Below are 111390 nucleotides of genomic sequence, written 5' to 3' on the forward strand. Positions count from 1 at the left end.
AGGAGGCGCCAGACGCCGGCGCGCGAGCCGTATTCGTAGATGCCCTCCATGCTCATGTGGCGGTCGGGATAGGCCGCGGCGCCGACGATCTCGGAGAGGAACTGCTCGGAGGCGGCGTCGCCGTGCAGCACGCAGTTCTCGCCGCCTTCTTCGTAGTTGAGCACGAACTGCAGCGCCACGCGCGCGCCGCCCGGCCAGCGGGCGTGCGGCGGACGGGCGCCGTAACCGATGAGATCGCGTGGATAGTTATCGTTTGTCATGTGTCGTTGCTTGCTTCAGGAAACCACCCGGCACCGCCGTCCCGCCGCAGGCGCCGATCGTCATGCAATGAGCATGCCAGTCGTGCCGGCGGCGCCGGTCTGCAACCCGGGGGGGCCGGACCCTTGCGGGGCCGGCCCTGCGTTGCCGGTACTTCGATTACTCGGTGCCGTGCGAGTTGGCCGCGGCGTTGCGCATGGCCTCTTCGCGCGACTGGATGCCGTTGTAGAACAGGTTCAGCGTCACGGCCACGATCGTGCCGAGCACGATGCCGCTGTGCGTGAACGGGTCGGTCCACTTGGGCAGGTACTGGAAGAACGTCGGCGCCAGCGTCGGGATCATGCCGAAGCCGATCGAGATGGCGACGATGAACAGGTTGTGGCGGTTGCGGTTGAAATCGCACGAGCCCAGGATGCGGATGCCGGTGGCAGCGACCATGCCGAACATCACGATGCCGGCGCCGCCCAGCACGAACTGCGGCACCGAGGCCACTACGTGGGCCATCTTGGGGAACAGGCCGAAGGCGATCAGGATGAGGCCGCCGGCCGCCGCCACGTAGCGCGAGCGCACGCCGGTCACCGTCACCAGGCCCACGTTCTGCGAGAACGAGGTGTAGGGGAAGGTGTTGAAGATGCCGCCGATCACCGTGCCCAGGCCGTCGGCGCGCAGGCCGCGGGTCAGGTCCTCGTTGCTCAGCTTCTTGCCGGTGATGTCCGACAGCGCCAGGAACATGCCGGTCGACTCCACCAGCGTGATCAGCATGACGATGCACATCGACAGGATCGCGGTCACTTCGAAGGTCGGCATGCCGAAGTGCAGCGGCGTGATGACGGCGACGAAGCTGGCTTCATCCAGGCCTTCGAACGACACCTTGCCCAGCGCCATCGCCACCAGCGTGCCGGCGATGATGCCCAGCAGCACCGCGCAGTTGGCCACCAGGCCGCGGCCGTACTTGGTCAGCAGCAGGATGATGACCAGCGTCAGGCCCGCGATGCCGAGGTTGGCCAGGTCGCCATAGGCGAGGTTGGGCACTTCCTTGGCGACGCCGTCGATGACAGCGCGCGTGGTGGGCTGGCCGCCGGCCGACCAGTTGATGGCCACGCGCATCAGCGACACGCCGATCAGCGTGATCACCGTGCCGGTCACCACCGGCGGGAACAGTCCGAGCATGCGTCCCATCATCGGCGAGATCAGGATGCCGAAGATCCCTGACGCAATCACCGCGCCGTAGATGCCGAGCAGGCCGACGTTGGGATCGGTGCCGATGGCGATCATCGGCGCCACCGAGGCAAAGGTCACGCCCATCATCACCGGCAGCCGGATGCCGAACTTCCAGAAGCCGATGGCCTGGATCAGCGTGGCCAGGCCGGCGGCGAACAGGTCGGCGTTGATCAGGAATGCCAGCTGGTCCTTGGGCAGCTTGAGCGCGCCACCCACGATCAGTGGCACGGCAACCGTGCCGGCGTACATCACCAGAACGTGCTGCAACCCGAGCGCGAGCAGGCGCCCGGAAGGCAAACGCTCGTTGGTGAGGTCCGTCGGGACCGTGGTGCTTGCGGAATTCATTGGTGCGTCTCCTCTCCTTTGGTTTGATGGGAACGCCACGTCCGTGCCGGCAGTTTGGTCGGTGTTGTTATGGGCCCGCCGTCGCCGCGCTCTCGTTTGCACTGCCTGGGCGCGGTACTGACGACGGGCCTGCTGCCTTCTTCTTGCGGGGGCGTGACGGGAACACCGTGCTAGGTGGAGCGGCCTAGTACGCTGCGAAGATCGAAGCTGCCCGGTTCGTCCGGCTGCACGCGGTCGGCGCAGGCGCCAAGGTGGTGCGCCATGCGCGACTGGGCCAGTGCGGCATTGCCCTGTTCCAGGGCGTCGAGGATTTCTTCGTGCTCGTCGAACGAGCAGGCGTTGTTGCCCGGCGCTTCCACGCTGGCGATCATCAGCGTGGTGCGCGACACCAGGCGGCGCATCATGTTGACCAGCAGCGCATTGCCCGACAGTTCCGCCAGCGCGGTGTGGAATTCGGCGGACAGGCGGATCCACTTGGGACGGTCGTGCGTCAGGAAGGCCTGGCGCTCATTGGCGACCATCTGGCGCAGCGGGGCGATCACGGCCTTGACGTCGGGCATGCCGGCCAGCTTTTCCAGCACCGCGCGCTCCAGCATCTGGCGCAGCTCGAACATGTCGTGCGCCTCGTCGGTCGACGGGCTGGCGATAAAGGCGCCGCGGTTGGGCTCGAGGTCGACCATACCGTCCGCCGCCAGGTGCGACAGCACCTTGCGCACGGTGTGGCGCGCGGTGGCATAGATCTCGCAAAGCGAATGCTCGGTGAGCTTGGTGCGCGGCGGCAGCCGGTGCTCCATGATCGCGTCGTAGATCTCGTGGTACATGCGCTCCTCGACCGAGCCCTTGCGCGCGGGCTTGGCGGGCTTGCCCGGGATCTCGGTCGGTTCGCCGAGCTCGGATCCGGCCTTGGATTCGGCGTTGGCGGCAATCAGCTTCAGGCTCTTGGACATCGTGGCACCAGCAGGTCAGGCGGGGCACCGTGAATCCTGTTTATCAGGGTACGGTGATCCAAAAATTGTTGACAATTATTTGGTTACGGCCTCAATATTGTCAACAAAACCAACTCAGGTTTTCGACAACTCAGGGAAATCCCTGAATTGCCAACGGGGAAGTGCAGGCGCATTGTCGCCACGCACCAACCCAGCGCCGGGATGCGTTACCAGACGTACCGAGCGGGCACCATTCCCACACATGGTGCTAGTGAAGGCAGCGGCGCCCCTCACAACCCAATCGCAAAAGGACAAATACGATGGGACGCTTGACCACCCATGTTCTCGACACCGCTGCGGGCACGCCCGGGCAGGGCATGTCGATTACTCTCCATAAAATTGTCGACAATCGTCGCGAAACCCTCAAGACCGTGGTCACCAACCACGACGGCCGCTGCGACCAGCCGCTGCTGGAGGGTGCCGACCTCGCCGCTGGCGTGTACGAGCTGGAATTCGCCGCCGGCGACTATTTCCGCGCCCAGGGCGTGAAGCTGCCCGAGCCGGCCTTCCTGGACGTGGTGCCGCTGCGCTTCGGCATTGCCGACGTCAACGCGCACTATCACGTGCCCCTCCTGGTTTCGCCCTGGTCGTACTCGACCTACCGCGGCAGCTGAAGCGGTGGCATAGGGAAACAGGAGACAAGACATGGAAGGCTATATCCTCGACTGGGCCAATATGCTGCTGCGGTGGGTGCACGTCATCACCGCGATCGCATGGATCGGCTCTTCGTTCTATTTCGTGTGGCTGGACAACAGCCTGACCAAGCCCACCGCGCCGGACCTGAAGGAGAAGGGTGTCGACGGCGAACTGTGGGCCGTGCACGGCGGCGGCTTCTACAACCCGCAGAAGTACCTGACCGCGCCCAAGTCGCTGCCGGAGAACCTGCACTGGTTCTACTGGGAGTCGTATTCGACCTGGATGAGCGGCTTTGCGCTGCTGGTGGTGCTGTACCTGTTCAACGCCAGCACGTTCCTGATCGACAAGAACGTGTTCGACATGTCGCCTGGCGCGGCGGTCGGCTTCGCGGTGTCGTACCTGCTGATCGGCTGGATCGTCTATGACAGCATCTGCCGCCTGTTCAACAAGAATGACCGCCTGGTCGGCATCCTGGTGGCGATCTACATCGCCGCGGCGGCCTACGTTGCGTGCCACATTTTCTCCGGCCGCGCGGCGTTCCTGCTGACCGGCGCGATGGTCGCGACGATCATGAGCGCGAACGTGCTGGCATGGATCATCCCGGGCCAGCGCAAGGTGGTCGCGGCACTGAAGGCCGGCCAGCCGGTGGACCCGATCCACGGCAAGCGCGGCAAGCAGCGCAGCGTGCACAACACCTACTTCACGCTGCCGGTGCTGTTCGCGATGCTGTCGAACCACTACAGCATGACCTACGCCCACAAGTACAACTGGGTGGTGCTGATCCTGATCATGCTGTCGGGCGTGCTGATCCGCCAGTTCTTCATCCTGAAGCACAAGGGCAAGATCAATGTGCTGTGGCCTGCCGCCGGCGTCGCCGCGCTGGGTGTTGTCGCCGTGATGATCGCGCCGCAGCCGCGCCCGGCCGTGGCCAAGGTCGATGGCGAGGCAGCCGCGACCGTCAGCTTCGCCAAGGTGCAGGAAGTGATGAACGCACGCTGCGTGCAGTGCCACGCCGAGCAGCCGAAGATGATGCCGACCGCGGCCAAGGGCATCAAGCTCGAGACGCCCGAGGACATCAAGGCCCACGCTCAGCTGATCTACCAGCAGGCGGTGCAGCAGAAGGCGATGCCGCTGGGCAACGTGACGCAGATCACCGACGACGAGCGCGCGCTGCTGGGGCAGTGGTTCGAAGGCGGTGCCAAGACTACGAATTAACGTGTGCTGAGCTGCAATGCATTGAGGCCGGCTCTAGCAGAGCCGGCCCGGGAAATCCGAGCATCGGTGATCGACGGTCCGGAGGGTTGAGCAGTTGGCAACCCGCAGTACCGGACCGGCGAGGGTTTGGACGGGGCCTACGGGTCCCGTTTTTTTTATTGGTGTTTCTTGTTTTTGTTTGGGTGGTCGCTGTTGGTGACATGCTGTGGGCTGTTGAACCGTGTGGTTCCGCCCTCCTGGGCGGGTCACTTTTTGGCCCAGCGCCAAAAAGTAACCAAAAAGCGCGTTTACTGCCCTGCGGGCGGCATGTCTTATCGTAGTGTGCGTTGGAGTTTTCGTACGGGGCTTTGCTTCCTCACATAGCGGGACTGCCTGCCGCGGTGGTGCACTACCGTGGCAGGGGCGTTGAAGTGTGGGTTGAACGAGCCCAGAGCGCGGCGTGGCCCCTGCTGCTGGCCTTGTCGTAGGAACGCCTACGGCTGCGCTGCGCGCCGGCAGTATCGCAGGCCAAGGGCTCTGGCACAGAACGCTTCGCTGCGCTCGCTTGGCGCTTTCGGTGCGTGCGCACGATTCGCGTCGCTTCCGCGCAGGGGCCCTCCGGAGGGGCGCGTACGCGCCGCAACAGCGCGTGCGAGCGCAGCGACGCACTCCGTGCCAGAGCAGTAGACCTGAGATCGGGAGCGCGCGCAGCGCAGCCGTAGGCGTCCCACCAATAACGCGGTTAGCAGGCTGCCACCGACCTAAAGTCGGGTTCGTCCATCCGACCTTGAACGCCAGGCACATCCAGGTAGCGCCAGCAGGGTCGAACCACCAACCGCCTGACCGCAAGCCACCACCGTTGGAACCACCAACGCCGCCTTAGCCAGCCGCTCAGGCGACGCGTTTTTTGGTTACTTTTTGGCGCTTGGCCAAAAAGTGACCCGCCCAGGAGGGCGGAACCAGGCGGTTCAACAGCCGACAGCATGTCACCAGCGGCGCCCAGCACCTTCAATGTCCCGACAGCATGTCACCAACAGACCCCAGCCCCTTCAATGCCCCGACAGCATGTCACCAACCAACCGCGCCCACCAACCAAATCACCCCCCAACCTTCACCAACACCAACACCCCCAACACCAAAAAAATCCCCGCCGCAATCTTATGCACCAGCCCGATCGGCATCTTGTTGGCAAACCTGTCGCCCAGCAAGACAGCTGGTGCATTGGCGATCATCATGCCGAAGGTCGTGCCCATGACCACCGCCAGCACGGCGTCGCTGAAGCGCGCCGCCAGCGCCACCGTGGCGATCTGGGTCTTGTCGCCCATCTCGGCAAAGAAGAAGGCGACGAGGGTGGTGCCGAGGATGCCGATGAAGCCCTTGACGGGCTTGGCCTGCTCGGCGTCGTCGAGCTTGTCGGGGATCAGCATCCACGCGGCCATCGCGATAAAGCCCAGGCCGAGGATCCAGCGCAACAGGCTTTCGCCGACGACGTGCGTGATCCAGCCGCCGAGCGCGCCGGCAAAGCCATGATTGAACAGCGTGGCGATCAGGATGCCGAGGATGATGGGCACCGGCTTGCGATAGCGCGCGGCCAGTACCAGCGACAGCAATTGCGTCTTGTCGCCCATTTCTGCTAGGGCGACGATGCCTGTGGAGACGAGGAAGGCTTCCATATTGATCTTGTGGGGTAACCGGGCCGCAATGCATCGCGAGATGCCAATGACGCAACCCTTTCCCGGCCCGGCCAGAAAGGGATGGTCATCGGTCTCGCCAGGCATGGACGCTGCCTGGGCCGATCTGGCCAGGCGGGTCCGGAGCTGCGCACGCCATAACCGCAAGCGGTCAAGTCTGTTGACGTACGCCCCTGTCTGCCGAAGTCCGCATTGCGCGGCGCGGTGAGAGCAGGGCGGCTACTCCCCAATGGAAGCGGCGATTATAACCGCGGCGGCGGGGGCTCGTCCACCCGTCGCCGCATGGCGGGCGGCGCTCAGGCCGGCACCGGTGCGTTGTCGCTGGTCTGGCGGCCGCGGAAATCGGTCCAGCACAGCGCCTTGAAGTCATAGAGCTTGCAGCGGCGCGCGGTGTCGAAATACCAGCGCCACGAAAAGTTTTCGATGATGATGCGGCCCGGCAGCGCGTGTTCCAGCAGCGCCTGCGCGCGCTTGAGGCGGTACAGCGGCACGCTCATGTCGACGTGGTGCGCGGTGTGTTCCATGATGTGGTGCAGCGCTGCGCCGATGCCGTGGCGGAAGCGCAGGTGCACGGTGGTCGAGACGAACGGCTGGGCCCTGGCCCACATCGTCTTGGTGTCGTACCAGGCGACGCTGGTGTGGGTATGGTGCACGTACAGCACGAAGCCGACGGTGATGTTCCACACCAGGAAGGGCAGCACGAAGCCGGCGCCGATCAGCATCCAGACGGACTGCTGCGTGGCCAGCGCCAGCGCCGCCAGCGCGCCGATCCAGGCCAGCCCGAACGCCGCCACCAGCACGCAGTCGCCGGTGAAGATCGGGCGGCGCGTGGCCATCTGGCGCTTGCTGGGGAAGAACAGCTTGCACCACCAGATCTCGACCAGGTAATACAGCCCCGGGCCGAAGCCGGTGCGGTAGATGCGTTCCATCACGCGGCGCCAGCGCGGCAGCGCGTTGAATTCCTCTAGCGAATAGGGCGCCCAGACGAAGTCGAAGCCCTTCAGGTTGGTGTAGCCGTGATGGACCACGTTATGGCCGACTTCCCACAGGCTGTACGGCGTCAGCGAAGGCAGGAAGGTCAGCCGGCCCAGCCACTTGTTCAGGCCGCGGCGCGGGGTCAGGCTCTGGTGGCAGGCATCGTGGCCGATGATAAACAGGCGCGCGATCACCAGCCCCGCCAGCACCCCCAGCGCCAGCTTGGCGGCCCAGTGCGGCGCCAGCACCACGCCGGCCAGCACGGCGCCGAACAGCAGGTAATCAAAGGCAAACAGCATCAGCGCGCGCGGCGTGCTGCGCTGGCCCAGCGGGATCAGCCAGCCGCGGATGATCTTGCGCGACGGCAGCGGCGCGTCCGGCGCGATCGGTTCAGGAAGCGGCGCCTGGTGCGGGGCATGGGCGCGCGCGCCGGCATGCGCCGGGGCGTGCCCGGGGGCGGGGTCAACGGATTGATATGCGGTCATGCAGAACCTTCTGATTGCGGTCGATGGATATCGGTGCGCGGCAAGGCAGAGTGGCCGCGGCGGAACCGCAAGGTTAGAAGGCTTTGTCGAAGGCAGTCTTGACGGTCGTCAAGCCGGTGGGACGGCGGAAGCGGTAAGGGCGCGCCCGCCGCGGGTGCGGCGGGCCACGGATGCGGAAGTGTGGCGGATCAGGCTGCCGGGACGCTGGCCGGCTCGCCCATCACATAGACGCTGTCGATCACGCGGTCGTCGCCCAGCATGGCAAAGGCGAACAGCTCTTCCTCGAGCGTTTCCGAGCGGTTGCTGCGGCGTGCGATCAGCGGCGTCGCCTTGGGGTCGAGCACGATGAAGTCGGCCTCGCAGCCCTCGCTGAAACTGCCGACGCGGCCGGTCCAGCCCAGCGCCTCCGCCGCGGCGCGGGTGGCCAGGTAGAACATGCGCAGCGCGGTCAGGTAGTAGCCGCCCATGCGCGCCACCTTGTGCGCGGCGTTCATGGTGCGGAACATCGAGAACGAGGTGCCGCCGCCCACGTCGGTGGCCAGCGTCACGTTCAGGCGGTTGGCATCGGACTGGTGGAAGTCATAGAAGCCGCTGCCGAGGAACAGGTTGGAAGTCGGGCAGTGCGCCACCGCGGCGCCGCTGTCGGCCAGCCGGCGGCGGTCGTCCTGGTCCAGGTAGATGGCGTGGCCGTACATCGCGCCGGGACGCAGCAGGCCATAGCGGTCGTAGACGTCGAGGTAGCTGCGCGCGTCCGGGAACAGCTCGGCCACCCATTTGACCTCGTCGCGGTTCTCCGCCACATGGGTCTGGATAAAGGCGTCGGGGTAGGCGCGCGCCAGTTCGCCGCAGGCGGCCAGCTGCGCCTCGGTCGAGGTCGGCGCGAAGCGCGGCGTGATCGCGTACGACAGCCGTCCCTTGTTATGCCAGCGCGACAGCAGGTCGGCGGAATCCCGGGCGCCGCTTTCGGCGGTGTCGCGCAGGAATTCGGGGCAGTTGCGGTCCATCATCACCTTGCCGGTGACCATGCGCAGGTTGCGCGCCTCGCTCTCGGCGAAGAGGGCGTCGGCCGAGGCCTTGTGCACCGTGCTCCAGACCACCGCGCTGGTGGTGCCGTTGCGCAGCAGTTCCTCGGTGAAGAAGCCGGCCACGCCACGCGCGTAGTCGGGATCGGCGAAGCGGCGCTCTTCGGGGAAGGTGTAGGTGTCGAGCCAGTGCAGCAGGCCCGGCGACGGCGACGCGATCATGTCGGTCTGCGGGAAGTGCACGTGGGTGTCGATAAAGCCGGGCACGATCAGCTTGCCGCGGTGGTCGATGACCTCGGCGCCGGCCGGGATGCGCTCGGCCAGCTGGGCATAGTCGCCGGCGGCGGCGATGCGCCCGTCGGTGACGATCAGCACCCCGTCGTCCCAATACTGATACGCGTCCTCATGGAATTGCGGGTCGCGCAGGAAATGCAGCACGCGGCCGCGGATGGAGCGGGTACGGGAGTCAGTGGTGGGGTGGGTCGTCATGGTTTGTCTCTCGTGGCCGGCCCGCGCGGCACCGCATGGTGCAAGCAGCAGGCCGGGTTATTGGCGTGCGCCGTGCTCAGGCCGCGGGAGCCGTTGCGGGCGGGGACTTGGGCGGGGCGGACCAGAAGTGGTCGACTTCCGCCAGGAACTCGGCCTTCTGCATGGCAGGCAGGAAGGCCGCTTCAAAACTGTTGCGGGCCAGCTTGTGCGCGTCGGCCGCGTCCAGCGGCAGCGCGTCGAAGGTGGCTTCCCAGTTCGCATTCATATAGCCGCCGAAGTAGGCCGGGTCGTCCGAATGCAGCGTGATCGCCACGCCCGCATCCAGCATGCGCTTGAGCGGGTGGTCGCGCAGGTCGGGGTAGACCTTGAGCTTGAGGTTCGACAGCGGGCACACCGTCAGCGCCACGCGCTCGCGCGCCAGGCGCTCGACCAGCGCGGCATCGTCGATGGCGCGCACGCCGTGGTCGATGCGTTCCGCCTTCAGGATGTCGAGCGCATCGGTCACGTACTGCGCCGGGCCTTCCTCGCCCGCGTGCGCCACCAGGTGCAGGCCGAGCTCGCGCGCCCGGGCGAACACGCGCGCGAATTTCTCGGGCGGGTTGCCTTTTTCCGACGAATCGAGCCCGACACCGACGAAGCGGTCGCGATAGGGCAGCGCCGCCTCCAGCGTGGCGAACGCGTCTTCCTCCGACAGATGGCGCAGGAAGCACAGGATCAGGCTGCTCGAGAAGTCGTACTCGGTGCGCGCCTGCGCCAGGGCATCGGCAATGCCGTCGATCACCACGCCGATCGGCACGCCGCGCGCGGTATGGGTCTGCGGATCGAAGAAGATCTCGGCGTGGCGGACGTTGTCGGCGACGGCGCGCTTGACGTAGTCCATGGTCATGTCGAAGAAATCTTCCTCGGTCAGCAGCACGCTGGCGCCGGCGTAGTAGATGTCCAGGAACGACTGCAGGTCGGTGAAGGCGTAAGCGGCGCGCAGCGCGTCGACGCTGGGGTAGGGCAGCGCCACCTGGTTGCGCTGCGCCAGCCGGAAGATCAGTTCCGGCTCAAGCGTGCCTTCGATATGCACATGCAGTTCGGCCTTGGGGGTGCGGCGGATCTGTTCCGCGAGCGCGGCATCGATGGTCATGGGGGCCTCGTTTCTGGGCTTTTCTGTGCCGGGCGGCAGCGCCGGCGGCACGGGTTCAGGGATGCACCGCCTCCGTGCGGCCCGCACGCAGCGCGGCAAGGCGCTGTTCGCGGACCTGGAGCAGCTGGGCGACGATGGCAACCGCAATCATAGCCGGAGCCTTGTCGGTGATCCCGGGAACCCCCATGGGGCATGTCATTTCCGCAAACCGGGCCGGATCGATGCCGTGCTCGGCCATGCGGTGTTCAAAGCGCGCGCGCTTGGTCTTGGAACCGATCAGGCCGAAGTAGGCGAAATCGGTGCGCTTGAGGATTTCCTCGCACAGGGTCTGGTCGAGCGCATGGCTGTGCGTCATCACCAGGAAGTAGCTGCCCGCCGGCGCCTGCGCGACCACGGCCTCGGGCGTGTCGCTGGCCTCGGCCTCGACGTTGTCGGGCAGGCCGCCGGGGAACAGCGTGTCGCGCTCGTCGACCCAGTGCACCCGGCACGGCAGCGTGGCCAGCACCTTGACCAGCGCATGGCCGACATGGCCGGCGCCGAACAGCACTACGTGCATGGTGTCGGGCACCAGCGTGTCGGTCCAGCTGCCGTCGGCCTGCAGGTCCACGCCGGGGAGCACGGCGCGGCTGTCGGCAAACGTGACCGCGCCGCGCGCGGGAACGTGCCGCTGCAGCGAGCAATGGGCGGCGAACTTCCGCTCCACGGCATCCAGCCACGCCAGGTCGGCTTCGCCAAGCACTTCGAACGCCAGCTGCACCACGCCGCCGCAGCACTGTCCCAGCGCCGGGCCGAGCGGAATGCGCTCGATCCGGCGCGGCTCGCCGCGCACCAGCATCTCGCGTGCGATATCCATGCCGCGCCATTCCAGGTGGCCGCCGCCGATGGTGCCGACCAGGTCGTCGGCGCTGACCAGCATGCGGATGCCGGCCTCGCGCGGCGCCGAGCCCTTGACCTCGACGATCGTCACCATCGCCACCGGCACGCCCGCGCGCACCATGCGGGCGGCGTCGGCGAAGCGGAAGGGTTTGAGCGGTGCGTCCTGCATGGTGGGGGCCTCGGGAGATGCGGGTGTTGACTGGTGTTGCTGTGGCGTTAATGGCGGTGCTGGTGGTGGCGCGCGCCTGCTTCTTCCGCCGGCCCCTCGCCTGTCAAGGCAGTCGAGGGGGGAAAGTCCGGGGCATCCGCAGGCGCGCGCTTCCTTGCCACCGTTCAGGCTGCCTGCGCAGCCCCTTGCGCCGCCGCCGCGCGCACGGCCTCGACGGCGTCGAGGATGGCCTCGCTGGTGGCCGGGGCCTTCAGCGGCGGGTTGATGCGGTAGTCGCCCAGCGCGGCCACGGCGTCGCGGATCGCGAAGAACACCGAGAACGGCAGCAGCAGCGGCGGCTCGCCCACTGCCTTGGAGCGGTGGATGCTGTCCTCGACGTTGCGGTTCTGGAACAGGCGCACGTTGAAGGCTTCCGGGCAGTCATTGACCGTCGGGATCTTGTAGGTGGACGGGGCGTGCGTCATCAGCTTGCCGTCCTTGTTCCACCACAGTTCCTCGGTGGTCAGCCAGCCCATGCCCTGGATAAAGGCGCCTTCGACCTGGCCGATGTCCAGCGCCGGGTTCAGCGAGCGGCCCGCGTCGTGCAGCGCGTCGGCGCGCAGCAGCTTCCATTCGCCGGTGAGCGTGTCCACCAGCACCTCGGAGCATGCGGCGCCGTAGGCGAAGTAGTAGAACGGGCGGCCCTGCAGCGCCTTCTGGTCCCAGTGCAGCTTGGGCGTGGTGTAGAAGCCGTCGGACCATAGCTGCACGCGCGCCACGTAGGCTTCGCGCGCCAGCTCGCCGAACGACAGGCGCAGCTCGCCGGCGCTGACCAGGTCATCGTTGAAGCGCACTTCCGATGGTTCCACGCCGGCCTTGCGCGCGGCAAACGCGGCCAGGCGCTCGCGGATCTGGCGCGCGGCGTCCTGCGCGGCCTTGCCGTTCAGGTCCGCGCCGGTCGAAGCCGCGGTGGCGGAGGTATTGGCTACCTTGCTGGTGTCGGTCGCGGTCACGCGCACGCGTTCCATGCGGATGCCGAGCTCGTGCGCCACCACCATCGCCACCTTGGTGTTCAGGCCCTGGCCCATTTCGGTGCCGCCGTGGTTCACCAGCACCGAGCCGTCGTTGTAGACGTGCACCAGCGCGCCGGCCTGGTTGAAGTGGGCCACGTTGAACGAGATGCCGAACTTCACCGGGGTGATGGCGATGCCCTTCTTCAGCACCGGGCTGGTGGCGTTGAAAGCGCGCGTGGCCTCGCGGCGGGCGCGGTATTCGCTGCTGGCCACCAGTTCGTCGATCAGCTCGTGGATGACGTTGTCTTCCACGGTCTGGCCGTAGGGCGTGACGTTGTTCTCGCTCTTGCCGTAGAAGTTGGCGCGGCGCACGTCGAGCGAATCCTTGCCGACCGTGCGGGCGATATTGTCGAGGATGTACTCGACCGCGAACGCGCCCTGCGGGCCGCCGAAGCCGCGGAAGGCGGTGTTGCTCTGCGTGTTGGTCTTGCCGCAGTAGCCGTCGATCTGCACGTTCGGCAGCCAGTAGGCATTGTCGAAGTGGCAGATGGCGCGGGTCATCACCGGGCCCGACAGGTCGGCCGAGAAGCCGGCGCGCGACACCATCTCGACCTTCACGCCTTCGATATGGCCCTCGTCGTCGTGGCCGACGCTATAGTCGAACACGAAGTCATGGCGCTTGCCGGTGATCATCATGTCGTCGTCGCGGTCCGGGCGCAGCTTGACCGGGCACATCAGCTTCCACGCCGCCAGCGCGGCGCAGCAGGCGAACAGCGCCGACTGCGATTCCTTGCCGCCGAAGCCGCCGCCCATGCGGCGGCATTCGACCAGCACCTGGTGCGCGTGCCAGCCCAGCATATGCGCGACCGCGTGCTGCATTTCGGTCGGGTGCTGGGTCGAGCACCACACGTGCATGCCGTCGTTCTCGCGCGGCGCGGCGTACGAGATCTGGCCTTCGAGGTAGAACTGCTCCTGGCCGCCCAGGTGGATCGTGCCGCTGTCCTGGTGGGTCGCGCCGGCAATGCGCGCGGCGGGCTCGCCGCGCGTCAGGTGCATCGGCGGCAGCACATAGCTGCCGGCCTCGTGCGCGGCCTGCGGCGACAGCACCGGCGGCAGGTCTTCATAGTCGATCACGCCGAGGCGGGCCGCGCGGCGGGCCGCGTCATGCGAAGTTGCCACCACGATAAAGACCGGCTGGCCGACGAACTGCACCACGCCGCGCGGCAGGATCGGGTCGTCATGGATGATCGGGCCGCAGTCGTTGGTGCCGGGGATATCGTCCACCGTCAGCACGTCGACCACGCCCGGCGCGGCGCGCACCTTGTCGAGCGAGACCGACTTGATGCGCGCGTGCGCGCGGGTGCTCATGCCGAGCGCGGCGTGCAGCGTGCCGGCCAGCTCGGGGATGTCGTCGGTGTAGGTCGCGGTGCCGGCCACGTGCAGGTGGGCGGATTCGTGCGGACGCGAGATGCCGACCTGCGGTACCTGTTCGGCGGCGGCGTCGAGCAGGAAGGGTTCGGTTTGCTTGTTCATGCCGATTTCGTTCCTTGTTCTCCGGCTCAGGCCGTGGCGGTTTCGTTGATGCCGGCGCCGGGGGCGCGGACATTGACGGCTGCGGCGGGCAGCGCGTCGGCGTTGGTTTCCAGCCAGAACCGGTACAGCAGGTTGGCGGCACCGCGGCTGCGGTACGACGCGGTCGCGCGCATGTCGGTGAGCGGCGTGTAGTCCTGCGCCAGCGCGGCCATGCCGGCGCGCGCGGTGGCTTCGTTCCACGGCTGGCCGGTCAGCGCCGCCTCGGTCGCGGCGGCGCGCTTGGGCGTCGCCGCCATGCCGCCGAAGGCGATGCGGGCCTGCGTCACGATGCCGTCCTGCACGGTGATGCCGAACGCGGCACACACGGCGGAAATATCCTCGTCAAAGCGTTTGGACAGCTTGTAGGTGCGGAAGTGCTGCGGGCCGGCCACCGGCACGCGCAGCGCAGCAACGAACTCGCCCGGCTGCATCGCGGTCTTCTGGTACGCCAGGTACAGGTCTTCCAGCGGCAGCGTGCGGCGCGTCTCGCCGTGCTGCAGCACCACTTCGGCGCCCAGCGCGATCAGCGCGGGCATCGAGTCGCCGATCGGCGAGCCGTTGGCGATATTGCCGCCCAGCGTGCCGGCATTGCGGATCGGCAGCGAGGCGAAGCGCTTCCACAGTTCTTCCAGCTCCGGGTGCGCGGCATTGAGTGCGGCGTAGGCCTTTTCCAGCGTCACCGCGGCGCCGATCTCGATCATGCCGTCGCGTTGCTCGACCTGGTTCAGGTCTTCGACCTGGCCCACGTAGAGCAGGTTGCCCAGCTCGCGGAACTGCTTGGTGACCCACAGGCCGACGTCGGTGCTGCCGGCCAGGATGCGGATATCGGGCTGCGCCGCCTTGATCGCGCCGAACTCGGCCGCGGTGCGCGGGGCGAAGAAGTCCTGGCCCTGCGCGCGGTAGCGGAAGGTTTCGCCGCGCTTGAGGTTGCGCAGCGTGTCGGCGATCTGGCGCGGGTTGAGCTTGTCCGCGGTGGGGGCGGGCAGGGCCATCATGCGTTCGCCGGCGTCGATGATCGGGCGGTAGCCGGTGCAGCGGCACAGGTTGCCGGTCAGCGCGTCGCAGATGGTCTGGCGCGAGGGCGCCTCGCCGCCCGGCGTGTGCTGCTGGTACAGCGCCCACAGTGACATCACGAACCCGGGGGTGCAGAAGCCGCACTGCGAGCCGTGGCACTCGACCATGGCTTCCTGCACCGGGTGCAGGTTGCCGTCGGCCTGGCGCAGGTCCTCGACCGTGATCAGGGCCTTGCCGTCGAGCGTGGGCAGGAACTGGATGCAGGCGTTGACTGCCTTGAATTCGACGTCGCCGCCGTCCTGCAGCTCGCCGACCACGACGGTGCAGGCGCCGCAGTCGCCTTCGGCGCAGCCTTCCTTGGTGCCGGTGCAGCGCGCGTCTTCACGCAGGTACTGCAGCACGGTGCGGGTAATGGGGGCGTCGGATACTTCCTTGACCTGGCCGCGATGGAAAAAGCGGATGGTTTGCGTCTCCATGGTCTTCTCTCTCTTGGTGATGGCGGAAACATAGCACCCGGGCCTTTCCAGCAATATTCGGCCCAGGTGATATGCCCCATCAGCGGGCACCGCGGACGTGCGCCGCCGCACCAGGCGGCGCCCCTCGGGAGAGGGTGATTTGACCGATCGTGGGGTGCCTGTCATACACTATGCGCCGTTCCCATCCCCCACGCCACCCATCCGGCCCCCGCCGGAGGGCCGCCATCGCCATGCACGGACGCGACCATCTCGATACCTATTTGCTGCGGGTGCTCCACACCCTGCTCACCGAGCAGAGCGTGACCCGCACCGCCGTGCGTCTAGGCCAGTCCCAGCCGGCCATCAGCAACACCCTGAAGCGCCTGCGCGAGATCACCGGCGACGCCATTTTGGTGCGGGGCAAAAACGGCATGGTGCCCACCGAGCGCGGCCGCGAACTGCTGGCGCTGGCCGAGCAGAGCCTGGCGGCGATGGACCGCATCGCGCGCCCGCCGCAGCAGTTCGACCCGGCCACCACCACGCGCACCTTCCACCTGGGCGCGCCCGACTACCTGGACGCCTTCTTCCTGCCCAATATCGTCGAGCGCGTGCGCCGGCTGGCGCCGGGCGCCAAGCTGTTCGTGCACCCGATGACGTCGTCGTCGGATTTCCTCGACGATCTCGAGCAGGGACAGCTGGATATCGTGGTCGGCAACTGGCTGTCGCCGCCCGAGCACCTGCATATCTCGCCGCTGTTCGACGACGAGGTGGTGTGCATGCTGGGCGCGCAGCACCCGCTGGCGCGCAAGGGACTGACGCTCAAGCACTACCTGGAAATGCCGCACCTGGCGCCCGCGCCCTACGCGTCGATGCAGCGCAGCATGATCGACCAGGCACTCGCCGAGCAGGGCTACAAGCGCAATATCCAGGTCACGCTGCCGTATTTCGGGCTGGTGCCGTATGTGCTGATGAAGACCGACATGGTCTTCACCACCGGCCGGCAGTTCGCCGCGCACTATGCGCAGTACTTGCCGATCCGCATGGTGCCGTCGCCGGTGGCGTTCCCGCGCATGCGCTTCTACCAGCTGTGGCACGAACGCTGCCATGCCGCGCCGGACGTGATGTGGATCCGGCGCATGATCGCGGAGGTGGCGGCGGATCTGCCGCAGTTGCCGCGGCTGGAGGCCGAGGCGGGTTGAGGCGCGACGGGCGCGGCCGGCGCTATTTTGAGTGAGACGTGGGAAAGAACAGCTGCTCCCCTCCCACCCTGAACCCCGCAATCGCCTCCTGTCCTTCCCTTGACGTGATCCACTCGACCAGCTTCATCGCATCCTTGTAGTTGATACCCGGATGCCTGGCCGGGTTGACCGCGATGATCCCGTACGGATTGAACATCTTCGGGTCGCCTTCGATGGCGATCATGAGCCCGGTTTTTGCCCGGTAAGCGCCGTAGGTGGCGCGGTCCGACAGCGTATAGGCCGGCATCTGCGCCGCCATGGTCAACACCTCGCCCATGCCCAGGCCGGCATTGACGTACCACCGCTGGCCCTTGGGTTCGATGCCGAGCTGCTTCCAGTAATCCTTCTCCATCACGTCGGTGCCGGAATTGTCGCCGCGCGAGATGAACTTGCTGCCGCTGGCGGCGAGCTTGCGCAAGCCGGCCAGCACATCCTTGCCGCCCTTGACGCCGGCCGGGTCGCTGGCGGGCCCGACCACGATGAAATCGTTGTACATCACGTCGCGCCGGTTGACGCCGTAGCCGGCGGCGACGAACGCGTCTTCCATCTTGCGCGCATGCACCAGCAGCACGTCGACGTCACCCATCTCGCCCATCTTCATGGCCTTGCCCGAGCCTACCGCGATCACCTTCACGGTGACGCCTGAGCCCTTCTCGAAACGCGGCAGCAGGTACTTCAGCAGGCCCGAGTTCTCGGTGCTGGTGGTGGTGGCCAGCTTGATTTCCCCGGCATGCGCCGCCGGCAGCAGGCCGATGCAAAGAAGCGACGCGGCGAGGCGGTGCAAGGCCTGGGCATGGTGGGCCATACGGTATCTCCTTGAATTATGTTTTTGTCGACATAATTGCTTTTGCCAACGGATCTCAGTGAGAATGCGGCAAAACAACATAAGAATGGGGTATTTATTGTGGTCCAGCCGAGATCGACAAGTAAATATGTAGCGGGGAACCTATGACTTTCCGGTTCGACCTGTTTCCGGTGATCGCCTCCGACGACAATCCGCGCGCCAATGCCAAGGTGTTCCAGCTGCTCAAGGCGGTGCGCGAAACCGGTTCGCTGCATCGCGCTGCGCGCGAGATCGGGCTGTCGTACCGCCACGCCTGGGGCGTGATGCGGTCGTGGGAAGAGATGCTTGGCCGCAGCATGCTGGATATGGAACGCGGGCGCGGCGCGTCGCTGACGCGCTTCGGCGAGCGCCTGCTGCGCGCCGAGCTGCGCCTGCGCGAGTCGATCGAGCCGGCGGTGCAGCGCGCCATGGCGGAGTTCATTGCCGACCTGGACGACGCCCAGCAGCCGCAGTCGTGCGTGCATTTCACCGGCAGCCATGATCCGGCGGTGGAAGTGCTGGCCGCCGCGCTGGGCACGGCCGGCAGTCCGCTGCAGCTCGACACGGTGTTCTGCGGCAGCGTGGAAGGGCTGATCTGCCTGCAGGAGCGCCAGTCGGAACTGGCCGGGTTCTATGTCTCGCCGGTGCAGACCGCGGGTTCGGTGGCGCATGTGACCCTGCGCAAGTGGCTGCGGCCCGGCGCCGTGCGGCTGCTGCGGCTGGCGTGGCGCGAGCAGGGGCTGATCCTGGCGCCGGAGCTGGCGCGCGAGGTGCACGACCTGCGCGGCCTGGCGCGCAGCCAGGCGCGTTTCGTCAACCGGCAGCGCAGCTCGGGCACGCGCATGCTGTTCGACCAGCTGCTGGCCGCCGAGGGCTTGTATCCGGACCAGATCGCCGGCTACGACGAAACCGAGTTCAGCAACGAAAAAGTGGTGGAAGCCGTGCATGGCGGCCGGGCCCAAGCCGGGTTCGGGCTGCGCATGAACGCCGAGGCCCACGGGCTGGCGTTCGTGCCGCTCACGCGCGAGGCCTACTACCTGGCGCTGCGCAAGAACGACCAGACCGCCGGGTGGATGGCCGCGCTGCTGGCACAGCTGGCCGATCCAGCCTTTGCCCGGCGCATCGAAGCGCTGCCCGGCTACACCATGGCCGAGCCGGCCGGCATCCTGACGCCGCAAGAGGCGTTGCCCTGGTTCGGGGCGGACGGCAAGGAAGACGGCTGAGGGCCTGGCCTCCCCCGACCGCGCACGGCCCGGCGCACCGCGCGCGGGTCCGTATTACACTCCCTGCCAGGGCGCGCCGATGTCTGCACCGGCCCGCGCCGGACCCTTGCAAGGAGCGCCATGCTGGAAACCGCCGCGCTGGCCGCGGGCATGTCCTGGGCCAGCGGCTTTCGCCTCTATCTGGCCGTGCTGGCCGCCGGAGTGCTGGCGCGGCTGGGCTGGCTGGAACTGCCGCCCGGGCTGCAGCCGCTGGAATCCTGGTGGGTGATCGGCGTGGCCGCGGTGCTGGCCGTGGCCGAGTTCGTCGCCGACAAGGTGCCGGCGTTCGACACCGTCTGGGACGGCATCCACACCTTCATCCGCATTCCGGCCGGGGCGATCCTGGCGGCCGCCGCGTTCGGCCAGCTGGATCCCCAGTGGGTGGTGGCCGCGGGCCTGGTCGGCGGCACGCTGGCCGGCACCGCGCATGCGGTCAAGGCCGGCACGCGCGCGTTGATCAACGTGTCGCCGGAACCGTTTTCCAACTGGACGGCCTCATTCACTGAGGACCTGACCGCCACCGGCAGCCTGCTGCTGGCGTTTTTCGTGCCGGTGCTGTTCCTGGTGCTGCTGGCGGTGTTCCTGGTGGGCTCGGTGTGGCTGCTGCCGAAGCTGTGGCGCGGGGTGCGCCGCGTCCATGCCAGCCTGCGCGGCGGGACCCGGCACGACGCACCACGCTAGCGTCGCGGCCGTTCCCGCGAGCTCTTTGCATTGCCTGACTGACCCGAGGCGCACCGGCGCCAGCAACCAAGAACCAACCAACCGATGCCCTCCGAGTCCGCCATCGACGTCCCTGCGACTGCCGCCCAACCCGCTGGACTGCACGCTGCCACCGGCGGCAGATTTTCCGCCTGGCGCCAGGCGCTGCGCATGGCCCGGCGCGACTGGCTGGCGGGCGAGCTCTACCTGCTGCTGTTTGCGCTGGTGCTGGCCGTGGCCGCGCTGACCAGCGTGGGCTTCATGGCCGACCGCATGCGGCTGGGCCTTGAGCGCGACGCGCGCCAGATGATTGCCTCGGATGTGCTGCTGGTGGCCGACCAGCCCTTCGACGCCGCGTTCGCGCAGCGTGCCCGGGCAGCCGGCCTGGCGGTGGCGCAGACCGTTACCTTCCCGAGCATGGCCACTGCCGAGGGCAAGGCCCAGGCCGGCGCCGAGCCACCCAGCCAGCTGGCCGCGCTCAAGGCCGTGACCGACGGCTATCCGCTGCGCGGCCGGCTCAAGGTGACCGGCGCGCCGGGCGGGCCGGACGCGCCCGCGGACGGCATCCCAGCGCCGGGCACGGTATGGGTCGACGAGGCGCTGCTGGGCGCGCTGGGCGTCGCGGTGGGCGACAGCCTGCGGCTGGGCAGCCGCAGCTTCCGCATTGACCGCATCATCACGCAGGAGCTCGATCGCGGCACCGGCTTCATGAACTTCGCGCCGCGCGTGCTGATGCCGCTGTCGGACCTGGACAGCACCGGGCTGATCGGCTGGGGCAGCCGCGTCACCTACCGGCTGCTGGTGGCAGGTCCGGATGCCGCCGGCGCGGCCTTCCAGAAATGGGCGCAGGACGAGATCGAACGCCGCCAGCTGCGCAATACGCGGGTCGAGTCGCTGGAATCCGGCCAGCCGCAGATGCGTGCCACGCTGGATCGCGCCGAACGCTTCCTGTCGCTGGTGGCGGTGCTGTCGTCGATGATCGCGGCAGTGGCGATCGCGATGTCGGCGCGCCGCTACATGCAGCGCCACACCGATGCCTGCGCGGTCTACAAGTGCCTGGGGCTGTCGCGCGGGCAGATCCTGCGGGCCTTCGGGCTGGAATTCCTGCTGGTCGGCGCGGGCGGCGCGCTGGCCGGGGTGCTGCTCGGCTACCTGGCGCACTATGGCCTGCTGCTGTCGCTGGGCGGGCTGCTCAAGGTGTCGCTGCCGCAGCCGTCGCTGCTGCCGGCGCTGGTGGGGGTGCTGGCCGGGCTGGTGCTGCTGGCCGGGTTTGCGCTGCCGCCGCTGCTGGCGCTGACGCGGGTCGCGCCGCTGCGGGTGCTGCGGCGCGATATCGGGCTGCCGCCGGTGTCGGCCTGGGTGGCCTACGCGCTGGGGCTGGGCGCCTTTGTCGCGCTGCTGCTGGTGGCCGCGCGCGACCTGCGGCTGGGCCTGACCACCGCCGGCGGCTTTGTCGCCGCGGGGGTGGTGTTCGGCGTGCTGGCGCTGGGCCTGCTGACGCTGCTGTCGCGGCTGCTGCGCGGACGCCTGCGCGGGCGCGCGGCGATGGGGTGGCGCTTTGCGCTGGCGGTGCTGGAGCGCCGCCGCGCGGTCACGGTGCTGCAGACCGTGGCGCTGGCGGTGGGGCTGATGGCGCTGCTGCTGCTCGGCATGACCCGCAACGACCTGGTCGATTCCTGGCGCAGCGCCACGCCGGCGGACGCGCCCAACCGCTTCATCATCAATATCCAGCCGGACCAGCGCGAGCCGCTGCGCCAGATGCTGGCCGGCGCCGGCATCACCGACCTGCTTTACCCGATGGTGCGCGGGCGCCTGACCCATATCGGCGCGCGCACCATCCGCGGCGACAGCTTCGAGGACGGGCGCGCGCGCAACCTGGTCGAGCGCGAGTTCAACCTGTCCTACACCGATGCGCTGCCGGAGGGCAACCGCGTGATCGCCGGGCGCTGGTCGAACGGCTCGGACGGCGACGAGGCGGGCGCGTCGGTGGAAGAGGGCATCGCCAAGACCCTGGGCATCCGTCTCGGCGACACGCTGCGCTTCGACGTGGCCGGCCAGGCGGTGCAGGCGCGCGTGACCTCGCTGCGCAAGCTCGACTGGGGCTCGATGCGGGTCAACTTCTTCGTGATCCTGCCGCCGCGGGCGATGCAGGGCATGCCCGAGACCTACATCACCTCGTTCCACCTGCCGCCCGCCAGCGCCGCGCTGGGCAACCGGCTGATCGCGGCCTTTCCCAACATCACCGTGGTCAATACCGACATGATCCTGCGCCAGATCCAGGACATCCTGGACCAGGTGATTGCGGCGGTGGAGTTCCTGTTCGTGTTCACGCTGGCCGCCGGGGTGACGGTGCTGTACGCGGCCTTGTCCGGCGCGCGCGACGAGCGCAAGCGCGACGCGGGCCTGCTCAAGGCGCTGGGCGCTTCGGCCGCGCTGGTGCGGCAGACGCAGTATGCCGAGTTCCTGGTGGTGGGCGGCCTCGCCGGCCTGCTGGCCAGCCTCGGCGCGATCGCGGTGGGCTGGGGGCTGTCGCAGTTCGTGTTCGATTTCCCGTACCGCTTCAATGCGTGGATCGTGCCGGTCGGCGTGGTTTCTGGCATGCTGTGCGCTTTTGCCGGCGGCTGGCTGGGCCTGCGCGAAGTGCTGCGCCAGCCAGCGCTGGCGACCTTGCGCGATGCCTGAGCCAGCGTGCCGGCGCCGCGCAGACCGAGTGTGTGATGAGTACTGAATCCGATGACAAGCCCGGCAATGCCGAGGTCACTGCCTTTGAACTGGTGGGCGGCGAGGCGCGCGTGCGCGAACTGGTCGACCGCTTCTACGACCTGATGGACCTGGAGCCGCAGTTCGCCGCGCTGCGCGCGCTGCATCCGCCGTCGCTCGAGGGCTCGCGCGACAAGCTGTTCTGGTTTTTGTGCGGCTGGCTGGGCGGCCCCAACCACTTTATCGAGCGCTTCGGCCATCCGCGCCTGCGCGCGCGGCATATGCCGTTCGAGATCGGCGTCAGCGAGCGCGACCAGTGGATGCGCTGCATGGCGCTGGCGATGCAGGACATCGGCCTGCCCGAAGACCTGCAGCTGCGCCTGATGCAGGCCTTCTTCCAGACCGCCGACTGGATGCGCAACGTGGCGCGCTGAGGCGCCAGCGCTGCCGTTTCTAACCCGAAAGGTTTTTCCTGCCGATGACAGCCCAACTGCCTGAAGACGCCCTGCGTGTGCTGGATTTCTGGTTCGACCAGCCCGGTTCGGCCGCCTGGAATACGGTGCGCCCGCAATGGTTCACCAAGTCGGATGCGTTCGATGCGCAGATTCGCGCGAACTTCCTTTCTGACTGGGAGGTCGCCTGCGACGGGGCGCCTGACGACTGGTCGGTCACGCCCGAGGGCGCGTGCGCGCGCGTGGTGCTGCTGGACCAGTTCCCGCGCAACATGTTCCGCAACGATCCGCGCAGCTTCGGCACCGATGCGCAGGCGCTGGCACTGGCCCGGCGCATCGTCGCCAGCGGCATGGACCGCGCGCTGCCTACCGACTACCACCGCATGTTCTGCTACATGCCGTTCGAGCATTCCGAGGCGCTGGAAGACCAGGACGAGGCGGTGCGCCTGATGACGCAGCTGCGCGAAGCCAGCGGCGGGGCGGTGGATGCCGTCGAGTGGGCCGAGAAGCACCGCGTGATCATCGCGCGCTTTGGCCGCTTCCCGCACCGCAATGCGGTACTGGGCCGGCGGAGTACGACCGAGGAACTGGCGTTCCTGCAGCAGCCGGGCTCTTCCTTCTGAACCCGATCCGGAAGCTGGCGCGCGCTCAGGTCTGGTCGCGCGCCTCCTGCCACTTGTCGACGCGCACGCGCGGCGCGGCTGCAAGTTGCGCCAGCAGGTTGGCGGGCGTGTCGCCCACGTGCAGCAGCTCGGCGTGCACCTGCTTCAGGAACCCTTCGCGCACCGCGTGCGACAGGAAGCCCAGCATGCCGTCGTAGAACCCGGCCAGGTTCAGCAGGCCCACCGGCTTGGCGTGGTAGCCCAGCTGGAGCCAGGTGAAGGTCTCGAACAGTTCCTCGAAGGTACCCACGCCGCCGGGCATGGCGACAAAGGCGTCGGCGCGGTCGGCCATCATCTGCTTGCGTTCGTGCATGTTGCGCACCACGTGCAGCTCGGTCAGGCCGCGGTGGCCGACTTCCTTCTGCATCAGCGCTTCGGGGATGATGCCGATGGCACGGCCGCCATGTTCCAGCACGGCGTCGGCGACGATGCCCATCAGGCCCACCTTGCCGCCGCCGTACACCAGCGTCAGGCCGCTTTCAGCCAGGGTGCGGCCGAGCAGGCGCGCGCCTTCGGCATATTCGGGACGGTTGCCGGGACTGGACCCGCAATACACGCAGACGGCTTTCACTTCGTTTCCTTTGCCGCACCGGCGGCGGCCTTGGCTGCCGCGTAGTCGCGCGCCAGCTGGTCGAATGCCTCCCGTGCCCGGCCGCGCAGATAGGGGGCCAGGATCGAGAAGATGTGGTAGCTCGAGCCGTGCAGGTAACCGCGGATCTGCTCGGGATCGTTGTACTGGCGCGGATGCTGCACGAACTGGAACGACAGCCAGTAGGTGGCGACCACCACCATGTTGGTGCAGATGGCCTCGACCTGCTCGGGCGTGGCTTCCATCTCGCCGTCCTCGATGAACTGGCGGCAGATCTCGTGCGCAAAGCGCTGCTTCTGCTCGACGATGCGCTTGAAGTTGGTCTCCAGCATCCGGTTGCGCGCCAGCAGGTCGTTGATGTCGCGGTACAGGAAGCGGTAGTTCCACAGGAACTCGGACATGTACTGCAGGTAGCCCCAGCTTTCGTCGAGCGTGGCCTTGTGGTCGTCCGGCATCTTCAGGCGGCGCTCCATCTCCTGCTCGAAGCGCACGAAGATCGAGTTGATGATGTCGTCCTTGTTGCGGAAGTGGTAGTAGAGATTGCCGGGGCTGATCTCCATCGCTTCCGCGATCGTGGTGGTGGTGACGTTGGGCTCGCCGACTTCGTTGAACAGGCGCAGCGAGACGTCGAGGATGCGGTCCCTGGTACGGCGGGGTCCGGTTTGCGGTTTCGGTTCCATGGGCGTCCGGGCGATCGGTGCGATCGGTAAGTCGGGGGCAGGGTTGCGATTATAAGCAATCGGCCTGCCTTGCCCATGCTGCGCCCCCGCCGCGCCGCGCCCGGCCACGTCTGTTCCGGGCCGGCTCAGCCCGCCAGCGCCTGCACCCACCGCACCACATGCGGCCCGGCGATGGTGATCCAGGTGCCGCCGCACAGCACCAGCGCCAGCATCACCGCGGCGCTGCCGAAGTCCTTGGCGCGCTTGGACAGGCTGTGCCGCTCCAGCGAGATGCGGTCGACCGCGGCCTCGACGCTGGAGTTGAGCAGTTCCACGATCAGCACCACCAGCAGCGTGCCCAGCAGCAGGATGCGCTCGACCGCCGTCACCGGCACCAGGAAGGCGCACGGCGTCAGGATCACCACCAGGGTCAGCTCCTGGCGGAATGCGCTCTCCTCCAGCACTGCATAGCGCAGCCCCGACAGCGAATTGATGGCCGCATGCCAGGCGCGCGCCAGGCCCCGGTTGCCCTTGTGCGGATTCTGGTCGACGGAGTAGTCAGCGCTCTGCATTGCCGGTGGCGGCCTCTGCATTGGCGGGTCGGACGGCAGTTCCGGATGCGGTTTCGGCATGGGCTTGCGGGGCGGAAGGCGTGGGTGTGGCGGGTGAGGCCGCTGCGCCGCCTCGCCCTGGCCTGGCAGCGGCGAACGGCCGCAGGTGGGCCAGGAACTGCTCGGACGCGGCGCGCCACGAGAAGCGCTCGGCGTGGGCCCGGGCCGTGGCGCGGTCGATGCGCAGCGCCTCCAGGCAGGCCTCGCGCAGGTCTTCGTGCATCACGCCGGCGGGGCTGTCGCCCAGCACGTCGATCGGGCCCGTGACCGGATACGCGGCCACCGGCAGGCCGCTGGCCAGCGCTTCCAGCAGCACCAGCCCGAAGGTGTCGGTGCGGCTCGGGAACACGAACACGTCAGCGGAAGCATACACCCGCGCCAGCTCGGGCTGGCTCAGCACACCCAGGTAGTTGGCGCCGGGGTAGCGGGCGCGCAGCGCCGGCAGCGCCGGGCCGTCGCCGACCACCCATTTGGAGCCGGGCAGGTCCAGCGCGAGGAACGCCTCGACGTTCTTCTCCACCGCCACGCGGCCGACGTACAGGAAGATCGGGTGGGCGGTGTTGAGCACATTGGCGCGCTGCGGCGTGAACACGTCCAGGTCCACGCCACGCGTCCACAGCACGGCATTGGTGATGCCGTAGCGCCGCAGGTCGTCCAGCACCACCGGGGTCGGCGCCATCACCGCCTGGGCGGGGCCATGGAACCAGCCCAGGAAGCGGTAGGTCCACGCCAGCGGAATGCCGAAGCGCGCCTGCACATATTCCGGGAAGCGCGTGTGGTAGGCGGTGGTGAAGGGCAGCTTGCGGCGCAGCGCATGGCTGCGCGCGGCCAGCCCGAGCGGGCCCTCGGTGGCGATGTGCAGCGCGTCGGGGCCGAAGGCCTCGATGCGCCGCCGTACGCGCGCGCCCGGCAGCAGCGACAGCCGGATCTCGGGGTAGGTCGGGCACGGCACCGTGCGGAATTCCAGCGGCGTGATCATGTCGACCGTGTGGCCCATCGCCTCCAGTTCGCGGCGCGTGGACTTGAGCGTGCGCACCACGCCATTGACCTGCGGTTCCCAGGCATCGGTGACGATCAGGATCTTCATGCAGCCTCCTTGGGCGCGGTGGAAGGGCAATGCGGATGGCGGGGGGCGGATGGAGCCATGCGAAACAAGCGCGACCCGCGCGGCTCAGCCGGCCACGGCAGCGCGGCGCCGGCGGCGCACGGCGGGCGCGGGAGCGTCGAGCAGCGTGGTCCAGTAGACGATCTTCAGTTCGCCTTCCAGGGTTTCGACCAGCGCCGACAGGCTTTCGACCCAGTCGCCGTCGTTGCAGTAGAGCTGGCCGTTGACCTCGCGGATCTCGGCCTTGTGGATATGGCCGCAGACCACGCCGTCGCAGCCGCGGCGACGCGCCTCGTCCACCATCGCGCTCTCGAATGCGCCGATGTAGTTGACCGCGTTCTTGACCTGGTGCTTCAGGTACTGCGACAGCGACCAGTACGGAAAACCCAGGCGCGCGCGCAGCCGGTTGAAGTGCCGGTTGAGCGCCAGGATCATGGTGTAGAGCGAATCGCCCAGGTAGGCCAGCCAGCGCGCGTGCTGCACCACGCCGTCGAACAGGTCGCCGTGCACCACCCACAGGCGGCGCCCGGTGGCGGTGACGTGGATCGCCTCTTCGCGCACGGTGATGTCGCCGAAGGCCATGCCGTCGAACTGGCGCGCGGCCTCGTCGTGGTTGCCGGGCACATAGATCACCTCGGTGCCCTTGCGCGCCTTGCGCAGCAGTTTCTGCACCACGTCGTTGTGGCTCTGCGGCCAGTACCAGCCGCGACGCAGCTGCCAGCCGTCGATGATGTCGCCGACCAGGTAGAGCTGGTCGGACTCGTTGTGCTTGAGGAAATCCAGCAGGTAGTCGGCCTGGCAGCCGGGGGTCCCCAGGTGGATGTCCGACAGCCAGATGGCGCGGTAGCGCTGGATCGGGTGCGGCTCGGGGGGATAGGTTTCCTGCGCTTCGCGCGGCGGCGCCAGCGCGGCGCCATCGAGCGCCGGCGCCATGAAGGCGGTCACCGGCGCGGCTGCGCCGCTGTCAGCGCTGCGGCGCAGCCATGGCGCCAGTTGCGAGGCCTTCGACAGATACCCGCGGGCAGATCGGATTGCTTGCACCATGCCAGTCCCGGTTGCGGCGATGGCTGCATTCAGCCAGCCCGCGGTGACGCCACGGTGACGAAAACATGACTGACAAATGAATCGTTGCGGTCGCGGGACAGCCGCCGCCGCGGCCGGCTCAGTGCCCGCGCGCGGACAGTTCGGCCAGGGCGTCGAGCACGGCACGCACCGCGGCGGGATGGCGCAGCAGCGACACATGGCCGATGCCGGACAGCGGGATATGGCCGGCGCCGTCGAGCCAGCCGGTGCAGGGCGGGCCCGCGATCGAATCGTGCCAGCTGAAGATCGAGATCATGCGCGCGCGCAGCCGCGGCGTTTCGGCGGCCGCGAGCGCGCGCAGCCACGGGCTGCCACAGCGCATCTGGCGCGCATTGTGGCCCCCGCCAAAGCGCGCCAGCGCGCTGCCGTGGTGCGGGCTGCCCAGCGTCACGATGCCCGCGCACAGGTCTTCATCGTCGGCCAGCCGCAGCGCGGCGCGCGCGACCAGGCCGCCCATGCTGTGGCAGAGCAGCAGCGGCGCGCGCCCGCTTTCGGCGCGGATGCGCCGCATCGCCGTCAGCAGCGCGTGCGCGTAGTCGTCGATATCGCCGAACACGGGTTCCAGGTCGATCCCGTGGCAACGGTAGCCGGCGGCGGCCAGCGCCGGCTGCATGTCGAGCCAGATGGCCTGGCCGCAGGCATAGCCATGGACCAGCAGCACCGGCGGGGCGTCGCGGCCGGGCCGGGCATGGTTGGCCGGCGCAAACGGTGCCCTCGCGCGGAAGGGTTGCAGCCAGTCGAACATGCGCAGTACCGCCAGGCATTCGGTTGCGTAGCAGCGCAACGCCTGCGCCAGCCGCAGCGGCCTGCGGGTGGCTGCTAGTTCGGCGGGGGGCGCGGGCGGGTGATCGCAGCGTGCGACCCACAGGCCGCGCCCGCTCAGCGCGAAGGCGATGGCAATGCCGCAGGCGAAGCCGCCCAGGATCAGCCCCGCGCCGGCGGCGAGCGCGCCGGGCCACGGCCAGGCCGCCGTGCGTACCAGCGCCGCGGCAATGCCCAGCGCTGCGGCCGCCTGCATGGTCACCGCGATGCGGCGGATGCCGGCGGCGCCAAGGCTCATGGCTTGGTGCGCAGGTCGGTCAGGCGCGTGCCGGCCAGGCGGTCGTGCAGGAACTGGCGGCGCGGGTCCAGCCAGGCCAGCAGGATCCAGATCAGCAGGCCGGCGCACAGCACGCCGACGAACGGGCCCTTGACCAGCCCGAGCAGATGGCCGACCGCGGCCGATGGCGGCAACCACAGCCACGCCAGCACGTAGCGCAGCGCCGCCTGCGGCCAGCGCGGTGGCACGCCCGCGGCGTTTTCGACGCGCATGCGCCAGGTCTGCATCGCCAGGGTCTGGCCGTTGCGCTGCCAGAACCACGTGAAATACAGCCCCATCACCAGGAAGCTCCACAGCTGGATCGCCAGCGGCCCGTCCATGCCCAGCTTCTGCAGCAGCGGACGCACCAGCAGGTAGGCGGCGGTCGAGGCACTCAACACGCCGAACAGCAGCACGCCTTCATAAAGCATGCAGGCGATGCGGCGGCGCAGCGGCGGGGCGGCCGGCGCGGACGCGGCAGGGGGTACGGGGTCGAGGGTGGCAGCGGGCATCGATGGCATTCTGGACAGGGCGCCGGCGCGCGGCATGCGGATGCCGGCGCGGGCCTGGCGAAGCTGGCCCATGTGCGCCGGCCGGCCTCAAACGGCCATTATGCCAAATGGCCTGCGAATTACTGGCGCACGGTGGCGTCGGAGGCCGCGGCCGTCGCTTCGGTGGCAGCCTGGGCCGCCGCGGCAGCCGGCACTGCGGCCGCGGGCAGCGCTGCGCTTGCGGGCGCCGCGGGAGTGGCAACGGCAGGGGCGGACGCCGCGGCAGCTGCCGCGACGGCGGGGGCTGCGGGCAGCGCCGCGGCCGCGCTGGCCGGCGTGCCGGCCGGGTGGGCAGCGTGGCCCGCGCCCGCCTTGTGTTCATGGCGCAGCTGGCGGCTGGTGTCGCTGGGCAGGCGCTTGCCGCTGGGCAGCGCGCTGACGGCGCCGGGGCGGCGCGGCACGTGGTCGGCGGCGGCCAGCTTCTTCTTCTGCTCTTCGGGCAACTGCTGGTACTTGTCCCAGGCCTCGGCCTTCTTTTCGGTCGGCAGCGAGCGCGTGATCTGGTAGTTTTCGCGCGCCAGCCGGCGTTGCTGCGGAGTCATCCTGACCCACTCCGCCATGCGTGCCTGCAGCCGGGCCTGTTCGGCCGGCGAATACTTCGGGTAGCGCGCGGCGATGCGCAGCCACTTGTGGCGGTTCAGCTCCGGCAGGGTGTCCCACAGCGGCTGCAGCGGCGCCAGGATGCGCTGGTTGACCGGGCTGAGGTCGGCCCAGGCGGGCTTGGCGCTGACCGGCTGGGCCGCGTGGGAGGCAGGGGCTCCGTCCGCCGCGGAAGCCCCCTGCGCCTGCGCCGGGGCGGGAAACAGCGCCCAGCAGGCGGCTGCGCCGGCCAGCAGGGCGGCCAGCCGGCGGCGCGGGGCGTCGGGGTGGGGAAGCGGGGGCGCCATGCTATTGCCCGTGCTTCAGGAACACGTGGAAGCCCTCGTCGGCATAGGCCGTGGGCGGCAGGTCGTCGAGCAGCATGGCGGCGTCGATATCGGCGAGTTCCTCGATGCGCTTCTGCTCCTGCCAGTGGTAGATGCCCACCAGGCCTGCGCCCAGCGCGACCAGCGTCCAGACCAGCCCCAGCCGGCGCAGCCAGGCGCCGGCGCGGTGCAGCGGCGAGGCGTCGTCGTCGAACAGCGGCGCCTGCGCGCCCGGCATGGCCAGCTGCGGCACCAGCACGTGGGCCTCGGCCTTCTTGCGGGCGACCGCCATCCGGCGCGCGGCGGCGAGCCGTTCGGAAATATCGGCCGGCAAGGCGTCGGCGCCGGCGTCAAGTGCCGCGCGAACCTCATGCGCAAACCGGCGCTCGCGGATTTCTTTGTCGTTTCTGCTCATAGTCGGACCCCCCGTGCGCGCAGGGCCTGCGCAAGCGTGTGCGTGGCACGGGAACAGTGCGTCTTGACGCTGCCTTCGGAGCAGCCCATCACGGCCGCGGTCTCGGCGACGTCCATATCTTCCCAGTAACGCATCAGGAATGCCTGGCGTTGACGCGTGGGCAGGCGCTGGATCTCCTGCTCGATGATGTGCATGACCTGGGCGCGCTCGACCTTGTCGGCGCTGCTTTCGGCCGACTCCGAGCCGACCTGGGCCTCGAGCGTCTCCAGCAGGTCGCTGTCGTCGCCGTCGTTACGGTCGTCGCGCAGGCTGGAAAACAGCGAGACCCAGGTATTGCGCACCTTCTGGCGCCGGAACCAGTCGTGGATGGTGTTCTGCAGGATGCGCTGGAACAGCGGCGCGAGTTCCGCGGCGCTCTTGTCGCCATATTTTTCGGCCAGCTTGATCATGGCGTCCTGGACGATGTCCAGCGCGGCCTCGTCGTCGCGGACGGCGAACACGGCCTGCTTGAAGGCGCGCCGCTCGACGCTGGCAAGAAATGCGGACAGTTCCTGGTCGGTGGCCATTCAGGCGGTTGGGGCTTGTTGCGCCGGGACCCGGGCCCGGTTCTGGTGAATGTGCTGCCAAGGGCGCGCGGCGCCCCAAGGTGCTGGGATGCTAGCAAAATTTGGCCGCGCTGTACCGTTTTGTCTGGCGGGAAATACATGGCGCTGCGCAAAAGTTTTTGCAAATCCGGGGAACTTGCCGATGCCGGCGGCGTAAACAACCGTAGACCGCGCTGGTGCATTGCAGTATCATCGACGGTTCACACGACATCAGTGGTTGTCTCATCCGGCCGCTTATGAGGCGGTCTTCCATGCAGACGCGCACCGCTTGAACCCGAGCCACAAGTTCGGCAGAGAGCATCCAAACAATTTTTTGCCGAAAATTGCAAAGGACTGAAATGAACATGCCCAGCGCGGAATTCTCCCACGCCGACAGCAATTCATCTGCCGCGCCCGAAATGATCGGGGCGGAAATTCTCGTTCACGCACTTGCCGAAGAAGGCGTCGAGTACGTCTGGGGCTACCCCGGCGGCGCAGTGCTGTACATCTACGACGAGCTCCACAAGCAAACCAAGTTCGAGCACATCCTGGTGCGCCACGAGCAGGCCGCGGTCCATGCCGCGGATGGCTACGCACGCGCAACGGGCAAGGTGGGCGTCGCCCTGGTGACCTCCGGTCCCGGCGTGACCAATGCCGTCACCGGCATCGCCACCGCGTACCTCGACTCGATCCCGATGGTGGTGATCACCGGCAACGTGCCGACCCACGCCATCGGCCAGGACGCCTTCCAGGAGTGCGACACCGTCGGCATCACCCGCCCGATCGTCAAGCACAACTTCCTGGTGAAGGACGTGCGCGACCTCGCCGCGACCATCAAGAAGGCGTTCTTCATTGCCTCGACCGGCCGTCCCGGCCCGGTGGTGGTGGACATCCCCAAGGATGTCTCGCGCAATGCCTGCAAGTACGAGTACCCCAAGTCGATCGACATGCGCTCGTACAACCCGGTCAACAAGGGCCACTCGGGCCAGATCCGCAAGGCCGTGGCGCTGCTGCAGAACGCCGAGCGCCCGTACATCTACAGCGGCGGCGGCGTGGTGCTGGCCAATGCCAGCGACGAGCTGCGCCAGCTGGCGGCGCTGACCGGCCACCCGGTGACCAACACGCTGATGGGCCTGGGCGCGTTCCCCGGCACCCACAAGCAGTTCGTCGGCATGCTCGGCATGCACGGCACGTATGAAGCCAACATGGCCATGCAGAACTGCGACGTGCTGATCGCCATCGGCGCCCGCTTCGACGACCGCGTGATCGGCAACCCGTCGCACTTCACCTCGCAGGCGCGCAAGATCATCCATATCGACATCGATCCGTCGTCGATTTCCAAGCGCGTCAAGGTCGATATCCCCATCGTCGGCAACGTCAAGGACGTGCTGCAGGAACTGATTGCCCAGATCAAGGCCAGCGACATCAAGCCCAAGCGCGAGGCGCTGGCCAGGTGGTGGGAGCAGATCGAGCAATGGCGCTCGGTCGACTGCCTGAAGTACGACCGCAGCTCCGAGATCATCAAGCCGCAGTACGTGGTGGAAAAGATCTGGGAACTGACCCACGGCGACGCCTTCATCTGCTCCGACGTCGGCCAGCACCAGATGTGGGCCGCGCAGTTCTACAAGTTCAACGAGCCGCGCCGCTGGATCAACTCCGGCGGCCTGGGCACGATGGGCGTGGGCCTGCCGTATGCGATGGGCATCAAGAAGGCATTCCCGGAGAAGGAAGTCGTCACCATCACCGGCGAGGGCTCGATCCAGATGTGCATCCAGGAGCTGTCGACCTGCCTGCAGTACGACACCCCGGTGAAGATCTGCTCGCTCAACAATGGCTACCTCGGCATGGTGCGCCAGTGGCAGGAGATCGAGTACGACAACCGCTACTCGCATTCCTACATGGATGCGCTGCCCGATTTCGTCAAGCTGGCCGAGGCCTACGGGCATATCGGCATGCGCGTCGAGAAGACGTCGGACGTCGAGCCGGCGCTGCGCGAGGCGTTCCGCCTGAAGGACCGTACCGTGTTCCTGGATTTCCAGACCGATCCCACCGAAAACGTCTGGCCGATGGTCCAGGCGGGCAAGGGCATTTCCGAAATGCTGCTCGGCGCGGAGGACCTGTAAATGCGACACATCATTTCGGTCCTGCTGGAAAACGAAGCCGGTGCGCTGTCGCGCGTGGTGGGCCTGTTCTCGGCCCGCGGCTACAACATCGAGACGCTGACCGTGGCGCCGACCGAGGACTCCTCGCTGTCGCGCATGACCATCGTCACCACCGGTTCGGACGACGTGATCGAGCAGATCACCAAGCACCTGAACCGGCTGGTGGAAGTGGTCAAGGTGGTCGACCTGACCGAAGGCGCGCACATCGAGCGCGAGCTGATGCTCGTCAAGGTGCGCGCGGTGGGCAAGGAGCGCGAGGAAATGAAGCGCACCGCCGATATCTTCCGCGGCCGCATCATCGATGTCACCGAGAAGACCTACACCATCGAGCTGACCGGCAACGGCGTCAAGCTCGATGCGTTCCTGGACGCGATCGACCGCACCGCCATCCTTGAGACCGTCCGTACCGGCGGCTCGGGCATCGGCCGCGGCGAGCGCATCCTGAAGGTCTGACCGGCTCCGGCTCAGCCAACGGCTTCACGCAGTATCCCCGGGGCGGCGCGATCCGGGCGCACACGATGCGCACGAGGATGCCGCTCCTCTCATACAAAAGACAGAGATTGAAGGAATCATCATGAAAGTGTTTTACGACAAGGACGCCGACCTCTCCCTGATCAAGGGCAAGAACGTCACCATCATCGGCTACGGCTCGCAGGGCCATGCCCACGCGCTGAACCTGAAGGATTCGGGCGTCAACGTGACCGTCGGCCTGCGCAAGAGCGGTGCGTCGTGGAACAAGGCCGTCAACGCCGGCCTGCAGGTCAAGGAAGTGGCCGAGGCCGTCAAGAACGCCGACGTGGTCATGATCCTGCTGCCGGACGAGCAGATCGCCGACGTCTACAAGAACGAAGTGCACGCCAACATCAAGGAAGGCGCCGCGCTGGCCTTCGCGCACGGCTTCAACGTGCACTACGGTGCGGTGATCCCGCGCGCCGACCTCGACGTGATCATGATCGCGCCGAAGGCCCCGGGCCACACCGTGCGCGCCACCTACACGCAAGGTGGCGGCGTGCCGCACCTGATCGCCGTGCACCAGAACAAGTCCGGCGCCGCCCGTGACATCGCCCTGTCGTACGCCACCGCCAACGGCGGCGGCCGTGCCGGCATCATCGAGACCAACTTCCGCGAAGAAACCGAAACCGACCTGTTCGGCGAGCAGGCCGTGCTGTGCGGCGGTACCGTCGAGCTGATCAAGGCCGGCTTCGAGACCCTGGTGGAAGCCGGCTATGCGCCGGAAATGGCCTACTTCGAGTGCCTGCACGAGCTGAAGCTGATCGTCGACCTGATCTACGAAGGCGGCATCGCCAACATGAACTACTCGATCTCCAATAACGCCGAATATGGTGAGTACGTCACCGGCCCGCGCGTGGTGACCGAAGAGACCAAGAAGGCGATGAAGCAGTGCCTGAAGGACATCCAGACCGGCGAATACGCCAAGAGCTTCCTGCTCGAGAACAAGGCCGGCGCCCCGACCCTGATCTCGCGCCGCCGCCTGAACGCCGAGCACGAAATCGAAGTGGTGGGCGAGAAGCTGCGCGCGATGATGCCGTGGATCGCCAAGAACAAGATGGTCGACCAGTCGAAGAACTGATTCACAGCGCTGCCTGATGGTCCGCGCCGCACGGCGGCGGGCCGAAGCCGTTCAGCGTTCCGTGCCTTGCCCTTCTATCATCGGAAGGGGATTGCCGGGACCTGAACGGCTTTTTGTTATCCTTGTCGAACTTTTCGGGCAAGGCGTGCCGGATGCTGCTCGCGCGGCGGCCGGCAGGGCGCGCGGCACCTGCGTGCCGCGGCCAGGCCGCCTTGCCTTGGCCTGACTCCACCGAAACACGTACTGCATGAACTATCCTCATCCGCTGATCGCCCGTGAAGGCTGGCCGTTCCTGGCCGGCGCCTTTGTCATCTCGCTGCTGGTGCACGCCAGCGCGGGCTTCTGGTGGGCGCTGCCGCTGTGGATCATCACGGTATTCGTGCTGCAGTTCTTCCGCGATCCGCCGCGTCCGATCCCGTCGCAGCCCAACGCCGTGCTGGCCCCGGCCGACGGCCGCATCGTCGTGGTCGAGAAGGCCATGGACCCGTACGCCAAGCGCGAGGCGCTGAAGATCAGCGTCTTCATGAACGTCTTCAACGTGCACTCGAACCGGGTCTCGGTCGACGGCGCGGTGGAGAAGGTCGAATACTTTCCCGGCAAGTTCGTCAATGCCGACTTGGACAAGGCCTCGACCGAAAACGAACGCAACGCGGTGCTGATCCGGCGCGCGGCCGACGGCCAGCTGGTCACGCTGGTGCAGGTGGCGGGCCTGGTGGCGCGCCGCATCCTGTGCTACACCAAGGCCGGCGACAACCTCTCGCGCGGCCAGCGCTACGGCTTTATCCGCTTCGGCTCGCGCGTCGACGTGTACCTGCCGCTCGACGCACGCCCGCGCGTGACCATCGGCGAGAAGGTGTCGGCCTCGTCGACCATCCTCGCCGAACTCGACGTGCAGTGAGCGGCGGCCTGACCGGAGGACAGTGATGGTTGCCTTCCATCGACGTAACAAGCGCAGCAGCAGCGGCAACGTGACCCACCTGCGGCCGTTCCGCCACAACCAGCTGCGCGGCGCCGACGACGACTTCGACGACGAAGCCGCCGACGACCACGACATCGCCTACCAGCGTCCGCGCCGGCGCGGCATCTACCTGCTGCCCAACGCCTTCACCACCGCGGCGCTGTTCGCCGGCTTCTTCGCCATCGTGCAGGCGATGAACATGCGCTTCGACGCCGCCGCCATCGCCATCTTCGCGGCCATGGTGCTCGATGGCATGGACGGGCGCGTGGCGCGCATCACCAATACGCAAAGCGCGTTCGGCGAGCAGTATGACTCGCTCTCGGACATGACCTCGTTCGGCGTCGCGCCGGCGCTGGTGATGTACGAATGGATCCTGCATGATCTGGGCAAGTGGGGCTGGATCGCGGCCTTTGTCTACTGCACCTGCGCGGCACTGCGTCTGGCGCGCTTCAACGCCAACATCGGCGTGATCGACAAGCGCTTCTTCCAGGGCCTGCCCAGCCCCGCCGCGGCGGCGCTGGTGGCCGGCTTCGTCTGGCTGGTGATCGACAACAAGCTGCCGGTCAAGGAGCTGTGGATGCCGTGGGTGGCGTTCGGCATCACGCTGTACGCGGGGCTGTCGATGGTGTCCAATGCGCCGTTCTACAGCGGCAAGGCGCTCGACGTGCGCTACCGCGTGCCGTTCGGCATGATGGTGCTGGTCCTGGTGCTGTTCGTGGTGGTCTCGACCGATCCGCCGGTGGCGCTGTTCGGGCTGTTCGTGGCCTACGCGATTTCGGGCTATGTGCTGTGGGCCTGGCGGGCCATGCATGGCAAGCCGGCGATCGAGAAGAAGCCGCGGGAATAAATCGCAGAAGGGCGCTCAGGCGCCCTTCATGCATTGCGGGATTCACAATTGTTTTCGTGCCGCGGCCATCCGGGCGTGGCACTCTGCAGTGTTTTCCACCCACCGTCAGGAGGATGTCATGGGCATGTTCGACTTCATCAAGGAAGCGGGAGAAAAGCTGTTCGGCACCGGCGAGGCCAAGGCCGCGCAGGCAGCGGCCGCGGCGGATGCATCGGCGGAGAAGGTCGATGCCGCCAATCGCGCCGCGGGCGACGCGATCGAGGCGTATATCAGGAAGATGGGGCTGGACGCTACCGGGCTGATGGTGCAGGTCGACGGCTCGCAGGGTCTCGTCACCGTGTTCGGCGTGGCACCCGACCAGGCCACGCGCGAGAAGATCATCCTGTGCGCAGGCAATGTCGAGGGCGTGGACAAGGTCGAGGACAAGATGTCGGTCAACGTCGAGTCCGCGGAATCTGGCTGGCACACCGTGGTCAAGGGCGACACACTGTGGGCGATCGCGCAGGCCGCCTATGGCAACGGCGCCGAGTACAACAAGATCTTCGAGGCCAACAAGCCGATGCTGAGCCACCCGGACAAGATCTATCCGGGCCAGAAGCTGCGCATCCCGCCCAAGGGCTGAGGCCTCTGCGGGCGGCGCGTGCGGCAAAACCCTGTGTTGCGCGTGCGCGCCAAGTCGGCTATAGTCGCAGCCATGATTTCGCGCCAAGTCCTAATCGCCCGCACCACCCTAGGTGGCCTACTAGGCCATCAGGTCGGGACGCGCACGCGCTAAGGACGGACTTACCCCTTAGCGCGAAATCCGCAAGGAATTTTCCAACGCCCCGGCCTGCTCCATGCACGCCGGGGCGTTTTGCATTCCACAGCCGTGGAGCGCGGAACAGGCGGTAAAGCCCCGGACGCAGCATGCCGGGGACAGCACACGATAAGCAATCAGGAGCTCCACACCATGTCTGACAAACTCATCATTTTCGACACCACCTTGCGTGACGGCGAGCAGTCGCCCGGCGCCTCGATGACGCGCGAGGAAAAGATCCGCATCGCGCGCCAGCTGGAACGCCTGAAGGTCGATGTGATCGAGGCCGGTTTCGCCGCGAGCTCCAACGGCGACTTCGAAGCGATCCGCTCGATCGCGCAGGTGGTCAAGGACTCCACCATCTGCTCGCTGGCCCGCGCCAACGACAAGGACATTGCCCGGGCGGCCGAGGCGCTCAAGCCGGCCAACTCGTTCCGCATCCACACCTTCATCGCCACCTCCGCGCTGCACATGGAGAAGAAGCTGCGCATGACGCCGGACGAGGTCTACCAGCAGGCGCGCCTGGCGGTGCGCTTCGCGCGCCAGTTCACCGACGATATCGAGTTCTCGCCGGAAGACGGCAGCCGCTCCGACATGGACTTCCTGTGCCGCGTGCTCGAAGGCGTGATCGCCGAGGGCGCGACCACCATCAACCTGCCCGATACCGTCGGCTACGCCGTGCCGGAAGGCTATGCCGAGCTGATCCGCTCGGTGCGCGAACGCATTCCCAACTCGGACAAGGCGGTCTGGTCGGTGCACTGCCATAACGACCTCGGCATGGCTGTGGCCAACTCGCTGGCGGCGGTCAAGATGGCCGGCGCGCGCCAGATCGAATGCACCATCAACGGCCTCGGCGAACGTGCCGGCAACACCAGCCTCGAAGAAGTGGTGATGGCGGTGAAGACGCGCCGCGACTACTTCAACCTGGACCTCGGCATCGACACCACGCAGATCGTGCCGGCGTCCAAGCTGGTGTCGCAGATCACCGGCTTCGCGGTGCAGCCGAACAAGGCCGTGGTCGGCGCCAACGCCTTCGCGCATGCCTCGGGCATCCACCAGGATGGCGTGCTCAAGGCGCGCGACACCTACGAGATCATGCGCGCCGAAGACGTGGGCTGGACCGCCAACAAGATCGTGCTGGGCAAGCTGTCGGGCCGCAACGCCTTCAAGCAGCGCCTGCAGGAGCTGGGCATCGAGCTCGACAGCGAGAGCGAGGTCAACGCCGCCTTCACGCGCTTCAAGGAGCTGGCCGACCAGAAGGCCGAGATCTTCGACGAGGACATCGTCGCCATCGTCTCGAACGAGGCGCAGCACGACGCCAACGAACACTTCCGCTTCATCTCGCTGTCGCAGCGCTCCGAGACCGGCGAACGTCCGCATGCGCGCGTGGTGTTCAGCATGGACGGCCAGGAGCAGAGCGGCGAGGGCGAGGGCAACGGCCCGGTCGATGCCACCCTGCATGCGATCGAGTCGCGCGTGGCCAGCGGCGCCGAGATGGTGCTGTATTCGGTGAACGCCATCACCGGCGGCACCGAGGCGCAGGGCGAAGTGACCGTGCGCCTGTCCAAGGCCGGCCGCATCGTCAACGGCGTGGGCACCGACCCGGATATCGTCGCGGCCTCGGCCAAGGCTTACCTGGCCGCGCTGAACAAGCTGCACGACAAGGCCGTGCAGAAGATCAACCCGCAGATCTGATCCGGATTCCTGCGCAGGCGGCGGAAGGCCTACCCGGCCCGAACGTACGGACCAGGCCCGCCATTCCCGACCCGGGGATGGCGGGCTTTTTCATGGGTGGACGGGCGGCGCGTCAGAACGGGCGGCGCTCGTCCGGGTCGTAGAGCGGGTCGGGCGTGATCTGGGTCCGGCGCAGCACGCCGGCATCGTCGAAATAGAAGTGGAACAGCGACGGCCATACGTCTTCGTGGCGGAAGCGGTAGGACCAGACCTCGTTGCGCATGCGCGGGTAGTAGCTGACCGGCAGCCGGGTCATGCCGAAGTGCTCGGCCACGTCGCGCTTGGTCCAGGTGTTGACCTGCGCCTTGTACAGCTCCGGCGTCGACAGCATGTTGCGGAACGCGGTCAGGTTGCCGTTGCGGTCGAAGTCGGCGCCATAGGCATACTGGCCCATCGGCTGCTTCGAGTAGATCCAGCGCGTGGTGCCGTCGCGCAGCGGGAACACATCGGTGGGCGGCCCGAACATGGCCTGCACCGCGGCTTGCGGCTGGCCCACCAGACGGCTCCCTTCCTGCTCCGGCATCAGCGTGGCGCAGGCGGACAGCATGGCGACGCCCAGCGCGAGCACGAGACGGCGCGCGCCCTTGGCGATGACGGATTTCATGGCTGGACCTCGATCGATGTATGGAATGTGGATACCGCCAGTGTAGTCCGGCGACGGGCGGTGTGTGCATCCGACGCTGCTTTTGTGCGGATCTGCCGATAACCCGGCCGGTTCTTCCCTGAACTGGCGGTGCGGATGCGGTCCGCGCCGGTATTTGCCCGCAACCGGACGCTGCCGTACTATCCAGCGCTTTCCAGGAGAGAGACGAATGACGGTTGCGGCGCGGTGGCGGGGATGGCTGGGCGGGTTGTTGCTGGCGGCAGCGGCGGGCGCATCGGCGCAGGAGCCGATCCGGCTGGGCATGATCGACGGCCTGTCCGGCCCGTTCGCCAATGCCGGCGAAGCGGTGGCGCGCAACCTGCGCCTGGCGATCGAGCGCATCAACGCGCGCGGTGGCGTGAAGACCGCCGACGGTGCGCGCCCGCTGGAGCTGGTTACCTTCGACAGCAAGGGCAATGTCGACGAAAGCCTGATCCAGCTGCGCGCGCTGACCGACAAGCGCATCCCGTTTGTCCTGCAGGGCAACAGCTCGGCGGTGGCGGGGGCGCTGGTATCGGCGATCAACCGCCATAACGCGCGCCAGCCCGACGCGCGCGTGCTGTTCCTGAACTATTCGGCGGTCGACCCCAGCCTGACCAACGAAAACTGCAGCTTCTGGCATTTCCGCTTCGATGCCAGCGCCGACATGCGCATGCAGGCACTGACCGAGGTCATCCGCCAGGACCAGGCGGTGCGCCGCGTGTACCTGATCGACCAGGACTACAGCTTCGGCCACCAGGTGGCACGCTCGGCGCGCGAGATGCTGGCGGCGCGCCGGCCCGATATCCAGATCGTCGGCGACGAATTCCACCCGATCGGCAAGATCAAGGACTTCGCGCCCTATATCGCCAAGATCAAGGCCAGCGGCGCGGACGCGGTCATCACCGGCAACTGGGGCAACGACCTGACGCTGATGGTCAAGGCCGCGCGCGAGGGCGGGTTGCGGGCCAAGTTCTATACCTTCTACGGCAATGGCCTGGGCGCGCCGGCGGCGATGGGCGATGCCGGAGTGGGGCGCGTGCTGGCGGTGGCCGAGTGGCATCCCAATGTGGGCGGGGCGGCGTCCGATGCGTTCTACCAGGAATTCCGCGCGCGCTATCCGGAGCCCAAGGACGACTACGTCCACCTGCGCATGCAGATGATGGTCGAGATGCTGGCGCGCGCGATCACGCAGGCCGGCTCCACCGACGCGGTCAAGGTGGCGCGCGCGCTGGAGCACATGCGCTACGTCAACGACTTCCACGAAGCCACGGTGCGGACCGATGACCACCAGGTGCTGCAGCCGCTGTACGTGTCGGTGATGGAGCGCCAGGGCGGCGCGGTGCGCTTCGACAACGAGGGCTCGGGCTATGGCTTCCGCACCGTGCGCAAGCTCAAGGCGGCGCAGACCACGCTGCCGACCACCTGCAGGATGGAGCGTCCCTGAGCGGTGGGGCTGAGCGGCGGGGCGCCGGGTACTCCTGCGCCGGCTTTTCGGCTATAATCCGCGGCTGTCGTCGCCTGGCCCTGGCCCGGTGGCGGCAAGCAGCCAGTCATTACATGGCACGACGCATGCGGCGCATCCCGCGCTGTGGCGTTCGCAAGTGAAAGGAAATCATCATGGCAGTCGCCGATATCAACAAGTCCGAAGTCATCAAACAGTTCGCACGTGGCGCCAACGACACTGGCAGCCCCGAAGTGCAAGTGGCCCTGCTGACCACCCGCATCAACGAGCTGACCCCGCACTTCAAGGCCAACATGAAGGACCACCACAGCCGCCGCGGCCTGCTGCGCATGGTGAGCCGCCGTCGCCGCCTGCTGGACTACCTCAAGTCCAACGATGCCGACCGTTACCGCGCCCTGATCGAAAAGCTGGGTCTGCGCAAGTAAGGTTGCGTCCGATGGCAGCGCGATTCCAGGGTTTGCACGGTTTCGCGTGAGGCCTCGATGCCTGCTTCAGCATTGCTGGGCAGGCATTTTGCATTTCTGGCGCAGCGAAACCGTCGCGCCGGCGGTGCAGGGTGTGAGTGAAGTGATTTTCGCCTCACCTTACCCGGCCATGTCCATGGCGCGGGCGCCGTTGCGGCAAGCTGCGCAACGGAGTAAGTTGTTCTTTTTCCTCAACACCCCGGATCGGGCAAGGAAACAGGGCTTTGTGTCATTCCAGCACGGCATCGGCAACGCTGGTGCCGCGCTGGAATGGCATAGCACTTCCCTGCGACCGCGACCGGCAACCCGGCAGTTTGCCTGCGGCTGAGAACGCAGGCGTCGCCGGCCGCGCGCGTGTCATTGCGTAGATCGCGCGGCCAGCACGCAAGTCAAGGAATGCACATGTCCATGTTCAACAAGGTCGTCAAGGAATTCCAGTGGGGCCAGCACACGGTCCGCATGGAAACCGGAGAAATCGCCCGCCAGGCCGGCGGTGCCGTGCTGGTCGATGTGGAAGACACCGTGGTGCTGGCGACCGTGGTCGCCGCCAAGAACCCGAAGCCGGGCCAGGACTTCTTCCCGCTGACCGTCGACTACATCGAGAAGACCTACGCCGCCGGCAAGATCCCCGGCGGTTTCTTCAAGCGTGAAGGCCGTCCGTCGGAGAACGAGACCCTGACCTCGCGCCTGATCGACCGTCCGCTGCGTCCGCTGTTCCCGGAAGGCTTCTACAACGAAGTGCAGGTGGTGGTGCACGTGGTGTCGCTGAACCCGGAAGTGCCTGCCGACATCCCCGCGCTGATCGGCGCGTCGGCCGCGTTGGCCGTGTCGGGCATCCCGTTCAGTGGCCCGGTGGGCGCCGCACGCGTGGGCTACAAGGACGGCCAGTACCTGCTCAACCCGACCCGCCCGCAGATCGCCACGTCGGACCTGGACCTGATCGTTGCCGGTACCGAGCGCGCCGTGCTGATGGTGGAATCGGAAGCCAACCAGCTGTCGGAAGACGTGATGCTGGGCGCCGTGGTCTACGGCCACGAGCAGATGCAGATCGCCATCAACGCCATCCATGAACTGGTGCGCGAAGGCGGCAAGCCGGAGTGGGACTGGGCCCCGGCGGCCAAGAACGAGCCGCTGATCGCCAAGGTCACCGAAGTCGCGCTGCCGCTGCTGCAGGAGGCCTACCAGCTGCGCCAGAAGTCGGCGCGCAGCCAGAAGCTGAAGGAAGTGTCGGCCAACGTGGCTGCCGCGCTGGCCGAAGCCGGCGTCGAAGCCGACAAGGTCGAGGTTGGCAACATCATGTTCGACCTGGAAGCCAAGATCGTGCGCGGCCAGATCCTGAACGGCGAGCCGCGCATCGACGGCCGCGACACCCGCACCGTGCGCCCGATCGAGATCCGTTCGTCGGTGCTGCCGCGCGCGCACGGCTCGGCGCTGTTCACCCGCGGCGAGACCCAGGCGCTGGTGGTGGCCACGCTGGGCACCAAGAGCGACGAGCAGATCATCGACGCGCTGGCCGGCGAGTACCGCGACCGCTTCATGCTCCACTACAACATGCCCCCGTTCGCCACCGGTGAAACCGGCCGCGTGGGCAGCCCCAAGCGCCGCGAAATCGGCCACGGCCGCCTGGCCAAGCGCGCACTGATCCCGGTGCTGCCGAAGGACGATGAATTCGCCTACACCATCCGCCTGGTCTCGGAGATCACCGAATCCAACGGTTCGTCGTCGATGGCTTCGGTCTGCGGCGGCTGCCTGGCGCTGATGGATGCCGGCGTTCCGGTCAAGGCGCACGTGGCCGGGGTGGCCATGGGCCTGATCCTGGAAGGCAACAAGTTCGCCGTGCTGACCGACATCCTGGGCGATGAAGACCACCTGGGCGACATGGACTTCAAGGTGGCGGGTACCGACAACGGCATCACCGCGCTGCAGATGGACATCAAGGTCCAGGGCATCACCAAGGAGATCATGCAGGTTGCGCTGGCGCAGGCCAAGGAAGGCCGCCTGCATATCCTGGCGAACATGCAGGAAGCGATGGGCCACGCCCGCACCGAGCTGTCGGCGCACGCACCGCGCATGATCACCATGAAGATCCATCCGGACAAGATCCGCGAAGTGATCGGCAAGGGCGGTTCGACCATCCAGGCGCTGACCAAGGAAACCGGCACCACCATCGACATCCAGGAAGACGGCACCATCACCATCGCCTCGACCTCGACCGACGGCATGGCCGAAGCCAAGCGCCGCATCGAGGGCATCACCGCGGAAGCCGAAGTGGGCAAGATCTACAACGGCACCGTGCTGAAGCTGCTGGACTTCGGTGCCATCGTCAACATCCTGCCGGGCAAGGATGGCCTGCTGCACATCTCGGAAATCGTCAACGAGCGTGTCAAGGACATCAAGGACTGGCTGAAGGAAGGCCAGCAGGTCCGCGTCAAGCTGATCCAGGCCGACGAGAAGGGCCGCCTGCGCCTGTCGCTGAAGGCCGCGCTGGCCGAAGAGGGCGGCAGCATCAGCCCGATCAACGCTGGCGAGAGCGCCGCGCCGGCAGCCCCGGCCGGTGGTTCGGAACAGCAGTAATACCACGGGCAGTCGCGCCCGCCGGCGCCTCCGGGACGGGGGCGCCGCCAGAAAACGGCTGGACCATGTCCAGCCGTTTTTTTGTTTACACTGCCGGCAACCCTATCGAGCGCAAGCTCACACCGACCCGACAGAAGACAAGGAGCAGCAAGCATGCAAGCCATCGAGATCCGCGAATACGGCGCCCCCGAAGTCCTCCAGCTGACCGAGCGTCCCGACCCGGTGCCGGCCGCGGGCGAAGTCCTGATCCGCGTGGCTGCCGCCGGCGTCAACCGTCCCGACGTCTTCCAGCGCACCGGCAACTACCCGGTGCCGCCGGGCGCATCGGACCTGCCCGGCCTGGAAGTGGCCGGCGTGGTGGTGGGTGGCGACCTCGGCCATGCCGACAACCGCTTCGGCCTGAAGGCAGGCGACCGCGTCTGCGCGCTGGTGCAGGGCGGCGGCTACGCGCAGCTGTGCACCGCGCCGCTGGCGCAGGTCCTGCCCGCGCCGCAGGGCCTGAGCGATATCGAGGCCGCGGCGCTGCCGGAGACCTTCTTCACGGTGTGGAGCAATGTGTTCGATCGCGGCTACCTGGGCCAGGGCCCGCGCGGCAAGGAGGAAACCCTGCTGATCCAGGGCGGCTCCAGCGGCATCGGCACCACCGCGATCCAGATAGCCAAGGCGCTGGGTTTCAAGGTTTTCGTCACCGCCGGCACCGACGAAAAGTGCAAGGCCTGCGAAGACCTCGGCGCCGACCGCGCCATCAACTACAAGACCCAGGACTTCGTCGCCGAAGTCGCTGCGCTGACCGGCGGCAAGGGTGTCGACGTGATCCTCGACATGGTCGCCGGCCCGTACCTGGCGCGCGAGCTCAAGTGCATCGCCGACGATGGCCGCATCGTCATCATCGCGCTGCTGGGCGGCGCCAAGGCCGAGATTCCGCTGGGCGACATCCTGCGCCGGCGCATCACCGTGACCGGCTCGACGCTGCGTCCGCGCCCGGCATCGTTCAAGGGCAAGATCGCCGCGGCGCTGCACGAACAGGTGTGGCCGCTGCTGGCTGCCGGCAAGATCAAGCCGGTGATCCACCAGGTGTTCCCGGCCGCGCAGGCGGCCGAAGCGCACCGGCTGATGGAGTCCAGCGAGCATATCGGCAAGATCGTGCTGACCTGGTAAATCGGCGGGCGTAGCGCCTTGCCCCTGCCACACGCTACAATAGCGGGTTTGATTTGGGAGGGGCACCTCGTGAGACAAAAGCTCGTCATCGGCAATTGGAAGATGCACGGCAGCCTGGCTGCCAACGCGGCACTGCTGGAAGCCATCCAGGCTGGCGCTGGTGTGACCGGCGCGACGCTGGCGGTCTGCGCGCCGTTCCCCTATCTTGCACAATGCCAGGCGCTGCTGAATGGCTCCAAAGTGGCCTGGGGTGCACAAGACGTGTCGGCGGAGGCGCGCGGCGCCTTTACCGGCGAAGTGGCAGCGTCGATGCTGGGCGAGTTCGGCTGCACCTACGTGCTGGTCGGCCACTCCGAGCGCCGCACCTACCACGGCGAGAGCGACCAGGCCGTCGCGGCCAAGGCGTTGCGGGCGCTCGAGTTCGGCATCGTCCCGGTGGTTTGCGTGGGCGAGACCCTGGCCCAGCGCGAGGCGGGCGAGACCGAGGCCGTGGTCGGCCGGCAGCTGCAGGCGGTGCTGGAAGCGCTGACGGTGGAGCAGCTGGGCCGCGTGGTGCTGGCCTATGAGCCGGTGTGGGCCATCGGCACCGGCAAGACCGCCACCAGCGCGCAGGCGCAGGCGGTGCATGCCTGCCTGCGCGGCCAGGTTGCCGCGCGCGATGCAGGCGTGGCCGAGCGCATGGCGATCCTGTACGGCGGCAGCGTCAAGCCCGACAATGCGGCCGAACTGTTTTCGATGACCGATATCGACGGGGGCCTGATTGGCGGCGCCTCGCTCAAGTCGGAAGATTTTCTCGCGATCGGCAACGCCTGAATGCCGGCCGTTCCGATCGACCGATCAGGCAAGTAAGCTTATTTAAATCAAATGGCAATCTTCAAGACTTTGTTGGTGGTGCTGCAGGTGTTGTCGGCGCTGGGCGTAATCGGCCTGGTGCTGATCCAGCATGGCAAGGGCGCCGATGTGGGTGCGGCCTTCGGCTCGGGCGCCTCCGGCAGCCTGTTCGGCGCCACCGGCTCGGCAAACTTTCTGTCGCGCACCACTGCCGTGCTGGCCACGCTGTTCTTCGTCTGCACGCTGGCGCTGACGCTGCTGGGCAATTACAAGCCCGCCGCCTCGCTGGGCGTGATGGGCGCGGCGCCGGCATCGGCGCCCGCCGTGGCTGGTGCCTCGGCACCCGCCGCAGCACCGGCCGCCGCCGCGGACGCCTCGGCGCCGGCAGCTCCTGCGGTACCGAAATAATCCGATTGCCTTGCGGCGGATTCCTGAGTTTTTTTGCAGTTGTGCGTTGAACAAAGCAAGAAATTTGGGTTAGAATGCAAGGCTTGAAACGATTCCCCAGCGATGGGTTCCGCGCAAAGACGAAAGCCTTTGTAACGGACCTGAAGGGCCTGAAAACCCGGCGCCAGGCAATATTGTTTCTCCCCCAGCCGACGTGGTGAAATTGGTAGACACGCTATCTTGAGGGGGTAGTGGCGAAAGCTGTGCGAGTTCGAGTCTCGCCGTCGGCACCAAACAACTTGATCGGAGTCCCTGGCCGGGCAATGCACCCGCGCATGGGGCTCCGGCAGTCCGCAAGGCGGCGCGCCATGGTTCTCGTGGCTTAGCGCCTGGGGTGGGCAACAGGACGCCGCTTCAGCTGGTGCTGTTGACAACATTCCAGATAAGGCTGGCCGTACCTTGAATCTCGAAGCCTACTTCCCCGTTCTCATCTTCATCATCTTCGGTGTCGTGCTTGGCGTGGCACTGATGTCGATCGGTCGGATCCTCGGTCCGAACAAGCCCGATCCCGCGAAGCTGTCGCCGTACGAGTGCGGCTTCGAAGCGTTCGAGGACGCGCGCATGAAGTTCGACGTGCGCTACTACCTCATCGCCATCCTGTTTATCCTGTTCGATCTCGAAACCGCCTTCCTGTTTCCGTGGGGCGTTGCCCTGAAGGATATCGGCTGGCCGGGTTTCATCGCCATGGGCGTGTTTCTGCTGGAATTCATCGTGGGCTTCGTCTACATCTGGAAAAAGGGCGCGCTCGATTGGGAGTGATGTGAAATGGCAATCGAAGGCGTTCTCAACGAAGGCTTTGTCACGACTACCGCTGACAAGCTGATCAACTGGACCCGCACCGGGTCGCTGTGGCCGATGACCTTCGGCCTGGCCTGCTGTGCCGTGGAAATGATGCATGCCGGCGCCGCGCGCTACGACATGGACCGCTTCGGCGTGATCTTCCGCCCGTCGCCGCGCCAGTCCGACGTGATGATCGTGGCCGGCACGCTGTGCAACAAGATGGCCCCCGCGCTGCGCAAGGTCTACGACCAGATGGCGGAACCGCGCTGGGTGATCTCGATGGGCTCGTGCGCCAATGGTGGCGGCTACTACCACTATTCGTATTCGGTGGTGCGCGGCTGCGACCGCATCGTGCCGGTGGATATCTACGTGCCGGGCTGCCCGCCGACGGCCGAGGCGCTGATCTACGGCGTGATCCAGCTGCAGAACAAGATCAAGCGTACCAACACCATCGCGCGCAAGGGCTGAAATGGCGAAGCTCGATACCCTGAAGGCCGCGCTCGAGAAAGCTCTCGGCAAGCGCGTGCAGAAACTGATCGAGGCGACCGGCGAACTGACGCTGGTGGTCAAGGCCGATGACTACCTGGAAGTGGCGCAGATCCTGCGCGACGATCCGTCGCTGCGCTTCGAGCAGCTGATCGACCTGTGCGGCGTCGATTATTCCGAATATGCCGACGGCGCGTGGGACGGCCTGCGCTTTGCCGCGGTCTCGCAGCTGCTGTCGGTCACGCATAACTGGCGCCTGCGCCTGCGCGCGTTCGCCAGCGATGACGACTTCCCGGTGCTGCCGTCGCTGATCAACGTGTGGAACTCGGTCAACTGGTTCGAGCGCGAGGCTTTCGATTTCTACGGCATCGTGTTCGACGGCCATCCGGACCTGCGCCGCATCCTGACCGACTACGGTTTCGTCGGCCATCCGTTCCGCAAGGACTTCCCGGTTTCCGGCTTTGTCGAGATGCGCTACGACCCCGACCAGAAGCGGGTCATCTACCAGCCGGTCACGATCGAGCCGCGCGAAATCACGCCGCGCGTGATCCGCGAGGACAAGTACGGCGGCGTGGAGTACTGAGAACGCGTCATGGCAGATATCAAGAATTACACCCTGAACTTCGGCCCGCAGCACCCGGCCGCGCACGGCGTGCTGCGCCTGGTGCTGGAACTGGACGGCGAAGTCATCCAGCGCGCCGACCCGCATATCGGCCTGCTGCACCGCGCCACCGAGAAGCTGGCCGAGCAGAAGACCTGGATCCAGAGCGTGCCGTACATGGACCGCCTCGACTATGTGTCGATGATGGTCAACGAGCACGCCTACGTGATGGCGATCGAGCGGCTGCTGGGCCTCGAGGTGCCGGTGCGCGCGCAGTACATCCGCGTGATGTTCGACGAGATCACCCGCCTGCTGAACCACCTGATGTGGATCGGCTCGCACGCGCTCGACGTGGGCGCGATGGCGGTGTTCCTGTACGCCTTCCGCGAACGCGAGGACATGTTCGACATGTACGAGGCGGTGTCGGGCGCGCGCATGCACGCGGCCTACTATCGTCCGGGCGGCGTGTACCGCGACCTGCCTGACACGATGCCGCAATATCGCGCGTCCAAGGTACACAACGAGCGCGCGATCAAGGCCATGAACGAAGCCCGTTCGGGCTCGCTGCTGGATTTCATCGAGGACTTCACCAACCGCTTCCCGAAGTACGTCGACGAATACGAGACGCTGCTGACCGACAACCGGATCTGGAAGCAGCGCCTGGTGGACATCGGCGTGGTCAGCCCGGAACGCGCGCTGCAGATGGGCTTTACCGGCCCGATGCTGCGCGGCTCGGGCATTGCCTGGGACCTGCGCAAGAAGCAGCCGTACGAGGTGTACGACAAGCTGGACTTCGACGTGCCGGTGGGCGTGGGCGGCGACTGCTACGCGCGCTACCTGGTGCGCGTGGAAGAGATGCGCCAGTCCAACCGCATCATCAGGCAGTGCGTGGAATGGCTGCGCCGCAACCCGGGCCCGGTGATCACCGATAACCACAAGGTGGCGCCGCCCTCGCGCGTGGACATGAAGTCCAACATGGAAGAACTGATCCACCACTTCAAGCTCTTCACCGAAGGCATGCACGTGCCCGAAGGCGAAGCGTACGCGGCGGTGGAACACCCCAAGGGCGAGTTCGGCATCTACGCGATCTCGGACGGCGCGAACAAGCCGTACCGCCTGAAGATCCGTGCGCCTGGCTTCCCGCACCTGGCCGCGCTGGACGAAATGGCCAAGGGACACATGATTGCTGACGCGGTAACGATCATCGGCACGCAAGACATCGTCTTCGGCGAGATCGACCGCTAATCACGGACCGCCGGCCCGGACGACGATCCGGGCGCTTTCCGAGGAGCTCTGCTGAGCGGAGCGGCCCGGAAGACCCGCGGCGGACCGGCACGGCCTCAGGCCCGCCGGCGGAACGGCAGCGACGGCTGCAAACCTGCGGAGAGACGCCCGGTGGCGCTGTCTCCGGCGTTTTACTGCAATGACCATGCTATCAGCAGAAGCTCTCAAGGAAATCGATCGCGCGATCGCGAAGTATCCGGCCGACCAGAAGCAGTCGGCCGTGATGGCGGCGCTTGCCGTGGCGCAGGGCGAGGTGGGCTGGGTTTCCCCCGAAGTCATGCAGTTCGTCGCCAACTACCTCGAGATGCCGCCCGTGTGGGTGGAAGAGGTGGCGACCTTCTACAACATGTACGACACCAAGCCGGTGGGCAAATTCAAGCTCGCCGTCTGCACCAACCTGCCGTGTGCCCTGTCGGGTGGCGAGCGGGCTGGCGAGTACCTGAAGCGCAAGCTCGGGATCGACTACAACGAGACCACCGCTGACGGCTGCTTCACCCTGAAAGAGGGCGAGTGCATGGGCGCTTGCGGCGACGCGCCGGTGATGATCGTTAACAACACCCGCATGTGCAGCTTCATGAGCGACGACAAGCTCGACGCGCTTGTCGACGAGCTCAAGAGCGAAGCCGCCAAGGGGGGCAAGTAACATGACCAGTCTGCACGACCGCCATATCCAGCCGCTGATCCTGGCCGGCCTGGACGGCAAGAATTGGCACCTGGAAGACTACGTCAAGCGTGGCGGCTACCAGCAACTGAAGCGCATCCTGACCGAGAAGATCCCGCCCGAGCAGGTGATCGCCGACGTCAAGGCCTCGGGCCTGCGTGGCCGTGGCGGCGCGGGTTTCCCGACCGGGCTGAAGTGGAGCTTCATGCCGCGCACGTTCCCGGGTCAGAAATACCTGGTCTGCAACACCGATGAGGGCGAGCCTGGCACGTTCAAGGACCGCGACATCATCCGCTACAACCCGCATTCGCTGATCGAGGGCATGGCCATCGGCGCGTATGCGATGGGCATCACCGTGGGCTACAACTACATCCACGGCGAAATCTGGAACGAGTACAAGATCTTCGAGGAAGCCCTCGAAGAAGCGCGTGCCGCCGGCTTCCTGGGCGACAACATCCTGGGCTCGGGCTTCAGCTTCCAGCTGCACGCCCACCACGGCTACGGCGCCTACATCTGCGGCGAGGAAACCGCGCTGCTGGAATCGCTGGAAGGCAAGAAGGGCCAGCCGCGCTTCAAGCCGCCGTTCCCGGCCAGCTTCGGCCTGTACGGCAAGCCGACCACCATCAACAACACCGAGACCTTCGCCGCGGTGCCGTTCCTGCTGGCTGTCGGTCCCGAGAACTACCTGAAGCTGGGCAAGCCGAACAACGGCGGCACCAAGATCTTCTCGGTCTCGGGCGACGTCGAGCGTCCCGGCAACTACGAGATCCCTCTGGGCACGCCGTTCGCCAAGCTGCTGGAGCTCGCCGGCGGCATGCGCGGCGGCAAGCGCATCAAGGCGGTGATCCCGGGTGGTTCGTCCGCGCCGGTGGTGCCGGGCGACCTGATGATGGCGTCCGACATGGACTACGACTCGATCGCCAAGGCCGGCTCGATGCTGGGCTCGGGCGCGGTGATCGTAATGGACGAGACGCGCTGCATGGTCCGCTCGCTGCTGCGCCTGTCGTACTTCTACTTTGAGGAATCGTGCGGCCAGTGCACGCCGTGCCGCGAAGGCACCGGCTGGCTGTATCGCATGGTCAATCGCATCGAACACGGAGAAGGGCGCCAGGAAGACCTGGACCTGCTCAACAACGTCGCGGAAAACATCATGGGCCGCACCATCTGCGCGCTCGGCGATGCCGCGGCGATGCCGGTCCGCGGCATGCTCAAGCACTACTGGAAAGAGTTCGAATATCACGTCGAACACAAGCAGTGCATGGTTCCGGCCTACATCTAAGCGTGGCAGAACATGGTTGAACTAGAGATCGACGGCAAGAAGGTTGAGGTTGCTGAGGGCAGCCTGGTGATGGAAGCGGCCCGCAAGCTGGGCACCTACATCCCGCACTTCTGCTACCACCGCAAACTGTCCATCGCGGCCAACTGCCGCATGTGCCTGGTCGAGGTCGAGAAGGCCCCGAAGGCGCTGCCTGCCTGCGCCACGCCGGTGACCCCCGGCATGAAGGTCTTCACCAATTCGGAGAAGGCGGTCAAGGCGCAGAAGTCCGTGATGGAATTCCTGCTGATCAACCACCCGCTGGATTGCCCGATCTGCGATCAGGGCGGCGAGTGCCAGCTGCAGGATCTGGCCGTGGGCTACGGTGCCTCGGAGTCGCGCTACAAGGAAGAGAAGCGCGTGGTGTTCCACAAGAACGTGGGCCCGCTGATCTCCATGGAGGAGATGACCCGCTGCATCCATTGCACCCGCTGCGTGCGCTTCGGCCAGGAAGTGGCCGGCGTGATGGAGCTGGGCATGCTCAACCGCGGCGAGCATTCCGAAATCACCACCTTCGTCGGCAAGACCGTCGACTCGGAACTGTCGGGCAACATGATCGACCTGTGCCCGGTCGGCGCGCTGACCAGCAAGCCGTTCCGCTACTCGGCCCGTACCTGGGAGCTGGCCCGCCGCAAGTCGGTGTCGCCGCACGACGGCCTGGGCGCGAACCTGGTGGTGCAGACCAAGAACCAGCGCGTGATGCGCGTGCTGCCGCTGGAAAACGAAGACATCAACGAGTGCTGGATCTCCGACAAGGACCGCTTCTCGTATGAAGGCCTAAACAGTGCCGACCGCCTGACCCGCCCGCTGCTGAAGCAGGGCGGCGAATGGATGGAAACCGACTGGCAGACCGCGCTGGAATACGTGGCCAATGGCCTGGCCGGCATCAAGCGCGAACACGGCGCCGACCAGATCGCCGCGCTGGCCAGCCCGCACAGCACGCTGGAAGAACTGTTCCTGCTGGGCAAGCTGATGCGCGGCCTGGGCAGCGACAACGTCGACTTCCGCCTGCGCCAGACCGATTTCTCGGCCGCGCTGAAGGGCGCGCCCTGGCTGGGCATGCCGGTGGCCGACGTGACCACGCTGCAACGCGCGCTGGTGATCGGCTCGTCGCTGCGCAAGGACCATCCGCTGCTGGCCTCGCGCCTGCGCCAGGCGACCAAGAAGGGCGCCCGCGTGACCGTGCTGGGTGCCGGCGGTGAAGACCTGCTGATGCCCGCCACCCGTATCGACGTGGCCCCGTCGGGCTGGGCCGCCGCGCTCGCCGGCGTGGCCCGTGCCGTGGCCGCCGCCAAGGGCGTGTCCGCCCCGGCCGGCACCGAAGGCTTCGACGGCGGCGACGCCGCCGCCAAGGCCGCCGAGTCGCTGCTGTCGGGCGAGCGCCGTGCCGTGTTCCTCGGCAACGAGGCCGTGCGTCATCCGCAGTTCTCGGCGCTGCACGCGCTGGCGCAGTGGATCGCCACCGAAACCGGCGCCACGCTGGGCTTCCTGACCGAAGCGGCCAACACCGTCGGCGGCCATATCGCCGGTGCGCTGCCGAAGCAGGGCGGCGCCAATGCGCAGGCCATGCTGGAGACGCCGCGCAAGGCCTACATCCTGCTGAACACCGAACCCGAGTTCGACGCCGCCGACCCGCGCCAGGCGCTGGCCGCGCTGGCCCAGGCCGGCACCGTGGTGGTGCTGTCGCCGTTCCGCTCGGAAGCGGCGATGCAATACGCCGACGTGATCCTGCCGGTGACGCCGTTCACGGAAACCGCCGGCACCTTCGTCAACTGCGAAGGCAAGCCGCAGAGCTTCAACGGCGTGGTGCGCGCCCTGGGCGAAGCGCGTCCGGGCTGGAAGGTGCTGCGCGTGCTGGGCAACCTGCTGGACGTGGCCGGCTTCGACTACGACACCGCCGAGGCGGTGCGCGCCGAAGTGCTGTCGGCCCCGGTCGAGGCCCAGCTGGACAACACCACCGACGCGCCGATCCGCGTGGCCGCCGCTGCCGCCAACGGCATCGAGCGCATCGCCGACGTGCCCATCTACCATGCCGACCCGATCGTGCGCCGCGCCGAGTCGCTGCAGCTGAGCGCCGCCGCGCGTCGCGCCATGCAGATCGCGCTGCCGGCCGACCTGTTCGCCAGCCTGGGCATCCAGTCGGGCGATCCGGTGCGGGTCACGCAGGGGCAGGGCAGCGTGGTGCTGCCGGCCGTGCTCGAGGCGACGCTGCCGGCCAACACCGTGCGCGTGCCGGCGGCAACGCCGGCGGCCATGAGCCTGGGCGCGATGTTCGGCACCGTCACCGTAGAGAAGGCCATTGACCTGGCGCCGGCCACCGGCACCGTGGCCACGGCGTAAGAACAAGAGCGAGAACAAGACATGATTGACTGGATTACCTCGCAAGGGCAGGGCGCACTGGGCGCGTACTGGACGCCGCTGTGGATCCTGATCCGCGCCGTGATCATCGTGGTGCCGCTGCTGCTGTGCGTGGCGTACCTGATCCTGTGGGAGCGCAAGCTGATCGGCTGGATGCACGTGCGCATCGGCCCGAACCGCGTCGGTCCGCTGGGCCTGCTGCAGCCGATCGCCGACGTGCTGAAGCTGCTGCTCAAGGAAGTCATGATGCCCACGCAGGTCAGCCGGGGCATGTACCTGATCGCCCCGCTGATGGTGCTGATGCCGGCCGTGGCGGTCTGGGCCGTGATTCCGTTCCAGGCCGAGGTGGTGATGGCCGACGTGAGCGCCGGCCTGCTGTACGTGATGGCGATCAGCTCGGTCGGCGTCTACGGCGTGATCCTGGCCGGCTGGGCCTCGAACTCCAAGTACGCCTTCATCGGCGCGATGCGCGCCGCGGCGCAGATGGTGTCGTATGAAATCGCCATGGGCTTTGCCCTGGTGACGGTGCTGATGGTTGCCGGCAGCCTGAACCTGTCGGCCATCGTCAACGGCCAGAACACCGGCTACTTCGCCGACATGGGCATCAACATCCTGTCGTGGAACTGGCTGCCGCTGCTGCCGATGTTCGGGGTGTACTTCATCTCGGGCGTGGCCGAAACCAACCGCCACCCGTTCGACGTGGTCGAAGGCGAATCGGAAATCGTGGCCGGCCACATGATCGAATACTCGGGCATGGGCTTCGCGCTGTTCTTCCTGGCCGAGTACATCAACATGATCATCATCTCGACGATGACCGCGCTGATGTTCCTGGGCGGCTGGGCGCCTCCGTTCGAGAGCGTGGTGACCAACGCGGTCCCGGGCTTCTTCTGGCTGCTGATCAAGGTTTTCCTGCTGCTGTCCGTGTTCATCTGGATTCGTGCCTCGTTCCCGCGCTACCGCTATGACCAGATCATGCGCCTGGGCTGGAAGGTGTTCATTCCCCTGACCGTGGCCTGGCTGATCATCGTGGCGATCTGGATCAAGTCGCCGTGGAACATCTGGCACTGAACGGCCAAACGACGGTGCGCCTGCCCGGCAGGGCGCGCATCGTGTGGAAATACTAGGAAGCATCATGCTGCTCGCCATCAAGGACTTCTTCAACAGCCTGCTCCTGAAGGAACTCTTCAAGGGCATGGCCCTGACCGGCCGCTATCTCTTCGCGCGCAAGATCACGGTCCAGTTCCCGGAAGAGAAGACGCCGATCTCGCCGCGTTTCCGCGGGCTGCACGCGTTGCGCCGCTACCCCAACGGGGAAGAGCGCTGCATCGCCTGCAAGCTGTGCGAGGCGGTGTGCCCGGCGCTGGCCATCACGATCGAGTCCGACGCGCGCGCCGACGGCACGCGCCGCACCACGCGCTATGACATCGACCTGACCAAGTGCATCTTCTGCGGCTTCTGCGAAGAGGCCTGCCCGGTCGACGCCATCGTCGAGACGCAGATCCTGGAATACCACGGCGAAAAGCGCGGCGACCTGTACTTCACCAAGGACATGCTGCTGGCCGTGGGCGACCGCTACGAGCCGCAGATCGCCGCGGCCAAGGCGGCCGACGCGAAGTACCGCTAAGCCGGATGCCGGCCGGAAGTTTCGGCCACAGACGTAACGCCGGTTGGCGGCTGCCGCAAGCAGCAGACCTGGCAGCCGCCGCCACCGAATTGAAATGCGGTCCCTGCAATGCAAGGGGCCAATGCAAGGATGCCGCAGGAGCGGGCCACCCGAGGGGTTGGCTTGTGCCGGACGGCCCAGAGAGGATCCGATAGGGACCATGGAACTCACGACCACCATCTTCTACGTCTTTGCGCTGGTGCTGGTGCTCTCCGCACTGAAAGTCATCACCGCGAAGAACCCGGTGCACTCCGCACTGTTCCTCGTGCTGTCGTTCTTCACGGCCGCGGCGATCTGGATGCTGCTGCAGGCGGAATTCCTCGCCATCCTGCTGGTGCTGGTCTATGTCGGCGCGGTGATGGTGCTGTTCCTGTTCGTGGTGATGATGATCGATATCGATATCGAGCACCTGCGCCGCGACTTCTGGACCTACGTGCCGATGGCCTCGATCGTGGGCGCGCTGATCATCGCCGAGATGGCGATCGTGCTGGTGCGCAACTTCATCGGCACCACCACGCCGGTGGTGGCCAGCGGCTCGCAGGAGCCGGGCTACTCGAACACCGCCGCGCTGGGCAAGCTGATCTACACCGACTACATCTACGCCTTCGAAGTGGCCGGCATCATCCTGCTGGTGGCGATCATCGCCGCCGTGGCGCTGACCCTGCGCCGCCGCAAGGACGTCAAGGCCCAGGACGTGTCGGCGCAGCTGCGCACCCGCCGCGACGAGCGCGTGCGCCTGGTGCCGATGGCCGCCGAAGACCAGACCCAGCAGACGGAAGCCGCGGCTGCCGCCAATAAGAACTAAAGCCCGGAGAAATCGCTGTGCTCTCTCTCGCTCATTTCCTCGTGCTCGGTGCGATCCTGTTTGCGATCAGCATCGTCGGCATCTTCCTGAACCGCAAGAACGTGATCGTGCTGCTGATGGCGATCGAACTGATGCTGCTTGCGGTGAACATCAACTTCGTTGCCTTCTCGCATTACCTGGGCGACCTGGCTGGTCAGGTTTTCGTTTTCTTCATCCTCACGGTGGCCGCCGCCGAGTCGGCAATCGGTCTGGCAATCCTGGTGGTGCTGTTCCGCAACCTGGATACGATCAACGTGGACGACATGGACACCCTGAAGTACTGATCCGTGGCGCACTACGTAGATACCCAAGACTCACCGACCGCACACCACTAAGCGTCCTATGGCAACCACGCTCAACCCCAACCTGCTGCTTGCGATCCCGCTGGCGCCGCTAGTCGGCTCCGCGATCGCCGGCCTGTTCGGTACCAAGTTCTTTGGCCTGTTTTCCTCGGAGTCGCGCGGCGGCCGGATCGTGGCCCACACCTCGACGATCCTCGGCGTGGCCATTGCCTGCGTGCTGTCGGTGATGGTGCTGCTCGACGTGATCAACGGCGCGGGCTACAACGGCACGGTCTACGAGTGGATGGCGATCGGCAGCCTGAAGATGGAGGTCGGCTTCCTGGTCGACTCGCTGACCGCGATGATGATGGTGGTGGTGACCTTCGTCTCGCTGATGGTGCATATCTACACCGTCGGCTACATGGACGGGGACCCCGGCTACAACCGCTTCTTCGCCTACATCTCGCTGTTCACCTTCTCGATGCTGATGCTGGTGATGAGCAACAACTTCCTGCAGCTGTTCTTCGGCTGGGAAGCGGTGGGCCTGGTGTCGTACCTGCTGATCGGTTTCTGGTACACCCGTCCGACGGCGATCTTCGCCAACATGAAGGCGTTCCTGGTCAACCGCGTCGGCGACTTCGGCTTCATCCTGGGCATCGGCCTGCTGCTGGCCTACGCCGGCAGCATGAACTACACCGAAGTGTTCGCCGCGCGCGACCAGCTCGCCACCGTGATCTTCCCGGGCACCGACTGGATGATGATCACCGTGGCCTGCATCTGCCTGTTCATCGGCGCGATGGGCAAGTCGGCGCAGTTCCCGCTGCACGTCTGGCTGCCCGACTCGATGGAAGGCCCGACCCCGATCTCCGCGCTGATCCACGCGGCCACCATGGTGACCGCCGGCATCTTCATGGTTGCGCGCATGTCGCCGCTGTTCGAGCTGTCGGACACCGCGCTGTCGTTCGTGCTGGTGATCGGTGCCATCACGGCGCTGTTCATGGGCTTCCTGGGCATCATCCAGAACGACATCAAGCGCGTGGTCGCGTACTCGACGCTGTCGCAGCTGGGCTACATGACCGTGGCGCTGGGCGCTTCGGCCTATTCGGTGGCGGTGTTCCACCTGATGACGCACGCATTCTTCAAGGCGCTGCTGTTCCTCGGCGCGGGCTCGGTCATCATCGGCATGCACCACGACCAGGACATCCGCAACATGGGCGGCCTGCGCAAGTACATGCCCATCACCTGGATCACCTCGCTGGTGGGTTCGCTGGCGCTGATCGGCACGCCGTTCTTCGCGGGCTTCTACTCCAAGGACTCGATCATCGAGGCCGTGGCCGAGTCGCATATCGCCGGTTCGGGCTTTGCCTACTACGCCGTGCTGGCGGGCGTGTTCGTCACCGCGTTCTACTCGTTCCGCATGTACTTCCTGGTGTTCCATGGCAAGTCGCGCTGGGGCCAGAACCACGCGCACCAGCATCATGAGGGCGACCACGAGGACGAGGAAGTCTCGCACGACCACCATCACGGCCTGGCCGCCGGCGAGAAGCCGCACGAGTCGCCGTGGGTGGTGACGCTGCCGCTGGTGCTGCTGGCGATCCCGTCGGTGATCATCGGTGCGATCGCGATCGAGCCGATGCTGTTCGGCAACTTCTTCAAGAACGGCATCGCCTTCAAGGAAGTGATCTTCGTCGGCGAGAACCACCACGCCATGGCCGAACTGAAGGCAGCGTTCCACGGCTGGGTGGCGATGGCGCAGCACTCGCTGACCACGCCCGTGCTGTGGCTGGCCGTCGCCGGGGTGGTGCTGTCGTGGTTCTTCTACATGAAGCGCCCGGATATCCCCGAGGCCATCGCCAATCGCTTCTCGGGCCTGTACAAGCTGCTCGACAACAAGTACTACATGGACGCCATCAACCAGGCCGTGTTCGCCCGCGGCGCACGCCTGCTCGGTACCGGCCTGTGGAAGGGCGGCGACCAGAGCCTGATCGACGGCCTGTTCGTCAACGGCGCGGCGCGCGTGGTGGCATCGTTTGCTTCGGCCAGCCGCTACCTGCAGTCGGGCTATATCTACCACTACGCATTTGCGATGATCGTCGGCATGCTGGTGCTGCTGACGCTGACGGTCACCGGTGTGATCGGCACCAAGTGATAGGCACCAAGTAAGGAAAACATAGAAATGGTTCTGTCTTTCTCAATCTGGCTGCCTGTCTTTTTCGGCCTGCTGATCCTGGCCTTCGGCTCGGACCGCAGCCCTGGCTTCGTGCGGTGGATGTCGCTGTTCGGCTCGATCGCCAGCTTCGTCGTCACGCTGCCGCTGGTGTTCAACTTCGACCGCGCCACCGCGGCGATGCAGTTCGTCGAGAAGGCGAACTGGATCGAGCGCTTCAACATCCACTACCTGCTGGGCGTTGACGGCCTGTCGATGTGGTTCGTGGTGCTGACCGCCTTCATCACGGTGATCGTGGTGATCTCGGCGTGGGAAGTGATCACCGAGCGCGTGGCCGAGTACATGGCCTCGTTCCTGATCCTGTCCGGCCTGATGGTGGGTGTGTTCTGCGCGCTCGACGGCATGCTGTTCTACGTGTTCTTCGAAGCCACCCTGATCCCGATGTACATCATCATCGGCGTCTGGGGCGGCCCGAACCGCGTCTACGCGGCCTTCAAGTTCTTCCTGTACACGCTGCTGGGCTCGCTGCTGACGCTGGTCGCGCTGCTGTACCTGTACAACAAGACCGGCACCTTCGACATCCTGCAATGGCACCAGGCCAAGCTGTCGATGAACGAGCAGATCGCGCTGTTCCTGGCCTTCTTCGTTGCCTTCGCGGTCAAGGTGCCGATGTGGCCGGTGCACACCTGGCTGCCCGACGCCCACGTCGAGGCGCCGACCGGCGGCTCGGTGGTGCTGGCCGCGATCATGCTGAAGCTGGGCGCCTACGGCTTCCTGCGCTTCTCGCTGCCGATCGCGCCTGACGCCAGCCACTATCTGGCCCCGTTCATCATCACCATCTCGCTGATCGCGGTGATCTACATCGGCCTGGTGGCACTGGTGCAGGCCGACATGAAGAAGCTGGTGGCGTACTCGTCGATCGCCCACATGGGCTTCGTCACGCTGGGCTTCTTTATCTTCAGCGACATCGGCGTCGAAGGCGGCATCGTGCAGATGATCTCGCACGGCTTTATCTCGGGCGCGATGTTCCTGTGCATCGGCGTGCTGTACGACCGCGTGCACTCGCGCCAGATCGCCGACTACGGCGGCGTGGTCAACACCATGCCCAAGTTCGCCGCGCTGTCGGTGTTCTTCGCCATGGCCAACTGCGGCCTGCCGGCCACCTCCGGTTTCGTCGGCGAATTCATGGTGATCCTGGGCGCGGTCAAGTTCAACTTCTGGATCGGCCTGCTGGCCGCCACCGCGCTGATCCTGGGCGCCGCCTACTCGCTGTGGATGGTCAAGCGCGTGATCTTCGGCGACGTCGTGCACCAGCACGTGCGCGAGCTGGCCGACCTGAACAAGCGTGAGTTCGTCATGCTCGGCCTGCTGGCCATCATGACGCTGTACATGGGCCTGCACCCGAAGCCCTTTACCGACGTGATGCACCCGTCCGTGGTCAACCTGCTGCAGCACGCGGCGCAGTCGAAGCTGTAATCGGGGAGAGATATCAACATGCAACCGTCCTCGACACTCGCCCCCGTGGCGCCGATCATTTTCCTGGCGATCGCCATCGCCGCGATCAACTGGATCGACCTGGCCCGGGGCAAGGGCAAGCAGAGCGTGGCGTATCCGCTGTCGCTGCTGACCACGCTGGTCTTGACCGCCTGGTTCGGCATGAACGCCGCCACCGGCGAGACCCATTACGCGTTCGCCAACCTGGTCGTGATCGACCCGATGGCCAACGTGCTGTCGGCATTCTGCGCCGCCGGCCTGTTCGTCACGCTGGTCTATACGCGCCGCTACCTGGCCGAGCGCGACATGTTCGCCGGCGAGTTCTACATGCTGGCGCTGTTCACGCTGGGCGGCCAGATCGTGATGATCACCGGCAACAACTTCCTGACCCTGTACCTGGGCCTGGAACTGCTGTCGCTGTCGTCGTACGCGCTGGTGGCGCTGCGCCGCGAGTCGCGCGTGACCTCCGAATCGGCGATGAAGTACTTCGTGCTGGGCGCGCTCGCCTCGGGCTTCCTGCTGTACGGCATCTCGATGATGTACGGCGCCACCGGCTCGCTGAACCTGGGCGAGGTGTTCCGCGCGGTGGAATCCGGCCGCATCAACACCACCATGCTGGCCTTCGGCGTGGTCTTCATCGTCGCCGGCCTGTCGTTCAAGCTGGGCGCCGCGCCGTTCCACATGTGGATTCCGGACATCTACCAGGGCTCGCCGACCGCGGTGACCCTGCTGATCGCCGGCGGGCCGAAGGTGGCGGCGTTCGCGCTGTTCATCCGCGTGCTGGTGGAAGGCCTGCTGCCGCTGGCCAGCGACTGGCAGATGATGCTGGTGGTGCTGTCGATCATCTCGCTGGCGATCGGCAACCTGACCGCCATCGTGCAGAGCAACCTGAAGCGGATGCTGGCGTACTCGACCATCTCGCACATGGGCTTCGTGCTGCTGGGGCTGCTCTCGGGCGTGGTCGCCAACAAGGCTGACGGCGCTGCCGATGCCTACAGCTCGGCGATGTTCTACTCGGTCACCTACCTGCTGACCACGCTGGGCACCTTCGGCATCATCCTGCTGCGCACCAGCAAGGGCTTCGAGGCCGAGACCCTGGAAGACCTGAAGGGCATGTCGCGCCGCAACCCGTGGTTTGCCTTCCTGATGCTGGTGATGATGTTCTCGCTGGCGGGCATCCCGCCGACCGTGGGCTTCTATGCCAAGCTGGCCGTGCTCGACGCGGTGGTCAAGGCCGGCATGACCTGGCTGGCGGTGGTGGCGGTGCTCTTCTCGCTGATCGGCGCGTTCTACTACCTGCGCATCGTCAAGCTGATGTACTTCGACGCCCCCGCCGGCGAAGAGGAACTGGAAGCCACCTTTGGCCTGCGTTCGATGCTGAGCGTGAACGGCGCCGCGGTGATCCTGCTGGGCCTGTTCCCGGCCGCGCTGATGAACCTGTGCTACCAGGCCATCCGCTCGACCCTGGGTTCCTGATCCGCCACGCGACATGAGCGCCTCCGCAAGCGGCTGGTTTGTCATCCTGCTGGCACTGGTCTGTGCGAACCTGCCGTTCGTCAACCAGCGCCTGTTCGTGGTGATCCCGCTGCGGCAGGCGCGCAAGCCGCTGTGGCTGCGCCTGCTCGAACTGGTGGTCTGGTTCGGGGTGGCCGGTGCAGCCGGCTTGGCGGTGGAAGCCAACCTGGGCGGCACCTTTGCGCAGGGCTGGCAGTTCTACGCCATCACCGCCTGCATGATGCTGGTGTTTGCCTTCCCCGGCTTCACCTGGCAATACCTCGTCAAACACCGCACGGCCTGAAGCCGGTCTTGTCGGCGCCGGGCCCTGCCTGATCCGGAGCGTCCATGACCGACAAGTTCCCACGCGGTACCCAATTTCCCGCCGCATCCGACGGCCTGTCCGAGAACGACGACGCACTGAAGGAAGTGTGCGTGGCGTCGGCCACGGTCCATCGCGGCAAGTTCCTCACCCTCAAGCAGGATATCGTCAGACTCCCCGACGGCAAGCAGACCGGGCGCGAGTACGTGGTCCATCCCGGCGCGGTGATGATGATCCCGCTGTTCGACGACGGCACCGTGCTGCTGGAGCGCCAGTTCCGCTACCCGGTAGGCGAGGTGATGCTGGAATTCCCCGCGGGCAAGCTCGATCCCGAAGAGGGCGCGCAGCGCTGCGGCGAACGCGAACTGCTCGAGGAAACCGGTTACCGCGCCGCGCGCTGGGACTACCTGACGCGGATCCATCCCGTCATTTCCTATTCGACCGAGTTCATCGATATCCTGCTGGCGCGCGACCTGACGCACGGCGAGGCGCAACTCGATGACGGCGAATTCCTGGAAACCTTCATTGCGCCGGCGGGACAGGTGATCGACTGGGTCCGCAGCGGCCGCATCACCGACGTGAAGACGATCATTGGCGCGTTCTGGCTGGAAAAAGTGATCTCGGGTGCCTGGCAGCCGGGCGAGCAGCCCATGCCGGCGTATGGGGCGGCACAAGGCTGAGCCGCGCCGCGGAGACGCCGCAGCGTGGTTACGAACGGTCGTTCTAAAAAATTTAGCACGACCGTTCACAAAATTTGGATTCGCGGATAATATAGCTTTTGACGGGCTGGAAAGATCATGAAGGTGCTCGACCTGCGCTGCGCGCATGACCATCGTTTCGAGGGCTGGTTTGCCTCGGAGGAAGAGGCGCAGTCGCAAATCTCGCGTGACCTGGTCCAATGCCCGGTCTGTGGCGACCACGCCGTGACCCGGCTGCCCAGCGCACCGCGCCTGAACCTGTCGGGCGCGACCGCGCGCGAGGGCAAGGCCAGGCCGGCGCCGCCGGCAGCCACACCGGTGACACTGCAAGCGCTCTATATGAAGGCAGTGAAGCAGGTGCTGGCGCAGACCGAGGACGTTGGCGACCGCTTTGCCGAGGAGGCAAGGCGCATGCACTATGACGAGGCGCCGGAACGCGGCATCCGCGGTTCGGCCTCGCCGGAGGAGGTGCAGGCGCTGGCCGAGGAGGGCATCGAGACCTTTCCGCTCGTGGTGCCGGATGCGCTGAAGCAGACGGCTCACTGAATTGCGTCCTGTGCCCGTTGCTGTCGGCGCATGACGCGCAGGCAGAACAAACCGCCGGCGGCCCGCGCCATGCCGGCACCACTGGAGACGGGCATGGATCTCAACTACTCGGCGTCCGACGATGCCTTCCGCGAGGAAGTGCGTAGCTGGCTCGAAGCCAACTTGCCGGCGGACATCCGCAGCAAGATTCTCAACCACCGCCGTCCGAACCGCGACGACCTGGTGCGCTGGCACAAGCTGCTCGCCGGCAAGGGCTGGTCGGCGCCGCACTGGCCGGTGCAGTACGGCGGCACCGGCTGGAACGCCACCCAGCGCCATATCTGGGACGAAGAGAATGCCCGCGTCGGCGCGCCCGGCGTGCTGCCGTTCGGCGTGGCGATGGTCGCGCCGGTGATCATGAAGTACGGCAACGAGCAGCAGAAGTCGTACTACCTGCCGCGCATCCTCGACTGCACCGACTGGTGGTGCCAGGGCTATTCGGAGCCGGGTTCCGGTTCGGACCTGGCCTCGCTGAAGACCCGCGCCGAACTGACCTCCGACGGCAAGCACTACATCGTCAACGGCCAGAAGACCTGGACCACGCTCGGCCAGCACGCCGACATGATCTTCTGCCTGGTGCGCACCGACCCCGAAGCCAAGAAGCAGGAGGGCATCTCGTTCCTGCTGATCGACATGAAGACTCCGGGCATCACCGTGCGCCCGATCATCATGCTCGACGAAGAGCATGAAGTGAACGAAGTCTTCTTCGACAACGTCAAGGTGCCGGTCGAGAACCGCGTCGGCGAAGAGAACAAGGGCTGGACCTACGCCAAGTACCTGCTCGGCCATGAGCGCACCGGCATTGCCCGCGTCGGCAATTCCAAGCGCGAGCTGGGCTTCCTCAAGCGCGTGGCGCGCCAGCAGCAGAAGAACGGCAAGCCGCTGCTGGAGGATCCGGTGTTCGGCGCCAAGGTGGCCGCGCTGGAAATCGAGCTGATGGCGCTGGAGATCACCGTGCTGCGCGTGGTGTCGAGCGAAGCCGCGGGCAAGGGCCCCGGCCCCGAGGCCTCGATGCTGAAGATCAAGGGCACCGAGATCCAGCAACTGCTGACCGAGTTGATGGTCGAGGCGGTCGGCCCGTACGCGCAGCCGTTCGACACCGCCTACCTGGAGTGCGAGACCGAGCACGCCGTCACCGGCTACGACGACGCCGCGCCGCTGGCCGCGTACTACTTCAACTATCGCAAGACCTCCATCTACGGCGGGTCCAACGAAATTCAGAAGAACATCATCAGCCAGATGATTCTGGGGCTGTGAGGAGACACGCATCATGAACTTCAATCTCAGCGACGAACAGAAGCAGCTGGCCGACGCCGTCCGCCGTTTCATCGACAAGGACTACGGTTTCGAGGAGCGCAAGAAGCGCTATGAAAGCGCCGCCGGCCATGGCGAGACCGCATGGGGCGCGCTGGCCGAGCTCGGCCTGACCGCGCTGCCGGTGCCGGAAGCGCAAGGCGGCTTTGCCGGCAAGGCCCTGGACATGATGGTGGTGCAGCAGGAACTGGGCCGCGGCCTGATCGTGGAGCCGTACCTGGCCACCGTGGTGGGCGCCTATGCCCTGGGTCTGGCCGGCGGCCAGGACGCGCTGCTGGAGCAGGTGGCCGGCGGCGAGCTGAAGCTGGCCGCGGCATTCAACGAGCCGCAGGCGCGCTATGAGCTGAACAACGTGCGCGTTACCGCGCGCGACGGCAAGCTCAACGGCCGCAAGACCGTGGTCGTGCACGGGGGCCAGGCCGACAAGCTGATCGTGTCGGCGCGCAGCAGCGGCGGCGATGCCGACCAGGACGGCATCTCGCTGTTCCTGGTGGATGCGAAGGGCGCCGGTGTCAGCATCAAGGACTACCGCACCATCGACAACCTGCGCGCCGCCGACATCACCTTCCAGGACGCGCCGGCGCAACTGCTGGGCGAGGCCGGCACGGCCTTCGCGCTGGTCGAGCAGGTGGCCGACTACGCCGCGGTGCTGCTGTGCGCCGAGGCCGTGGGCGTGATGGACATGCTCAATGCCGCGACGCTGGAATACGCCAAGACGCGCCAGCAGTTCGGCGTGCCGATCGCGCGCTTCCAGGCGCTGCAGCATCGCATGGTCGAGATGTTCATCCATGCGGAGCAGTCGCGCTCGATCACGCTGCTGGCCGCGGCGCGCTTCGAGGAGGCCACGCCGGAAGAGCGCCGCCGCTACGTCTCCGCCGCCAAGGCACGCGTGGGCCAGGCCGCGCGCACGGTCGGCCAGGAGGCGGTGCAGATCCACGGCGGCATGGGCGTGACCAACGAACTGCCGGCCGCGCACATGTTCAAGCGGCTGACCATGATCAACACCACCTTCGGCGACGTGGACCATCACCTGGGCCGGTTCGCCGCCCAGCCGGGGTTCCAGGAAGCTGCCTGATCCGGCCAGTCCAGTCAAAACCGCGCTGCAGTCCAGGCGCGGTTTTTTTCTTTGCGCGCTGTTAGGGGCGGGTTCGGCAAATACGGACGCGCGCGCCGGCCCGCCATGCGATCATCGTGCGGACAAGTCAACCGCCATCCACAACGGAGACACCCCCATGCTGTATTTCGAGGATTTTGAAGTCGGCAGCCGCCGCGAGCTGGGCTCCTACCTCGTCACCGAGGAAGAGATCCTGAGCTTCGCGCGCCAGTACGATCCGCAGCCGTTCCATATCGACAAGGAAGCCGCCGCCAGCAGCATCTACGGCGGCCTGATCTCGAGCGGCTGGATGACGTGCTCGATCATGATGCGCCTGCTGGTGCTGAGCACCACCGGCAAGTCGGCCAGCATGGGCTCGCCCGGCGTCGACGAGATCCGCTGGCTCAAGCCGGTCTATGCCGGCGACACGCTGACGGTGGTGCTGAACGTGCTGGACACCCGTGCGTCGCAGTCCAGGCCCGACCGCGGCATCGTGCATACCCAGTGGGAAGCCACCAACCAGCGCGGCGAGCTGGTGTGCACCGTCAAGGGCATGGGCATGTACGGCCGCCGGCCGGCGTAACCACACTTAACCGTCACGAGGAGACGATCGACATGCGTACCATCGCAACGCTGGAAGAACTGGAAGGGCTGCAGGGCCAGGAGGTCGCGGTCAGCGACTGGATCGAGGTGACCCAGCAGCAGGTCAACCAGTTTGCCGAGGCCACCGGCGACCACCAGTGGATCCACATCGACGTGGAGCGCGCGAAAAAGGAATCGCCCTATGGCGGCCCGATCGCGCACGGCTTCCTGACGCTGTCGCTGCTGCCCAAGTTCATGCACAACGCGCTCAGCATGCCGTCCAAGATCGGCGTCAACTACGGGCTCAACCGGGTGCGCTTTACCGCACCGGTGCCCGTCGGCAGCAAGCTGCGCGCGCGCATCAAGCTGCTCAAGGTCGAGCGCCTGGAGCCGTTGCCGAAGTCGCCCGAACTGGTCGGCGCGCAGTCCACCTGGGAGGTCACGGTGGAGCGCGAGGGCAGCGAGCGCCCGGTGTGCATCGCCGAGTCGATCACCCGCCGTTACGGCTGAGTCGCAGCGCCGCATGCGGCACTGCGACAATATGCCACAGCGCGGTGTCGCACCCCGGAGAGCCGCGCAAAGCGCGGCTTTCTGCATATTTAAGCGTGTTTTTGTGATGTTGACGTGGATCAAAGACAGCGCAGTGCACCAATGCGTTGATTGTCCGTTTAAATGAACAGTGTGTTCCGCATCGTTGGGTTTACCCCTAATGTTGCGTTGCGGTACAGTCGCGCCCACGATGTTTTACGTGTTGCGCCCCCCGGCCGAAAACCGCGCCTGCCCTGACGGCAGGTCCGTCGGGAGGCGCAAAAGCCTCGTATTCCAACGCTACCCGGCCGCTGTACTGAGCCGGGACCGTTCGCGGTTTCGGCCAGGTGCCGCAGCGCCGGCAAGGTCCCACAGGGCCTGCAGCGCGCGCAGTCAGTCCTTCCGTGTTCATGGCGTTGCAAGGCCGCATGGTCCCCGGGCGCAGGATCCGCCCCCAGACCGCAACGCCAGCTAAGGACACGTCCTTCCGGTTTTCCCTCAGCCCCACGCCTCTTGCGCAAGCATCAGGCGGTTTAGCCGCGCTTTTGCCCGAAGCGCGGTGTAACCAAACCAGTCGTGACATGAAGAAACCCATACTGCCGCGGTGGACGCGGTTCCTGCCTTGCCTTGGCCTGCTCCTGCTCGCCGGCTGCAACATGACGCTGCTCGACCCGAAAGGGCAGGTCGGCGTCGACATCAAAGGCATCATCCTGATCGCCACCTGGCTGATGCTGCTGGTGGTGGTGCCGGTGATCGTGCTGACGCTGGTGTTTGCCTGGAAGTACCGCGCCAGCAATACCTCGGCACGCTATGAACCCGACTGGTCGCACTCGACCGCGATCGAAGTGGTGGTGTGGCTGATCCCCTGCCTGATCATCATCGCGCTGGGCATCATCACCTGGAAGTCCTCGCACGACCTCGACCCGTACAAGCCGCTGGAATCGAGCAAGAAGCCGGTTACGGTCGAAGTGGTGGCGCTGAACTGGAAGTGGCTGTTCATCTATCCGGAACTGAACATCGCCACCGTCAACCAGATCGCCTTCCCGGTCGACACCCCGGTGAACTTCAAGATCACCTCGGATTCGATCATGAATTCGTTCTTCATCCCGCAACTGGGCAGCCAGGTGTACGCCATGGCCGGGATGGAAACCAAGCTCCACCTGATCGCCAACGAAGCCGGCAGCTATGACGGCGTGTCCGCCAACTACAGCGGCGGCGGCTTCTCGGGCATGAAGTTCAAGGCCATCGCCATGTCGAACTACGAGTTCGACCAGTGGGTGGCCAAGGTTCGCGCCTCGTCGACCGAACTGGGCGTCGATGGCTACAAGACGCTGGCGCAACCCAGCGAGAAGGAGCCGGTCGCGTACTACGGCAAGGTGGAAGACCAGCTGTTCCGCCACATCCTGCACAAGTACATGGGCCACGGCGGCGCCGCACTGGCCGCCGACGGGTTCAAGGGCGGCCCGATCTGCACGTCGCGCAACACCCTCGGTGAAGAGCAGCTGTCCTTGACCACGCCGGCCGCGCTGCCGGCAGGCGCGTAATCCTGGGAGCAATGATGTTTGGCAAGTTGAGTTTGTCGGCGATTCCGTTTCATGAGCCGATCATCATGGTCGTGCTGGCCGGCGTCGCCCTGGGCGGTGCCGCGCTGCTGGGCGCGATCACCTATTTCAAGAAGTGGGGCTATCTCTGGAACGAGTGGTTCACCTCCGTCGATCACAAGAAGATCGGCGTGATGTACTGCCTGGTGGCGCTGATCATGCTGCTGCGCGGCTTCGCCGACGCGGTCATGATGCGCACCCAGCTGGCGCTGGCCACCAACGGCGCCACCGGCGTGCTGCCGCCCGAGCACTACGACCAGATCTTCACCGCCCACGGCGTGATCATGATCTTCTTCGTGGCCATGCCGCTGATGACCGGCCTGATGAACCTGGTCGTGCCGCTGCAGATCGGCGCGCGCGACGTGGCCTTCCCGTTCCTGAACACGCTGTCGTTCTGGCTGTTCGTGGCGGGCGCCATGCTGGTCAACATCTCGCTGGGCGTCGGTGAGTTCGCCAAGACCGGCTGGCTGGCCTACCCGCCGCTGTCGGGCCTGGACTACAGCCCGGGCGTAGGGGTGGACTATTACCTCTGGAGCTTGCAGATCTCGGGGCTCGGCACCTTGCTGACCGGCGTGAACTTCCTGGTGACGATCCTGCGCATGCGCGCGCCTGGCATGACGCTGATGCGCATGCCGGTGTTCACCTGGACCGCGCTGTGCACCAACGTGCTGATCGTCGCCGCCTTCCCGGTGCTGACCGTGACCCTGGCGCTGCTGGGCCTGGACCGCTACCTCGGCATGCACTTCTTCACGAACGACGGTGGCGGCAACGCCATGATGTACGTGAACCTGATCTGGATCTGGGGCCACCCCGAGGTGTACATCCTGATCCTGCCGGCGTTCGGCATCTTCTCTGAAGTCATCGCCACGTTCTCGGGCAAGAAGCTGTTCGGCTACAAGGGCATGGTGTACGCGACCGCCGCGATCATGGTGCTGTCGTTCATCGTGTGGCTGCACCACTTCTTCACGATGGGCTCGGGCGCCAACGTCAACGCGTTCTTCGGCATCACCACCATGATCATCTCCATCCCGACCGGGGTGAAGATCTTCAACTGGCTGTTCACCATGTACCGCGGCCGCGTGCAGATGACCTCGCCGGTGCTGTGGACCCTGGGCTTCATGATCACCTTCGTGATCGGCGGCATGACCGGCGTGCTGATGGCGGTGCCGGCGGCCGACTTCGTGCTGCACAACAGCCTGTTCCTGATCGCCCACTTCCACAACGTGATCATCGGCGGCGTGCTGTTCGGCTACCTGGCCGGCATCACCTACTGGTGGCCGAAGGCGTTCGGCTTCAAGCTGAACGAGCGCCTGGGCAAGGCTTCGTTCTGGTGCTGGCTGGTGGGCTTCTACTTCGCCTTCATGCCGCTGTACGTGCTGGGCCTGATGGGCATGACCCGCCGCCTGAACCACACCGACAACCCGGCCTGGACGCCGTGGCTGTACCTGGCCGTGGTGGGCGTGGTGTTCGTCGCGCTGGGCATCTTCTTCCAGGTGCTGCAGATCGTGGTGTCGATCCGCGACCGCAAGCAGCTGGCCGACGTGACCGGCGACCCGTGGGGCGGCCGCACGCTGGAGTGGGCCACCTCGTCGCCGCCGCCGTTCTACAACTTCGCGCACACCCCGGTGGTGCGTGACCTGGACGCGTTCGCCGACATGAAGGCCCGCGGCGAGACCCTGCCGACCGAAGGCTACGAGAAGATCCACATGCCCAAGAACACGGGCGCGGGCTTCATCATCGGCGCCTTCAGCCTGGTGTTCGGCTTTGCCCTGACCTGGCATATCTGGTGGCTGGCCATCGTTGGCCTGGTGGGCATGATCTGGGCGTTCATCCACCGCAGCAACGACGACCACATCGACTACTACGTGCCGGCCACCGAGGTCGAGCAGATCGAAACGCGCCATCTGCAGCGCATTGCTTCGCAAGCCTGAGAACCATGTCGACTCAAGTCCTAGACCGCATCCCCGCGCAGGCAGGCGCCCCGGCTCACGCCGGCGCGCACGGCCATGACCATGCGCACCACGATACCAGTGCCAATACGGTGTATGGCTTCTGGATCTACCTGATGAGCGACTGCATCATCTTCGCCGGACTGTTCGCGGCCTTCGCCGTGCTGCGCGGCGAAGTGGCAGGCGGCCCGTCGGCGAAGGAGCTGTTCGAGCTCAACTACGTGCTGGTGGAGACCTTCATCCTGCTGTTCTCGTCGATCACGTACGGGATGGCGATGATCTCGCTGCAGAACCGCAGCCTCAAGCACGTGCAGACCTGGCTCGGCATCACCTTCCTGCTCGGCCTGGCGTTCATGGCGATGGAAATCAACGAATTCCACCACCTGATCGCCGAAGGCGCCGGCCCCGGCCGCAGCGCGTTCCTGTCGTCGTTCTTCACGCTGGTCGGCACCCACGGCCTGCACGTCGCCAGCGGCATGCTGTGGATGATCGTGCTGATGTGGCAGCTGGGCAAGAAGGGCATTACCCCGACGCTCAGCAAGCGCCTGATGTGCCTGTCGCTGTTCTGGCACTTCCTGGACGTGGTCTGGATCGGCGTGTTTACCGTGGTCTACCTGATGGGACATCTGTGATGGCACAACACAACGCACCGGCGGCGCACGGCGCCCACGACTCGCACGCGCACGACAGCCACGCTGGCGGCCACGCCAGCTTCAAGGGCTACGCGATCGGCTTCATCCTGGCCGTGATCCTGACCGTGATCCCGTTCAAGATCGTGATGGACGGCACCATGGACAAGGGCACCATCCTGTGGACCATCCTGGGCATGGCCGTGGTCCAGATGATCGTGCACCTGAAGTACTTCCTGCACCTGGACTCGTCGTCCGAACAGCGCAGCAATGTGATCGCGCTGCTGTTCACGGCGCTGATCCTGGTGATCGTGGTGGCGGGTTCGCTGTGGATCATGCACAACCTGAACGCCAACATGATGGTGATGTAAGGACCGGCGTCCTGGCATCGAAAAAAAGGGGCCCCGCGGGGCCCCTTTTTCTTTGGTCGCGGCTTCGTCAGGGCTTGAACGTATCCCCCAGCACCACCCCTTCACGGCGCGGGTCGGCGCCGCCCACCAGCACGGCGGAGCCGCCGATGGTGGTGCGGATGATGGCGCTCAGCCCGCTCGACTGCGCCGCGGTGTTGACGGTGTGGCCGAGGTTGCGCAGGCCCCTGACCAGCGGGTCGTTGTCGCCCGGCAGGCCGCCGGCCGGCGTGCTGGTGTCGACGTTGGGATGCTCGCCGCCGACAATCATGGCCGAGCCGGCGCCGTTGGAGCCGCCGAAGTCGATCATCGACACCGCCTGCTGCGCATCCAGGCCCCAGTCCAGCGAAGCCACCACGGTCTTGGCGACGAACTGGATGATGGTGGCGCCGCCCGGCGAGCCGGTGGTCATGTAGAAGTCGCCGCGCGAGCCGTCGCCGTTGCGCTTGAAGACCACCGTCGGCGCCATCGAGCTGCGCGGACGCTTGCCCGGCTGCAGGCGGTTGGCCACCAGCACGCCGCCCGGAGCGGGATCGGCATTGAAGTCGGTCAGCTCGTTGTTGAGCAGGAAGCCGTTGGTCATGTGGTACGAGCCCAGGCCGGCCTCGATGGTGGTGGTCATCGCCACCACGTTGCCGTACTTGTCATGCAGCGACAGGTGCGTGGTGCCGCGCTCCTCCACCATCGACGGCGCCAGCGGCACGTCGCCGAGGTTGCCCGCCGCCACCGGCGTGACCATCGACCCGGTAGTGCTGATCAGGCTGGCGCGCTGGCTCAGGTAGGGCTTGTTCAGCATGGTGTCCCAGGTGCCGCCGGGCAACGGGATGAAGTCGGTGTCGGCCACGTACTTGTTGCGGTCGGCATAGGCCAGGTGCCCGGCCTCGCCCATCAGGTGGGCGCCCAGCACGCTCGGCCGGCCGCCGTTCTGGTCGACCAGCGTGGGCTTGTGCGCGGCCATGTCGAAGTTCTCGACGATGCCCAGGATCTGCGCCACCGCAATCCCGCCCGACGACGGCGGCGGCATGCCGCACACCTCGTACTGCCGGTAGGTGGTGCACACCGGCGTGCGCTTTTTGGCCTGGTAGTTGGCCAGGTCGTCCAGCGTGGTCACGCCCGGCGTGGTATTGCCGTCGTAGGTGGTCTGGATCTTGGCGACGATGGCCTGGGCGATCGGGCCGTTCTTGTAGAAGGCGTCGGCGCCGTCAGCGGCGACGGCGCTGAAGACCGTCGCCAGCGCGGGATTGCGCAGCACGGTGTTGACCGCGCGCGGCGTGCCGTCCGGGTTCAGGAAGTAGGCGGCCATCTCCGGATCGCGCTTGATGTTGGCGACGGTGGTGCTGTCGGAGATCGCGGCCGCCATGCGCGGCGGGATCGCGAAGCCGTCGGTGGCCAGCTTGATTGCCGGCGCGAACAGTTCCTTCCACGCAGTCTTGCCGTAGTCGCGATGGGCCAGCTCGAGCACGCGCAGCGTGCCCGGGGTGCCGATGGAGCGGCCGCTGCGCTGGGCGTTGGGCAGCGGCGCGGTCGGGTCGGCCGCGGACTTCCAGCGCAGGTAGTTCTCGTCGGCGGCGGCCGGCGCGGTCTCGCGGCCGTCGTAGGCGGTGAGCTGCCGCGTCGCCGCGTCGTAATGCAGGATGAAGGCACCGCCGCCGATGCCGGACGATTGCGGCTCGACCAGGTTCAGCACCATCTGCGCCGCCACGGCGGCGTCGATGGCGGTGCCGCCGGCCTTCAGCACGTCGCACGCCGCCTTGGTCGAGACCGGGTTGTTGGTCACCGCCATATAGGTCTTGCTGTAGACCGTGACCTTGGGCGCATAGCCGGTCGCCTGCTCCGGCGCGTTGGGGTCGCCCGGCAGCACCACGGCCTGGCCGCCGGTGCTGCCGTCGAGCTCGCAGCCGGCGCTCGGCGTGACCGGCGGTGGCGGGGGAGGAGGCGGGGGATCGTCGCCGCCGCCGCAGGCGCCCAGGGTCAGCGCCAGTGCCGCCAGGGCCAGCTTGCCGCGGCGCTGGCGCCAGGCCGGGGTGGTGCGCGGCAACGGCTGTGGCTCGGCGGGGGATGCGTGGGGATCGGCAGCGTACGGCATGGTTTCTCCTTCCTGTCATGGGGGTCCGGGAAATGCCATGGCCGGGTTCGCGCAGGCGGGACCGCGGCCAGCTTTCACCGTAGTGCCGCGGCGCTCCAGCCTTAATCATTGAATGTACGGATTTACATGCATTCGAATCCGGGTTTAAGCGGGTGCTTAATCAGGCTCGGCTGCCGGGCTGGCGTGCCGGCGCTCGCCGATTGCGCCACGATGGCCCATGTCACGGCCCGGCGATGGGCGCCATGCACCGTCATCGCACGCGGTGGCCGAGACGCACTGTCACAGTGCGCTTGTCCGTTGCACGGCGATGGTGCGGGCGCGAGCCGGCAGGCAGCGCCCGCCCGCTGGCGCCGCCCGTGGCCGCACCGCGCACGGCTCTTCGCCGTGGCACGCTAGTTGCAGATGCATCACCCCGGGGAGCGTAGTCCCTGACCAACACCATAAACGGGAGCTGCAAATGCAACGACGTGACATGCTGAAGCTGTCGGCGATAGCCGCCGCGGCGATGATCGGTACCAGCCCGCTGGCGCTGGCGCAGTCCAAGGAGCCGATCAAGGTCGGCATCCTGCATTCGCTGTCCGGCACCATGGCGATCTCGGAAACGTCGCTGAAGGACGTGGCCCTGATGACCATCGACGAGATCAACAAGAGCGGCGGCGTGCTCGGGCGCAAGCTGGAGCCGGTGGTGGTGGACCCGGCATCGAACTGGCCGCTGTTCGCCGAGAAGGCGCGCCAGCTGGTCAGCAAGGACAAGGTGGCGGTGACCTTCGGCTGCTGGACCTCGGTGTCGCGCAAGTCGGTGCTGCCGGTCTACGAAGAGCTCAACTCGCTGCTGTTCTACCCGGTGCAGTATGAAGGCGAGGAGATGTCGAAGAACGTCTTCTACACCGGCGCGGCGCCCAACCAGCAGGCCATCCCCGCGGTCGAATACCTGATCAGCAAGGAGGGCGGTGGCGCCAAGCGCTTCTTCCTGCTCGGCACCGACTACGTCTACCCGCGCACCACCAACAAGATCCTGCGCGCCTTCCTGAAGAGCAAGGGCGTGGCCGACAAGGACATCGAAGAGGTCTACACCCCGTTCGGCCACAGCGACTACCAGACCATCGTCGCCAATATCAAGAAGTTCTCGCAGGGCGGCAAGACCGCGGTGATCTCCACCATCAACGGCGATTCCAACGTGCCGTTCTACAAGGAACTGGGCAACGCCGGGCTCAAGGCCAAGGACGTTCCGGTGGTGGCGTTCTCGGTCGGCGAAGAAGAGCTGCGCGGCATCGACACCAAGCCGCTGGTGGGACACCTGGCCGCGTGGAACTACTTCATGTCGGTCAAGAACCCCGAGAACGACGCCTTCCGCAAGCAATGGGCGGCCTGGGTCAAGGCCAACAACCTGCCCGGCGGCGACAAGCGCGTGACCAACGACCCGATGGAAGCCACCTACGTGGGCATCCACATGTGGGCGCAGGCGGTGAAGAAGGCCGGCAGCACCGACACCGCCAAGGTGCGCGCGGCCATGTACGGCCAGACCTTCAAGGCGCCGGACGGCTTCACCCTGACCATGGGCGAGAACCACCACCTGTACAAGCCGGTGATGATCGGCGAGGTCAAGGCCGACGGCCAGTTCGCGGTGGTGTGGAAGACGCCGAAGGCGGTGCGCGCGCAGCCGTGGAGCCCGTTCATCGCGGGCAATGAAGGGAAGCCGGACAAGGCGATGTAAGCCTCGTTTGCCTGCCACCACGCGGCGCCCCTCTCCCGCTTGCGGGAGAGGGGAGCACCGCCTCAGCTTGGTTTTCCATTTCCACTTTCGTCACGGCCAGCCCCTATGCGCTACCCGATATCCCGAACCGCCATGCCCTGGCTGCGCGCCTTGCTGGCAGCGCTGCTGCTGGCCTCGGCGCCCTGGGCCGCGGCACTGACGCAGGCCGACCTCAAGCCGCTGGCCGGGGACGACTTCGACGCCAAGACCGCCGCGCTGTCCGCCCTGGCCAGGGCCGCGCCCGCCGAAGCCGGCCCGATCCTGCAGGCGCTGCAGGACGACGCCCTGCAATACGCGCCGTCGGTCGGCATGGTGCGCCAGGACGGCGACAAGCTGGTCGATGCCATCACCGGCAAGCCGGTCACGGTCAAGGCCGACGAACGCGAATCCCTGACCCTGAACAACAGCCTGCGCGCGCTGGTCGACAGCGCCGCCAGCAGCCTGCTGCTGCAGTCGCCGGACATCGCCATGCGCGCGCAGGCGGTGGCCACGCTGCGCGACCAGCCGGAAAGCGCGTCGCTGGCGGCGGTGGAAGCCGCGCGCAAGACCGAGGCCGATGCCGGCCTGCGCGCCAGCCTGGACGTGATCTGGGCCAACCTGGTGCTGGCCGGCATCCCCGAGGCCGCCGAGCGCGAGGCGCGGCTCGAAGCCATCCGTATCCTGGGCCGCGACAGTAACCCGCAAAACCGCCAGAAACTGGAGCCGCTGGTCGAGCGCGACAGCGCCGGCCGCTACCGCGAGCCCGATGGCAGCGTGCGGCTGGCCGCGCAGCAGGCGCTGGACATGCTGCAGGGCGACCAGCGCCGCGCCGAAGTGATCGGCAACCTGTTCGCCGGGCTGAGCCTGGGCAGCGTGCTGCTGCTGGCCGCGCTCGGCCTGGCCATCACCTATGGCCTGATCGGCGTGATCAACATGGCGCACGGCGAATTCCTGATGATCGGCGCCTATGCCACCTACGTGGTGCAGTCGCTGTTCCGCGCCTATGCGCCGGGCGCGCTCGACTGGTATCTGCCCGCGGCGCTGCCGGTTTCGTTCCTGGCAGCCGCGGTGGTTGGCTTCGTGCTGGAGCGGCTGGTGCTGCGCCACCTGTACGGGCGTCCGCTGGAAACGCTGCTGGCCACCTTCGGCGTGAGCCTGCTGCTGATGCAGGCGGTGCGCACGCTGTTCGGCGCGCAGAACGTGGAAGTGTCCAATCCCGGATGGATGAGCGGCGGCTTCGAATGGCTGCCGGGGCTGGTGATCCCGTACAACCGCGTGGTCATCATCCTGTTCGCGCTGGCGGTGGTGGCGGTGGCGTGGGGCGTGCTCAACCGCACGCGGCTGGGGCTGTTCGTGCGCGCGACCACGCAGAACCGCACCATGGCCGCATGCGTGGGCGTGCGCACCTGGCAGGTCGACAGCTACGCCTTTGCCTTCGGTGCCGGCATCGCCGGGCTCGGCGGCTGCGCGCTGTCGCAGATCGGCAATGTCGGCCCCGACCTGGGCCAGGCCTACATCATCGATTCGTTCATGGTGGTGGTGCTGGGCGGGGTGGGGCAACTGGCCGGCACCATCGTCGGTGCGTTCGGGCTGGGCATCCTCAACAAGTTCATCGAACCCTTCTATGGCGCGGTGCTGGCCAAGATCCTGGTCCTGGTGCTGATCGTGCTGTTTATCCAGAAGCGGCCGCAGGGACTGTTCGCGCTCAAGGGGCGCAGCGCGGAGGCATGATGCAGCGATTCCAATCGAACTCTTCCGCGGCACCGTTCCGGCTGGCCGTGCCCGAACGCCAGTCGCTGTTCTCGCCGCGCGGCTGGATGGTGCTGCTGGCGCTGACGGTGATCGTCGGCATCGGCGTGCCGGTGTGCGCGCTGCTGGTGCCGGAGGGCCATCCGCTGCACCTGTCGGCGTATGCCCTGACGCTGGTGGGCAAGATCATGTGCTTCGCGCTGGCGGCGATCGCGCTCGACCTGGTGTGGGGCTACTGCGGCATCCTCAGCCTCGGCCATGGCCTGTTCTTCGCGCTGGGCGGCTATGCCATGGGCATGTACCTGATGCGTTCGATCGGGCGCGAAGGCGTGTACCAGAGCGACCTGCCGGACTTCATGGTGTTCCTCGACTGGAAGGAGCTGCCGTGGTTCTGGCACGGCACCGACCACCTCGGCTACGCGCTGCTGCTGGTGGTGCTGGTGCCGGGCGTGCTGGCGTGGCTGTTCGGCTTCTTTGCCTTCCGCTCGCGCATCAAGGGCGTGTACCTGTCGATCATCACGCAGGCGATGACCTATGCGGCAATGCTGCTGTTCTTCCGCAACGAGACCGGCTTCGGCGGCAACAACGGCTTTACCGACTTCAAGCGCATCGCCGGCTTTGCCATCGCCGCGCCGCAGACGCGCACGGCGTTGTTCGTGCTGACTTTCCTGGCGCTGCTGACCGGCTTTATCGCCTGCCGCTATATCGTTACCTCGAAGCTCGGCCGCGTGGTCACGGCGGTGCGCGATGCCGAGATGCGCGTGATGTTCTCGGGCTATAACCCGCTCGGCTACAAGCTCTTCGTGTGGACTTTCTCGGCGGTGCTGTGCGGCATCGCCGGCGCGCTGTACGTGCCGCAGGTCGGCATCATCAACCCGGGCGAGATGTCGCCCGGCAATTCGATCGAGATGGCGGTGTGGGTGGCCGTGGGCGGACGCGGCACGCTGGTCGGGCCGGTGATCGGGGCGTTCCTGGTCAATGGCGCCAAGACGCTGTTCACCGCGCACTTCGCCGAATACTGGCTGTTCCTGCTGGGCGCGATGTTCGTGCTGGTGACGCTGTACCTGCCCGACGGCGTGACCGGCCTGTGGCAGCGCTGGCGCGAGCGCCGCGCGCACACTGCCGCGCCGGCCGCGGCCGAACCGGTTTCCACGCCAGCGGTCGCGGGCCGCAGCGGAGGTGAAGCATGAACGCCGCAGTCGAACACAGCCAGGCCGAGAGCGGCGATGCCACCGGACTGGGCCGCATCGTCGAGCCCGGCACCATCGACGTGTCGCACGGCCCGATCCTTTACCTCGAAGACGTGACCGTACAGTTCGACGGCTTCCGCGCCCTCAACCAGCTGAACCTGGCGATCGACCACGGCGAACTGCGCTGCGTGATCGGCCCCAACGGCGCCGGCAAGACCACCATGATGGATGTCATCACCGGCAAGACCGGACCGCGCAACGCCAGTGTCAGCGGGCGCGTGTTCCTGGGCCAGACCATCGACCTGATGCGGATGACCGAGCCGCGCATCGCGCAGGCGGGCATCGGCCGCAAGTTCCAGAAGCCCACCGTGTTCGAGCAGCACGCGGTGTGGGAAAACCTGGAGCTGGCGATGCAGGCCGACAAGCGCTGGTGGTCGTCGCTGCACGCGCGGCTGACCGCCGCCGGGCATCGCCGCATCGAGGAGACGCTGGCGCTGACCGGCCTCGAGGCCGAGGCCTACCGGCCCGCCGGGCTGCTGTCGCACGGGCAGAAGCAGCGGCTGGAAATCGGCATGCTGCTGATGCAGCAGCCACAGTTGCTGCTGCTCGACGAGCCCGTCGCCGGCATGACCGACGAGGAGACCATGCAGCTCGCCAGCCTGCTCAACGGCTTGCGCGGCAGCTGCTCGATGATGGTGGTGGAACACGACATGGAGTTCGTCGCCGCGCTGGCGGGTGCCGCCGGCAAGGTCACGGTGCTGGCCGAGGGCAGCGTGCTGGCCGAAGGCACGCTCGACAGCGTCAAGCGCGACGAACGCGTGATCGAATCCTACCTGGGGAGATAGGCATGCTGCAGGTCAATGCACTGAACCAGTACTACGGCGGCAGCCATATCCTGCGCAACGTCAGCTTCGAGGTGCCGGCGGGCAAGCTGACCACGCTGCTCGGCCGCAACGGCGTCGGCAAGAGCACGCTGCTGAAATGCCTGATGGGCGTGGTGCCGACGCGCAGCGGCAGCATCCATTGGGATGGCAGGCCGCTGGAGAAGAAGGCGCCGTACGAACGCGTCGCGGCCGGGCTGGCCTATGTGCCGCAGGGGCGCGAGATCTTTCCGCGGCTGACGGTCGAGGAGAACCTGCTGATCGGCGCCGCCAGCCGCGCGCGGCCGGCGGGCGTGCCGGAGCGCATCTACCAGCTGTTCCCGGTGCTGCGCACCATGCGCCTGCGCCGCGGCGGCGACCTGTCCGGCGGCCAGCAGCAGCAACTGGCGATCGGCCGCGCGCTGATGAGCGAGCCGCAACTGCTGATCCTCGACGAGCCGACCGAAGGCATCCAGCCCTCGATCATCCAGGACATCGGCCGCGCGTTGCGGCTGCTGGTCGACGAATTCGGCATGACGGTGCTGCTGGTCGAGCAGTACTACGAATTCGCGCGGCACATCGCCGACCACTATGTGGTGATGAGCCGCGGCGAAGTGGTGGCGCGCGGCGCCGGCGCCAGCATGGAGCAGGACGGCGTGCGCGAGCTGATCGCCGTGTAGGGCGCGCGCAAGTTCCGTTCGCCACCGATGCGCCATCCCGATTTCCCTTCGCTCCTCGCCATGCCGGCGGCCTGGCAGGCCACGCTGCACCTGCGCTTTGCGCCGCGCGGCGGGCGCACCGTGCTGACCGGGCGGCGCCATCGGGGCCCGCTGCTGGTACAGAAGGCGCTGTACCCGGAAGGTGGCATCTGCCACGCGGTGATCCTGCACCCGCCGGCTGGCGTGGCCGGTGGCGACAGCCTGGAGATCGACGTGGCGGTGGAGTCCGGCGCGCATGCGGTGCTGGCCACGCCGGGCGCCACCAAGTGGTACAAGTCGCTCGGCCGCGACGCGGCCCAGCGGGTGCGGCTGGCGGTGGGCGAGGGCGCGCGGCTGGACTGGCTGCCGCAGGAGAACATCGTTTTCGACGAGGCGCGTGCGCGGATTTCCACCGTGCTGGATATCGCGCCGGGCGGCAGCGCGATCGGCTGGGATGCCGTGGTGCTCGGCCGCCAGGCATCGGGCGAGCAGTGGGCGCGCGGCGCGCTGTGGCTGGATACGCGCATCGGCGCCGGCGAGCGCGCGTTGTGGATCGAGCAATCGCATATCGACGCGGCATCGCCGCTGCGCAATGCCGTGCCCGGGCTGGACGGGCTGAACGTGCTGGGCACGCTGTGGGCGGTCGGCGCAGGCGCCACGCAAGACCTTGCCGAAACGCTGGCCGAGCGGCTGCCTTATACGCCGGCGTTGCGCGCCGGCGTGACCTGCCTCGCGGCCAACGGCCAGTCGATGCTGCTGCTGCGCGTGCTGGGCCGGCACATGGAAGCGGTGCGCCACGTCATGACCGACACCTGGCAGGCGCTGCGCATGCCGCTGCATGGCGTCGCGGCGCAACCGCTGCGGCTGTGGGCGACGTAGCCCGTCAATACGCAATCGAACACCCAACAGGAACGAGAGATGGAACTGACGCCGCGCGAGAAAGACAAGCTGCTGATCTTCACCGCCGCGCTGCTGGCCGAGCGGCGCAAGGCCCGCGGGCTGAAGCTGAACTACCCGGAAGCGGTGGCGCTGATCACCGCCGCCATCATGGAAGGCGCGCGCGACGGCCGCACCGTGGCCGAGCTGATGCACGCCGGCACCACCGTGCTGCAGCGCGACGACGTGATGGCGGGCGTGGCCGAGATGATCCCGGAGATCCAGGTCGAGGCCACCTTCCCGGACGGCACCAAGCTGGTCACCGTCCACCATCCCATTGTCTGAAACGCATTGATAACCGAAGCCGGCACCCCGGCCAATCCGATGACCGCGATGACCCGTACCGCTTGCCTGCGCCTTGCCCTGGGCGCTTCCCTGACCGTTGCCGCCGGCGCCGCGCTGGCGCATCCCGGCCACGATGCCGCCACCGTCGGCGCCAGCCTGTGGGCCGGCCTGGCGCACCCGTTCACCGGCGCCGACCACCTGCTGGCGATGGCCGCGGTGGGGGTATGGAGTGCGTTGGTGGCGCGCTCCGCCGCCGATACGCTGCGCCTGCCGCTGGCCTTCGTGGGCTTGATGCTGGTGGGCGCCGCGCTCGGCCTCTGCGGCATGGCGCTGCCTGCGGTGGAGCCCATGATCGCCGCTTCGCTGCTGGTGATCGGCTTGCTGCTGGCGCTGCGCGCCAAGCTGCCGGCGTGGGCCGGCACGCTGCTGGTGGGCGGCTTTGCCGTGTTCCACGGCTATGCGCATGGGGCGGAACTGCCCGCCAGTGCCGGCGCGCTGCCGGCGGTGCTGGCCTATGTGGGCGGGTTTGCCGCGGCCACCATGGCGCTGCACCTGCTGGGCATCGGCGCCGGAGCGCTGCTGCGCCGCCGCGCCGGCTGGCTCGCGCGCGCGGCCGGCGCGGGCGTGGCGCTGTACGGCGCCGGCCTGCTGGTCGCCTGAGGAGGACCGCCATGATCCCCGGTGAACTGATGCCCGCCGACGGCGAGATCGCGCTCAATGTCGGCCGCGCCACCGTCAGCGTGACGGTGGCCAATACCGGCGACCGGCCGATCCAGGTCGGCTCGCACTTCCACTTCTACGAAACCAACGCGGCCCTGGCGTTCGAGCGCGAGGCCACGCGCGGCTTTCGCCTGAACATCGCCGCGGGCACCGCGGTGCGCTTCGAGCCCGGGCAGACCCGCACCGTGGAACTGGTGGCGCTGGCGGGCGACCGCATCGTCTACGGCTTCAACGGCAAGATCATGGGAGCGCTGTGATGGCATCGATCTCCAGGCAGGCCTATGCCGAGATGTTCGGCCCCACCACCGGCGACCGCCTGCGGCTGGCCGATACCGGGCTGATCATCGAAGTCGAGAAGGACTTCACCGTCTACGGCGAGGAAGTCAAGTTCGGCGGCGGCAAGGTGATCCGCGACGGCATGGGGCAGAGCCAGCGCATGGCGCAGGACTGCGTCGACACCGTGATCACCAATGCGCTGATCGTCGACCACTGGGGCATCGTCAAGGCCGATATCGGCCTCAAGCATGGGCGCATCGCGGCGATCGGCAAGGCCGGCAATCCCGACATCCAGCCCGGCGTCACCATCGTGGTCGGTCCCGGCACCGAGGTGATCGCGGCCGAGGGCATGATCGTCACCGCCGGCGGCATCGACAGCCATATCCACTTTATCTGCCCGCAGCAGATCGACGAGGCGCTGATGAGCGGCGTCACCACCATGATCGGCGGCGGGACCGGGCCCGCCACCGGCACCTTCGCCACCACCGTGACGCCGGGGCCGTGGTACATGGAGCGCATGCTGCAGGCCGCCGACGCCTACCCGATGAATATCGGCCTGCTGGGCAAGGGCAACGCCAGCCAGCCGGGGCCGATCCTGGAGCAGGTCCAAGCCGGCGCCATCGGCCTGAAGCTGCATGAAGACTGGGGCACCACGCCGGCGGCGATCGATACCTGCCTGTCGGTGGCCGACGCAACCGACACCCAGGTGGCGATCCATACCGATACGCTCAACGAGGCCGGTTTCGTCGAGGCGACCATCGCCGCGTTCAAGGGCCGCACCATCCATACCTACCACACCGAAGGCGCCGGCGGCGGCCATGCGCCGGACATCATCAAGGTGTGCGGCGAGGCCAACGTGCTGCCGTCGTCGACCAACCCGACGCGCCCGTACACCGTCAACACGCTGGACGAGCATCTCGACATGCTGATGGTGTGCCACCACCTGGACCCGTCGATCGCCGAGGACATCGCCTTCGCCGAAAGCCGCATCCGCCGCGAGACCATCGCCGCCGAGGACATCCTGCACGACCTCGGCGCGTTCTCGATGATCTCGAGCGATTCGCAGGCGATGGGGCGCGTCGGCGAAGTCATCATCCGAACCTGGCAGACCGCGCACAAGATGGCGGCGCAACGCGGCAAGCTGCCGGGCGATCCGCACGATGCGCGCGGCGGGCACGACAACTTCCGCGTTCGGCGCTACGTCGCCAAGTACACCATCAACCCGGCGCTGACCCACGGCATCGCCCATGAAGTGGGTTCGGTCGAGGTCGGCAAGTGGGCCGACCTGGTGCTGTGGCGGCCCGCGTTCTTCGGCGTCAAGCCCAGCCTGATCCTGAAGGGCGGCATGATCGCCGCGGCCGCGATGGGAGATCCCAATGCATCGATTCCGACGCCGCAGCCGGTGCACTACCGGCCCATGTTCGCCGCGGCCGGCGGCGCGCTGCATCGTTCGTCGCTGACCTTCGTCTCGCAGGCGGCGCTGGCGGCCGGCATCGGCGAACGCTACGGGCTGGCCAAGACGCTGTCAGCCGTGCGCGGCACCCGCACCGTCAGCAAGCGCGACATGGTCCACAACGACTGGCAACCGCATGTCACGGTCGATCCCGAGACCTACCAGGTGGTTGCCGACGGCCAGTTGCTGACCTGCGAGCCCGCCACCGAGCTGCCCATGGCGCAGCGCTATTTCTTGTTTTGATGGGGGCGGAATTGCCATGCTGAAGATCGATAAGCATTTGACCGCGCCACACGGCATCGCCGGCGTGCTGGTGCGCCGCGCACCCAAGCTGGTGCTGCCGTTTGGCGACCGCAGCAAGAGCCGCCTGCGCGCGGTGCTCGACAACGGCGCCGACGCCGCGCTGTTCCTGCCGCGCGGCACGGTCCTGCGCGGCGGCGACCTGCTGGTGGCCGAGGACGGCAGTTTCATCGAAGTCCAGGCCGCCGCCGAGTCCGTGCTGGAAGTGCGCGCACAGGACCCGCACGCGCTGATGCGCGCGGCCTACCACCTCGGCAACCGCCACACGCCGGTGGAGATCGGGCGCGACTACCTGCGGCTCGAATATGACGCGGTGCTGGCCGACATGCTGCGGCGCCTGGGCGTGCAGGCGGAACGCGCCGAACTGCCGTTCGAGCCGGAGGCGGGCGCTTATGGCGGCGGGCACAAGCATGGGCACGATGCGACGTTCGCGGAGGACTATGCGGCGGCGCAGGCGGTGTTCCATGAGCATCATGGACACTCGCACTCGCACTCGCATGGTCATGCTGGCGAGCATGTCCATGGAGAGCATTGTGGGCATCGGCAGTGATGTGTATGGTCGGTGTGGAGGGAGGGCGCGAATGATGGCCGATGCTAACGACACCGAATCTGTAAGAGTTCGCACTTCCGCTCAAGTAAGCCGGGGCAAGACTCAGGGCGGACCGGAGCATGTGGTTGGCGCGGACTTCGTAGGGGCTCTTGGCCCTCTCCCCAACCCTCTCCCGCAAGCGGGAGAGGGAGTCCACACGAGTCAAGCATCAGGCGCCGCATGGCGGTGCGAGGCTGCGGGTTTGCTCCCCTCTCCCGCTTGCGGGAGAGGGGCTGGGGGAGAGGGCAGGCGAGTGCCAGGGCCAACGTTCGTCCGCATGCTTCGGTCCAACCAGACCAAGGCAGAGCAATGTCTTTGGTACCACTTCCGCGCCCACCGATTTCTCGGCTTGAAGTTCAAGCGTCAACAGCAGTGCGGTCCTTATGTTGCGGATTTCGTCTGCATGGCATTCAAGCTGGTCATCGAAGTGGATGGCGGTCAGCATGGCTCTGAGGTCGATGCGAGGCGCGATGTCTGGTTCCGACGTGAGGGATATCGTGTGTTGCGGTTTTGGAACCGTGATGTATTGGGGAATACGGGGGCAGTACTAGAGACAGTACGTGAGGTTTTGTTGGAGTTGGGGCTCGTGGATGCTCCGGCCCTCTCCCCCGACCCCTCTCCCGCAAGCGGGAGAGGGGAGCGAACCGTCGCAAAGCGAGGGATCGTGCGATGACCCGACTCCCCCAACTCATCTCGCTCCTCCACCTCGCCTCGCCCGCATTGCCCATCGGCGGCTTCAGCTATTCGCAAGGTCTCGAGGCCGCAATCGAATGCGGCAGCGTGCATGACGCCCCGACTGCCGAGCGCTGGATCCGCGACAACCTGCTGCATGTCCAGGCGCAATGCGAGGCACCGCTGTGGCTGCTACTGCATCGCCACTGGCAGGCGGGCGATGCCGAGCAGGTACGTTCGTGGAACGCCTGGTTCCACGCTACCCGCGAAACCTCGGAGCTTCGCCTCGAGACCGAGCAGATGGGCTGGTCGCTGGCGAAGCTGATTGCCCAGATGGAATGGGGCACGCCGGCATTGCGCGAGGCGCTGGCAATGCTCGCGCCGGTCTGCCTGCCAACCGCCTTCACGGCAGCCTGCGTTGCGCTGAACGTCGACGCCCGCGACGGCCTGGCCGCGTATTGCTTCAACTGGGCCGAGAACCAGGTCGCCGCCGCGATCAAGGCGGTGCCGCTGGGCCAGGTCGCCGGCCAACACATGCTGCGCCGCCTTCACGCGGCGGTACTGGAAACCGTGGACGAAGCCACGCGCCGCGCCGATGCCACGCCGCCGCAACTGTCGACCTTTTCCCCGATGCTGGGCCTGCTGTGCGCACGCCACGAAACGCAGTACTCCCGGCTGTTCCGATCCTGAACCGATACCCCACCATGACCCACGCCCGTACCAAGAAGAACCCTCCGCTGCGCGTCGGCGTCGGCGGCCCGGTCGGCTCCGGCAAGACCACGTTGCTGGAAATGCTGTGCAAGGCGATGCGCGACCGTTATGACCTGGTCGCGATCACCAACGACATCTACACCAAGGAGGACCAGCGCCTGCTTACGATCTCCGGCGCGCTGCCGGCGGAGCGCATTTTGGGCGTGGAAACCGGCGGCTGCCCGCACACCGCGATCCGCGAGGACGCATCGATCAATCTGGAGGCGGTCGATCGCATGCTGGCGCGCTTCCCGGATGCCGACGTGGTCTTCATCGAGTCCGGCGGCGACAACCTGGCCGCGACCTTCAGCCCAGAACTTTCTGATCTTACGATCTACGTGATCGACGTCGCCGGGGGCGAGAAGATTCCTAGGAAAGGCGGGCCGGGCATCACCAAGTCCGACCTGCTGGTGATCAACAAGACCGACCTGGCGCCGTATGTGGGCGCATCGCTGCCGGTGATGGAAAGCGATGCGCGCAAGATGCGCGGCACCCGGCCGTTCGTGATGGGCAGCGTCAAGTCGGGGCAGGGCCTGGACGAGGTGATCCGCTTCATCGAACGGCAGGGCATGCTGGGGCTCTAGCCTTGCGGGGTAGCGTCGGCATCGGGTGCGGGCCTGGTGCCGGAACTGCCGTGCGCGAGCGCGGGGCGGAAGCTGCCCTTGCCCGCCAGCGCCCGCGCCACCGCGGCGACCAGGTTCAGCTCGGGCTCGCTCAGCTCGGCCATGTGGTGCATCGTGGCCTCGATCGCCGCGCGCTGGCGGTTGCCGAATGGCGCGCGCGATTGCTCGACCTGCAGCTGGCTGGCGTCGTGGCGGCTGAAGTCGAGCATCTCGGCGGTGGGCACGGCGAGGGTCTCGGCCAGCCTGCAGATGTTGGCCAGCGCCAGGTTGCGCTTGCCGCTTTCAATGCCGCTCAGGTACGAGCGCGAGAGTCCGCTTTCGAGCGAAAGCGTCTCCTGGGACCAGCCTCGTTGCTTGCGTAGCCAGGCGAGATGCAATCCGAAAAGTCTGAGATTTCGAGAGGTCATGGGATCAACAAAAGTTCGGAGTGGTCTGAGGCTAAGGGTTTGACCTTGAGGCCACGACAACTTATCCTCATCCTCACTATCGGTGTCCGATCCGCAAATTGAGGGGCGCGCCAGGCATTGGCGCGGCACGATGGCATCAACCGGGCGGCCTGCACCGCGGCGCCGCGCCAGACGGGTTATTGCGCAAGACCGCGCGTCACGCCGCCACGCGTGCGCCGGCTGCGCGGACAGGCGCCGCGCGCCTGTCGCCCTGCAGGGGGATTGCCATGCAGATCTTCACGCTGTTCGAGGCGCGCATGCGCGCCATCGATGCCGACCGCCACGCGCCGTCGGATTTCCTTCCCGGATTCCAGCCACGCCTGCTTGCCGCCGCTGCCGGGCTGGGCTGCACCTGCGACTACATCTTCCTCTGCGCCGGCGAGCGCCAGCCCGAATTTTCAGCGGATTGCCATGAATGGTGGGGTTGCCTGCGCGGTGGCCTGCGGCTGTCTTCGCCCGGCCGCGGCAGCTTGCTGGTGGGCGGCGGCGAACTGTTCGCGCCCGCGCCCGGCGTGCCGATGCAGGTGCAGGCGGTGGCCGACACCATCCTGGTGCGCGCGGTGCCGCAAGGCCCGGCCGGGGCCTCGGGTCCCGTGGCCATGCCCGCGGGCGCGTGGCAGTGCGCGCTGGGCGCCATTGCCCCCGTCGGGGCCGCGGCCGATGCCGATGGCGCGGCCGCGCCGCATGCGCTGGCGGACGTGTTGGACGCGGATGTCTGGCAGGCGCGGCAGGGCATGCGCCCGGAGTTTGTCCAGCTGGATGGCTCGGTGGATGACTGGGGCCGGCACCTGCAGGCGCGCGGGCTGCGCTGGGCGCTGTGTTACCGGGGCGCGCTGGCCCTGCACTGGCATGGCGCGCTGGTGCGCAGCGGCGATGACATGGCCTTCCTGCAGCCCGGCGTGCTCTACGCGCCCGACGCGCACGAGTCATGCCGGCTCGACGTGCTGGCGCCGGGCACCGGCCTGCTGTGCTGCTTCGGCGCGGGCGATGCCCCGCATGATGGCGAGTCCGCCCGTGGCGGCCGGCGTGCGGATGGCCACGCCGTGGCGCGCGCTGCGCTGGCGCTGGCCTGATGGCCGGCGTGGCCGCCGACCGGCGCCATGCGCAAGCCGCGCAGCCGCCGGCCGCCGCGCGGCTTTCAGTGGCGCTTGTACTGCGTGGCGCCGAACAGCACTTCGCGCGCCTTGTCGTCCTGCAGCGCCTTGCGCGCGCTGGCCAGCACCTCCACGCCGCGCTTGACCGCGGGACGCTCGGCGATCTGGTTGAACCAGCGCTTCAGGTGCGGGTAGTCGTCCAGCTCCACGCCCTGGTTCTGCCAGCTGCGCAGCCACGGGAAGGTGGCGATGTCGGCGATGGTGTACTGGTCGCCGGCCAGCCATTCGTGCTTCGACAGCTGCGTGTCGATCACGCCGTACAGGCGCTTGGCTTCATTGGTGTAGCGGTTGACCGCGTACTCGATCTGCTCGGGCGCGTAGATGCGGAAGTGGTGCGCCTGGCCGAGCATCGGACCCACGCCGCCCATCTGGAACATCAGCCACTGCAGCGTCTCGTACTTGCCGCGCACGTCCTCGGGCAGGAACTTGCCGGTCTTGCCCGCCAGGTAAAGCAGGATCGCGCCCGATTCGAACAGCGAGATCGGCTTGCCGTCGGGCCCGTCCGGGTCGACGATGGCGGGAATCTTGTTGTTGGGGCTGATCTTCAGGAAGTCGTCGCCGAACTGGTCGCCGGCGCCGATGTTGATCGGGTGGACCTGGTACTCCAGTCCGCACTCTTCCAGCATGATGTGGACCTTGTGGCCATTGGGCGTGGCCCAGGTGTAGACGTCGATCATTGCAGGGATCTCCTGGCTGCATTCATGGGAACGGCCACATCGACCACCGACGTGGCGAACCGCGCGATTTAAGCACAGAAGAAAAAAACGCGCAGGCCGGCTGCGCGTTTTCCACAATGCCGGCAGGGGCGGGCCCGGCCGGCGCTCCCGGGCGCTCAGAAACCGCGCGCCACCGGCATCTTGATGGTGTCCGGGTTGACGTTCATGTGCTTGGCCAATTCCAGCTTGGCGATGGCGTTGCGGTGCACCTCGTCCGGACCGTCGGCCAGGCGCAGCGTGCGCTGGTGCGCCCACCAGTTGGCCAGCGGGAAGTCGCTGGAAACGCCGGCGGCGCCGTGGACCTGGATGGCCCAGTCGATCACCTTCAGCGCCACGTTCGGGGCCACCACCTTGATCATGGCGATCTCGGCCTTGGCCACCTTGTTGCCGACCGTGTCCATCATGTACGCGGCCTTGAGCGTCAGCAGGCGCGCCATCTCGATCTCGCAGCGGGCTTCGGCGATACGCTCCTGCGTCACGCCCTGGGCCGACACCGGCTTGCCGAAGGCCACCCGCGACAGCGCGCGCTTGCACAGCAGTTCCAGCGCGCGCTCGGCCACGCCGATGCTGCGCATGCAGTGGTGGATGCGGCCCGGGCCGAGGCGGCCCTGCGCGATCTCGAAGCCGCGGCCTTCGCCCAGCAGGATGTTCGAGACCGGCACGCGCACGTTCTTCAGCTCGATTTCCATATGGCCGTGCGGCGCGTCGTCGTAGCCGAACACCGGCAGGAAGCGCTTGATGGTGATGCCCGGGGTATCGGCCGGCACCACGACCATCGACTGCTGCTCATGGCGGCCGGCGTCGGGATCGGTCTTGCCCATCACGATGTAGACCTTGCAGCGCGGGTCGCCGGCGCCCGACGACCACCACTTGGTGCCGTTGATGACATAGTGGTCGCCATCGCGCTCGATGCGGCATTCGATATTGGTCGCGTCCGACGAGGCCACCGCGGGCTCGGTCATCAGGAAGGCCGAGCGGATCTCGCCGGCGAGCAGCGGCTCCAGCCACTGGTCCTTCAGTTCTTCCGACGCGTAGCGCTCCAGCGTTTCCATGTTGCCGGTGTCCGGGGCCGCGCAGTTGAACACCTCGGCCGACCAGGGCACCCGCCCCATGATCTCGCACAGCGTGGCGTATTCCAGGTTCGACAGGCCTTGCGGGGCGCGCGGCGAACGCGGCAGGAACAGGTTCCACAGGCCGGCTTCGCGCGCCAGCGGCTTCAGCTCCTCGATCACCTTGGTCGGGATCCAGGCGTTGCCGGCGCGGCGGTTGGCGTCGATCTCCTCGGCGAAGCGCTTTTCGTTCGGATAGATGTGCTGGTCGAAGAAGGCCAGCAGCTTGGCCTGCATCTCCTTGACCTTCGGGCTGTACTCGAAATCCATGTGGTCTCCTCGCTACGGAATCGGTGGGCACGGGCTGCCGCCGGCGCCGGTTGGCTGGGTCTTCGGGCAATACCTTGCCGATGCAATGCACTCTATCTGAAAGCGGGTAATTAGAAAAATGAATTTTCTGGATTTGCCAGTATCAATTCCCTGCATTCCGTGCCAGAATCACCAGCATGCAGCTCTCCCGCATCGACCTCAACCTCTTCGTCGTGTTCGACGCCATCTACAGCGAAGGCAGCATCACCGCGGCCGCGCGCCAGCTCAACCTGACGCAGCCGGCGGTCAGCCACGCGCTGGGGCGGCTGCGCACGCTGTTCGACGATCCGCTGTTCGAGCGGCGCGGGCAGGGCATGGCGCCCACGCCGCTGGCCCGTTCGCTGGCGGCCGAGGTACGCAGCGCGCTGCAATCGTTCGCGCGCACGCTGCAGGACACGCCGCACTTCGATCCTACCAACACCGTGCGCCGCTTCACCATCGGCATGCGCGACGCGCTCGAGTCGACGCTGCTGCCGCCGCTGATGAGCCGCGTCACGGCGATGGCGCCGCAGGTGGAGATTGCCGCGATCCGCTTCGACCGGCGCGAGATGGAATCGGAGTTGCTGGCCGGCACGCTCGACGCCGCGCTCGACATCCTGCTGCCGGTGTCGCCGGCGATCCACCATGCGCCGTTCATGGCCGACCCGATGGTGGTGCTGGCACGGCGCGACCATCCGCTGGTGAAGAAGGAACTGACGCTGGAGCGCTACCTCGCGGCCGAGCACGTCCATGTGTCGTCGCGCCGCCGCGGCGCCGGTCTGGAGGACCAGGCCTTGCATCGCATGGGCCTGACGCGGCGCGTGCGGCTGCGCTGCCAGCACTACGCCGCGGCGTGCCGCGTGGTCAGCTGCACCGACCTGCTCGCGACGCTGCCGTTGCGCTATGCGCGCATCGCCAACGAGCCCTATGCCAACCGGCTGCTGTCGCTGCCGTTCAAGGTGCCGTCGCTGGAACTGCACCTGTACTGGCACGCGGGCGGCGAGAACGACGGTGCCAACCGCTGGCTGCGCGAGCAGCTGATGGCGGTGATGGCCTCGCTCGGCAGCGGCATGGCCGACGTAGCCGCCGCGAGCTGACGGCGCTCGCCTGGCCCCGCCGCGGCCCGGATTAGGTTCAGGTGCGGCGCGCGCGGGTCACACGTAAGCAATTGTTCGCGGGCTAGACCCTCGCAGTCACGGCCCATACCATCGTCCGGTCTTTCTGCCCCCGGCAGAGCCACAGCGAGCCCATGCTGCACGGTGCCCGCGATGGTTGTCGCGCCGGCTGTCCGCGCTCGCGGATCCCCCGGGCAGACCAATTCGCCGAACTCCACCACGACGACTCAGACCGATGATTGGGAAACGCTTGCCTGCCGATTGCCCTTCCATGCCGCCGCGCCGCGCGCGGCACACCACGCTGGCCCTGACCACGCTCTGTACCGCCGCGGCGCTGGCGCTGGCCGCCTGCGGCGGCGGCGATGGTGGCGACGGTGGCACGACGGCCAGTGCCGCGCCTGGCGGGTCGGCCCCGTCCGGCGCGCAGGCCAGCCCGTCCGCTGGTAGCCAGAGCGCAGCCACGTCCCCGTCCCCGACCTCCCCGACCTCGCCGACCGGCTCCACCACCACTACCACGGCTGGTGCCTGCTACACCGTCAGCGGTCCCGCGCCCGCCGCCGCGCCGGGCAGCGGCATCTCGCTGCTGCCGGCGCGCGGCAGCGCGGTCAGCAACTACCGCGTGCTGGAGGAGCCGCGCACCGCCGGCCTGTGCTACGCCAACTATCGCCGCGAGCAGGTGGGCCTGCCGCCGCTGGCGGCGCGCGACCCGCTCAATGCCGCCGCGCAGGCGCATACCGACTACATGCTGGCCAATGCCACGCTGACGCACGACGAAAGCAGCGGCAATCCGGGTTACACCGGCGCCACCGCCCACGAGCGCATCCAGGCCGCCTATCCGACCGACGCCACTGCCGAAGTGGTGGCCGGCGCCAACCGCTGGACCTCGGTGGCCAATGCGCAGCTGTCGATGTCGCCCAAGGACGCGCTGGTGTCGGACCTGGTCAACGCGCCGTTCCACCGCGCCGCGCTGCTGGGCAGCTATGGCTCGGCCGGCAGCGGCTTTGCCGAGCGCGTGGGCGCCAACGGCAGCGGCACCTCGGCCAGCTACTACCAGACCGTCGACCTCGCCGACCGCGTCCGCGGCGGCAGCGACAACCAGATGGTGGCCTATCCGTTCGAAGGCCAGAACGACGTGCCGGTCAACTGGGTCAACACTGAAAGCCCCAACCCGGCGCCGGGCTATGAAAACCGCACCATGGGTTACCCGGTGTCGCTGCAGGCGATCAATACCTCGCTGCAGTTCGATGCCGACAACTTCGTCATCACCGATGCGCACGGCAGCAACGTCGACTGCATCAAGGTCGACAGCCGTTCCTCGGGCCTGAGCAGCGCCGCGCGCGGCCTGGCGGTGTGCACGCCGGTGGCGCCGCTGGCGAGCCAGCAGCGCTATACCGTGCGGGTCACGGGCCGGCTCGGCGCGCAGCCGGTGGACCTGAGCTGGTCGTTCACCACGCGCTGACCCTCACGCTCCGGCGCGCTCATTGCGGCGCGCCCGGCGGCAACTCTCCACGCAACTCGATCCGCACCTGGCCAGGCGCCAGCGTGGGATCGGCCTGCGCCGCAACCGGCACGGGCGGGCGCTGTCCCGCCGGCATCGCCTGCCACAGCCGTTGCGCCCATTCCCGGATCTCCACATGGTCGGGCTCGGCTGCCCACAGCCTGAGCGGCGCTGCCGTGCCCAGGCGCGCCGCGATGGCCGCGGGATCGTCCCGGGTCGAGACGGTGATGGCGGACGCCGCCGCCGGTGCACGCGCAGCCATTGCGGGGGCAGCCTTGAGTGCATGGGCGGGCGGTGCGGCAGGCGCTGGCGCTGATGGTGCGGCTTGCGCGATGGCTGCGTCAGCGGGTGCCTGCGGCGCGGCCGGGCTCGCTTGTGCCAGGGCCTCGCGGTCCGGCGCGGGTTCGCGCGGAATGCTTCGGGTCGCCTCTGTGCCGGGCGCTGCGCGAGGTGCGGGGCGGGGTGCAGGCGGAGCGGCCTTGGTGGCTGGCGCTGCGGGTTTGGGGGGCGGTGCTGCGGCGGTTTCCGGCAAGGGCGGCGATGGTGCCGTCGACGCTGCCGGCGCTGGCGCGGGCGCGGCCATCTCGGCCGACGCCATCTCGGCCGTTCCGGTCGGCAACAGCGCACCATCGTCGATCTGCCGCAGCACGATGCTGGTGGTCAGTCCGGCCACCGCCGCGACGCTGGCGACCAGTCCGAGCGAGCGCCACCACCGGCGCGCGCGCGCGGCATGGGTGAGCCGCGCCGTCGCGGATGACTGTGCGGGGTTCCGGGTTGAAGCCGCAGCCTGTGCTCGCAGCCACGCCGCCGCATCCGGACCGAGCCGCGCGCCGAGCACGTCCTCCGCGGCGGCGCCGGCGGCGACCCGTGCCAGCACCGCATCGCGCCGCGCCGACTGGGCCGCCTGCAGGCGCGCGGCTTCTTCCAGCACGGCCGCGGCCAGCGCCGGCGGCGAAGCAAAGGGCAGGTCCGGGGCACCGGCCTGGTGGCGTCCGGCGTCCTGCTGCGCGGCGCGCGCGGCGGCCAGCACGGCGGCTTCCAGTGCCGGCGGCGGCGGGTAGGCCGGCAGGGCTTTCAGTAGCGCCGAGAGCCGGTCCTCGCCGGCGATGAAACGGTCAGCGGCGCTCATGGCCCCGACTCCGGCACGCTGCCGGCCAGGTCCGCGCGCAGTCGCGCAAACGCATAGCGCAGCCGGCTCTTCACGGTCTCGAACTTCTCGCCCAGCATCGCCGCAATCTCTTCGACGCTCATATTGCTGAAGAAGCGCAGCACCACCACTTCACGCTGCGCGACCGGCAGCTGCAGCAGCGCACGATGGACGTGCTGCGCATGCTGTCGCAGCTGCAGTTCCGCTTCCGGCGAGAGGTCGTCGGCCGGCAGCTCGGGCAGGTGTTCGTCCAGCGCGTCGCGCTGGCGCGCATCGGCGCTGCGCACCTGGTCGAGCCAGGCATTGCGCGCGATCTGGAACAGGAAGGTGCGGAACGCCGCGCTCGGCTGGTAGTCGCCGCAGCGGGTCATCAGCTTGACCCAGGTTTTTTGCGCGAGGTCCTCGGCTTCGCCGGTATTGCCCTGGCACAGCCAGGCCAGGTAGTTGTAGAGGCCGGCGTTATGCCGGCGGAACAGCTCGGTGACCGGCTGCTCGATGATGCCCCCCGCGACCAGCAGCATCAGGTCGTGGTCCGGCAGCGTGCGCAGCGCGTCGGCGGGAGCAGCGGATGGGGCGGGGGCGGCAGCCTGCATGCGCCCGAGTATAGGAGAGCGCAGCGCGGCGCGACAGTCCGCGCCACCCTGCGCCGGCTGCGCGCCGCGCTGCGGCTCAGCGTGCCGCATGCCCGGCCGGTGTGCCGCCGTGAGAGGTGGCCGGCGTTGCGGTGGCCAGGCTCTGCGCCAGGTCCACCAGCTTGACGAACTCGCCGCGGTAGCCGAAGCGGTCGGCGCCGCGCGCGCCTTGCGCCAGCGCGCGCGCATCGGCGTAGCGCCAGTCGCCGGTGAACTTGCCGCCGCGCAGCACCTGGCCGAAGCCGGCCACCGCCGCGGCAAAGCGGAAGTCGTCGTCGCCCTGTGCCAGCGGGCGCAGCGCCTGCCGCGCCACGGTGACATCGAGCAACTGGCTGGTGCTGGCCGCCGGCAGCTTGTAGCGCAGCCGCACATGCGCCAGTTCGCCGTCGCGCCCCGGCGCCGGTGCAGTGCGCTGGTAGCGCAGCGGGTCGACCAGCCCGGGCTGTCCCGCCAGCGTCAGCTCGTACAGCGCGGTCACGGTATGGCCCGCGCCGATATCGCCGGCATCGACCTTGTCGTTATTGAAATCTTCGCGCGCCAGCATGCGGTTCTCATAGCCGATCAGCCGGTACTCGCTCACCGTGGCCGGGTTGAACTCGACCTGTATCTTCACGTCGCGCGCAATCGTGGCCAGCGTCGAGCTGATCTCGCTGACCAGCACCTTGTTGCCCTCCATCAGGTTGTCGATGTAGGAGTACGCGCCGTCGCCGGCATCGGCCAGCTGCTCCATCAGCTGCTCGTTGTAGTTGCCGGTGCCGAAGCCCAGCGTCGACAGCGACACCCCCGACTTGCGCTTTTCCTCGACCATGCTCTTGAGCTGGCGGAAGTCGGTCACGCCCACATTGAAGTCGCCGTCGGTGGCCAGCAGCACGCGGTTGATGCCGCCGGCGATATGGCTCTGCTGCGCGGCCTGGTAGGCCAGCGCAATGCCGCTGGCGCCGGCCGTGCTGCCACCGGCCACCAACTGGTCGATGGCGGCGCTAATGGCGGCCTTGTCGCTGCCCGGCGTGGGCGGCAGCGCCACGCGCGTGCTGCCGGCGTAGGTGACCAGCGTAATGCGGTCCTGCGCGCGCAACTGGTTCACCAGCAGCTTGAGCGAGGACTTCAGCAGCGGCAGCTTGTCCGGCGAGTTCATCGAGCCGGACACGTCGACCAGGAACACCAGGTTGGCCGCGGGCAGCGCGCCGCTGGCCACGTCCTTGCCCTTGATGCCGATGCGCAGCAGCACGTTGGACGGATGCCAGGGCGCCGGCGCCAGCGCGGTGTGCACGGCGAACGGGCGGCCGTCGGCGGGCTGGGCGTAGTCGTAGGGGAAGTAGTTCAGCAGTTCTTCCACGCGCACCGCATCGGCCGGCGGCACGCGGCCGGCATTGAGCAGGCGCCGCACGTTGCTGTAGCTGCCGGTATCGACATCGATGCTGAAGGTGGACACGGGTGCCTGTGCCACCAGCCGGACCCCGTTCTCGTCGATGGCGCCGTAGCGTTCGCGCTCCTCCGGCGCGGGTGCCGGCAACGGGTAAGGGTGCGGCATTGCCAGCGTGGCGTGCGGTTCGATGCTGTGCATTTCCGCGGCGGGTTTGGACTGCGCTGCCCTGGCGGCATGGTCCGGGGGCGGAGCCGGGGCCATTGCCGGGGACACCGGCTGGGAGGCCTGCTCGGGCAGCGGCCGCGAAGGGCCGCCGCATGCGGCCAGCGCCAGCGCCAGGGCTGCGGCAAGGCTGGAAAGGAAGACCGGTGCGCGTGGTTGCATGTTGTTCTCCTGGAAGGCCGCGGGCAGGGCGCCGGCGTGACCGCCTGTCGATGTAACGGGCCATGCGGGCGGGCGGGGTTGAGGCGGGCGAAATATTTTTTGCCGCCGGCTGTCCCGATACGGATGTGGCGTACGCCAGGCTTCCGTCCTCGCGGGATGCCCCGATCGCCACTACAATCGTTGGATCCTTCTGCCGGAGATCTCGCATGGCTCACCCTGACCTCACTTCGATGGCATGGCGCGGCGCGCTGGCGCTGGCCCTGTCGGCGCTGCTCGGTGCCTGTGGTACCCCGGGCGGAAGCACGGCCACCCCGGCCGCTCCCGCTACGCCGGCGGCAGCGACTCCGCCCGCGGCGATGCCGCCGGCGCCGGAGGTGGCGTCGGGTTACCGCCCCGGCATGGCTACGGTCTACGCGCAGCGCCATATGGCAGCCGCGGCCAATCCGCTCGCCACCGAGGCCGGCCGCGCCATGCTGCGCCAGGGCGGCTCGGCCATCGATGCCGCCATCGCCATGCAGGCGGTGCTGACGCTGGTCGAGCCGCAGGCCACCGGCATCGGCGGCGGCGCCTTCATCATGTACTGGGACGGCAAGAACGTGCAGGCCTTCGACGGCCGCGAGACCGCGCCCGCCGGCGTCACCGAAAACCTGTTCATGCGCCCGGACGGCAAGCCGATGTCGTTCAGCGAGGCCCAGATCGGCGGACGCTCGGTCGGCACCCCGGGCGTGATGCGCGCGCTGGAGATGGTCCACCGCAAGCACGGCCGCCTGCCCTGGGCCAGACTGTTCCAGCCCGCCATCGACCTGGCGGAGAAGGGCTTCCCGATCTCGCAGCGGCTCTACACGCAGGTCGCGGCCGACAAGTTCCTGGCCGGTTCGCCGGAGATGGCCGCCTACTTCCTCGATGCCCAGGGCAAGCCCAAGACTGCCGGCACGGTGCTGAAGAACCCGAAGCTGGCGCAGACGCTGCGCGACATTGCCCGGCGCGGCGCGGGCGTGCTCTACGGCGGCCCGATCGCGCGCGATATCGTGGCCAAGGTCAACAGCGGCAGCAACGCCGGCTCGCTGTCGCTGGCCGACCTGGGCAGCTATCGCGCCAGGCAGCGGGTGCCGGTGTGCACCGACTACAAGCGCTTTAAGGTCTGCGGCATGCCGCCGCCGTCGTCGGGCGGCATCGCCATCGCGCAGATCCTCGGCACGCTGCAGGCGCTGGAAACCAAGAATCCCAAATACGCGCTCGCGGCGCTCAAGCCGCAGGCGGTGAACACGCCGGCACAACTGGAAGCCCATCCCGACGCCGTCCATGCGATTGCCGAGGCCGACCGCCTGGCGTATGCCGACCGGGGCCTGTACGTCGCCGATGCGGACTTCGTGCCGGTCGACGTCAGCGGCATGGTCAACCCGTCCTACCTGGCTGCGCGCGCCGAACTGATCGGCGAGCAGAGCATGGGCAAGGCCCAGCCCGGCACGCCGCCGGGCGCCACGCTGGCCTACGCGCCGGACCGCTCGCCACCGCGCATTTCGACCTCGCAGATCGTCGCGGTCGACGACCGCGGCGGCGCCATCTCGATGACCACCACGATCGAGTCGTACTTCGGCTCGCATCTGATGGTGCGCGGCTTCATGCTCAACAACCAGCTCACCGACTTCTCCTTCGTGCCCAGCGAAAACGGCAAGCCGGTGGCCAACCGCGTGCAGCCGGGCAAGCGCCCGCGCTCATCGATGGCGCCGACGCTGGTGTTCGACCGCCAGAGCGGCCAGCTGGTGGCAACGCTCGGTTCGCCAGGCGGCTCGCAGATCATCGAGTACGTATCCAAGGCGCTGGTCGGCATGCTTGACTGGAACCTGGATCCGCAGGCGGCGATCGGCATGGGCAACTTCGGCAGCCGCAACGGCCCGACCGAAGTCGAGCAGGGCCTGGTGTCGCCGGGCCTGGTTCAGACCCTGCAGGCGCGCGGCCACCAGGTGACGGCGATCGAGATGACCAGCGGCACGCAGGCCATCGTGCGCCGCCAGGGACCGGACGGGAAGACGGTGTGGGCCGGTGGCGCGGATCCGCGGCGGGAAGGGGTGGCGCTGGGGGATTGAGCGCGATCGTGGGCGCGCGCGACCTCACGACGACTGGAATTTGGAGGATGTCGCAGTTCCCGTCGTCGCCGGCTGGCTCCCGACCTTCGCTGCTAGACGTTCATATAGCTCTGGTATTCATACTTCGCGCCGAGAACCCCGGCAATCTCGACCAGCGCGGCGGCGATGGCATCGGAGCGTGACGCTGAATAATCGGGCAAAAGCTCGAATTCGCTCGATCGCCAGGATTCGGCGCTCGTGCCGGGCGGCCGATTCCTGGCAGAAACCTTGAACTCCAGCGACACCGCGTAGTAGCCGCCGCCCTTGGCCGGAAGGACCTCGGTGAAGCGTACCGTGGAGATCAACCAGTAGCGGAAACGGAAGCTCTCGCTGCCGAACCGGAAGCCCGACCATGCCAGGTCACGCGAGCGGAACACTACCAGGGCATCGTCCGGGGGCGTCGCCACATTGTCTGCGGCGGCGGGTTCCATGCTGGACACCATCGCAGCATCGGAACCCTCGCCCCCTGACTCGACGTGAAGGTATTCGCCGATCGTTGCCTTCAGGTCTTCGTAGAGGCGCCGGGTGGCATCACACCGGCCTTCGGTCTCAGCCGTCAGCAGGACCCGCTTGAAGCACGCTTTCGCTCCGGCCTGGAGCGGTACTTCAGGCTGTTGGCGCGGTGTCTCCCCGGCGGGGGCCGTGGCACCCTTGCCGTTCATGCGGTCCGAAAGCCAGAACAACAATGCCGTCTGCGCGACAAGCACGGCGATCAGGGTAGCCAGCCCGGCGAGGAAGCCGTGGTCAGATCCGACTTTCCACGCTGCGAGCGTTCCCGGGAGGAGAAAGAGCAGCCAGAACATCCTGCGATTTCGGTGTTTCTGTGGATTCTGGCGATTATGCCGTGCTTTGCCGCGCCGAAAAGAAAACGCCCCTGCAAGCCTTCAGGCTTGCAGGGGCGTGGCGATGGGGTGGCTCAGGCCTCAGCCCTTCGCCTTCTTCGCATACTCCCACCCCATCTCGGCCATCGGCCGCGCGCGCTTGCCCGCGTCGGTGGCCTGGGCCGACGAGGCGGTGCCGTCGACCACGCGCTTCATGATGCCCTGCAGGATGCCGGCGATGCGGAACATGCTGAAGGCCAGGTAGAAGTTCCAGTCGCCGGTGATGGCGCGGCCGGTGCGCTGCTCGTACAGGCGGCGGTAGCTGGCTTCATCGGGGATGCCGAGCGCGGCGAAGTCGAGGCCGGCGATGCCGCGGAACTGGCCCGGGGCGATATGCCAGCTCATGCAGTGGTAGCTGAAGTCGGCCATCGGGTGGCCCAGCGTCGACAGCTCCCAGTCCAGCACCGCCAGCACGCGCGGCTCGGTCGGGTGGAACATCAGGTTGTCGAGCCGGTAGTCGCCATGCACGATCGAGGTCAGGTCGGCATCCTGCTGCGGGATATGCTGCGGCAGCCAGTCCATCAGCGCATCCATGGCCGGGATCGATTCGGTCTCGGACAGCTTGTACTGCTTGGTCCAGCGCTCGATCTGGCGCTGGAAGTAGTTGCCGGGCTTGCCGTAGTCGCCCAGGCCGATGGCGTTGTAGTCGACCGAGTGCAGCGCGGCGATGACGCGGTTCATCTCATCGTAGATGGCGCTGCGCTCGGCCGCGCCCATGCCGGGCAGCGACTGGTCCCACAGCACGCGGCCGGCGACGAATTCCATGATGTAGAAGGCGCGCCCGATTACCGATTCGTCCTCGCACAGCGCATACATGCGGGCCACCGGCACATCGGTGCCGGCCAGCGCAGCCATCACGCGGTACTCGCGCTCGATCGCGTGCGCCGACGGCAGCAGCTTGCTCTTGGGGCCGGGCTTGGCGCGCATCACGTAGGTCTGTCCCGGCGTGGCCAGCTTGAAGGTCGGGTTGGACTGGCCGCCCTTGAACTGCTCCACGGTCAGCGGGCCGGCAAAGCCCTCCACGTGCTGGCGCATCCAGGCTTCCAGCGCGGCGGTGTCGAAACGCTGCTGGTCGGCCACCGGGCGCGTGCCTTCGAAGTGCGATACGTTGCTGGTCATGCTGTCTCCGTTGGTTTTCTGTTCGGGTTCGATGAGGAAATCGGGGGCGGGGAACCTTAGGCGGGCGGCTGGCGTCCGCGCAAATACTGGTGCAGCAGCACTTCCATGGTGGTGTGGCGCGAGCCGCTGTGCACCGGCGTGGGCGGCGAGTAGTTGGTCATGCGCACCACCCAGTCGAGCGGGCCGTCGCCCATGTCGAGCACGTTGATGCAGCCGGCGGTCTGCAGCAGCGAGCCGAAGAATACGCGCCGCCCGCAGCTGATGGCCTGCGACAGGATGGCGCGGTTGGTGCCGCCATGCAGCACCATCAGCACGGTATCCCAGTCGGGGTCGTCGCGCAGGCGCGCCAGCGCGGGCAGCACCCGGTCGAGGAAGGCGCCGACGGTCTCGCCGTTGAGAAAACGCTTGTGTTCCGGCACCTCGCCTTCGAAGGCGCCGATAAAGGCGTCGCGCAGGTCCTCGCTGGCAATCGCGGACAGGTCGCCGCCGCGGATTTCCTGCAGATCCGGCCAGACTTCGGGGGCGATGCCATCCATCTCCGGCAGCTCGGCCAGCACGCGTTGCGCGGTCTCGACCGTGCGCGGCAGTCCGCTGACGATAACGCGGTCGAAGCGGACCTGCTCCGCGGCAAAGGCGCGGCCGGCGGCGCTGGCCTGCATGCGGCCGGTCTCGTTCAGCGGCACCAGCTCGGGCAGGGCGGTGCGGCGCCCGGCGTCGTCGAAGTAGGAAACCGCACCATGCCGCATCAGGTAGATGCGGCGACGCGAGGACGGCGGCAATTCCATGCGTGGTCTCCTTGCATTGTGCCGGCATGCCCGTCTGCGCAGGCTGGCCGTGGGGGGATCCGCCCGCGCGGATCAGCGGTATTGCGGCTTGCGCTTCTCCAGGAAGGCGCTGATGCCTTCGCCGCCGTCGGGGTGGTGCAGCGCGGCCACGAAGCTGTCGCGCTCGGCCAGCAGGTGCTCGGCGCGCGAGGCGGTGGCGGCATGGTTGATCAGCGCCTTGATGCGGCCCACCGCGTGCGGCGATTGCCGCGCCAGGCCCGATGCCAGGCGCAGCGCTTCGTCCAGGGCCTGGCCCGGCTCGGTGACGCGGTTGACCAGCCCGAACTGCGCCAGCCGGCCGGCGTCGACCGGCTTGCCTTCCATCATCAGCTCGCTGGCCAGCGGCCGCGGCAGCGCGCGCGCGATCTCGTACGAGCCGCCGCCGTCGGGCGTCAGGCCCACCGAGACGTAGGCCATCACGAACTTGGCATCGCTCGCTGCCACCACAAAGTCGCAAGCCAGCACCACCGAGAAGCCCGCGCCCGCGGCCGCGCCTTCCACTGCCGCGATGATCGGCTTGGGAAAGGCGTGCAGCGACTCGATCCAGCCGTTCAGCAGCGCAATGCTGGCGGCCTGCACCTCGGGCGGCTGGCTGCGGTTGCCGAGCAGCCGGTTCAGGTTGCCGCCGGCGCAGAAGATGCCGTCGGCGCCGGTGATGATGACGGCGCGCAGCGAGTCATCGGCCGCGGCCTGTTCCAGCGCCTGCTGCGAGGCCGCGTAGATGTCCGGGTGCAGCGCGTTGCGCGCCTCGGGGTTCGAGATGGTCAGCACCAGCGTCGAATCGACGCGGCGGGAAAGCAGCTGTGCGGGCATGGCGTGGCTCGGTGGGGGAGGCCGGGAGGCCGGGATGGCGGACCGGTTACTGCTCTTCGGCCAGCAGCGACAGGCCCAGGCCGGCACGGCGCCACAGCCACGGGCTCGGGCGGTAGCGCATGTCGCCGGTCAGCGCTTCCATGTTGCGCAGCGTCTCCAGCACCAGTTGCGGGCCGACCGCGTCGCCGAGCGCCAGCGGGCCCTTCGGGTAGCCAAGGCCGAGGTTCACGGCAAGGTCGATGTCGGCCGGCGTGGCGATGCGCTGCTGTGCGATATCGCTGGCGATATTGATGATGCAGCAGAGCACGCGCTGGGCGACAAAGCCAGCCGAGTCGCGGATCACCGTGACCGGCACGCCGTCGCTGGCGAACAGGCCGTGCGCCGCGTCGCGCGCGGCGGCGCTGGTGGCCGGCGTGGTCATCAGCGTGCGGCGCCTGGTGGCCTCGAACGGCAGCAGCGTGTCGATGGCGACGGTGCGGGCCGGGTCCAGGCCCTGTTGCAGCGCGCTGGTGGTGGCGTCCAGGCCCAGCGGCGTGACGATGATCAGCGCATCGGCCGACGGCTGGTTGCCGCCTTCCGGCGTCACGCCGAGCGCGCCCAGCAGCTTGGTCACCATGGCATGGCCGCGCTCGCTGGCGTGGCTGACCCAGACGCTCGACGGGCGCGCGGCCGGCACCGCGGCGGCGGCCGGCACCTGCTTCTGGCCATCGGCGTAGGCATAGAAGCCGGCGCCGGCCTTGCGCCCGATCAGCCCGCCGACCGCGCGGATCGCGGTGATCGGCGACGGGCGGTAGCGCGGCTCCTGGTAGAACTGGTTGTAGATCGATTCCATCACCGGGTGCGACACATCCAGTCCGGTCAGGTCCATCAGCTCGAACGGCCCCATGCGGAAGCCGGCCTGCTCGCGCATGATGTTGTCGATGTCGGCGAATTCGGCAACGCCTTCCTGCGCGACCTTCAGCCCTTCGATATTCATGCCGCGGCCGGCATGGTTGACGATAAAGCCCGGCATGTCCTTGCAGCGCACCGGCGTATGGCCCATGCGGCGCGACAGCGCCATCAGCGCATCGCCCACGGCGGGATTGCCCGACAGGCCGTCGATGACCTCGACCACCTTCATCAGCGGCACCGGGTTGAAGAAGTGGTAGCCGGCGATGCGGCCCGGACGCTTCGCGCCCACGGCGATCGCGGTGATCGACAGCGACGAGGTGTTCGAGGCGATGATGGCGTCCTCGCGCAGGATGGCTTCCAGCTTTGCGATCAGGTCGCGCTTGACTTCCAGCTTCTCGACGATGGCTTCCAGCACCATGTCGCAGCCGGCCAGGTCTTCCAGCGCGCCGCACGGCTTGACGCGGGCCAGCGTGGCCTCGGCGTCGGCGGCGCTGAGCTTGCCCTTGTCGGCGAGCTTGGCCAGCGTGTCCTGCAGGTACTTGCGCGCGGCTTCCACCGCCTGCGGGTTGGCGTCGTACAGGTTGACGGTCAGGCCTGCCTGCGCGGCGATCTGCGCGATGCCCCGGCCCATGGCGCCGGTGCCGACGATACCCAGCGTATCGATGGTGAAAGTGCTCATCATTCGTCCCAAAAGTTGTGGTTAAATTAGCACGATCGTACGTTTTTTGCACCTTCCGCGACAGACCGGCAGGGCAGGCGGCGTGCGCTGATCGGCCAGCCGGTTCACTGCAGACGCCGGATGGTCCACAATCCCCCGTTCCACGCGATTCGATGCGGGAACCCATCCCATAACGGAGACAGACGACATGCTGAAGCTCTGCGGATTTGCCGCCAGCAACTACTACAACAAAGTGAAGCTGGCGCTGCTGGAAAAGAACGTGCCGTTCGAAGAGGTGCTGGCCTGGATCGGCGAGACCGACCCGGCTGCCACGCCCGCGGGCAAGGTGCCCTACATCATCACCGAATCCGGCCCGCTGTGCGAGTCCGAGGCCATCGCCGAATACGTGGAAGCGGCCTATCCGCAGACGCCGCTGCTGCCGGCCGACCCATACCAGGCGGCCAAGGTGCGCGAGATCATCGTGTTCCTGGAGCTCTACCTGGAGCTGACCGCGCGCGAGCTGTACGCGGAAGCCTTCTTCGGCGGCAAGGTCAGCGACAGCGTCAAGGAGCGCCAGCACAAGCTGCTGAGCCGCTATATCCCCGCCTTCGCCAGCCTGGCGAAATTCTCGCCCTACATCGCGGGCGACCGCTTCACGCTGGCCGATTGCGCCGCCGCGGTGCACCTGCCGCTGGTATCGTCGTGCACCAAGATCATCTACGGCACCGACATGCTGGCCGACCTGCCGGTCAAGGACTACCTGAAGACGCTGTCGCAGCGCGAGTCGGTGCAGAAGGTCAATGCGGACCGTAAGGCGAATACCGAGCTGATGATGAGCCGCAGCAGGAAGTAAACGCGGGCGGCTAGTGTTGCGCCAACGGTGACAAGATCCACCGTCGGTAGTGGACGCTCCCCTCTCCCGCGCGCGGGAGAGGGGTGGGGGAGAGGGCCGGAGCTTCCACGAAGTCAGGCGCGTCATGCTTGGCATACGCCTGCCCTCTCCCCCGGCCCCTCTCCCGCAAGCGGGAGAGGGGAGCAACCAGCGGCTTGCGAGAACCCCCACCTGTAAAAACGCCCGCATCCGCGGGCGTTATCATTTCACTTCAAAGCTTCCCCAACCTATCCAGCGCCAGCGCCAGCGTCTCTTCCTTTTTCGCAAAGCAGAACCGCACCACGCCCGATTCACGCGGCTGCGAGTAGAAGGCCGAGACCGGAATCGCGGCCACGCCGATCTCGCGCGTCAGCCACATGGCGAAGTCGGCCTCGCTCAGGTCCGAGATCGCGGAATAATCGACGCACTGGAAATACGTGCCGTCCGACGGCAGCAGCTTGAAGCGCGAGCCCGCCAGCCCCGCGCGGAACAAATCGCGCTTGGCCTGGTAGAACGCCGACAGCTGCAGGTAGGGCGCCGGATCGGCCATATAGTCGGCCAGGCCATGCTGCACCGGCGTATTCACCGTGAATACGTTGAACTGGTGCACCTTGCGGAACTCCGCCATCAGCGCGGCTGGCGCGGCGACATAGCCGACCTTCCAGCCGGTCACGTGATAGGTCTTGCCGAAACTGGAGATGACGAAGCTGCGGCGCGCCAGCTCCGGGTGGCGCGACACTGATTCATGTTGCTGGCCATCGTAGACCATGTGTTCGTAGACCTCGTCCGACAGCAGCAGGATGTCGGTGCCGGCCAGGATCTGCGCCAGCTGGTCCATGTCGCCCGCGCGCCAGATCGTGCCGGTGGGGTTGTGCGGCGTGTTGACGAGGATCATGCGCGTGCGCGGCGTGATCGCGGCGGCGAGCTTGTCGAAGGGCACGCGGAACGCGGGCGCTTCCAGCGCGACCGGCACCGCGGTGGCGCCGGCCAGTTCGATCGCGGGCAGGTAGCTGTCGTAGCACGGCTCCAGCACGATCACCTCGTCGCCCGGATGCACCGCGCACAGGATCGCGGTCAGGATTCCCTGGGTGGCGCCCGCAGTGACCGTGATCTCGGTGTCCCAGCTGTACTGGTGGCCATACAGGCTGGCGATCTTGGCGGCGATGGCCTGGCGCAGGCGCGGCACGCCCGCCATCGGCGGGTACTGGTTATGGCCGGCGCGCATGGCACCGGCCACGGCATCGACGATGCTCGGGTCGCAGTCGAAGTCCGGGAAGCCCTGGCCCAGGTTGACCGCGTTCTTCTCGGCGGCGAGTGCCGACATCACGGTAAAGATGGTGGTGCCAACGCCGGGCAGGCGCGACGGCGGCGGCGTCAGTGGGGCGAGCGTGGTGTCTGCGGACATAGAGCGCGAGTCAATGCAGTGGGAACGGTAGGCGGTCAGGCGCGCGGCAGCGCAGGGCGGCGCCGCGAGCCGCCATTCTAAAGCGGATCCGCGGCGGTGGCCGGGTCCAGCGCGGCCAGCCAGACGCCGAATGCCGGCGGCGTCATCACTTCCACGCCGCTGCTGCGGCGCAGGCGGCTGCGTAGCTTGAGCACGGCCTTGTCCTTCGACACCAGGCAGGCGGCGCCGGCAAAGTGGGCCAGCTCGACGAACTTCTGGTCGTCGGTGTCCTTGCAGCGCGGCAGGCGGAGCGCGTCGCAGTCGGCCTGCGGCGGCGCCGCTTCCAGGCTGGCGAGGCGGTCGACGGTGGCCAGCGCGGCGCCGATATCGACGTCAAAGCGCGCAAATTGCGGATAGGCCAGCACCCGGCGCAGTTCCTCGCGGCAGTCGGCGCGTATCACCGGGGCGATGGTGCCGGCTTCCAGCGCGGCGCGGATCGGCTCGACGTGCGGGTCCTGGAAGACCAGCAGGTCCACCCAGATATTGGAATCCAGCACCACGCGCGGCGCGGATGTGATGCCGGCGGGGCGGCCGGCGGTCCCGGCAGTGCCGGCAAGCGGGGTGGTTGCGGTGGTGTCGAGGCGCATTCGCTACAATCTGGGCTTGTTTGTCCTTGGCTACTGCCGCGATTTTGCCATGCTCATCGTTTTGTCTCCCGCCAAGTCGCTGGACTACGAGACTCCCGCCCGCATCAAGACCCACACGCTGCCGCGCTTCATCGACCGTTCCGCCGCGCTGATCGAGCGCCTGCGCCGGCTGGCGCCGCAGGACGTGGGCGCGCTGATGGACATCTCCGACAAGCTCGCCGTGCTCAACGTGACGCGCTACGCCGACTGGTCGCCAGCGTTCACCGCGGCCAACAGCAAGCAGGCGGTGCTGGCCTTCAACGGCGATGTCTACGACGGCCTCGACGCGAAATCGCTGTCGCCCGAAGACCTTGGCTTTGCGCAGAAGCACCTGCGCATCCTGTCCGGCCTATACGGCGTGCTGCGCCCGCTGGACTGGATGCAGCCGTACCGGCTCGAAATGGGCACGCGCCTGGACAATGCCGCCGGCAAGGACCTGTACGCGTTCTGGGGCGACGACGTCACGCAGATGCTCAACGCCGACATGGACGAGCTCAGGCAGGAGGGCGCGCCGGTGCTGGTCAACCTGGCTTCGGAAGAATATTTCAAGGTGGTGCGGCCCAGGGTGCTGCAGGCGCGCATCGTCACGCCGGTGTTCGAGGACTGGAAGGGCGGCCGCTACAAGATCATTTCGTTCCACGCCAAGCGGGCGCGCGGCACCATGGCGCGCTACGCGCTGACGCACCGCGTGACCGAGCCAGAGAAGCTCAAGCGCTTCGCCGAAGACGGCTATGCCTTCGACAAGGCGGCCTCGGACGCCACCCGCTGGGTGTTCCGCCGTCGCCTCGAAGATTGACCACGCGTCCTGAACCCATCGCCACGAGACCGCCAGCCATGCTGCATATCTCTTCGCATTTCGATTCCGGCGCCATCGAGGTCGAGGCGCTCGACCGCGCCGACGATATCCGCCTGCGCATCCGTGCCGATTCGCATGCCGACTTCCGCCAGTGGTTCCATTTCCGTTTGCAGGGCGCTGCCGGGCAGGCCTGCCGCATGCATTTCCTGAACGCGGGCGATTGCACCTATCCGGACGGCTGGCGCGACTACCGCGCGGTGGCGTCGTACGACCGCGCCAACTGGTTCCGCGTGCCGACGCGTTTCGACGGCCAGGTGATGACCGTGGAGGTCACGCCCGAGCACGACAGCATCTGGTTCGCGTATTTCGAGCCGTATCCGGACGAGCGCCACCTGTCGTTGCTGGCAGGCTGCCAGCGCTCGCCGCTGGCGCGGCTGTCGCACCTGGGCAGCACCGTCGACGGGCGCGACATGACGCGCGTCACCATCGGCGAGTCCGGTCCCGGCAAGTCCACCATCTGGATGATCGCGCGCCAGCACCCGGGCGAGAGCATGGCCGAGTGGTTTGTCGAGGGCGTGCTGCAGCGGCTGACCGGCACCGGCGTGTGGGCGGGCGACCCGGTCGCGCGCAAGCTGCTCGAGCGCGCGGTGTTCCATATCGTGCCGAACATGAACCCGGACGGCTCGGCGCGCGGCAACCTGCGCACCAACGCCGCGGGCGCCAACCTGAACCGCGAGTGGATGGCGCCCAGCCCCGATACCAGCCCCGAGGTCTACCATGTGCGCCGCGCGATCGAGGCCAGCGGCTGCGACATGTTCTTCGATATCCATGGCGACGAGGGCCTGCCGTACAACTTCGTCGCCGGCAGCGAGATGCTGCCCGGCTTCACCGAAGCGCGCCGGCGCGAGCAGCAGCGCTTTATCGAGGCCTTCAAGCGGGCCTCGCCGGACTTCCAGGACGTGCATGGCTATGCGGCCAGCAAGTACAACGCCGACGCGCTCAAGCTGGCGTCGAAGTACATCGGCCATACCTTCGGCTGCCTGGCACTGACGCTGGAGATGCCGTTCAAGGACAACGCCGACCTGCCGGATCCGGTGGTTGGCTGGAACGGGGCGCGCAGTGCGCTGCTGGGGACGGCGATGCTGCAGGCGATATTGGATTATCTCGGCTGAGGCATCGGCACGCTGGCGGTTGTCTCCCCTCTCCCGCTTGCGGGAGAGGGGCCGGGGGAGAGGGCAGGCGCATGGCAAGCACGATGACGCCTCACTTCGTGGAAGCACCGGCCCTCTCCCCCGCCCCTCTCCCATAAATGGGAGAGGGGAGACAACCAACGCCCGCATGGGGCGTCCCGGGACCTATTGCTTCTTCTTGCTCTTGCTGCTCGCCTTGGCCGAGCCCGACGTGGGTTTGGCCGACGTCGACTTGGCAGAGCTCGACTTCACCGACTTCGATGCCGAAGCCTTGCCAGACTTCGAAGCCGTGCTCTTGCCCTTGGCCGCCTTGCGGCTCTTGCTGGCCGACGTGCGCGTGGCGGTGGGTACCGCCGGCGCGGCGGCGGGCTCGCTGATGGTGGCGCCGCTGCTGTCGAGCAGCTCGTACGCCAGCATCATGCCGTCGTCATAGCCGCAGCGCACCTTCACCGGCTGCCAGTCGTCGCTGCCCTTGCGCTTGTGCGCGGTGGCGGCGAAGGTGACCACCGAGCTGACCGGAACCGCCTGCTTGCCCGGCGAGAAACGCCCGCTCCAGGGCTCGGTGGTGGCTTGCCCCGCGGCGAGCGCGCCGGTGGGGATCTTCAGCGCATCGTAGGTGGCCGAGCGCGGCACCACCCAGCTGGCGTGCGCGGCGCAGTCGGCCACGTCGCTGCTGGCGTTCTCGGTCTTCATCAGCTGTTCGCGCATGCGCGCGCGGTACTCGGACAGGCTGACGCGGCCGCGGTCGGGCAGGTTGATGGTCTTGGTGGGAGGCGAAGCGGAAGCTGCCGGGGCGGGGAGAGCGGCGGGGCGGGCTGGTACCGGGGTGGGTGCGGTGGCGGGAGCCGGCGCCGGGCTGGCGGCGGTGCCGGCGGCCTCGTCCGGCAGGTTGGCGCAGCCTGCCAGCGCGATCGCACCGGCTACGGCGGCGGCCACCATGCGCAGCCGGCTGCCGAGCATTGCGGAGATTCGTCGGATCACGGTGTTAGCGTTGTGAGCGTGTGTGCTTGCCCGGGATTGCCTGCCGGCGCCAGGGGCCCGGCAGCCAGGATGGGTTCGCAAAGGATTGCCATGATAGAGGAAACCCATCTGCCAAAGTTCCTAAATCTTGTTACCCATTCTTCTAAAGTCAGGCCGACACGCTATCGCCCGCGCGAAGTGATCCCGGCGCGGGCTCGCATTTTCCGAAGCGCACCCCGGCGGCGCGGCCGGACCGGGGAGCGCAGCGGTTTCAGGCCACGCGCGACGGCATCGCGCGCGTAAAGCGCAGCAGTTCGTCGAGCAGGCTGTTCAGGTCGTGCCGCAGCTTGGCAAAGCCGGCGGTATGCGTGAGGCCGGTCTCGTCCATGTAGAGCTTGCGGTTGACCTCCAGCTGCAGGCTGTGGCGGCCGGCCTGCGGCTGTCCGACCACGCGCACGATCTCGACGCCCTTGTACGGGTGGTTGCGCCAGACTTCGTAGCCCATCTCCTTGAGCACGCCCTCGACCCGGTCGGTGAAGCGCTTGTCGCAGGTGGTGCCGTCGCGGTCGCCGACGACGAAATCCGGATGCTCCAGGCCGGGGAATTCGGTCGCGAACGGCGCGGCGTGGCTGGGCATCGAGTGGCAGTTGATATGCCAGGCGCTGCCATGGCTGGCGACGGCGCGCTCGGCCAGCTTCTGCAGCTGCGCGTAGTAGGGCAGGTAGCAGCGCTCGATGCGCGCCTGCACCTCGGCCACGCTCAGCCTGCGGTCGTAGATGGCTTCGCCGGTGTCCAGCACGCGCCAGACCAGGCCCTTGCCCAGCCGGGTCTTGGAGGTTTCCTGCTTCGCGCCGGGCCAGGGCGCGTCGAGCAGCGCTTCGTCGATTTCTTCTAACGCGCGGTTGGCGTCGAGGTAGCTGCGCGGAAAGCCCGCGCACAGCAGCGGGATGCCGCGCGCCGGGGCCCCGGCGTAGAGCTCGTCGACGAAGGTGTCCTCGGCCTGGCGCAGCAGCGGCAGCGGCAGTGCGGGATCGGGGCGGAAGTCCGTCGGGTACGTGGTCGCGCTGTGCGGCGAGTCCAGGAACAGCGCCGCGGGCTCGCCCTCGGGCTGGTACAGGCAGAACGGACTGTCCGCGATGGTTCGGTCGGTGTCGGTCATGGTGTGCGTTGCGTTCAGTCGAGCGAGATCTTGGCGGCGGCGGCCACGCGCTTGTTCTTGGCCACTTCGGTCTTGATCTGGGCGGCAAAGTGCGCCGGGGTGTCGCCCACCGGCGTGGCGCCGAGCTTCTCCAGCTTGGCCTTGACCTCCGGCAGCGCCAGCACCTTGACCGCGGCGGCATGCAGCTTGTTCTGCAGGTCGGCCGGCAGGTTGGCCGGCGCGATCAGGCCGAACCAGGCGGCGTCGTTGACTTCGCCCAGGCCGAGCTCGGCAAAGGTCGGCACATTGGGCAGCGCGGCCACGCGCTTGGGCGCCGCCACGGCGAGCGCGCGCAGCTTGCCTCCCTCGATGAACGGCAGCGACGACGGCAGGTTGTCGAACAGCACCTGCACCTGGCCGGCCAGGGCGTCGTTCAGTGCCGGACCCACGCCCTTGTACGGCACGTGCAGCAGTTCGGTCTTGCTGCTCATCTTGAACAGCTCACCCATCATGTGCGAGACGCTGCCGTTGCCGGCCGAGCCATAGGCCAGCTTGCCCGGCTGCGT

The 111390-nt window shown here is 67.3% G+C and carries 105 protein-coding genes, 1 tRNA gene, 1 pseudogene and 1 riboswitch (1 of these 108 only partly in view); of the genes and pseudogenes, 68 read left to right on the top strand and 39 right to left on the bottom strand.

All coding sequences use genetic code 11. The features are described 5' to 3' along the window. The 3 genes and pseudogenes from FHX60_RS11440 to FHX60_RS11450 all read right to left on the bottom strand — a co-directional run. Positions 1-260: pseudogene (locus FHX60_RS11440) on the bottom strand (allantoinase); the annotation flags it as partial. A gap of 157 nt (positions 261-417) precedes the next feature. Then, the gene (locus tag FHX60_RS11445) at positions 418-1824 is read right to left on the bottom strand and encodes a nucleobase:cation symporter-2 family protein (protein ID WP_092314132.1); all 1407 of its coding nucleotides are present in this window, start codon (positions 1822-1824) and stop codon (positions 418-420) included. Positions 1825-1994: 170 nt separating this feature from the next. Continuing rightward, entirely contained in the window at positions 1995-2771 is a 777-nt protein-coding gene (locus FHX60_RS11450; protein WP_183283454.1) for a GntR family transcriptional regulator, read from the bottom strand. A gap of 299 nt (positions 2772-3070) precedes the next feature. Here FHX60_RS11450 and uraH point away from each other — a divergent pair, with 299 nt between their 5' ends. Together uraH and FHX60_RS11460 are read left to right on the top strand one after the other, a co-directional pair. Further along, positions 3071-3424 (top strand): hydroxyisourate hydrolase, encoded by a 354-nt coding sequence (uraH, locus tag FHX60_RS11455; protein ID WP_012352291.1) that lies wholly within the window; start codon positions 3071-3073, stop codon positions 3422-3424. Between the two features lie 31 nt (positions 3425-3455). Next, positions 3456-4661, top strand: coding sequence for a urate hydroxylase PuuD (locus FHX60_RS11460; RefSeq protein WP_092314128.1), 1206 nt, complete (start codon positions 3456-3458; stop codon positions 4659-4661). A gap of 1076 nt (positions 4662-5737) precedes the next feature. Here the strand turns inward: FHX60_RS11460 and FHX60_RS11465 are convergent. The 7 genes from FHX60_RS11465 to xdhA form a co-directional block, all read right to left on the bottom strand. Then, complete coding sequence (locus tag FHX60_RS11465; RefSeq protein WP_112775264.1) at positions 5738-6313, bottom strand: TMEM165/GDT1 family protein; 576 nt, start codon at positions 6311-6313, stop codon at positions 5738-5740. 27 nt (positions 6314-6340) lie between these two features. Continuing rightward, a riboswitch (yybP-ykoY riboswitch) is annotated at positions 6341-6571 on the bottom strand. 56 nt (positions 6572-6627) lie between these two features. Then, on the bottom strand, positions 6628-7791 hold the full coding sequence (locus tag FHX60_RS11470; RefSeq protein ID WP_112775265.1) for a fatty acid desaturase: 1164 nt from the start codon (positions 7789-7791) through the stop codon (positions 6628-6630). Between the two features lie 188 nt (positions 7792-7979). Continuing rightward, positions 7980-9302, bottom strand: coding sequence for a guanine deaminase (guaD, locus tag FHX60_RS11475; protein WP_183283455.1), 1323 nt, complete (start codon positions 9300-9302; stop codon positions 7980-7982). A 76-nt stretch (positions 9303-9378) separates the two neighbouring features. Continuing rightward, the gene (locus tag FHX60_RS11480) at positions 9379-10434 is read right to left on the bottom strand and encodes an adenosine deaminase (RefSeq protein WP_183283456.1); all 1056 of its coding nucleotides are present in this window, start codon (positions 10432-10434) and stop codon (positions 9379-9381) included. 55 nt (positions 10435-10489) lie between these two features. Next, a complete protein-coding gene (gene xdhC / locus FHX60_RS11485) occupies positions 10490-11479 on the bottom strand; it encodes a xanthine dehydrogenase accessory protein XdhC (RefSeq protein ID WP_183283457.1) in 990 nt (329 codons plus the stop codon). A 164-nt stretch (positions 11480-11643) separates the two neighbouring features. Further along, the gene (gene xdhB / locus FHX60_RS11490; RefSeq protein ID WP_183283458.1) at positions 11644-14004 is read right to left on the bottom strand and encodes a xanthine dehydrogenase molybdopterin binding subunit; all 2361 of its coding nucleotides are present in this window, start codon (positions 14002-14004) and stop codon (positions 11644-11646) included. A gap of 26 nt (positions 14005-14030) precedes the next feature. Further along, positions 14031-15533, bottom strand: a complete 1503-nt coding sequence (gene xdhA, locus FHX60_RS11495) for a xanthine dehydrogenase small subunit (protein WP_183283459.1) — start codon at positions 15531-15533, stop codon at positions 14031-14033. Between the two features lie 230 nt (positions 15534-15763). Here xdhA and FHX60_RS11500 point away from each other — a divergent pair, with 230 nt between their 5' ends. After that, on the top strand, positions 15764-16711 hold the full coding sequence (locus tag FHX60_RS11500) for a LysR substrate-binding domain-containing protein (protein ID WP_092314112.1): 948 nt from the start codon (positions 15764-15766) through the stop codon (positions 16709-16711). Positions 16712-16733: 22 nt separating this feature from the next. Here the strand turns inward: FHX60_RS11500 and FHX60_RS11505 are convergent, their stop codons facing one another. Beyond that, the gene (locus tag FHX60_RS11505) at positions 16734-17555 is read right to left on the bottom strand and encodes an ABC transporter substrate-binding protein (RefSeq protein WP_183283460.1); all 822 of its coding nucleotides are present in this window, start codon (positions 17553-17555) and stop codon (positions 16734-16736) included. 143 nt (positions 17556-17698) lie between these two features. On the opposite strand from FHX60_RS11505, the gene FHX60_RS11510 reads away from it, so the two are divergent. From FHX60_RS11510 to FHX60_RS11530, 5 genes are all read left to right on the top strand, one after another. Beyond that, positions 17699-18796 (top strand): substrate-binding domain-containing protein, encoded by a 1098-nt coding sequence (locus FHX60_RS11510; protein WP_183283461.1) that lies wholly within the window; start codon positions 17699-17701, stop codon positions 18794-18796. Positions 18797-18916: 120 nt separating this feature from the next. Continuing rightward, positions 18917-19516 carry a DUF4126 domain-containing protein gene (locus FHX60_RS11515; RefSeq protein ID WP_092314102.1) on the top strand — a complete coding sequence of 200 codons (600 nt, stop codon included), beginning with the start codon at positions 18917-18919 and terminating at the stop codon, positions 19514-19516. Positions 19517-19600: 84 nt separating this feature from the next. Beyond that, positions 19601-22216: an ABC transporter permease gene (locus FHX60_RS11520; RefSeq protein ID WP_116601705.1), complete on the top strand. Its 2616-nt coding sequence runs from the start codon at positions 19601-19603 to the stop codon at positions 22214-22216. 35 nt (positions 22217-22251) lie between these two features. Further along, positions 22252-22668, top strand: a complete 417-nt coding sequence (locus FHX60_RS11525) for a group II truncated hemoglobin (protein ID WP_112775275.1) — start codon at positions 22252-22254, stop codon at positions 22666-22668. A gap of 44 nt (positions 22669-22712) precedes the next feature. Next, positions 22713-23309, top strand: coding sequence for a DUF924 family protein (locus FHX60_RS11530; protein WP_183283462.1), 597 nt, complete (start codon positions 22713-22715; stop codon positions 23307-23309). Between the two features lie 25 nt (positions 23310-23334). Here the strand turns inward: FHX60_RS11530 and FHX60_RS11535 are convergent, their stop codons facing one another. The 10 genes from FHX60_RS11535 to FHX60_RS11580 form a co-directional block, all read right to left on the bottom strand. Then, positions 23335-23919, bottom strand: coding sequence for an LOG family protein (locus FHX60_RS11535; RefSeq protein WP_112775276.1), 585 nt, complete (start codon positions 23917-23919; stop codon positions 23335-23337). After that, positions 23916-24617, bottom strand: coding sequence for a TetR/AcrR family transcriptional regulator (locus tag FHX60_RS11540; protein WP_112775277.1), 702 nt, complete (start codon positions 24615-24617; stop codon positions 23916-23918). Before FHX60_RS11540 ends, FHX60_RS11535 begins: the two co-directional genes overlap by 4 nt. 125 nt (positions 24618-24742) lie before the next feature. Further along, the gene (locus tag FHX60_RS11545; RefSeq protein WP_092314090.1) at positions 24743-25228 is read right to left on the bottom strand and encodes a diacylglycerol kinase; all 486 of its coding nucleotides are present in this window, start codon (positions 25226-25228) and stop codon (positions 24743-24745) included. Beyond that, positions 25155-26294, bottom strand: a complete 1140-nt coding sequence (locus FHX60_RS11550; RefSeq protein ID WP_183283463.1) for a glycosyltransferase family 4 protein — start codon at positions 26292-26294, stop codon at positions 25155-25157. Before FHX60_RS11550 ends, FHX60_RS11545 begins: the two co-directional genes overlap by 74 nt. An 84-nt stretch (positions 26295-26378) precedes the next feature. Next, positions 26379-27356, bottom strand: a complete 978-nt coding sequence (locus FHX60_RS11555) for a UDP-2,3-diacylglucosamine diphosphatase (protein WP_116382267.1) — start codon at positions 27354-27356, stop codon at positions 26379-26381. A gap of 118 nt (positions 27357-27474) precedes the next feature. After that, positions 27475-28455 (bottom strand): esterase/lipase family protein, encoded by a 981-nt coding sequence (locus FHX60_RS11560; protein WP_183283464.1) that lies wholly within the window; start codon positions 28453-28455, stop codon positions 27475-27477. Further along, positions 28452-28985, bottom strand: a complete 534-nt coding sequence (locus FHX60_RS11565; protein WP_112775472.1) for an RDD family protein — start codon at positions 28983-28985, stop codon at positions 28452-28454. The genes FHX60_RS11560 and FHX60_RS11565 overlap by 4 nt, the downstream gene beginning before the upstream one ends. 119 nt (positions 28986-29104) lie before the next feature. Continuing rightward, positions 29105-29911 (bottom strand): DUF3106 domain-containing protein, encoded by an 807-nt coding sequence (locus FHX60_RS11570; RefSeq protein ID WP_183283465.1) that lies wholly within the window; start codon positions 29909-29911, stop codon positions 29105-29107. A gap of 1 nt (position 29912) precedes the next feature. After that, positions 29913-30344: a DUF3619 family protein gene (locus tag FHX60_RS11575; RefSeq protein WP_183283466.1), complete on the bottom strand. Its 432-nt coding sequence runs from the start codon at positions 30342-30344 to the stop codon at positions 29913-29915. Beyond that, complete coding sequence (locus FHX60_RS11580; protein WP_112775282.1) at positions 30341-30910, bottom strand: RNA polymerase sigma factor; 570 nt, start codon at positions 30908-30910, stop codon at positions 30341-30343. The genes FHX60_RS11575 and FHX60_RS11580 overlap by 4 nt, the downstream gene beginning before the upstream one ends. A gap of 377 nt (positions 30911-31287) precedes the next feature. On the opposite strand from FHX60_RS11580, the gene FHX60_RS11585 reads away from it, so the two are divergent. From FHX60_RS11585 to FHX60_RS11615, 7 genes are all read left to right on the top strand, one after another. Continuing rightward, entirely contained in the window at positions 31288-33051 is a 1764-nt protein-coding gene (locus tag FHX60_RS11585; RefSeq protein ID WP_092314076.1) for an acetolactate synthase 3 catalytic subunit, read from the top strand. Beyond that, complete coding sequence (gene ilvN, locus FHX60_RS11590) at positions 33052-33543, top strand: acetolactate synthase small subunit (RefSeq protein ID WP_012352317.1); 492 nt, start codon at positions 33052-33054, stop codon at positions 33541-33543. Positions 33544-33664: 121 nt separating this feature from the next. Then, positions 33665-34681, top strand: coding sequence for a ketol-acid reductoisomerase (gene ilvC, locus FHX60_RS11595; protein WP_012352318.1), 1017 nt, complete (start codon positions 33665-33667; stop codon positions 34679-34681). Positions 34682-34928: 247 nt separating this feature from the next. Then, complete coding sequence (locus tag FHX60_RS11600) at positions 34929-35579, top strand: phosphatidylserine decarboxylase (protein WP_115708761.1); 651 nt, start codon at positions 34929-34931, stop codon at positions 35577-35579. 25 nt (positions 35580-35604) lie between these two features. Beyond that, positions 35605-36486, top strand: a complete 882-nt coding sequence (pssA, locus tag FHX60_RS11605; protein ID WP_092314070.1) for a CDP-diacylglycerol--serine O-phosphatidyltransferase — start codon at positions 35605-35607, stop codon at positions 36484-36486. Between the two features lie 118 nt (positions 36487-36604). Continuing rightward, positions 36605-37108 (top strand): peptidoglycan-binding protein LysM, encoded by a 504-nt coding sequence (lysM, locus tag FHX60_RS11610; RefSeq protein WP_111519554.1) that lies wholly within the window; start codon positions 36605-36607, stop codon positions 37106-37108. Positions 37109-37435: 327 nt separating this feature from the next. Beyond that, on the top strand, positions 37436-38977 hold the full coding sequence (locus tag FHX60_RS11615) for a 2-isopropylmalate synthase (RefSeq protein ID WP_111519555.1): 1542 nt from the start codon (positions 37436-37438) through the stop codon (positions 38975-38977). A gap of 112 nt (positions 38978-39089) precedes the next feature. Here FHX60_RS11615 and FHX60_RS11620 read toward each other — a convergent pair whose 3' ends face one another. Next, positions 39090-39620: a hypothetical protein gene (locus FHX60_RS11620; protein WP_092314064.1), complete on the bottom strand. Its 531-nt coding sequence runs from the start codon at positions 39618-39620 to the stop codon at positions 39090-39092. Between the two features lie 208 nt (positions 39621-39828). On the opposite strand from FHX60_RS11620, the gene FHX60_RS11625 reads away from it, so the two are divergent. From FHX60_RS11625 to cyoD, 32 genes are all read left to right on the top strand, one after another. Further along, the gene (locus FHX60_RS11625; RefSeq protein WP_183283467.1) at positions 39829-41085 is read left to right on the top strand and encodes a branched-chain amino acid ABC transporter substrate-binding protein; all 1257 of its coding nucleotides are present in this window, start codon (positions 39829-39831) and stop codon (positions 41083-41085) included. 173 nt (positions 41086-41258) lie between these two features. Continuing rightward, on the top strand, positions 41259-41528 hold the full coding sequence (gene rpsO, locus FHX60_RS11630; protein WP_010809136.1) for a 30S ribosomal protein S15: 270 nt from the start codon (positions 41259-41261) through the stop codon (positions 41526-41528). Positions 41529-41969: 441 nt separating this feature from the next. Further along, entirely contained in the window at positions 41970-44141 is a 2172-nt protein-coding gene (gene pnp, locus FHX60_RS11635) for a polyribonucleotide nucleotidyltransferase (protein ID WP_112775288.1), read from the top strand. A gap of 153 nt (positions 44142-44294) precedes the next feature. Then, complete coding sequence (locus tag FHX60_RS11640; protein ID WP_112775289.1) at positions 44295-45299, top strand: NAD(P)H-quinone oxidoreductase; 1005 nt, start codon at positions 44295-44297, stop codon at positions 45297-45299. Positions 45300-45368: 69 nt separating this feature from the next. Then, positions 45369-46112, top strand: coding sequence for a triose-phosphate isomerase (gene tpiA, locus FHX60_RS11645; protein WP_183283468.1), 744 nt, complete (start codon positions 45369-45371; stop codon positions 46110-46112). A gap of 51 nt (positions 46113-46163) precedes the next feature. Next, on the top strand, positions 46164-46538 hold the full coding sequence (secG, locus tag FHX60_RS11650; RefSeq protein WP_010809132.1) for a preprotein translocase subunit SecG: 375 nt from the start codon (positions 46164-46166) through the stop codon (positions 46536-46538). A gap of 187 nt (positions 46539-46725) precedes the next feature. After that, positions 46726-46810 (top strand) — tRNA-Leu (locus FHX60_RS11655). A gap of 166 nt (positions 46811-46976) precedes the next feature. Then, on the top strand, positions 46977-47336 hold the full coding sequence (locus FHX60_RS11660; RefSeq protein WP_012352330.1) for an NADH-quinone oxidoreductase subunit A: 360 nt from the start codon (positions 46977-46979) through the stop codon (positions 47334-47336). 6 nt (positions 47337-47342) lie between these two features. Next, positions 47343-47825, top strand: coding sequence for a NuoB/complex I 20 kDa subunit family protein (locus tag FHX60_RS11665; RefSeq protein ID WP_008643342.1), 483 nt, complete (start codon positions 47343-47345; stop codon positions 47823-47825). A 1-nt stretch (position 47826) separates the two neighbouring features. Then, positions 47827-48426 carry an NADH-quinone oxidoreductase subunit C gene (locus FHX60_RS11670; protein WP_112775291.1) on the top strand — a complete coding sequence of 200 codons (600 nt, stop codon included), beginning with the start codon at positions 47827-47829 and terminating at the stop codon, positions 48424-48426. A gap of 9 nt (positions 48427-48435) precedes the next feature. After that, positions 48436-49689, top strand: a complete 1254-nt coding sequence (locus FHX60_RS11675; protein WP_092314052.1) for an NADH-quinone oxidoreductase subunit D — start codon at positions 48436-48438, stop codon at positions 49687-49689. Between the two features lie 184 nt (positions 49690-49873). Beyond that, positions 49874-50371, top strand: a complete 498-nt coding sequence (gene nuoE / locus FHX60_RS11680; protein WP_029044768.1) for an NADH-quinone oxidoreductase subunit NuoE — start codon at positions 49874-49876, stop codon at positions 50369-50371. A gap of 1 nt (position 50372) precedes the next feature. Continuing rightward, positions 50373-51668, top strand: coding sequence for an NADH-quinone oxidoreductase subunit NuoF (gene nuoF, locus FHX60_RS11685; protein WP_092314050.1), 1296 nt, complete (start codon positions 50373-50375; stop codon positions 51666-51668). 12 nt (positions 51669-51680) lie between these two features. Further along, complete coding sequence (gene nuoG / locus FHX60_RS11690) at positions 51681-54044, top strand: NADH-quinone oxidoreductase subunit NuoG (protein ID WP_183283469.1); 2364 nt, start codon at positions 51681-51683, stop codon at positions 54042-54044. Positions 54045-54065: 21 nt separating this feature from the next. After that, complete coding sequence (gene nuoH, locus FHX60_RS11695; protein WP_112775293.1) at positions 54066-55130, top strand: NADH-quinone oxidoreductase subunit NuoH; 1065 nt, start codon at positions 54066-54068, stop codon at positions 55128-55130. A gap of 64 nt (positions 55131-55194) precedes the next feature. Then, positions 55195-55686: an NADH-quinone oxidoreductase subunit NuoI gene (gene nuoI / locus FHX60_RS11700; protein WP_010809124.1), complete on the top strand. Its 492-nt coding sequence runs from the start codon at positions 55195-55197 to the stop codon at positions 55684-55686. 199 nt (positions 55687-55885) lie between these two features. Then, on the top strand, positions 55886-56530 hold the full coding sequence (locus tag FHX60_RS11705) for an NADH-quinone oxidoreductase subunit J (RefSeq protein WP_092314044.1): 645 nt from the start codon (positions 55886-55888) through the stop codon (positions 56528-56530). A 17-nt stretch (positions 56531-56547) separates the two neighbouring features. Beyond that, entirely contained in the window at positions 56548-56853 is a 306-nt protein-coding gene (gene nuoK / locus FHX60_RS11710; protein WP_029044763.1) for an NADH-quinone oxidoreductase subunit NuoK, read from the top strand. 58 nt (positions 56854-56911) lie between these two features. Next, positions 56912-58999, top strand: coding sequence for an NADH-quinone oxidoreductase subunit L (gene nuoL / locus FHX60_RS11715; RefSeq protein ID WP_112775294.1), 2088 nt, complete (start codon positions 56912-56914; stop codon positions 58997-58999). A 27-nt stretch (positions 59000-59026) separates the two neighbouring features. Further along, a complete protein-coding gene (locus tag FHX60_RS11720; RefSeq protein ID WP_092314040.1) occupies positions 59027-60493 on the top strand; it encodes an NADH-quinone oxidoreductase subunit M in 1467 nt (488 codons plus the stop codon). An 18-nt stretch (positions 60494-60511) separates the two neighbouring features. Then, positions 60512-61987, top strand: a complete 1476-nt coding sequence (gene nuoN / locus FHX60_RS11725; protein ID WP_112775295.1) for an NADH-quinone oxidoreductase subunit NuoN — start codon at positions 60512-60514, stop codon at positions 61985-61987. 13 nt (positions 61988-62000) lie between these two features. Beyond that, positions 62001-62309 (top strand): DUF2818 family protein, encoded by a 309-nt coding sequence (locus tag FHX60_RS11730; protein WP_092314036.1) that lies wholly within the window; start codon positions 62001-62003, stop codon positions 62307-62309. Between the two features lie 44 nt (positions 62310-62353). Then, complete coding sequence (locus FHX60_RS11735; protein WP_181487003.1) at positions 62354-63007, top strand: NUDIX domain-containing protein; 654 nt, start codon at positions 62354-62356, stop codon at positions 63005-63007. 117 nt (positions 63008-63124) lie between these two features. Further along, positions 63125-63571 carry a DUF1178 family protein gene (locus tag FHX60_RS11740; protein ID WP_092314034.1) on the top strand — a complete coding sequence of 149 codons (447 nt, stop codon included), beginning with the start codon at positions 63125-63127 and terminating at the stop codon, positions 63569-63571. 93 nt (positions 63572-63664) lie between these two features. Beyond that, on the top strand, positions 63665-64867 hold the full coding sequence (locus FHX60_RS11745; protein WP_092314032.1) for an acyl-CoA dehydrogenase family protein: 1203 nt from the start codon (positions 63665-63667) through the stop codon (positions 64865-64867). A gap of 13 nt (positions 64868-64880) precedes the next feature. Beyond that, entirely contained in the window at positions 64881-65999 is a 1119-nt protein-coding gene (locus tag FHX60_RS11750; protein WP_112775296.1) for an acyl-CoA dehydrogenase family protein, read from the top strand. Positions 66000-66156: 157 nt separating this feature from the next. Continuing rightward, complete coding sequence (locus FHX60_RS11755; protein WP_092314028.1) at positions 66157-66600, top strand: MaoC family dehydratase; 444 nt, start codon at positions 66157-66159, stop codon at positions 66598-66600. A gap of 32 nt (positions 66601-66632) precedes the next feature. Continuing rightward, a complete protein-coding gene (locus tag FHX60_RS11760) occupies positions 66633-67109 on the top strand; it encodes a MaoC family dehydratase (RefSeq protein ID WP_112775297.1) in 477 nt (158 codons plus the stop codon). A 599-nt stretch (positions 67110-67708) separates the two neighbouring features. Next, a complete protein-coding gene (cyoA, locus tag FHX60_RS11765; protein ID WP_092314026.1) occupies positions 67709-68671 on the top strand; it encodes a ubiquinol oxidase subunit II in 963 nt (320 codons plus the stop codon). Between the two features lie 14 nt (positions 68672-68685). Continuing rightward, a complete protein-coding gene (cyoB, locus tag FHX60_RS11770) occupies positions 68686-70659 on the top strand; it encodes a cytochrome o ubiquinol oxidase subunit I (RefSeq protein ID WP_112775474.1) in 1974 nt (657 codons plus the stop codon). Positions 70660-70664: 5 nt separating this feature from the next. Further along, entirely contained in the window at positions 70665-71309 is a 645-nt protein-coding gene (cyoC, locus tag FHX60_RS11775; protein ID WP_092314024.1) for a cytochrome o ubiquinol oxidase subunit III, read from the top strand. Then, entirely contained in the window at positions 71309-71677 is a 369-nt protein-coding gene (gene cyoD / locus FHX60_RS11780) for a cytochrome o ubiquinol oxidase subunit IV (RefSeq protein ID WP_012352352.1), read from the top strand. Before cyoC ends, cyoD begins: the two co-directional genes overlap by 1 nt. 67 nt (positions 71678-71744) lie before the next feature. Here cyoD and FHX60_RS11785 read toward each other — a convergent pair whose 3' ends face one another. Beyond that, positions 71745-73799 carry a gamma-glutamyltransferase family protein gene (locus FHX60_RS11785; RefSeq protein WP_183283470.1) on the bottom strand — a complete coding sequence of 685 codons (2055 nt, stop codon included), beginning with the start codon at positions 73797-73799 and terminating at the stop codon, positions 71745-71747. A 457-nt stretch (positions 73800-74256) separates the two neighbouring features. Between FHX60_RS11785 and urtA the strand changes: the two genes are divergently transcribed. The 14 genes from urtA to ureG all read left to right on the top strand — a co-directional run bounded on the left by urtA (position 74257) and on the right by ureG (position 86593). Then, positions 74257-75513: an urea ABC transporter substrate-binding protein gene (gene urtA / locus FHX60_RS11790; RefSeq protein WP_092314020.1), complete on the top strand. Its 1257-nt coding sequence runs from the start codon at positions 74257-74259 to the stop codon at positions 75511-75513. 105 nt (positions 75514-75618) lie between these two features. After that, entirely contained in the window at positions 75619-77262 is a 1644-nt protein-coding gene (gene urtB / locus FHX60_RS11795; protein WP_183283471.1) for an urea ABC transporter permease subunit UrtB, read from the top strand. Further along, positions 77262-78470, top strand: coding sequence for an urea ABC transporter permease subunit UrtC (gene urtC, locus FHX60_RS11800; protein ID WP_183283788.1), 1209 nt, complete (start codon positions 77262-77264; stop codon positions 78468-78470). Before urtB ends, urtC begins: the two co-directional genes overlap by 1 nt. Further along, positions 78467-79315 (top strand): urea ABC transporter ATP-binding protein UrtD, encoded by an 849-nt coding sequence (gene urtD / locus FHX60_RS11805; RefSeq protein ID WP_183283472.1) that lies wholly within the window; start codon positions 78467-78469, stop codon positions 79313-79315. Before urtC ends, urtD begins: the two co-directional genes overlap by 4 nt. Before the next feature lie 2 nt (positions 79316-79317). Then, positions 79318-80010 carry an urea ABC transporter ATP-binding subunit UrtE gene (gene urtE, locus FHX60_RS11810; protein ID WP_112775302.1) on the top strand — a complete coding sequence of 231 codons (693 nt, stop codon included), beginning with the start codon at positions 79318-79320 and terminating at the stop codon, positions 80008-80010. A 27-nt stretch (positions 80011-80037) separates the two neighbouring features. Then, positions 80038-80907 (top strand): urease accessory protein UreD, encoded by an 870-nt coding sequence (locus FHX60_RS11815; protein ID WP_183283473.1) that lies wholly within the window; start codon positions 80038-80040, stop codon positions 80905-80907. 39 nt (positions 80908-80946) lie between these two features. After that, positions 80947-81249, top strand: coding sequence for an urease subunit gamma (locus tag FHX60_RS11820; RefSeq protein ID WP_092314008.1), 303 nt, complete (start codon positions 80947-80949; stop codon positions 81247-81249). Positions 81250-81297: 48 nt separating this feature from the next. Further along, on the top strand, positions 81298-81909 hold the full coding sequence (locus tag FHX60_RS11825) for a HupE/UreJ family protein (protein WP_183283474.1): 612 nt from the start codon (positions 81298-81300) through the stop codon (positions 81907-81909). Between the two features lie 11 nt (positions 81910-81920). Continuing rightward, on the top strand, positions 81921-82226 hold the full coding sequence (locus FHX60_RS11830) for an urease subunit beta (protein WP_112775304.1): 306 nt from the start codon (positions 81921-81923) through the stop codon (positions 82224-82226). Beyond that, entirely contained in the window at positions 82226-83941 is a 1716-nt protein-coding gene (gene ureC / locus FHX60_RS11835; RefSeq protein ID WP_112775305.1) for an urease subunit alpha, read from the top strand. Before FHX60_RS11830 ends, ureC begins: the two co-directional genes overlap by 1 nt. A 16-nt stretch (positions 83942-83957) precedes the next feature. Beyond that, complete coding sequence (gene ureE, locus FHX60_RS11840; protein ID WP_183283475.1) at positions 83958-84548, top strand: urease accessory protein UreE; 591 nt, start codon at positions 83958-83960, stop codon at positions 84546-84548. A gap of 316 nt (positions 84549-84864) precedes the next feature. After that, a complete protein-coding gene (locus FHX60_RS11845; protein WP_183283476.1) occupies positions 84865-85260 on the top strand; it encodes an endonuclease domain-containing protein in 396 nt (131 codons plus the stop codon). Next, on the top strand, positions 85257-85949 hold the full coding sequence (locus FHX60_RS11850; RefSeq protein WP_183283477.1) for an urease accessory protein UreF: 693 nt from the start codon (positions 85257-85259) through the stop codon (positions 85947-85949). Before FHX60_RS11845 ends, FHX60_RS11850 begins: the two co-directional genes overlap by 4 nt. A gap of 14 nt (positions 85950-85963) precedes the next feature. Next, positions 85964-86593, top strand: a complete 630-nt coding sequence (ureG, locus tag FHX60_RS11855) for an urease accessory protein UreG (RefSeq protein WP_012352366.1) — start codon at positions 85964-85966, stop codon at positions 86591-86593. Here the strand turns inward: ureG and FHX60_RS11860 are convergent. After that, positions 86590-87009, bottom strand: a complete 420-nt coding sequence (locus tag FHX60_RS11860) for a helix-turn-helix domain-containing protein (protein WP_244981323.1) — start codon at positions 87007-87009, stop codon at positions 86590-86592. The two genes, ureG and FHX60_RS11860, sit on opposite strands and share 4 nt — an antisense overlap. Before the next feature lie 296 nt (positions 87010-87305). Between FHX60_RS11860 and FHX60_RS11865 the strand changes: the two genes are divergently transcribed. Further along, entirely contained in the window at positions 87306-88151 is an 846-nt protein-coding gene (locus tag FHX60_RS11865) for a hypothetical protein (RefSeq protein ID WP_183283478.1), read from the top strand. A 65-nt stretch (positions 88152-88216) separates the two neighbouring features. On the opposite strand, the gene FHX60_RS11870 is transcribed toward FHX60_RS11865, so the two are convergent. Both FHX60_RS11870 and FHX60_RS11875 read right to left on the bottom strand, forming a co-directional pair. Beyond that, positions 88217-88909, bottom strand: coding sequence for a glutathione binding-like protein (locus FHX60_RS11870; RefSeq protein WP_092313994.1), 693 nt, complete (start codon positions 88907-88909; stop codon positions 88217-88219). Between the two features lie 155 nt (positions 88910-89064). After that, entirely contained in the window at positions 89065-90327 is a 1263-nt protein-coding gene (locus FHX60_RS11875) for an acyl-CoA dehydrogenase family protein (RefSeq protein ID WP_092313992.1), read from the bottom strand. Positions 90328-90503: 176 nt separating this feature from the next. Here FHX60_RS11875 and FHX60_RS11880 point away from each other — a divergent pair, with 176 nt between their 5' ends. Together FHX60_RS11880 and FHX60_RS11885 are read left to right on the top strand one after the other, a co-directional pair. Beyond that, positions 90504-91442 carry a LysR family transcriptional regulator gene (locus FHX60_RS11880; RefSeq protein ID WP_112775310.1) on the top strand — a complete coding sequence of 313 codons (939 nt, stop codon included), beginning with the start codon at positions 90504-90506 and terminating at the stop codon, positions 91440-91442. Positions 91443-91731: 289 nt separating this feature from the next. After that, entirely contained in the window at positions 91732-92919 is a 1188-nt protein-coding gene (locus tag FHX60_RS11885; protein WP_260163849.1) for a CAP domain-containing protein, read from the top strand. A gap of 19 nt (positions 92920-92938) precedes the next feature. On the opposite strand, the gene FHX60_RS11890 is transcribed toward FHX60_RS11885, so the two are convergent. The 3 genes from FHX60_RS11890 to FHX60_RS11900 all read right to left on the bottom strand — a co-directional run bounded on the left by FHX60_RS11890 (position 92939) and on the right by FHX60_RS11900 (position 96487). Continuing rightward, positions 92939-94087 (bottom strand): hypothetical protein, encoded by a 1149-nt coding sequence (locus FHX60_RS11890; RefSeq protein ID WP_183283480.1) that lies wholly within the window; start codon positions 94085-94087, stop codon positions 92939-92941. After that, positions 94084-94698, bottom strand: coding sequence for a sigma-70 family RNA polymerase sigma factor (locus FHX60_RS11895; RefSeq protein ID WP_183283481.1), 615 nt, complete (start codon positions 94696-94698; stop codon positions 94084-94086). The genes FHX60_RS11890 and FHX60_RS11895 overlap by 4 nt, the downstream gene beginning before the upstream one ends. Positions 94699-94774: 76 nt before the next feature. Beyond that, positions 94775-96487: a vWA domain-containing protein gene (locus FHX60_RS11900; RefSeq protein WP_183283482.1), complete on the bottom strand. Its 1713-nt coding sequence runs from the start codon at positions 96485-96487 to the stop codon at positions 94775-94777. 206 nt (positions 96488-96693) lie between these two features. On the opposite strand from FHX60_RS11900, the gene ggt reads away from it, so the two are divergent. Continuing rightward, entirely contained in the window at positions 96694-98574 is a 1881-nt protein-coding gene (gene ggt, locus FHX60_RS11905; protein ID WP_183283483.1) for a gamma-glutamyltransferase, read from the top strand. 92 nt (positions 98575-98666) lie between these two features. Here ggt and FHX60_RS11910 read toward each other — a convergent pair whose 3' ends face one another. From FHX60_RS11910 to FHX60_RS11930, 5 genes are all read right to left on the bottom strand, one after another. Continuing rightward, positions 98667-99416: a hypothetical protein gene (locus FHX60_RS11910; RefSeq protein WP_183283484.1), complete on the bottom strand. Its 750-nt coding sequence runs from the start codon at positions 99414-99416 to the stop codon at positions 98667-98669. Between the two features lie 120 nt (positions 99417-99536). After that, positions 99537-100613: a phosphotransferase gene (locus FHX60_RS11915; protein WP_112775317.1), complete on the bottom strand. Its 1077-nt coding sequence runs from the start codon at positions 100611-100613 to the stop codon at positions 99537-99539. 56 nt (positions 100614-100669) lie between these two features. Further along, a complete protein-coding gene (locus FHX60_RS11920; RefSeq protein ID WP_092313976.1) occupies positions 100670-101398 on the bottom strand; it encodes a histidine phosphatase family protein in 729 nt (242 codons plus the stop codon). Between the two features lie 72 nt (positions 101399-101470). After that, positions 101471-102250 (bottom strand): oxepin-CoA hydrolase, alternative type, encoded by a 780-nt coding sequence (locus FHX60_RS11925; protein ID WP_112775318.1) that lies wholly within the window; start codon positions 102248-102250, stop codon positions 101471-101473. 46 nt (positions 102251-102296) lie between these two features. Further along, positions 102297-103820 (bottom strand): 3-hydroxyacyl-CoA dehydrogenase, encoded by a 1524-nt coding sequence (locus FHX60_RS11930; RefSeq protein WP_112775319.1) that lies wholly within the window; start codon positions 103818-103820, stop codon positions 102297-102299. Positions 103821-104007: 187 nt separating this feature from the next. Between FHX60_RS11930 and FHX60_RS11935 the strand changes: the two genes are divergently transcribed. After that, a complete protein-coding gene (locus tag FHX60_RS11935) occupies positions 104008-104652 on the top strand; it encodes a glutathione S-transferase (RefSeq protein ID WP_092313970.1) in 645 nt (214 codons plus the stop codon). Positions 104653-104902: 250 nt separating this feature from the next. Here the strand turns inward: FHX60_RS11935 and FHX60_RS11940 are convergent, their stop codons facing one another. Both FHX60_RS11940 and FHX60_RS11945 read right to left on the bottom strand, forming a co-directional pair. After that, complete coding sequence (locus FHX60_RS11940; protein WP_183283485.1) at positions 104903-106075, bottom strand: pyridoxal phosphate-dependent aminotransferase; 1173 nt, start codon at positions 106073-106075, stop codon at positions 104903-104905. A 77-nt stretch (positions 106076-106152) separates the two neighbouring features. Beyond that, a complete protein-coding gene (locus tag FHX60_RS11945; RefSeq protein WP_183283486.1) occupies positions 106153-106701 on the bottom strand; it encodes a PIN domain-containing protein in 549 nt (182 codons plus the stop codon). A 49-nt stretch (positions 106702-106750) separates the two neighbouring features. On the opposite strand from FHX60_RS11945, the gene yaaA reads away from it, so the two are divergent. Both yaaA and FHX60_RS11955 read left to right on the top strand, forming a co-directional pair. Continuing rightward, positions 106751-107536 carry a peroxide stress protein YaaA gene (yaaA, locus tag FHX60_RS11950; protein ID WP_183283487.1) on the top strand — a complete coding sequence of 262 codons (786 nt, stop codon included), beginning with the start codon at positions 106751-106753 and terminating at the stop codon, positions 107534-107536. A gap of 38 nt (positions 107537-107574) precedes the next feature. Next, positions 107575-108708 (top strand): M14 family metallopeptidase, encoded by a 1134-nt coding sequence (locus FHX60_RS11955; protein WP_183283488.1) that lies wholly within the window; start codon positions 107575-107577, stop codon positions 108706-108708. 183 nt (positions 108709-108891) lie between these two features. Here FHX60_RS11955 and FHX60_RS11960 read toward each other — a convergent pair whose 3' ends face one another. The 3 genes from FHX60_RS11960 to FHX60_RS11970 form a co-directional block, all read right to left on the bottom strand. Next, positions 108892-109707, bottom strand: a complete 816-nt coding sequence (locus FHX60_RS11960) for a BspC domain-containing protein (RefSeq protein WP_368013935.1) — start codon at positions 109705-109707, stop codon at positions 108892-108894. A 250-nt stretch (positions 109708-109957) separates the two neighbouring features. Beyond that, positions 109958-110845 carry an N-formylglutamate amidohydrolase gene (locus FHX60_RS11965; protein ID WP_116601736.1) on the bottom strand — a complete coding sequence of 296 codons (888 nt, stop codon included), beginning with the start codon at positions 110843-110845 and terminating at the stop codon, positions 109958-109960. A gap of 14 nt (positions 110846-110859) precedes the next feature. Further along, positions 110860-111390, bottom strand: partial view of a tripartite tricarboxylate transporter substrate binding protein BugE gene (locus FHX60_RS11970; protein WP_112775478.1) — the 3' portion only. It continues 456 nt past the right edge of the window; only the last 531 of its 987 coding nucleotides appear in the window; its start codon lies off the right edge, out of view; it ends in the stop codon at positions 110860-110862.

The organism is Cupriavidus alkaliphilus, assembly GCF_014191175.1.
GTDB classification, from domain to species: Bacteria; Pseudomonadota; Gammaproteobacteria; order Burkholderiales; family Burkholderiaceae; genus Cupriavidus; species Cupriavidus alkaliphilus.

What these genes read in the sequence shown, in the direction of transcription:
- FHX60_RS11815 (WP_183283473.1), top strand. Translation starts at nt 80,038, where the DNA reads ATGCGCCATCCCGATTTCCCTTCGCTCCTCGCCATGCCGGCGGCCTGG.
- FHX60_RS11915 (WP_112775317.1), bottom strand. Translation starts at nt 100,613, where the DNA reads ATGACCAGCAACGTATCGCACTTCGAAGGCACGCGCCCGGTGGCCGAC.
- FHX60_RS11555 (WP_116382267.1), bottom strand. Translation starts at nt 27,356, where the DNA reads ATGGTGCAAGCAATCCGATCTGCCCGCGGGTATCTGTCGAAGGCCTCG.
- rpsO (WP_010809136.1), top strand. Translation starts at nt 41,259, where the DNA reads ATGGCAGTCGCCGATATCAACAAGTCCGAAGTCATCAAACAGTTCGCA.
- FHX60_RS11550 (WP_183283463.1), bottom strand. Translation starts at nt 26,294, where the DNA reads ATGAAGATCCTGATCGTCACCGATGCCTGGGAACCGCAGGTCAATGGC.
- FHX60_RS11885 (WP_260163849.1), top strand. Translation starts at nt 91,732, where the DNA reads ATGCCGCCGCGCCGCGCGCGGCACACCACGCTGGCCCTGACCACGCTC.
- FHX60_RS11500 (WP_092314112.1), top strand. Translation starts at nt 15,764, where the DNA reads ATGCACGGACGCGACCATCTCGATACCTATTTGCTGCGGGTGCTCCAC.
- nuoF (WP_092314050.1), top strand. Translation starts at nt 50,373, where the DNA reads ATGACCAGTCTGCACGACCGCCATATCCAGCCGCTGATCCTGGCCGGC.
- FHX60_RS11565 (WP_112775472.1), bottom strand. Translation starts at nt 28,985, where the DNA reads ATGCCCGCTGCCACCCTCGACCCCGTACCCCCTGCCGCGTCCGCGCCG.
- FHX60_RS11880 (WP_112775310.1), top strand. Translation starts at nt 90,504, where the DNA reads ATGCAGCTCTCCCGCATCGACCTCAACCTCTTCGTCGTGTTCGACGCC.
- FHX60_RS11515 (WP_092314102.1), top strand. Translation starts at nt 18,917, where the DNA reads ATGCTGGAAACCGCCGCGCTGGCCGCGGGCATGTCCTGGGCCAGCGGC.
- nuoI (WP_010809124.1), top strand. Translation starts at nt 55,195, where the DNA reads ATGCTGCTCGCCATCAAGGACTTCTTCAACAGCCTGCTCCTGAAGGAA.
- FHX60_RS11825 (WP_183283474.1), top strand. Translation starts at nt 81,298, where the DNA reads ATGACCCGTACCGCTTGCCTGCGCCTTGCCCTGGGCGCTTCCCTGACC.
- FHX60_RS11525 (WP_112775275.1), top strand. Translation starts at nt 22,252, where the DNA reads ATGAGTACTGAATCCGATGACAAGCCCGGCAATGCCGAGGTCACTGCC.
- FHX60_RS11540 (WP_112775277.1), bottom strand. Translation starts at nt 24,617, where the DNA reads ATGGAACCGAAACCGCAAACCGGACCCCGCCGTACCAGGGACCGCATC.
- FHX60_RS11940 (WP_183283485.1), bottom strand. Translation starts at nt 106,075, where the DNA reads ATGTCCGCAGACACCACGCTCGCCCCACTGACGCCGCCGCCGTCGCGC.
- FHX60_RS11820 (WP_092314008.1), top strand. Translation starts at nt 80,947, where the DNA reads ATGGAACTGACGCCGCGCGAGAAAGACAAGCTGCTGATCTTCACCGCC.
- FHX60_RS11720 (WP_092314040.1), top strand. Translation starts at nt 59,027, where the DNA reads ATGGTTCTGTCTTTCTCAATCTGGCTGCCTGTCTTTTTCGGCCTGCTG.
- FHX60_RS11930 (WP_112775319.1), bottom strand. Translation starts at nt 103,820, where the DNA reads ATGAGCACTTTCACCATCGATACGCTGGGTATCGTCGGCACCGGCGCC.
- FHX60_RS11755 (WP_092314028.1), top strand. Translation starts at nt 66,157, where the DNA reads ATGCTGTATTTCGAGGATTTTGAAGTCGGCAGCCGCCGCGAGCTGGGC.
- cyoD (WP_012352352.1), top strand. Translation starts at nt 71,309, where the DNA reads ATGGCACAACACAACGCACCGGCGGCGCACGGCGCCCACGACTCGCAC.
- FHX60_RS11760 (WP_112775297.1), top strand. Translation starts at nt 66,633, where the DNA reads ATGCGTACCATCGCAACGCTGGAAGAACTGGAAGGGCTGCAGGGCCAG.
- FHX60_RS11505 (WP_183283460.1), bottom strand. Translation starts at nt 17,555, where the DNA reads ATGGCCCACCATGCCCAGGCCTTGCACCGCCTCGCCGCGTCGCTTCTT.
- FHX60_RS11935 (WP_092313970.1), top strand. Translation starts at nt 104,008, where the DNA reads ATGCTGAAGCTCTGCGGATTTGCCGCCAGCAACTACTACAACAAAGTG.
- nuoE (WP_029044768.1), top strand. Translation starts at nt 49,874, where the DNA reads ATGCTATCAGCAGAAGCTCTCAAGGAAATCGATCGCGCGATCGCGAAG.
- FHX60_RS11865 (WP_183283478.1), top strand. Translation starts at nt 87,306, where the DNA reads ATGCAGATCTTCACGCTGTTCGAGGCGCGCATGCGCGCCATCGATGCC.
- urtD (WP_183283472.1), top strand. Translation starts at nt 78,467, where the DNA reads ATGAACGCCGCAGTCGAACACAGCCAGGCCGAGAGCGGCGATGCCACC.
- nuoG (WP_183283469.1), top strand. Translation starts at nt 51,681, where the DNA reads ATGGTTGAACTAGAGATCGACGGCAAGAAGGTTGAGGTTGCTGAGGGC.
- yaaA (WP_183283487.1), top strand. Translation starts at nt 106,751, where the DNA reads ATGCTCATCGTTTTGTCTCCCGCCAAGTCGCTGGACTACGAGACTCCC.
- xdhA (WP_183283459.1), bottom strand. Translation starts at nt 15,533, where the DNA reads ATGGAGACGCAAACCATCCGCTTTTTCCATCGCGGCCAGGTCAAGGAA.
- pnp (WP_112775288.1), top strand. Translation starts at nt 41,970, where the DNA reads ATGTCCATGTTCAACAAGGTCGTCAAGGAATTCCAGTGGGGCCAGCAC.
- FHX60_RS11450 (WP_183283454.1), bottom strand. Translation starts at nt 2,771, where the DNA reads ATGTCCAAGAGCCTGAAGCTGATTGCCGCCAACGCCGAATCCAAGGCC.
- FHX60_RS11750 (WP_112775296.1), top strand. Translation starts at nt 64,881, where the DNA reads ATGAACTTCAATCTCAGCGACGAACAGAAGCAGCTGGCCGACGCCGTC.
- FHX60_RS11465 (WP_112775264.1), bottom strand. Translation starts at nt 6,313, where the DNA reads ATGGAAGCCTTCCTCGTCTCCACAGGCATCGTCGCCCTAGCAGAAATG.
- FHX60_RS11740 (WP_092314034.1), top strand. Translation starts at nt 63,125, where the DNA reads ATGAAGGTGCTCGACCTGCGCTGCGCGCATGACCATCGTTTCGAGGGC.
- FHX60_RS11615 (WP_111519555.1), top strand. Translation starts at nt 37,436, where the DNA reads ATGTCTGACAAACTCATCATTTTCGACACCACCTTGCGTGACGGCGAG.
- FHX60_RS11665 (WP_008643342.1), top strand. Translation starts at nt 47,343, where the DNA reads ATGGCAATCGAAGGCGTTCTCAACGAAGGCTTTGTCACGACTACCGCT.
- FHX60_RS11640 (WP_112775289.1), top strand. Translation starts at nt 44,295, where the DNA reads ATGCAAGCCATCGAGATCCGCGAATACGGCGCCCCCGAAGTCCTCCAG.
- FHX60_RS11510 (WP_183283461.1), top strand. Translation starts at nt 17,699, where the DNA reads ATGACTTTCCGGTTCGACCTGTTTCCGGTGATCGCCTCCGACGACAAT.
- FHX60_RS11560 (WP_183283464.1), bottom strand. Translation starts at nt 28,455, where the DNA reads ATGAGCCTTGGCGCCGCCGGCATCCGCCGCATCGCGGTGACCATGCAG.
- FHX60_RS11670 (WP_112775291.1), top strand. Translation starts at nt 47,827, where the DNA reads ATGGCGAAGCTCGATACCCTGAAGGCCGCGCTCGAGAAAGCTCTCGGC.
- FHX60_RS11850 (WP_183283477.1), top strand. Translation starts at nt 85,257, where the DNA reads ATGACCCGACTCCCCCAACTCATCTCGCTCCTCCACCTCGCCTCGCCC.
- FHX60_RS11910 (WP_183283484.1), bottom strand. Translation starts at nt 99,416, where the DNA reads ATGTTCTGGCTGCTCTTTCTCCTCCCGGGAACGCTCGCAGCGTGGAAA.
- FHX60_RS11445 (WP_092314132.1), bottom strand. Translation starts at nt 1,824, where the DNA reads ATGAATTCCGCAAGCACCACGGTCCCGACGGACCTCACCAACGAGCGT.
- FHX60_RS11580 (WP_112775282.1), bottom strand. Translation starts at nt 30,910, where the DNA reads ATGGCCACCGACCAGGAACTGTCCGCATTTCTTGCCAGCGTCGAGCGG.
- FHX60_RS11600 (WP_115708761.1), top strand. Translation starts at nt 34,929, where the DNA reads ATGAACTATCCTCATCCGCTGATCGCCCGTGAAGGCTGGCCGTTCCTG.
- FHX60_RS11870 (WP_092313994.1), bottom strand. Translation starts at nt 88,909, where the DNA reads ATGATCGACGTCTACACCTGGGCCACGCCCAATGGCCACAAGGTCCAC.
- nuoL (WP_112775294.1), top strand. Translation starts at nt 56,912, where the DNA reads ATGGCAACCACGCTCAACCCCAACCTGCTGCTTGCGATCCCGCTGGCG.
- FHX60_RS11955 (WP_183283488.1), top strand. Translation starts at nt 107,575, where the DNA reads ATGCTGCATATCTCTTCGCATTTCGATTCCGGCGCCATCGAGGTCGAG.
- urtE (WP_112775302.1), top strand. Translation starts at nt 79,318, where the DNA reads ATGCTGCAGGTCAATGCACTGAACCAGTACTACGGCGGCAGCCATATC.
- FHX60_RS11575 (WP_183283466.1), bottom strand. Translation starts at nt 30,344, where the DNA reads ATGAGCAGAAACGACAAAGAAATCCGCGAGCGCCGGTTTGCGCATGAG.
- xdhB (WP_183283458.1), bottom strand. Translation starts at nt 14,004, where the DNA reads ATGAACAAGCAAACCGAACCCTTCCTGCTCGACGCCGCCGCCGAACAG.
- FHX60_RS11845 (WP_183283476.1), top strand. Translation starts at nt 84,865, where the DNA reads ATGCTTCGGTCCAACCAGACCAAGGCAGAGCAATGTCTTTGGTACCAC.
- guaD (WP_183283455.1), bottom strand. Translation starts at nt 9,302, where the DNA reads ATGACGACCCACCCCACCACTGACTCCCGTACCCGCTCCATCCGCGGC.
- ureG (WP_012352366.1), top strand. Translation starts at nt 85,964, where the DNA reads ATGACCCACGCCCGTACCAAGAAGAACCCTCCGCTGCGCGTCGGCGTC.
- FHX60_RS11530 (WP_183283462.1), top strand. Translation starts at nt 22,713, where the DNA reads ATGACAGCCCAACTGCCTGAAGACGCCCTGCGTGTGCTGGATTTCTGG.
- FHX60_RS11460 (WP_092314128.1), top strand. Translation starts at nt 3,456, where the DNA reads ATGGAAGGCTATATCCTCGACTGGGCCAATATGCTGCTGCGGTGGGTG.
- FHX60_RS11675 (WP_092314052.1), top strand. Translation starts at nt 48,436, where the DNA reads ATGGCAGATATCAAGAATTACACCCTGAACTTCGGCCCGCAGCACCCG.
- xdhC (WP_183283457.1), bottom strand. Translation starts at nt 11,479, where the DNA reads ATGCAGGACGCACCGCTCAAACCCTTCCGCTTCGCCGACGCCGCCCGC.
- nuoH (WP_112775293.1), top strand. Translation starts at nt 54,066, where the DNA reads ATGATTGACTGGATTACCTCGCAAGGGCAGGGCGCACTGGGCGCGTAC.
- FHX60_RS11965 (WP_116601736.1), bottom strand. Translation starts at nt 110,845, where the DNA reads ATGACCGACACCGACCGAACCATCGCGGACAGTCCGTTCTGCCTGTAC.
- lysM (WP_111519554.1), top strand. Translation starts at nt 36,605, where the DNA reads ATGGGCATGTTCGACTTCATCAAGGAAGCGGGAGAAAAGCTGTTCGGC.
- secG (WP_010809132.1), top strand. Translation starts at nt 46,164, where the DNA reads ATGGCAATCTTCAAGACTTTGTTGGTGGTGCTGCAGGTGTTGTCGGCG.
- FHX60_RS11585 (WP_092314076.1), top strand. Translation starts at nt 31,288, where the DNA reads ATGAACATGCCCAGCGCGGAATTCTCCCACGCCGACAGCAATTCATCT.
- urtC (WP_183283788.1), top strand. Translation starts at nt 77,262, where the DNA reads ATGCAGCGATTCCAATCGAACTCTTCCGCGGCACCGTTCCGGCTGGCC.
- uraH (WP_012352291.1), top strand. Translation starts at nt 3,071, where the DNA reads ATGGGACGCTTGACCACCCATGTTCTCGACACCGCTGCGGGCACGCCC.
- FHX60_RS11875 (WP_092313992.1), bottom strand. Translation starts at nt 90,327, where the DNA reads ATGGATTTCGAGTACAGCCCGAAGGTCAAGGAGATGCAGGCCAAGCTG.
- urtB (WP_183283471.1), top strand. Translation starts at nt 75,619, where the DNA reads ATGCGCTACCCGATATCCCGAACCGCCATGCCCTGGCTGCGCGCCTTG.
- FHX60_RS11470 (WP_112775265.1), bottom strand. Translation starts at nt 7,791, where the DNA reads ATGACCGCATATCAATCCGTTGACCCCGCCCCCGGGCACGCCCCGGCG.
- FHX60_RS11890 (WP_183283480.1), bottom strand. Translation starts at nt 94,087, where the DNA reads ATGAGCGCCGCTGACCGTTTCATCGCCGGCGAGGACCGGCTCTCGGCG.
- FHX60_RS11830 (WP_112775304.1), top strand. Translation starts at nt 81,921, where the DNA reads ATGATCCCCGGTGAACTGATGCCCGCCGACGGCGAGATCGCGCTCAAT.
- FHX60_RS11735 (WP_181487003.1), top strand. Translation starts at nt 62,354, where the DNA reads ATGACCGACAAGTTCCCACGCGGTACCCAATTTCCCGCCGCATCCGAC.
- ilvC (WP_012352318.1), top strand. Translation starts at nt 33,665, where the DNA reads ATGAAAGTGTTTTACGACAAGGACGCCGACCTCTCCCTGATCAAGGGC.
- FHX60_RS11520 (WP_116601705.1), top strand. Translation starts at nt 19,601, where the DNA reads ATGCCCTCCGAGTCCGCCATCGACGTCCCTGCGACTGCCGCCCAACCC.
- cyoA (WP_092314026.1), top strand. Translation starts at nt 67,709, where the DNA reads ATGAAGAAACCCATACTGCCGCGGTGGACGCGGTTCCTGCCTTGCCTT.
- FHX60_RS11895 (WP_183283481.1), bottom strand. Translation starts at nt 94,698, where the DNA reads ATGCAGGCTGCCGCCCCCGCCCCATCCGCTGCTCCCGCCGACGCGCTG.
- ilvN (WP_012352317.1), top strand. Translation starts at nt 33,052, where the DNA reads ATGCGACACATCATTTCGGTCCTGCTGGAAAACGAAGCCGGTGCGCTG.
- FHX60_RS11920 (WP_092313976.1), bottom strand. Translation starts at nt 101,398, where the DNA reads ATGGAATTGCCGCCGTCCTCGCGTCGCCGCATCTACCTGATGCGGCAT.
- cyoC (WP_092314024.1), top strand. Translation starts at nt 70,665, where the DNA reads ATGTCGACTCAAGTCCTAGACCGCATCCCCGCGCAGGCAGGCGCCCCG.
- FHX60_RS11925 (WP_112775318.1), bottom strand. Translation starts at nt 102,250, where the DNA reads ATGCCCGCACAGCTGCTTTCCCGCCGCGTCGATTCGACGCTGGTGCTG.
- pssA (WP_092314070.1), top strand. Translation starts at nt 35,605, where the DNA reads ATGGTTGCCTTCCATCGACGTAACAAGCGCAGCAGCAGCGGCAACGTG.
- ureE (WP_183283475.1), top strand. Translation starts at nt 83,958, where the DNA reads ATGCTGAAGATCGATAAGCATTTGACCGCGCCACACGGCATCGCCGGC.
- nuoN (WP_112775295.1), top strand. Translation starts at nt 60,512, where the DNA reads ATGCAACCGTCCTCGACACTCGCCCCCGTGGCGCCGATCATTTTCCTG.
- FHX60_RS11480 (WP_183283456.1), bottom strand. Translation starts at nt 10,434, where the DNA reads ATGACCATCGATGCCGCGCTCGCGGAACAGATCCGCCGCACCCCCAAG.
- FHX60_RS11620 (WP_092314064.1), bottom strand. Translation starts at nt 39,620, where the DNA reads ATGAAATCCGTCATCGCCAAGGGCGCGCGCCGTCTCGTGCTCGCGCTG.
- FHX60_RS11745 (WP_092314032.1), top strand. Translation starts at nt 63,665, where the DNA reads ATGGATCTCAACTACTCGGCGTCCGACGATGCCTTCCGCGAGGAAGTG.
- ggt (WP_183283483.1), top strand. Translation starts at nt 96,694, where the DNA reads ATGGCTCACCCTGACCTCACTTCGATGGCATGGCGCGGCGCGCTGGCG.
- FHX60_RS11545 (WP_092314090.1), bottom strand. Translation starts at nt 25,228, where the DNA reads ATGCCGAAACCGCATCCGGAACTGCCGTCCGACCCGCCAATGCAGAGG.
- FHX60_RS11625 (WP_183283467.1), top strand. Translation starts at nt 39,829, where the DNA reads ATGACGGTTGCGGCGCGGTGGCGGGGATGGCTGGGCGGGTTGTTGCTG.
- cyoB (WP_112775474.1), top strand. Translation starts at nt 68,686, where the DNA reads ATGTTTGGCAAGTTGAGTTTGTCGGCGATTCCGTTTCATGAGCCGATC.
- FHX60_RS11785 (WP_183283470.1), bottom strand. Translation starts at nt 73,799, where the DNA reads ATGCCGTACGCTGCCGATCCCCACGCATCCCCCGCCGAGCCACAGCCG.
- FHX60_RS11945 (WP_183283486.1), bottom strand. Translation starts at nt 106,701, where the DNA reads ATGCGCCTCGACACCACCGCAACCACCCCGCTTGCCGGCACTGCCGGG.
- urtA (WP_092314020.1), top strand. Translation starts at nt 74,257, where the DNA reads ATGCAACGACGTGACATGCTGAAGCTGTCGGCGATAGCCGCCGCGGCG.
- FHX60_RS11705 (WP_092314044.1), top strand. Translation starts at nt 55,886, where the DNA reads ATGGAACTCACGACCACCATCTTCTACGTCTTTGCGCTGGTGCTGGTG.
- FHX60_RS11730 (WP_092314036.1), top strand. Translation starts at nt 62,001, where the DNA reads ATGAGCGCCTCCGCAAGCGGCTGGTTTGTCATCCTGCTGGCACTGGTC.
- FHX60_RS11900 (WP_183283482.1), bottom strand. Translation starts at nt 96,487, where the DNA reads ATGCAACCACGCGCACCGGTCTTCCTTTCCAGCCTTGCCGCAGCCCTG.
- ureC (WP_112775305.1), top strand. Translation starts at nt 82,226, where the DNA reads ATGGCATCGATCTCCAGGCAGGCCTATGCCGAGATGTTCGGCCCCACC.
- FHX60_RS11570 (WP_183283465.1), bottom strand. Translation starts at nt 29,911, where the DNA reads ATGGCGCCCCCGCTTCCCCACCCCGACGCCCCGCGCCGCCGGCTGGCC.